Origin of the sequence: Nocardia colli (genome assembly GCF_008704205.1) — a bacterium.
Lineage (GTDB): Bacteria > Actinomycetota > Actinomycetes > Mycobacteriales > Mycobacteriaceae > Nocardia > Nocardia colli.
The window spans coordinates 458,796-571,904 of the sequence record NZ_VXLC01000014.1; the positions used below are offsets into that span (position 1 = coordinate 458,796).

Annotated in this window: 114 protein-coding genes, 1 tRNA gene and 2 pseudogenes (2 of these 117 running past the window's edge); 63 read left to right on the forward strand and 54 right to left on the reverse strand. The window is 64.5% G+C overall.

Annotated features, from left to right (window positions below):
* Positions 1 to 1,016: the 3' portion of an FAD-dependent oxidoreductase gene (locus F3087_RS26510; protein WP_150404725.1), read on the forward strand. Its footprint begins 355 nt before the window's first position; the window shows 1,016 of its 1,371 coding nt (coding positions 356-1,371); the start codon falls outside the window, past its left edge; the stop codon is at positions 1,014 to 1,016.
* A 3-nt stretch (positions 1,017 to 1,019) separates the two neighbouring features.
* On the opposite strand, the gene F3087_RS26515 is transcribed toward F3087_RS26510, so the two are convergent.
* Positions 1,020 to 1,457 (reverse strand): nitroreductase family deazaflavin-dependent oxidoreductase, encoded by a 438-nt coding sequence (locus F3087_RS26515; protein WP_223885351.1) that lies wholly within the window; start codon positions 1,455 to 1,457, stop codon positions 1,020 to 1,022.
* Positions 1,458 to 1,521: 64 nt separating this feature from the next.
* Positions 1,522 to 1,914 carry an ankyrin repeat domain-containing protein gene (locus tag F3087_RS26520; protein WP_150404726.1) on the reverse strand — a complete coding sequence of 131 codons (393 nt, stop codon included), beginning with the start codon at positions 1,912 to 1,914 and terminating at the stop codon, positions 1,522 to 1,524.
* A 114-nt stretch (positions 1,915 to 2,028) separates the two neighbouring features.
* Between F3087_RS26520 and F3087_RS26525 the strand changes: the two genes are divergently transcribed.
* The 4 genes from F3087_RS26525 to F3087_RS26540 all read left to right on the forward strand — a co-directional run bounded on the left by F3087_RS26525 (position 2,029) and on the right by F3087_RS26540 (position 6,266).
* Positions 2,029 to 3,303, forward strand: coding sequence for a glycosyltransferase 87 family protein (locus tag F3087_RS26525; protein WP_150404727.1), 1,275 nt, complete (start codon positions 2,029 to 2,031; stop codon positions 3,301 to 3,303).
* A gap of 95 nt (positions 3,304 to 3,398) precedes the next feature.
* Entirely contained in the window at positions 3,399 to 3,593 is a 195-nt protein-coding gene (locus F3087_RS26530) for a con-10 family general stress protein (RefSeq protein WP_040735295.1), read from the forward strand.
* A 66-nt stretch (positions 3,594 to 3,659) separates the two neighbouring features.
* Positions 3,660 to 4,670, forward strand: a complete 1,011-nt coding sequence (locus F3087_RS26535) for a DNA topoisomerase IB (RefSeq protein ID WP_150404728.1) — start codon at positions 3,660 to 3,662, stop codon at positions 4,668 to 4,670.
* A 69-nt stretch (positions 4,671 to 4,739) separates the two neighbouring features.
* On the forward strand, positions 4,740 to 6,266 hold the full coding sequence (locus tag F3087_RS26540) for an FAD-dependent monooxygenase (protein WP_150404729.1): 1,527 nt from the start codon (positions 4,740 to 4,742) through the stop codon (positions 6,264 to 6,266).
* 2 nt (positions 6,267 to 6,268) lie between these two features.
* On the opposite strand, the gene srmL is transcribed toward F3087_RS26540, so the two are convergent.
* Complete coding sequence (gene srmL, locus F3087_RS26545; RefSeq protein ID WP_150404730.1) at positions 6,269 to 7,384, reverse strand: PheS-related mystery ligase SrmL; 1,116 nt, start codon at positions 7,382 to 7,384, stop codon at positions 6,269 to 6,271.
* A gap of 229 nt (positions 7,385 to 7,613) precedes the next feature.
* Between srmL and F3087_RS26550 the strand changes: the two genes are divergently transcribed.
* Together F3087_RS26550 and F3087_RS26555 are read left to right on the forward strand one after the other, a co-directional pair.
* Positions 7,614 to 8,192, forward strand: a complete 579-nt coding sequence (locus F3087_RS26550; RefSeq protein ID WP_150404731.1) for a TetR/AcrR family transcriptional regulator — start codon at positions 7,614 to 7,616, stop codon at positions 8,190 to 8,192.
* A gap of 103 nt (positions 8,193 to 8,295) precedes the next feature.
* On the forward strand, positions 8,296 to 9,213 hold the full coding sequence (locus tag F3087_RS26555; protein ID WP_150404732.1) for an alpha/beta fold hydrolase: 918 nt from the start codon (positions 8,296 to 8,298) through the stop codon (positions 9,211 to 9,213).
* Here F3087_RS26555 and F3087_RS26560 read toward each other — a convergent pair.
* Positions 9,210 to 11,141 (reverse strand): ABC transporter ATP-binding protein, encoded by a 1,932-nt coding sequence (locus tag F3087_RS26560; protein WP_223885352.1) that lies wholly within the window; start codon positions 11,139 to 11,141, stop codon positions 9,210 to 9,212. The genes F3087_RS26555 and F3087_RS26560 overlap by 4 nt on opposite strands.
* A 233-nt stretch (positions 11,142 to 11,374) precedes the next feature.
* Here F3087_RS26560 and F3087_RS26565 point away from each other — a divergent pair, with 233 nt between their 5' ends.
* From F3087_RS26565 to F3087_RS26575, 3 genes are read left to right on the forward strand one after another with little or no spacing between them, the layout of a single operon-like run.
* On the forward strand, positions 11,375 to 11,554 hold the full coding sequence (locus tag F3087_RS26565; protein WP_150404733.1) for a hypothetical protein: 180 nt from the start codon (positions 11,375 to 11,377) through the stop codon (positions 11,552 to 11,554).
* A 36-nt stretch (positions 11,555 to 11,590) separates the two neighbouring features.
* On the forward strand, positions 11,591 to 12,895 hold the full coding sequence (locus F3087_RS26570) for a lanthionine synthetase C family protein (protein WP_191094144.1): 1,305 nt from the start codon (positions 11,591 to 11,593) through the stop codon (positions 12,893 to 12,895).
* 15 nt (positions 12,896 to 12,910) lie between these two features.
* Entirely contained in the window at positions 12,911 to 16,009 is a 3,099-nt protein-coding gene (locus F3087_RS26575) for a lantibiotic dehydratase (RefSeq protein ID WP_150404735.1), read from the forward strand.
* Between the two features lie 3 nt (positions 16,010 to 16,012).
* Here the strand turns inward: F3087_RS26575 and F3087_RS26580 are convergent, their stop codons facing one another.
* Positions 16,013 to 16,675 carry a TetR/AcrR family transcriptional regulator gene (locus tag F3087_RS26580; RefSeq protein WP_150404736.1) on the reverse strand — a complete coding sequence of 221 codons (663 nt, stop codon included), beginning with the start codon at positions 16,673 to 16,675 and terminating at the stop codon, positions 16,013 to 16,015.
* Positions 16,676 to 16,777: 102 nt separating this feature from the next.
* On the opposite strand from F3087_RS26580, the gene F3087_RS26585 reads away from it, so the two are divergent.
* From F3087_RS26585 to F3087_RS26605, 5 genes are all read left to right on the forward strand, one after another.
* On the forward strand, positions 16,778 to 18,247 hold the full coding sequence (locus F3087_RS26585; RefSeq protein ID WP_150404737.1) for a cytochrome P450: 1,470 nt from the start codon (positions 16,778 to 16,780) through the stop codon (positions 18,245 to 18,247).
* Complete coding sequence (locus F3087_RS26590) at positions 18,244 to 18,432, forward strand: ferredoxin (RefSeq protein ID WP_150404738.1); 189 nt, start codon at positions 18,244 to 18,246, stop codon at positions 18,430 to 18,432. The genes F3087_RS26585 and F3087_RS26590 overlap by 4 nt, the downstream gene beginning before the upstream one ends.
* Positions 18,433 to 18,657: 225 nt before the next feature.
* Positions 18,658 to 19,245, forward strand: a complete 588-nt coding sequence (locus F3087_RS26595; RefSeq protein ID WP_223885353.1) for a hypothetical protein — start codon at positions 18,658 to 18,660, stop codon at positions 19,243 to 19,245.
* Complete coding sequence (locus F3087_RS26600) at positions 19,242 to 19,988, forward strand: prolipoprotein diacylglyceryl transferase (RefSeq protein ID WP_150404739.1); 747 nt, start codon at positions 19,242 to 19,244, stop codon at positions 19,986 to 19,988. The genes F3087_RS26595 and F3087_RS26600 overlap by 4 nt, the downstream gene beginning before the upstream one ends.
* 25 nt (positions 19,989 to 20,013) lie before the next feature.
* Positions 20,014 to 20,889, forward strand: a complete 876-nt coding sequence (locus F3087_RS26605) for a lysophospholipid acyltransferase family protein (protein ID WP_150404740.1) — start codon at positions 20,014 to 20,016, stop codon at positions 20,887 to 20,889.
* A 22-nt stretch (positions 20,890 to 20,911) separates the two neighbouring features.
* Here the strand turns inward: F3087_RS26605 and F3087_RS26610 are convergent, their stop codons facing one another.
* The 3 genes from F3087_RS26610 to F3087_RS47170 all read right to left on the reverse strand — a co-directional run bounded on the left by F3087_RS26610 (position 20,912) and on the right by F3087_RS47170 (position 21,821).
* Positions 20,912 to 21,358 carry a nuclear transport factor 2 family protein gene (locus F3087_RS26610; protein ID WP_150404741.1) on the reverse strand — a complete coding sequence of 149 codons (447 nt, stop codon included), beginning with the start codon at positions 21,356 to 21,358 and terminating at the stop codon, positions 20,912 to 20,914.
* A gap of 82 nt (positions 21,359 to 21,440) precedes the next feature.
* Positions 21,441 to 21,638 carry a hypothetical protein gene (locus tag F3087_RS26615; protein WP_150404742.1) on the reverse strand — a complete coding sequence of 66 codons (198 nt, stop codon included), beginning with the start codon at positions 21,636 to 21,638 and terminating at the stop codon, positions 21,441 to 21,443.
* Between the two features lie 57 nt (positions 21,639 to 21,695).
* Positions 21,696 to 21,821 (reverse strand): hypothetical protein, encoded by a 126-nt coding sequence (locus F3087_RS47170; RefSeq protein ID WP_263407237.1) that lies wholly within the window; start codon positions 21,819 to 21,821, stop codon positions 21,696 to 21,698.
* Positions 21,822 to 22,100: 279 nt separating this feature from the next.
* Between F3087_RS47170 and F3087_RS26620 the strand changes: the two genes are divergently transcribed.
* A complete protein-coding gene (locus F3087_RS26620; protein ID WP_150404743.1) occupies positions 22,101 to 22,760 on the forward strand; it encodes a hypothetical protein in 660 nt (219 codons plus the stop codon).
* Positions 22,757 to 23,599 carry a hypothetical protein gene (locus tag F3087_RS26625; RefSeq protein WP_150404744.1) on the forward strand — a complete coding sequence of 281 codons (843 nt, stop codon included), beginning with the start codon at positions 22,757 to 22,759 and terminating at the stop codon, positions 23,597 to 23,599. Before F3087_RS26620 ends, F3087_RS26625 begins: the two co-directional genes overlap by 4 nt.
* On the opposite strand, the gene F3087_RS26630 is transcribed toward F3087_RS26625, so the two are convergent.
* From F3087_RS26630 to F3087_RS26645, 4 genes are all read right to left on the reverse strand, one after another.
* Entirely contained in the window at positions 23,593 to 24,375 is a 783-nt protein-coding gene (locus F3087_RS26630) for a class I SAM-dependent methyltransferase (RefSeq protein WP_150404745.1), read from the reverse strand. The two genes, F3087_RS26625 and F3087_RS26630, sit on opposite strands and share 7 nt — an antisense overlap.
* A 36-nt stretch (positions 24,376 to 24,411) precedes the next feature.
* Entirely contained in the window at positions 24,412 to 25,053 is a 642-nt protein-coding gene (locus F3087_RS26635) for a class I SAM-dependent methyltransferase (RefSeq protein WP_150404746.1), read from the reverse strand.
* A 94-nt stretch (positions 25,054 to 25,147) separates the two neighbouring features.
* The gene (locus tag F3087_RS26640; protein ID WP_150404747.1) at positions 25,148 to 26,494 is read right to left on the reverse strand and encodes a M14 family zinc carboxypeptidase; all 1,347 of its coding nucleotides are present in this window, start codon (positions 26,492 to 26,494) and stop codon (positions 25,148 to 25,150) included.
* A 129-nt stretch (positions 26,495 to 26,623) separates the two neighbouring features.
* The gene (locus F3087_RS26645) at positions 26,624 to 28,984 is read right to left on the reverse strand and encodes a GH92 family glycosyl hydrolase (RefSeq protein ID WP_317983935.1); all 2,361 of its coding nucleotides are present in this window, start codon (positions 28,982 to 28,984) and stop codon (positions 26,624 to 26,626) included.
* Positions 28,985 to 29,688: 704 nt separating this feature from the next.
* Between F3087_RS26645 and F3087_RS26655 the strand changes: the two genes are divergently transcribed.
* A complete protein-coding gene (locus F3087_RS26655; protein ID WP_150404749.1) occupies positions 29,689 to 30,495 on the forward strand; it encodes an alpha/beta fold hydrolase in 807 nt (268 codons plus the stop codon).
* Between the two features lie 145 nt (positions 30,496 to 30,640).
* A complete protein-coding gene (locus tag F3087_RS26660; protein ID WP_150404750.1) occupies positions 30,641 to 31,420 on the forward strand; it encodes a class I SAM-dependent methyltransferase in 780 nt (259 codons plus the stop codon).
* 88 nt (positions 31,421 to 31,508) lie between these two features.
* On the opposite strand, the gene F3087_RS26665 is transcribed toward F3087_RS26660, so the two are convergent.
* Positions 31,509 to 31,841 carry a hypothetical protein gene (locus F3087_RS26665; RefSeq protein WP_150404751.1) on the reverse strand — a complete coding sequence of 111 codons (333 nt, stop codon included), beginning with the start codon at positions 31,839 to 31,841 and terminating at the stop codon, positions 31,509 to 31,511.
* A complete protein-coding gene (locus F3087_RS26670) occupies positions 31,841 to 32,119 on the reverse strand; it encodes a hypothetical protein (protein ID WP_150404752.1) in 279 nt (92 codons plus the stop codon). The genes F3087_RS26665 and F3087_RS26670 overlap by 1 nt, the downstream gene beginning before the upstream one ends.
* 80 nt (positions 32,120 to 32,199) lie before the next feature.
* Here F3087_RS26670 and F3087_RS26675 point away from each other — a divergent pair, with 80 nt between their 5' ends.
* A complete protein-coding gene (locus F3087_RS26675; RefSeq protein WP_150404753.1) occupies positions 32,200 to 33,081 on the forward strand; it encodes a phosphotransferase enzyme family protein in 882 nt (293 codons plus the stop codon).
* A gap of 185 nt (positions 33,082 to 33,266) precedes the next feature.
* Complete coding sequence (locus tag F3087_RS26680) at positions 33,267 to 33,929, forward strand: DUF4360 domain-containing protein (protein ID WP_223885354.1); 663 nt, start codon at positions 33,267 to 33,269, stop codon at positions 33,927 to 33,929.
* A 137-nt stretch (positions 33,930 to 34,066) separates the two neighbouring features.
* Here the strand turns inward: F3087_RS26680 and F3087_RS26685 are convergent, their stop codons facing one another.
* From F3087_RS26685 to F3087_RS26700, 4 genes are read right to left on the reverse strand one after another with little or no spacing between them, the layout of a single operon-like run.
* Positions 34,067 to 35,488 (reverse strand): beta-N-acetylhexosaminidase, encoded by a 1,422-nt coding sequence (locus tag F3087_RS26685; protein WP_150404754.1) that lies wholly within the window; start codon positions 35,486 to 35,488, stop codon positions 34,067 to 34,069.
* 1 nt (position 35,489) lies between these two features.
* On the reverse strand, positions 35,490 to 36,359 hold the full coding sequence (locus tag F3087_RS26690) for a carbohydrate ABC transporter permease (RefSeq protein ID WP_150404755.1): 870 nt from the start codon (positions 36,357 to 36,359) through the stop codon (positions 35,490 to 35,492).
* A complete protein-coding gene (locus tag F3087_RS26695; RefSeq protein ID WP_150404756.1) occupies positions 36,350 to 37,309 on the reverse strand; it encodes a carbohydrate ABC transporter permease in 960 nt (319 codons plus the stop codon). Before F3087_RS26695 ends, F3087_RS26690 begins: the two co-directional genes overlap by 10 nt.
* A 6-nt stretch (positions 37,310 to 37,315) precedes the next feature.
* Positions 37,316 to 38,626, reverse strand: coding sequence for an extracellular solute-binding protein (locus F3087_RS26700; RefSeq protein ID WP_150404757.1), 1,311 nt, complete (start codon positions 38,624 to 38,626; stop codon positions 37,316 to 37,318).
* A 257-nt stretch (positions 38,627 to 38,883) separates the two neighbouring features.
* Here F3087_RS26700 and F3087_RS26705 point away from each other — a divergent pair, with 257 nt between their 5' ends.
* Together F3087_RS26705 and F3087_RS46080 are read left to right on the forward strand one after the other, a co-directional pair.
* A complete protein-coding gene (locus F3087_RS26705; protein WP_191094145.1) occupies positions 38,884 to 39,759 on the forward strand; it encodes an arginase family protein in 876 nt (291 codons plus the stop codon).
* An 81-nt stretch (positions 39,760 to 39,840) separates the two neighbouring features.
* Complete coding sequence (locus F3087_RS46080; protein WP_191094146.1) at positions 39,841 to 40,017, forward strand: hypothetical protein; 177 nt, start codon at positions 39,841 to 39,843, stop codon at positions 40,015 to 40,017.
* A gap of 3 nt (positions 40,018 to 40,020) precedes the next feature.
* On the opposite strand, the gene F3087_RS26710 is transcribed toward F3087_RS46080, so the two are convergent.
* Positions 40,021 to 40,380 carry a winged helix-turn-helix transcriptional regulator gene (locus tag F3087_RS26710; RefSeq protein WP_150404759.1) on the reverse strand — a complete coding sequence of 120 codons (360 nt, stop codon included), beginning with the start codon at positions 40,378 to 40,380 and terminating at the stop codon, positions 40,021 to 40,023.
* Positions 40,381 to 40,526: 146 nt separating this feature from the next.
* On the opposite strand from F3087_RS26710, the gene F3087_RS26715 reads away from it, so the two are divergent.
* The 4 genes and pseudogenes from F3087_RS26715 to F3087_RS26730 all read left to right on the forward strand — a co-directional run bounded on the left by F3087_RS26715 (position 40,527) and on the right by F3087_RS26730 (position 44,752).
* Complete coding sequence (locus F3087_RS26715) at positions 40,527 to 41,396, forward strand: NAD(P)-dependent oxidoreductase (RefSeq protein WP_150404760.1); 870 nt, start codon at positions 40,527 to 40,529, stop codon at positions 41,394 to 41,396.
* 58 nt (positions 41,397 to 41,454) lie between these two features.
* Positions 41,455 to 41,610: pseudogene (locus tag F3087_RS26720) on the forward strand (DUF2834 domain-containing protein); the annotation flags it as partial.
* Between the two features lie 262 nt (positions 41,611 to 41,872).
* Positions 41,873 to 43,051, forward strand: coding sequence for a 4-hydroxybenzoate 3-monooxygenase (locus F3087_RS26725; RefSeq protein ID WP_223885355.1), 1,179 nt, complete (start codon positions 41,873 to 41,875; stop codon positions 43,049 to 43,051).
* An 18-nt stretch (positions 43,052 to 43,069) separates the two neighbouring features.
* Complete coding sequence (locus tag F3087_RS26730; RefSeq protein WP_150404761.1) at positions 43,070 to 44,752, forward strand: methyltransferase; 1,683 nt, start codon at positions 43,070 to 43,072, stop codon at positions 44,750 to 44,752.
* Here F3087_RS26730 and F3087_RS26735 read toward each other — a convergent pair.
* Complete coding sequence (locus F3087_RS26735) at positions 44,742 to 45,647, reverse strand: glycosyltransferase family 2 protein (RefSeq protein ID WP_150404762.1); 906 nt, start codon at positions 45,645 to 45,647, stop codon at positions 44,742 to 44,744. The two genes, F3087_RS26730 and F3087_RS26735, sit on opposite strands and share 11 nt — an antisense overlap.
* A gap of 133 nt (positions 45,648 to 45,780) precedes the next feature.
* Here F3087_RS26735 and F3087_RS26740 point away from each other — a divergent pair.
* Positions 45,781 to 45,865: transfer RNA gene (locus tag F3087_RS26740), tRNA-Leu, on the forward strand.
* Here the strand turns inward: F3087_RS26740 and F3087_RS26745 are convergent.
* The 3 genes from F3087_RS26745 to F3087_RS26755 form a co-directional block, all read right to left on the reverse strand.
* Positions 45,847 to 47,586 carry a recombinase family protein gene (locus tag F3087_RS26745; protein WP_150404763.1) on the reverse strand — a complete coding sequence of 580 codons (1,740 nt, stop codon included), beginning with the start codon at positions 47,584 to 47,586 and terminating at the stop codon, positions 45,847 to 45,849. The genes F3087_RS26740 and F3087_RS26745 overlap by 19 nt on opposite strands.
* A gap of 2,070 nt (positions 47,587 to 49,656) precedes the next feature.
* The gene (locus F3087_RS26750; protein ID WP_150404764.1) at positions 49,657 to 50,262 is read right to left on the reverse strand and encodes a 2'-5' RNA ligase family protein; all 606 of its coding nucleotides are present in this window, start codon (positions 50,260 to 50,262) and stop codon (positions 49,657 to 49,659) included.
* On the reverse strand, positions 50,255 to 51,577 hold the full coding sequence (locus F3087_RS26755) for a hypothetical protein (protein ID WP_150404765.1): 1,323 nt from the start codon (positions 51,575 to 51,577) through the stop codon (positions 50,255 to 50,257). Before F3087_RS26755 ends, F3087_RS26750 begins: the two co-directional genes overlap by 8 nt.
* Before the next feature lie 243 nt (positions 51,578 to 51,820).
* On the opposite strand from F3087_RS26755, the gene F3087_RS26760 reads away from it, so the two are divergent.
* The 5 genes from F3087_RS26760 to F3087_RS26780 all read left to right on the forward strand — a co-directional run bounded on the left by F3087_RS26760 (position 51,821) and on the right by F3087_RS26780 (position 55,104).
* Positions 51,821 to 52,330: a DUF4254 domain-containing protein gene (locus tag F3087_RS26760; RefSeq protein ID WP_150404766.1), complete on the forward strand. Its 510-nt coding sequence runs from the start codon at positions 51,821 to 51,823 to the stop codon at positions 52,328 to 52,330.
* A 2-nt stretch (positions 52,331 to 52,332) separates the two neighbouring features.
* Positions 52,333 to 52,713 carry a hypothetical protein gene (locus F3087_RS26765; RefSeq protein WP_150404767.1) on the forward strand — a complete coding sequence of 127 codons (381 nt, stop codon included), beginning with the start codon at positions 52,333 to 52,335 and terminating at the stop codon, positions 52,711 to 52,713.
* Positions 52,714 to 52,889: 176 nt separating this feature from the next.
* Positions 52,890 to 53,873 carry a radical SAM protein gene (locus F3087_RS26770; RefSeq protein ID WP_223885356.1) on the forward strand — a complete coding sequence of 328 codons (984 nt, stop codon included), beginning with the start codon at positions 52,890 to 52,892 and terminating at the stop codon, positions 53,871 to 53,873.
* A complete protein-coding gene (locus F3087_RS26775; RefSeq protein WP_191094147.1) occupies positions 53,870 to 54,487 on the forward strand; it encodes a 3'-5' exonuclease in 618 nt (205 codons plus the stop codon). Before F3087_RS26770 ends, F3087_RS26775 begins: the two co-directional genes overlap by 4 nt.
* On the forward strand, positions 54,484 to 55,104 hold the full coding sequence (locus F3087_RS26780) for an AAA family ATPase (RefSeq protein WP_191094148.1): 621 nt from the start codon (positions 54,484 to 54,486) through the stop codon (positions 55,102 to 55,104). Before F3087_RS26775 ends, F3087_RS26780 begins: the two co-directional genes overlap by 4 nt.
* Positions 55,105 to 55,264: 160 nt before the next feature.
* Here the strand turns inward: F3087_RS26780 and F3087_RS26785 are convergent, their stop codons facing one another.
* Complete coding sequence (locus F3087_RS26785) at positions 55,265 to 55,585, reverse strand: hypothetical protein (RefSeq protein ID WP_150404770.1); 321 nt, start codon at positions 55,583 to 55,585, stop codon at positions 55,265 to 55,267.
* A gap of 605 nt (positions 55,586 to 56,190) precedes the next feature.
* Between F3087_RS26785 and F3087_RS47490 the strand changes: the two genes are divergently transcribed.
* From F3087_RS47490 to F3087_RS26805, 4 genes are all read left to right on the forward strand, one after another.
* Positions 56,191 to 56,442, forward strand: coding sequence for a polyprenyl synthetase family protein (locus F3087_RS47490; RefSeq protein ID WP_150404771.1), 252 nt, complete (start codon positions 56,191 to 56,193; stop codon positions 56,440 to 56,442).
* A complete protein-coding gene (locus F3087_RS26795; RefSeq protein ID WP_150404772.1) occupies positions 56,439 to 57,479 on the forward strand; it encodes a terpene synthase family protein in 1,041 nt (346 codons plus the stop codon). The genes F3087_RS47490 and F3087_RS26795 overlap by 4 nt, the downstream gene beginning before the upstream one ends.
* Positions 57,480 to 57,530: 51 nt before the next feature.
* The gene (locus F3087_RS26800; protein WP_223885367.1) at positions 57,531 to 58,865 is read left to right on the forward strand and encodes a cytochrome P450; all 1,335 of its coding nucleotides are present in this window, start codon (positions 57,531 to 57,533) and stop codon (positions 58,863 to 58,865) included.
* 875 nt (positions 58,866 to 59,740) lie between these two features.
* Positions 59,741 to 61,126, forward strand: coding sequence for a cytochrome P450 (locus F3087_RS26805; protein WP_150404774.1), 1,386 nt, complete (start codon positions 59,741 to 59,743; stop codon positions 61,124 to 61,126).
* Between the two features lie 45 nt (positions 61,127 to 61,171).
* On the opposite strand, the gene F3087_RS26810 is transcribed toward F3087_RS26805, so the two are convergent.
* The gene (locus tag F3087_RS26810) at positions 61,172 to 61,777 is read right to left on the reverse strand and encodes a TetR/AcrR family transcriptional regulator (protein ID WP_150404775.1); all 606 of its coding nucleotides are present in this window, start codon (positions 61,775 to 61,777) and stop codon (positions 61,172 to 61,174) included.
* 147 nt (positions 61,778 to 61,924) lie between these two features.
* Here F3087_RS26810 and F3087_RS26815 point away from each other — a divergent pair, with 147 nt between their 5' ends.
* Entirely contained in the window at positions 61,925 to 62,326 is a 402-nt protein-coding gene (locus F3087_RS26815) for a nuclear transport factor 2 family protein (RefSeq protein ID WP_150404776.1), read from the forward strand.
* Between the two features lie 718 nt (positions 62,327 to 63,044).
* Here F3087_RS26815 and F3087_RS26820 read toward each other — a convergent pair.
* Both F3087_RS26820 and F3087_RS46085 read right to left on the reverse strand, forming a co-directional pair.
* Complete coding sequence (locus F3087_RS26820; protein ID WP_150404777.1) at positions 63,045 to 63,629, reverse strand: hypothetical protein; 585 nt, start codon at positions 63,627 to 63,629, stop codon at positions 63,045 to 63,047.
* Between the two features lie 69 nt (positions 63,630 to 63,698).
* Positions 63,699 to 63,845 (reverse strand): hypothetical protein, encoded by a 147-nt coding sequence (locus tag F3087_RS46085; RefSeq protein WP_191094149.1) that lies wholly within the window; start codon positions 63,843 to 63,845, stop codon positions 63,699 to 63,701.
* A gap of 226 nt (positions 63,846 to 64,071) precedes the next feature.
* On the opposite strand from F3087_RS46085, the gene F3087_RS26825 reads away from it, so the two are divergent.
* The 4 genes from F3087_RS26825 (at position 64,072) to F3087_RS26840 (ending at position 67,676) form a co-directional block, all read left to right on the forward strand.
* Positions 64,072 to 65,274 carry a DUF418 domain-containing protein gene (locus F3087_RS26825; protein WP_223885357.1) on the forward strand — a complete coding sequence of 401 codons (1,203 nt, stop codon included), beginning with the start codon at positions 64,072 to 64,074 and terminating at the stop codon, positions 65,272 to 65,274.
* 192 nt (positions 65,275 to 65,466) lie between these two features.
* Positions 65,467 to 65,838, forward strand: a complete 372-nt coding sequence (locus tag F3087_RS26830; protein WP_150404778.1) for a hypothetical protein — start codon at positions 65,467 to 65,469, stop codon at positions 65,836 to 65,838.
* Positions 65,839 to 66,401: 563 nt separating this feature from the next.
* Positions 66,402 to 66,920 (forward strand): Rv1733c family protein, encoded by a 519-nt coding sequence (locus F3087_RS26835; RefSeq protein WP_449583795.1) that lies wholly within the window; start codon positions 66,402 to 66,404, stop codon positions 66,918 to 66,920.
* A gap of 309 nt (positions 66,921 to 67,229) precedes the next feature.
* The gene (locus tag F3087_RS26840; protein ID WP_150404780.1) at positions 67,230 to 67,676 is read left to right on the forward strand and encodes a hypothetical protein; all 447 of its coding nucleotides are present in this window, start codon (positions 67,230 to 67,232) and stop codon (positions 67,674 to 67,676) included.
* A gap of 49 nt (positions 67,677 to 67,725) precedes the next feature.
* Here F3087_RS26840 and F3087_RS26845 read toward each other — a convergent pair whose 3' ends face one another.
* On the reverse strand, positions 67,726 to 68,115 hold the full coding sequence (locus F3087_RS26845) for a MerR family transcriptional regulator (protein ID WP_150404781.1): 390 nt from the start codon (positions 68,113 to 68,115) through the stop codon (positions 67,726 to 67,728).
* Between the two features lie 63 nt (positions 68,116 to 68,178).
* Between F3087_RS26845 and F3087_RS26850 the strand changes: the two genes are divergently transcribed.
* Complete coding sequence (locus F3087_RS26850) at positions 68,179 to 69,090, forward strand: NAD(P)-dependent oxidoreductase (protein WP_150404782.1); 912 nt, start codon at positions 68,179 to 68,181, stop codon at positions 69,088 to 69,090.
* 56 nt (positions 69,091 to 69,146) lie between these two features.
* Here F3087_RS26850 and F3087_RS26855 read toward each other — a convergent pair whose 3' ends face one another.
* Entirely contained in the window at positions 69,147 to 70,118 is a 972-nt protein-coding gene (locus F3087_RS26855) for a phosphotransferase family protein (protein ID WP_150404783.1), read from the reverse strand.
* 115 nt (positions 70,119 to 70,233) lie between these two features.
* Complete coding sequence (locus F3087_RS26860; RefSeq protein ID WP_150404784.1) at positions 70,234 to 71,397, reverse strand: damage-control phosphatase ARMT1 family protein; 1,164 nt, start codon at positions 71,395 to 71,397, stop codon at positions 70,234 to 70,236.
* An 87-nt stretch (positions 71,398 to 71,484) separates the two neighbouring features.
* On the opposite strand from F3087_RS26860, the pseudogene F3087_RS26865 reads away from it, so the two are divergent.
* From F3087_RS26865 to F3087_RS26875, 3 genes and pseudogenes are all read left to right on the forward strand, one after another.
* Positions 71,485 to 71,701, forward strand: a pseudogene (locus tag F3087_RS26865) (2,3-dihydroxybiphenyl 1,2-dioxygenase); the annotation flags it as partial.
* A gap of 235 nt (positions 71,702 to 71,936) precedes the next feature.
* Positions 71,937 to 72,455 (forward strand): hypothetical protein, encoded by a 519-nt coding sequence (locus F3087_RS26870; RefSeq protein WP_150404785.1) that lies wholly within the window; start codon positions 71,937 to 71,939, stop codon positions 72,453 to 72,455.
* A 122-nt stretch (positions 72,456 to 72,577) separates the two neighbouring features.
* Positions 72,578 to 73,762 (forward strand): MFS transporter, encoded by a 1,185-nt coding sequence (locus F3087_RS26875; RefSeq protein ID WP_150404786.1) that lies wholly within the window; start codon positions 72,578 to 72,580, stop codon positions 73,760 to 73,762.
* On the opposite strand, the gene F3087_RS47495 is transcribed toward F3087_RS26875, so the two are convergent.
* From F3087_RS47495 to F3087_RS26905, 6 genes are all read right to left on the reverse strand, one after another.
* On the reverse strand, positions 73,748 to 75,007 hold the full coding sequence (locus tag F3087_RS47495; RefSeq protein WP_150404787.1) for a GNAT family N-acetyltransferase: 1,260 nt from the start codon (positions 75,005 to 75,007) through the stop codon (positions 73,748 to 73,750). The genes F3087_RS26875 and F3087_RS47495 overlap by 15 nt on opposite strands.
* Positions 75,008 to 75,655: 648 nt before the next feature.
* Complete coding sequence (locus F3087_RS26885; RefSeq protein WP_150404788.1) at positions 75,656 to 76,171, reverse strand: RidA family protein; 516 nt, start codon at positions 76,169 to 76,171, stop codon at positions 75,656 to 75,658.
* A gap of 147 nt (positions 76,172 to 76,318) precedes the next feature.
* Positions 76,319 to 76,654: an antibiotic biosynthesis monooxygenase family protein gene (locus F3087_RS26890; protein WP_150404789.1), complete on the reverse strand. Its 336-nt coding sequence runs from the start codon at positions 76,652 to 76,654 to the stop codon at positions 76,319 to 76,321.
* Between the two features lie 87 nt (positions 76,655 to 76,741).
* A complete protein-coding gene (locus tag F3087_RS26895; RefSeq protein ID WP_223885358.1) occupies positions 76,742 to 77,878 on the reverse strand; it encodes an acetylserotonin O-methyltransferase in 1,137 nt (378 codons plus the stop codon).
* A 397-nt stretch (positions 77,879 to 78,275) separates the two neighbouring features.
* Entirely contained in the window at positions 78,276 to 78,485 is a 210-nt protein-coding gene (locus F3087_RS47500; RefSeq protein WP_396897584.1) for a hypothetical protein, read from the reverse strand.
* Positions 78,410 to 78,868, reverse strand: a complete 459-nt coding sequence (locus F3087_RS26905; RefSeq protein WP_223885368.1) for an LD-carboxypeptidase — start codon at positions 78,866 to 78,868, stop codon at positions 78,410 to 78,412. The genes F3087_RS47500 and F3087_RS26905 overlap by 76 nt, the downstream gene beginning before the upstream one ends.
* 792 nt (positions 78,869 to 79,660) lie before the next feature.
* Between F3087_RS26905 and F3087_RS26910 the strand changes: the two genes are divergently transcribed.
* Positions 79,661 to 80,344 (forward strand): GNAT family N-acetyltransferase, encoded by a 684-nt coding sequence (locus F3087_RS26910; RefSeq protein WP_150404791.1) that lies wholly within the window; start codon positions 79,661 to 79,663, stop codon positions 80,342 to 80,344.
* Positions 80,345 to 80,659: 315 nt separating this feature from the next.
* Here the strand turns inward: F3087_RS26910 and F3087_RS26915 are convergent, their stop codons facing one another.
* Both F3087_RS26915 and F3087_RS26920 read right to left on the reverse strand, forming a co-directional pair.
* A complete protein-coding gene (locus tag F3087_RS26915; RefSeq protein ID WP_150404792.1) occupies positions 80,660 to 81,004 on the reverse strand; it encodes a VOC family protein in 345 nt (114 codons plus the stop codon).
* 39 nt (positions 81,005 to 81,043) lie between these two features.
* Positions 81,044 to 81,952: a helix-turn-helix domain-containing protein gene (locus F3087_RS26920; protein WP_150404793.1), complete on the reverse strand. Its 909-nt coding sequence runs from the start codon at positions 81,950 to 81,952 to the stop codon at positions 81,044 to 81,046.
* 95 nt (positions 81,953 to 82,047) lie between these two features.
* On the opposite strand from F3087_RS26920, the gene F3087_RS26925 reads away from it, so the two are divergent.
* On the forward strand, positions 82,048 to 83,094 hold the full coding sequence (locus F3087_RS26925) for an asparaginase (RefSeq protein WP_150404794.1): 1,047 nt from the start codon (positions 82,048 to 82,050) through the stop codon (positions 83,092 to 83,094).
* Here F3087_RS26925 and F3087_RS26930 read toward each other — a convergent pair.
* Entirely contained in the window at positions 83,078 to 83,626 is a 549-nt protein-coding gene (locus tag F3087_RS26930; protein ID WP_223885359.1) for a TetR/AcrR family transcriptional regulator, read from the reverse strand. The two genes, F3087_RS26925 and F3087_RS26930, sit on opposite strands and share 17 nt — an antisense overlap.
* A 112-nt stretch (positions 83,627 to 83,738) precedes the next feature.
* Between F3087_RS26930 and F3087_RS26935 the strand changes: the two genes are divergently transcribed.
* Entirely contained in the window at positions 83,739 to 84,047 is a 309-nt protein-coding gene (locus F3087_RS26935; protein ID WP_150404796.1) for a YdhR family protein, read from the forward strand.
* Here the strand turns inward: F3087_RS26935 and F3087_RS26940 are convergent.
* Together F3087_RS26940 and F3087_RS26945 are read right to left on the reverse strand one after the other, a co-directional pair.
* On the reverse strand, positions 84,035 to 84,244 hold the full coding sequence (locus F3087_RS26940; RefSeq protein ID WP_150404797.1) for a hypothetical protein: 210 nt from the start codon (positions 84,242 to 84,244) through the stop codon (positions 84,035 to 84,037). The two genes, F3087_RS26935 and F3087_RS26940, sit on opposite strands and share 13 nt — an antisense overlap.
* A gap of 197 nt (positions 84,245 to 84,441) precedes the next feature.
* Positions 84,442 to 84,993 carry a nitroreductase/quinone reductase family protein gene (locus F3087_RS26945; RefSeq protein WP_191094151.1) on the reverse strand — a complete coding sequence of 184 codons (552 nt, stop codon included), beginning with the start codon at positions 84,991 to 84,993 and terminating at the stop codon, positions 84,442 to 84,444.
* Between the two features lie 157 nt (positions 84,994 to 85,150).
* Between F3087_RS26945 and F3087_RS26950 the strand changes: the two genes are divergently transcribed.
* Positions 85,151 to 85,552, forward strand: coding sequence for a GNAT family N-acetyltransferase (locus F3087_RS26950; protein ID WP_150404883.1), 402 nt, complete (start codon positions 85,151 to 85,153; stop codon positions 85,550 to 85,552).
* Between the two features lie 19 nt (positions 85,553 to 85,571).
* Here F3087_RS26950 and F3087_RS26955 read toward each other — a convergent pair whose 3' ends face one another.
* The 4 genes from F3087_RS26955 to F3087_RS26970 all read right to left on the reverse strand — a co-directional run bounded on the left by F3087_RS26955 (position 85,572) and on the right by F3087_RS26970 (position 90,684).
* Entirely contained in the window at positions 85,572 to 86,357 is a 786-nt protein-coding gene (locus F3087_RS26955) for an alpha/beta hydrolase family protein (protein WP_150404799.1), read from the reverse strand.
* A 329-nt stretch (positions 86,358 to 86,686) separates the two neighbouring features.
* Positions 86,687 to 87,664, reverse strand: a complete 978-nt coding sequence (locus tag F3087_RS26960) for a hypothetical protein (RefSeq protein WP_150404800.1) — start codon at positions 87,662 to 87,664, stop codon at positions 86,687 to 86,689.
* A gap of 102 nt (positions 87,665 to 87,766) precedes the next feature.
* Complete coding sequence (locus F3087_RS26965) at positions 87,767 to 89,506, reverse strand: DUF4185 domain-containing protein (protein WP_150404801.1); 1,740 nt, start codon at positions 89,504 to 89,506, stop codon at positions 87,767 to 87,769.
* Between the two features lie 209 nt (positions 89,507 to 89,715).
* Positions 89,716 to 90,684 (reverse strand): hypothetical protein, encoded by a 969-nt coding sequence (locus F3087_RS26970; RefSeq protein ID WP_150404802.1) that lies wholly within the window; start codon positions 90,682 to 90,684, stop codon positions 89,716 to 89,718.
* A 436-nt stretch (positions 90,685 to 91,120) separates the two neighbouring features.
* Between F3087_RS26970 and F3087_RS26975 the strand changes: the two genes are divergently transcribed.
* From F3087_RS26975 to F3087_RS26985, 3 genes are all read left to right on the forward strand, one after another.
* A complete protein-coding gene (locus tag F3087_RS26975; RefSeq protein ID WP_263407238.1) occupies positions 91,121 to 92,089 on the forward strand; it encodes a winged helix DNA-binding domain-containing protein in 969 nt (322 codons plus the stop codon).
* A gap of 19 nt (positions 92,090 to 92,108) precedes the next feature.
* Positions 92,109 to 92,525 (forward strand): nuclear transport factor 2 family protein, encoded by a 417-nt coding sequence (locus F3087_RS26980; RefSeq protein WP_150404803.1) that lies wholly within the window; start codon positions 92,109 to 92,111, stop codon positions 92,523 to 92,525.
* Between the two features lie 261 nt (positions 92,526 to 92,786).
* On the forward strand, positions 92,787 to 93,629 hold the full coding sequence (locus F3087_RS26985; RefSeq protein WP_150404804.1) for a hypothetical protein: 843 nt from the start codon (positions 92,787 to 92,789) through the stop codon (positions 93,627 to 93,629).
* A gap of 219 nt (positions 93,630 to 93,848) precedes the next feature.
* On the opposite strand, the gene F3087_RS26990 is transcribed toward F3087_RS26985, so the two are convergent.
* Complete coding sequence (locus F3087_RS26990; protein WP_223885360.1) at positions 93,849 to 94,964, reverse strand: polyprenyl synthetase family protein; 1,116 nt, start codon at positions 94,962 to 94,964, stop codon at positions 93,849 to 93,851.
* A gap of 272 nt (positions 94,965 to 95,236) precedes the next feature.
* On the opposite strand from F3087_RS26990, the gene F3087_RS26995 reads away from it, so the two are divergent.
* On the forward strand, positions 95,237 to 95,914 hold the full coding sequence (locus tag F3087_RS26995; RefSeq protein ID WP_150404805.1) for a helix-turn-helix transcriptional regulator: 678 nt from the start codon (positions 95,237 to 95,239) through the stop codon (positions 95,912 to 95,914).
* Positions 95,907 to 96,632, forward strand: a complete 726-nt coding sequence (locus F3087_RS27000) for a class I SAM-dependent methyltransferase (RefSeq protein WP_150404806.1) — start codon at positions 95,907 to 95,909, stop codon at positions 96,630 to 96,632. Before F3087_RS26995 ends, F3087_RS27000 begins: the two co-directional genes overlap by 8 nt.
* Positions 96,633 to 96,799: 167 nt before the next feature.
* On the opposite strand, the gene F3087_RS27010 is transcribed toward F3087_RS27000, so the two are convergent.
* Complete coding sequence (locus F3087_RS27010; RefSeq protein WP_150404808.1) at positions 96,800 to 97,378, reverse strand: GNAT family N-acetyltransferase; 579 nt, start codon at positions 97,376 to 97,378, stop codon at positions 96,800 to 96,802.
* A gap of 53 nt (positions 97,379 to 97,431) precedes the next feature.
* Complete coding sequence (locus F3087_RS27015; protein WP_150404809.1) at positions 97,432 to 97,968, reverse strand: GNAT family N-acetyltransferase; 537 nt, start codon at positions 97,966 to 97,968, stop codon at positions 97,432 to 97,434.
* A gap of 13 nt (positions 97,969 to 97,981) precedes the next feature.
* On the opposite strand from F3087_RS27015, the gene F3087_RS27020 reads away from it, so the two are divergent.
* Entirely contained in the window at positions 97,982 to 98,581 is a 600-nt protein-coding gene (locus F3087_RS27020; RefSeq protein WP_150404810.1) for a helix-turn-helix domain-containing protein, read from the forward strand.
* A gap of 17 nt (positions 98,582 to 98,598) precedes the next feature.
* Here F3087_RS27020 and F3087_RS27025 read toward each other — a convergent pair whose 3' ends face one another.
* Positions 98,599 to 99,498: a DUF5995 family protein gene (locus F3087_RS27025; RefSeq protein WP_150404811.1), complete on the reverse strand. Its 900-nt coding sequence runs from the start codon at positions 99,496 to 99,498 to the stop codon at positions 98,599 to 98,601.
* 215 nt (positions 99,499 to 99,713) lie between these two features.
* On the opposite strand from F3087_RS27025, the gene F3087_RS27030 reads away from it, so the two are divergent.
* The 3 genes from F3087_RS27030 to F3087_RS27040 all read left to right on the forward strand — a co-directional run bounded on the left by F3087_RS27030 (position 99,714) and on the right by F3087_RS27040 (position 103,109).
* On the forward strand, positions 99,714 to 100,898 hold the full coding sequence (locus F3087_RS27030; RefSeq protein ID WP_150404812.1) for a serine hydrolase domain-containing protein: 1,185 nt from the start codon (positions 99,714 to 99,716) through the stop codon (positions 100,896 to 100,898).
* 149 nt (positions 100,899 to 101,047) lie between these two features.
* Positions 101,048 to 102,271 (forward strand): cytochrome P450, encoded by a 1,224-nt coding sequence (locus tag F3087_RS27035; protein ID WP_191094152.1) that lies wholly within the window; start codon positions 101,048 to 101,050, stop codon positions 102,269 to 102,271.
* Between the two features lie 28 nt (positions 102,272 to 102,299).
* The gene (locus F3087_RS27040; RefSeq protein WP_150404814.1) at positions 102,300 to 103,109 is read left to right on the forward strand and encodes a class I SAM-dependent methyltransferase; all 810 of its coding nucleotides are present in this window, start codon (positions 102,300 to 102,302) and stop codon (positions 103,107 to 103,109) included.
* Between the two features lie 14 nt (positions 103,110 to 103,123).
* Here the strand turns inward: F3087_RS27040 and F3087_RS27045 are convergent, their stop codons facing one another.
* Positions 103,124 to 104,077 carry an SDR family NAD(P)-dependent oxidoreductase gene (locus F3087_RS27045; protein ID WP_150404815.1) on the reverse strand — a complete coding sequence of 318 codons (954 nt, stop codon included), beginning with the start codon at positions 104,075 to 104,077 and terminating at the stop codon, positions 103,124 to 103,126.
* Positions 104,078 to 104,892: 815 nt separating this feature from the next.
* Entirely contained in the window at positions 104,893 to 105,999 is a 1,107-nt protein-coding gene (locus tag F3087_RS27050) for a TetR/AcrR family transcriptional regulator (protein WP_150404885.1), read from the reverse strand.
* A gap of 418 nt (positions 106,000 to 106,417) precedes the next feature.
* Here F3087_RS27050 and F3087_RS27055 point away from each other — a divergent pair, with 418 nt between their 5' ends.
* The 3 genes from F3087_RS27055 to F3087_RS27065 all read left to right on the forward strand — a co-directional run bounded on the left by F3087_RS27055 (position 106,418) and on the right by F3087_RS27065 (position 110,482).
* Complete coding sequence (locus F3087_RS27055) at positions 106,418 to 107,782, forward strand: cytochrome P450 (protein ID WP_150404816.1); 1,365 nt, start codon at positions 106,418 to 106,420, stop codon at positions 107,780 to 107,782.
* Positions 107,783 to 107,800: 18 nt separating this feature from the next.
* Positions 107,801 to 108,709: a UbiA family prenyltransferase gene (locus F3087_RS27060; protein WP_150404817.1), complete on the forward strand. Its 909-nt coding sequence runs from the start codon at positions 107,801 to 107,803 to the stop codon at positions 108,707 to 108,709.
* Between the two features lie 315 nt (positions 108,710 to 109,024).
* Positions 109,025 to 110,482 carry an aminotransferase class V-fold PLP-dependent enzyme gene (locus tag F3087_RS27065; protein ID WP_150404818.1) on the forward strand — a complete coding sequence of 486 codons (1,458 nt, stop codon included), beginning with the start codon at positions 109,025 to 109,027 and terminating at the stop codon, positions 110,480 to 110,482.
* 55 nt (positions 110,483 to 110,537) lie between these two features.
* Here F3087_RS27065 and F3087_RS27070 read toward each other — a convergent pair whose 3' ends face one another.
* Positions 110,538 to 111,197, reverse strand: a complete 660-nt coding sequence (locus F3087_RS27070) for an AAA family ATPase (RefSeq protein ID WP_191094153.1) — start codon at positions 111,195 to 111,197, stop codon at positions 110,538 to 110,540.
* Between the two features lie 144 nt (positions 111,198 to 111,341).
* Between F3087_RS27070 and F3087_RS27075 the strand changes: the two genes are divergently transcribed.
* Positions 111,342 to 111,986: an NAD(P)-dependent oxidoreductase gene (locus F3087_RS27075; protein ID WP_150404819.1), complete on the forward strand. Its 645-nt coding sequence runs from the start codon at positions 111,342 to 111,344 to the stop codon at positions 111,984 to 111,986.
* A gap of 23 nt (positions 111,987 to 112,009) precedes the next feature.
* Here the strand turns inward: F3087_RS27075 and F3087_RS27080 are convergent, their stop codons facing one another.
* A complete protein-coding gene (locus F3087_RS27080) occupies positions 112,010 to 112,768 on the reverse strand; it encodes a DsbA family protein (RefSeq protein ID WP_150404820.1) in 759 nt (252 codons plus the stop codon).
* An 86-nt stretch (positions 112,769 to 112,854) separates the two neighbouring features.
* Positions 112,855 to 113,109, reverse strand: partial view of an ammonium transporter gene (locus F3087_RS27085; protein ID WP_150404821.1) — the 3' portion only. The gene runs 1,098 nt beyond the window's last position; only the last 255 of its 1,353 coding nucleotides appear in the window; its start codon lies off the right edge, out of view; its stop codon occupies positions 112,855 to 112,857.

Below are 113,109 nucleotides of genomic sequence, written 5' to 3' on the forward strand. Positions count from 1 at the left end.
TCCGGCCGCCGCTGCCGGGCATCGACGCGCAAGGCGTGCACGGCGTGCAGACCCTCGACGACGGGCAGGCGCTGCTCGACACCCTCGAACGGACCGAGGGCAAGCGCGCGGTGGTGGTCGGCGCGGGGTACATCGGCGTCGAGATGGCGGAGGCGCTGATTCAGCGCGGCTACGACGTCACCATGGTGCACCGCGGTCCCGAGCCGATGTCGACGATGGACCCGGACATGGGCGCGCTGGTCCGAGATGCCATGTGCGGCATGGGCATCAAGGTGGTCGGCAATGCCGAGGTGACCGAGATCCGCACCGGCGAAACGGGTCTCGTGCGCGCGGTGGTCGCCGACGGCGCCGAATATGCCGCGGACGTGGTGGTGCTCGGCATCGGCGTGCGCCCGGACACCGAACTGGCGCGGGCGGCGGGTCTGCCGCTGGGGGAATACGGCGGACTGCTCACCGATCTGGCCATGCGGGTGCGCGGCCACGAAAACATCTGGGCGGGCGGCGATTGCGTCGAGGTGCTGGATCTGGTCGCCGAGCGGGAACGCCACATCGCCCTCGGTACGCACGCCAACAAGCACGGCCAGATCATCGGCGCCAATGTCGGCGGGGGATACGGGACGTTCCCCGGCGTGGTCGGCACCGCGGTCAGCAAGGTCTGCGACCTGGAGGTCGCGCGAACCGGCTTGCGGGAGCGGGACGCTCGCGCCGCCGGTCTGCAATACGTGACCGTCACCATCGAATCCACCAGCCGCGCGGGCTATTACCCCGATGCCGCGATGATGACGGTGAAGATGCTCGCCGAGCGGCGCACCGGACGCCTGCTCGGCGTGCAGATCGTCGGCCGCGAGGGCGCGGGCAAGCGCGTCGACATCGCTGCCGTCGCGCTCACGGCGCGCATGACGGTCGAGCAGATGACCGCCCTCGACCTCGGCTACGCGCCGCCGTTCTCCCCGGTGTGGGACCCGATCCTGGTGGCCGCCCGCAAGGCGGTCGCCGCGGTGCGCGAGCGCGGGTAGCGCTCAGGCCGCGTGCCGGCGCACCACGAACACCGGGATCACCCGCGAGGTCTTCTCCTGGTACTCGCCGAAGCCGGGCATGATCTCGACCATCCTGGCGTAGAGTGCGTCGCGTTCGGCGCCGGTGACGACCTCGGCCTTCGCCTCGTATCGCTCGCTGCCGACCTCCACGGTCAGGTCCGGGTTCGCGCGCAGATTGTGGTACCAGGACGGGTGCTTGTCGGCGCCGCCGTTGGACGCGATGAGCACGATCCGGTCGCCGTCGGGCAGGTAGACCAGCGGGTTGGTGATGCGGCGCCCGGACTTGGCGCCGGTGGTGGTGATCAGCACCATGGCCGCACCCTCGAACATGCCGCCGACCTTGCCCGCGTTGGCGCGGAACTCGTCGATCACCTGCTCGTTGAAGCTCTTCGGTTCGATGGTGGTGTTGGGGTCGGACACGTCATTCCTCCAGCGGTTGCGTTTCCTCCGGCAACCACCGGGCGAGCGGCGAAATTCCGGCCGCTCAGTAGTCGGCCATCAGCTCCAGCAGATCGGCCTTGCCGAACATGACGGCGGCGTCGCGCGCGGACGGAGTACCCGCGTCCGGATCCGCGCCGGACTCGATGAGCAGGCGCGCGATCTCGGCCTCACCCTTGAAAACGGCACCGGCCAAAGGGGTTTGCCCTTTGTCGTTGGCCCGGTTCGGGTCCGCGTCCCGATCGAGCAATGCCGCGACCGCGTCCCGATGACCGTGATACGTCGCCAGCATGAGCAGCGTGTCTCCCGAATCATTGGTCAGATCGGCGGACACCCCGGCATCCACATACGTGGCCAGCGAGGCGGCATCACCCTGCCGCGCGAAGCCGAACACCTTGGTGGCCAGCTCGACGATTTCCGGATCCAGCTCATCGCTCATTCGCCCATTCCTACCACTGCGCGGCGTCCGTTTTGCGGCGGATCGCCCGGCCGGCCCCGGAAGGGCCCTCCCACCTGGTGTGCCGGACACGATAGGTCGGTATAGTCGCCGCGGATGAGTAGTGTGACCACCCGCGTTGAGCCGGAAGCCAAGAACCGTCGACTCGGCGTCGCGGTGTGGCTGGCACCCGTCGCTTGTATCGCGTTCGCCGCGTTCTGTCTGCTGCTGCCGACCTGGCCGTTCCACAAGATCACCGGCGGGTTCATCGACCTACAGGTCTATCGCCTCGGAGTCGACGCGCTGCGGCACGGCAACGACATGTACGGCCAGCTGCCGCAGACCAGCATCGGGTTCGGGCTGCCGTTCATCTATCCGCCGTTCGCCGCGCTGGCGCTGAGCCCGTTCGCGCTGCTGCCCTGGCACGCGGCGGCGTTCACCTTCTTCGTGTCCTCGGTGCTCGCGCTCGCGCTGACGCTGTACCTGGTCGCCCGGCGGGTGTGGCCCGGCGAGGATCAGCGCAGGCTGGTGCTGGTCGCCACCGCGTGTGCGACCCCGCTGGCCCTGCTGCTGGAACCGGTGCATTCGACGCTGGACTTCGGGCAGGTCAATCTGCTGCTGATGGCGTTGGTCGTGGCCGACTGCCTCGCGTTCAAACCGCGCTGGCGGCGCGGCATGCTGATCGGCATCGCCGCCGCGATCAAGCTGACGCCCGCGGCGTTCGTGCTGTATTTCCTGGTCCGTCGCGACTACAAGTCGGCGGCGACGGCCGCGGCGACCGGTGCGGCGGCCACCCTGCTCGGCTTCGCGGTGCTGCCGCGCGACTCCGCGAAGTACTGGTTCGGGGGTATGGGCAATGTGTCCGGTTTGAGTGGATCGGCGTTCCACACGAACCAGTCGATCCAGGCGGTGCTGTCCCGGTTGCAGGTGCCCAAGCCGGCCTCCACCGTGCTGTGGCTGGTCCTCGGCGCCGCGCTGCTGGTCCTGGTGGTCGCGGCCATGCGCCGGGCCGCCGACTTCCCGCCGCTCGCGCTCGCTGTCAACGCCGTCTTCACCCTGCTGCTGTCCCCGATCTCCTGGTCGCATCACTGGGTCTGGATCGCCCCGGCGCTGGCCGCCGCGATCGGCTACACCACGCTGCTGCCGCGCAGGCAGGCCATCGGCTGGTCGATCACCATCGCGGTCATGACCGCGGTCTTCGTCTACGGCCCGCAGAACTGGCTGCCCGACGGCGAGCATCGCGAAACCCAGTGGACGCCATGGCAACACTTCATCGGCAACACCTACGTGTGGTTCAGCGTGCTGCTCGTCGCGCTGTACTTCGTCTCCGGCCGCCGCGCGGCCCGGGTACCGGAACCCACCCCCGCGCTGGTGCCGCAGCACTCGTCCTGACCTCCCGGGTGTTTGCTGCCGGGATCCCCGGGTAGGGCCGTCAGTGACGGCACCCAGCCGTCGCCGACAGCAGTACTCGAGGCAAGGAGGGATTCATGGCCGCCCGACGTGGCTTTGCCGCCATGGACGCGGAGCAGCAGCGCAAGATCGCCAGCCTGGGTGGCAAGGCGAGCAGCGGCAGCTTCGACAACGACCCCAAGCGGGCCAGCGAGGCTGGCAAGAAGGGCGCGGCGGCCCAGCCGACCGCGGCCAAACGCCTCGGCGGCGAACGCAGCCACCTGAACCGATAGTCGAACACAGTCGATGGGCGAGGCAACGGCCTCGCCCATCGACCCGTCCCGAGGGGATGGCAGCCGATGCGCTTGCGCCGCAGCACGGTGTACGGTCCCGGGCTGACCAGGGTCAGACGTGGCCGCGGGTTCTCCTACGCGAGTACCGACGGCGAACCGGTGACCGACGACGAAACCCTCGACCGCATCAAGGCTTTGGTGATCCCGCCCGCGTGGCGCAAGGTGTGGATCTCCCCGCACCCCAACGGCCACGTGCAGGCGGTCGGCGTCGATGCGGCCGGTCGCCGGCAGTATCTGTACCACGAGCAGTGGCGCAAGGAACGCGACGAAGAGAAGTTCGACCGGGTGCTCGAGCTGGCGGCCCGGCTGCCCGAGGTGCGGCGGCAGGTCAGGGCCGATCTGGCGGAGCCGGGCCTCGGCAGGCACCGGGCCGAGGCGGTGGCGATCGAACTGCTCGATCGTGGCGTATTCCGGGTCGGCGGTGAGGAATACGCGGAAGAGAACGGCACCCGCGGCGTCGCCACTCTGTTGCGCGAGCAGGTGCGGTTGTCCGGCGACGAGATGCTGTTCGACTATCCGGCCAAGGGTGGTATCCGGCGCCGGGTGAGTATTCGGGAACCGTTGGTGGCCAAAACCGTTCGCGCGCTGCGGCGCTGCAAGTCCGGCTCGGATCGGTTGCTCGTCTACCGCAACGGCACCGGCTATCGCGAATTGCGTTCCGACGACATCAATCTCCGGTTCAAGGAACTCGCCTGCTGCGAGTGCAGCGCCAAGGACTTGCGCACCTGGCAGGCAACGGTTTTGGCGGCGGCGGATTTCGCCTCGACCGAACGTCCGGCGTCGAAAACCGGGCGTAAAGCGGTGGTGAAGAAGGTGATGGAGGACGTCGCGACGGCACTCGGCAATACACCGACGGTGGCACGCAACTCCTACGTCGATCCACGCGTGGTGACGGCGTTCGAGAACGGATCGACCATCGCGTCCGCACTCCGCCGCGCGCGCCGGGCCGACTCCGACGACGCGCGCCGAGAGCTGGTCGATCAGGCGGTGATTCGGCTGCTTCGTAAGACCAAGTGAGCCGGACGCAAGGCGGCGCGCAAGGGCGGTGCAAGGGCGCCGCAATCGGGGGACGGCACAGTCGGATTCATGAACGAGACATTCGATGTAGTAGTGGCCGGGGCGGGGCCCGTCGGGCTGATGCTGGCCTGCGAATTGCGGCTCGCCGGGGTGGATGTGCTGGTGGTCGAGCGGCTCGACGAGATCGATACCACGATGAAGGCCGCGGGGATCAATGTGCCCACCGCGCAAGCGCTGTACCGGCGCGGGCTGTTGCCGGAGCTGATCGAGGATCAGAATCGGGCGCGCGCGAAGATGGGCTTGTTCGCGCGGGACAGCACCGTGTCGGATACCGAGCCGCTGAAGCTGCGGTTCGCCGGGCATTTCGCGGGCATCATGATCGATATCGGCGTCATCGACTTCGGCCTTCCCGAGTTCGCCGACCTCGGCCCGGCCGGCGAGGTGTTCTTCGTCCCGCAACAGGACATCGAGGCCACCCTCGGGCGGCGCGCCGCCGAGCTGGGCGTCGTCGTGCGCCGCGGCGTCGAGCTCACCGAATTCACCGCGGACGGCGACGGCGTCACGATCCGGCTCGGCGACAACACGATTCGGGCCGGCTGGCTGGTCGGCTGCGACGGCGGGCGCAGCATCGTGCGCAAGCTGTCCGGCTTCGACTTCCCCGGCCTCGACCCGGAGGTGACCGGCCACCAGGCTCTGGTCGAAATGACCGGAGCCGAAGGGCTCACCCCCGGTTGGACGACGACCGACACCGGCATGTACGTCTACAACCCGACACTGGGCCGCATCCTCACCGTGGAGCTGGACGGACCGCCCGCCGACCGCAACGCACCGATCACCGCCGCCGGTCTCCAGGCGAGTCTGCGTGCGGTGTCCGGTGTTCCGGTGGAGATCACCGCCGTGCACTCGGCCACCCGGTTCACCGACAACACCCGGCAGGTCACCGAGTATCGCCGGGGCCGGGTGCTGCTGGCCGGCGATGCGGCGCACGTCCATTCACCGTTCGGCGGGCAGGGACTGAACCTCGGCGTCGGCGACGCGGTGAATCTCGGCTGGAAACTCGCCGCGGTGGTGCAGGGCCGGGCGCAGACAGACCTGCTCGACACCTACACCACCGAGCGGCACCCGATCGGCGCCTGGGTGCTCGACTGGACCCGGGCCCAGGTCGCCCTGATGCGAACCGACAAGCGCAGCAGGGAACTTCGCGCGGTGATGTCCGAGCTCCTCACCACCCGCGAGGCCGCGACCATGGTGTTCCAGAAGATCTCCGGCGTGCTGCACCGCTACGACCTCGGCGGCGGCCACGAACGGGTCGGCGCCATGGTGCCCGACCTCGAATTGTCGGACGGGACCAGGATCGGCGAGCACTTCTTCGAGGGCGGGGCGGTGCTGTTCGACCTGGCGGATTCGGCGGAACTGCGCGCGGCGGCGGCGCCGTGGGCAGCTCGGGTTCGGGTGGTCACCGCCAAGACCGTCCGAACCGGCGATCTGACCGCGATGCTGGTTCGCCCCGACGGGTTCGTGGCGTGGGCCGCGGACTCCGGTAGCCGGGATGGACTGGAAGCGGCGTTGATTCGCTGGTTCGGCGCGGTGGCGTAGTTTCATGCCAGTTCCAGCCGCGGGCCGGTGTGGATCGCAAGATACACCTGATTGCGCAGCGCGTTGGCTTCCTCGTCGGTGAGCGTGCGGGTGAGCGGCCGGAGGATCAGTCGCACAACGGCATTCGTCTGGCCGGGGACGATTCCGAGCCGGTCCCTGGCCTTTTCGGACAGCTCGGACCACGGCGTCCGGGCCGTGACGAGCACCGACTCGATGTCGTCGACCCGATCGCGCAGCACCTTTCGCACGGTGTCGCCGAGGGTTTCGTCGTCGGTGTCCTCGGCGATCACCACCGACAGGTCGCGGCGGATCGGCGGCAGCGTGGAGACCGGCCGCCACGGCGATAGGTCGCCCAGCTGCTCGGCGATGCGCGGATTGGCCGACCGCAGGTAACGGATGTCGGGAATTCCCTTGCGCAACATGAGGGCTCGGTCCAGTCCCATGCCGAGCGCGGTGCCGGACCAGCGGGCGGGATCGAGTCCGGCACCGGCGAGGACGTGGTCGGCGATGAGCCCGCACTCGGCGAGTTCGAGCCAGTCGTCGCCGAGCCGCACGTCCACTTGCCGGCCGAGGGCGGTGTAGGGGTGCCGCGCCGGTGTCGTCCGCCATTCGGCGCCGGGCAGCACGGCCTCCACCAGGTGGGCGACCAGGTCCTGGACGTCGGCGTCGCCGGTGTCCGGGGTCGATCGCAGCCGCCACAGGTCGACCTGATGCGGCTCGCCGACGTGGATGCGATCGACCACGTCCCTGCGGTAGACCAGGCCCGGCACGACGATCAGGTCATCGATCGTCACCGTTGATCCGACATAACCTCGCAGTGTCTCAGGGATATCGGCCGACGTGTGACTGCGCAGCATCGTGGTGGGACTGACGTATCGGGTGTAGCGGGCATCCCGGGTGACGTCGGCGAGGTCGTATCCCAGCTTGTCGTAGTTGTCGACGACCGCGACGAGCGGCGAGTTGCGCACCACGCGCACGGTCGACCCCCACGCGCGGGCCAGTGCGTCGACGGTCCCGTTCAGCAGTGTCTGCATGGCGTGCGAGCCCTGCGCGGCATCGCTGAGATCGCGCACGGTCAGCGCGCGCGACAGATCCAGGGGAGTGAGATAGGTGGGCATGCGTATTCCTTTGGTAGTCGGCCGGATTCGGCGAAACCCCCGAACCGACGACTGCCACCGGAACTACGCGAGCGGACGCACGCGACAGACCCCGCGGCCGACGGACGGCCCGGGGCGCAGAAATCGCGTGCACCAGTTCATGACCCAAGCTTAAGGGATCATCGGCCCGCTCGGCCAGCCGTCTCCGATTTATTTGAATGATCGGTCCAGATAACGTAGCCTCGTCGAGGTGGGCAGAACGAAGGAATTCGATCCGGACGCCGCGCTGCGGACGGCGATGGAACTGTTCTGGCGACAGGGCTACGCGGCCACGTCCATGCAGGACCTGGTCGAGCGCCTGAAGCTGGGGCGCGGCAGCATCTACGGCGCGTTCGGCGGCAAGCGCGAGCTCTATCTCAAGGCGGTCGAACGCTACGTGGACGACACCAGGGCGGACCTGCTCGCGCAGCTGTCCGTGCCGGGTTCCGCGCTCGACGCGGTCCGCGCCATGGTCCGCTGGTATGCCGAGAGCTCGCTCGCCGACGAGCAGCGAAAAGGCTGCCTGATGACCAATACCGCGGTCGAACTCCCCGCCGACGAGGGTGCGCGCCGGCTGGTGACCTCCAGTTTGGAAACCATGGAGACGGTGCTCACGAGCGCGCTGCTGCGGGCGCGCGCCGAGGGGGAGCTGTCGGTGGACCGGGATCCGGTCGCGCTGGCCAGATTCCTCGTCACGCTGCTGCAGGGGGTTCGGGTGGTCGGCAAGACCCCGGTCCGGCAACGTTTCCTCGACGACACCGTCGAACAGGCGCTGACCCTGCTCGGCTGAACCTTCGTTCCGCACCACACCGCCCGTTCGGGCCGCATCCACCGCCTGTCCGGGCATTGCTGTGCCCATTTTCTGGACTGATCGTTAAAGAAAAGGTAACTCTGTGACACGCACCGTCCCCACCGATGCCGAGCTGGCCGCCTCCCTGGCCGGCGATTTCACCAGCGCCTACGCCGAGGTCAACGGCGTCCGGTTGCACCACGTCACCGGCGGCGCGGGGGAGCCGCTGATCCTGCTCGGCGGCTGGCCGCAGACCTGGTGGCAATTCCGGAAGATCTTGCCGCAGTTGGCCCTTCGCTACCGGGTGACCGCCGTCGACCTGCGCGGCATGGGCGGCTCGGCCAAACCCGAGTCCGGCTATGACAAGAAGACCATGGCGCGCGACATCCACGAACTGATCCGCCATCTCGGTCACCGGTCCGCGTTCGTGGCCGGGCACGATATCGGCGCTTCGCTGGGCTATCACCTCGCCGCCAACTTCCCCGAGTCGGTGCGGCGGCTGGTCACCATCGATCTGGGCGTCCCCGACGCGGCCTGGCAGGCGATCCCGATGCTGCCCAGCAGCGATGATCAGGTGACGGCGCTCGGGGACGGGCGCGGCGGCTATCCGTGGTGGTTCGCCTTGAACCAACTACACGGACTGCCTGAACAGCTGCTGGCCGACCGCTTTCGGCTGGTGATCGATTGGCTCTACGGGCACATGCTGCTCGATCAGTCGTCGGTCGAAGAGGAAGCGCGGCGGATCTACGCGCACGCCTACGATGCGCCGGAGGCGATTCGGGCGGGCAACGGCTGGTATCGGACGATGCGCCAGGACATCGCGGACCTCGCGACCTACGATCCGGTGACGCTGCCCATCCTGACCCTGGCCGGGGAGGAGTCGTATCCCGCTCTGCGCGAACAGATGTCGGCGGACAAGGGCACCGACATCCGGGTCGTCGAGGTCAAGGGCAGCGGGCACTACATTCCCGAGGAGCAGCCGGAGCAGGTGGTACGTGAGCTGACCGCCTTCTTCGGCTAGGTCACCGCACGCTCGGGTAGGTAGGCGGCGGCCTGGAGGCCGAACAGCTGGGCGTAGGTGCCCTCGGCGAGCATCAGTTCGGTGTGGGTGCCTGCCTCCACGACCCGGCCGCGGTCGAGCACGATGATCTTGTCGGCATGCCGGATGTTGGCCAGGCGGTGGGTGATCAGGATCGTGGTCCGGTGCTCCGCGGCTCGGCCGGTGCCGCGGCTCAGGCGTTGCAGGGACTGGAATACCTGATGCTCGGCGCGGGCGTCCATGGCCGCGGTGGGTTCGTCGGCGACCAGGATGGGGGCGTCCCGGTAGAGGCCGCGGGCCACGCTGATCCGCTGCCACTGGCCGCCGGACAGGTCCTGGCCGTTGGCGAATCGCCGGGACAGCACGGTCCGTTCGCCGTCGGGCAGTTCACCGATGACCGCGTCGGCTCCGGATTCTGCTGCCGCACAGGCGATCGCGCGGCCATCGGGATCGGTTCGTTCGATCCGGCCGATGCGGATGTTGTCGCGTGCGGTCATCGGCCAGCGCGCGGGATCCTGCATGACCATCGCGATGCGGCGGTAGATGGATTGTTCGTCGACCGTGGCCAGATCGACGCCGTCCCATTGCACTCGACCGCTGGTCGGCAGGTACAGGCCGGTGATCAGCTTGGCCAGCGTGCTCTTGCCCGAGCCGTTCTCGCCGACCAGGGCGACGATCTCGCCGCGGCCGATGGTCAGGCTCACCTCGCGCACCGCGGGCTCGTCCTGGCCGGGATAGGTGAACGACACCGAATCCAGGGTGATTTCGCGCGGATCGGCAGGCGCGCGCCCGGTCGCGGACGGCCGGGTGCGCCGCTCGGTCTGCTCCAGCAGGTTGGCGTAGAACTCGAGGTAGAGGATGTTCTCGTAGAGGCTGTTGATCCCGATCATGGTCTGCGACAACGCGGTCGTGGCCATCCGCATGGCCACGACCGCCGTGCCCGCCAGCGCCAGCGGCAGTGCGTCCAGGTAGAGCAGCAGGCCGAGCACGCCGTAGGCGAGGCCGGTGCCCACCCCCGCGACGGTGCGGCCGGCCAATCGCACTCGTGCCCTAGCCAATTCGACCCGGCTGGTCTCGTCGGTGAGCTGCTCGCTGATCCGCCGATACTCGGCGAGCAACGCCGGACCGGCTGTGCACGAGCGCAATTCCGCCGCGGTGTCCCGGCCGGACAGCAGCTCGCTGGCGATCGCGGTCCGCAGGTTGCGCGTCACCATCCGGATATAGGACTGATAAGACAACTTCGCCGCTCGAGCCGAAGCCCACAGCTCCGGCAGCACGGCCAGCAACACCAGCGGCGCGAGCAGCGGATGCAGCACCGCCGTCGTGATCACGGCGGCGATCACATGGATCAGCGCGCCCGAGATGCTGACGATCGCTTGCAAGCAACGATCGATACTGCCCATGCCGCGCTGTAGTCCCTGACGGACCAGGTCGGCGTAGTGGCTGTCCTCGAAGGCGACGAGTTCGACCCGCGCGATCGCGGTGTGCGCCTGGTCCCGGGCGATCCGCTCGGCTCTGGGCTTCAACAGGGCTTCCGCTGTGGCGGTGGCACTTTCGATCAGGGCGCGCACCGCTAGCGCGGCCGCGACCAGCCCGACCGACGGCAGCGCCGCCACCACTCGCTGCGGCGTCGGCCCCTGCGTGAGCAACCCGCCCAGCACGTCGGCGGTGGCCAGCAAGCCGAACGCGGTAGCGCAGCCGCCCGCCACGGCGAGCAGCACGGTGCCGATGGTCAGCCGCGCGGAAGCCTGCCAGGCCAGGCCGATCACCACGCGCGCGCCGGCCGGCAGCGCGAGCAGCGTCCGCCCCAGCCCGGCGGCGGCCACCTGCTGGTCCACCGTCATCCACGCGGGCGTAGTCATTTCGTCCACGCCGACGAGGGGCGCGGCATCGGATTCGGCCGTCGACACCCGATCAGGCTGGCCCGGCGGCCTTCCCGATCGGCAGAGATCCCGACCGGGCGGCGCCGGGAACCTTGCCCGGCCGGCCGGGCGAAATTCCCGGGCGTTCGGGACCGCCTCCTCTGCCGCGCAGGTGCGGCCACGAAGCACCGTGGGAGACGGCCGAATCGGGCGATCGACGCGGCCATCCGATGGGCACTACCAACCAACGCACACGGTGAACACGTGCGGAAAGGAATGACATGTCTGCACCAGTAGACGATTTCGACCTCGACATTCGAATCGGCGAGCCGATCCGGATCCTCGCCCCGGTCATGTCCACCAAGACCACCGGCGGCGATTGGTGCGACGAATCGCACTGTCCCACCTGCGGATCGGCCTGCAACACCGAACACCCGCCGCGCTGCACCAAGTACTGCTGATCCGAGTCGATGATGATTGGGGATCGTGCGTCGGCCATGGTCGATCGAATCCGTCCGGCCGATCGCGGATGGCGGCGGATACTGCCGGAAGAGCTTGCCGCTCAGGCAATTACCGTCGCGGTCGAGGTCGGGCGACGGCTGCGCGATCCCGAATCGATCGCGCGACAGCTGCCGGAGCCGCCACGCAGCACCGGGCGCGCCGTCTTGTACGGCCAGCTGGATCAGTGTCTGCCGGAACAAGGTTGGGCAGAGCTGTCGCATGACTGCCTGGCCGACGCCGTCCAGACCGTCAGGCAGGCCGAGCACGGATTTCTCGGCCTGTTCGGCGGACTGTGCGAGGTGGCGTTCGCGGCCGACGCGCTGTCCAGAGACGGCACCAGGTACCGTCGCCTGCTCGAAGGCCTGGACGGTCCGCTGTTCGCGGCCTCCACCTCGATGGGCGAGCAACTCGCCGCCCACCCGGCCGGGCTGCCGTTCCGATCGTTCGACGTCATCTCCGGCGGTGCGGGGGTCGGCGCATACCTGCTGCGGCGCACGGACGATCAGCACGCCGACGCGGCACTGCGGGCGGTACTGATCGGGCTGGTGGCGCTGTGCGACGTGCAGGACGGGCTGCCGAACTGGCATACCCCGGCCGCCGCCATGGTCCAGGACACCCCGTTGGCCCGGTCGTTTCCGGACGGTGTGTTCAATTGCGGGCTCGCCCATGGGATTCCCGGTCCGATGGTCTTGCTCGCGCTGGCCGAACTCGCGGGCATCACGGTGCCGGGGCAGCGGGACGCGATCGAACGGGTGGCGAATTGGTTGATCGCCCATCGAACCGACGACGAGTGGGGACCCAACTGGCCGACCGCGGTTCCGCTGCCGGAACCGTCCGGCGCGATGCCGCCGAGCTACGGGCCGACCCACAATGCCTGGTGCTACGGCAGCCCTGGGGTGGCCAGGGGACTATGGCTCGCTGGAACAGCGTTGCAGGACAGCGTGTTACGCACGCTCGCCGTGGACACGATGACCGCCGTCTACCGCCGACCCCCGGAGGCCCGGCGCAGTGACCACTCACCCGGTCTGTGCCACGGCGTGGCCGGGCTGCTGCAGCTCACCCTGCGGTTCGCCCATGACACCGGCGACCCGGTGTTCGCCGCGGCTGCCGCGGAGCTGACCACCCGGGTGCTGTCCATGTTCCGGCCGGAGAGCCCGTTCGGTTACGTCGCGCTCGCCGAGAACGGCGCGACCGCGGACGATCCCACCCTGCTCGACGGCGCCGCCGGAATTGCCCTCGCGCTGCTCGCCGCCGCCACCGACATCCCGCCCGCATGGGACCGAACATTGTTGCTGTCCTGAGGATTTGAGCCGACGATGACCGCCTCGAAGATCTACCGCCCGCTGGACTGGCTGATGGTCCGCGCGCCGTTGCTGCCGATCGAGCAGTATCTGGCGCTGGCCGATGCCGCGCCGATCGACACCGCGCCGGGAACGCTGGTGCCCGCCGACCCGCGGGTGCAGCGGGCGCTCGCGGTCGGCGGGGGTGATCTGCTGCGTGCCTTGGAACAACCGAAAGGGGACGCCCGGGCGCGCGGCAGGTTGTCCAGAAAGCTCCAGCGCTACCTGATCCGGATGTCGAGCAGGCCGACGCCGTTCGGGCTGTTCGCGGGTGTCGGACTAGCGAACTGGGGCGAGCACACCGATCTCGCGCTCGCAGACGCTCCGGCGATCGTGCGCACCAGGCCGGATATGGGCTGGTTGCTCGACTTCGTCCGGCAACTGGAGCAACGCGCCGAAGTGCGTTCGCAGCTGAGCGTATTCGCGAACCCTTCCACCTTCACCCAGGCCGATCGGGTGTTCCTCAGCGAACGGGCGGCGATCGGCGAGGATGCCAAAGCAGGCCAGTCGATTTCGCTGCGCGCCACGCCCGCGGTGCTGCGGGCGCTCGACTGCGCGCGGACTCCGCTGCCCTATGGACGGCTGGTCGAGGAGCTGAGCACGGAATTCGGTGTGGGCACGGCGAAGGCGGCGCGGCTGGTGGACCAGCTGTGCGAACAGACTCTGCTGCTCACCGACCTCCGGCCGCCGCTGACCGCCGCGGAGCCGGCCGGGTACGTCGCCCGACGCCTCGCCGAAATCCCTGCGGCCGCTGACGATTCGGCCGCTCTCGGCGACCTCCTCGAACAACTCGACGCCTGGGATCGGCTCGACCACGACCAGGCCGCGGCCGGGTATCCGAAGCTGGTTGCCCAGGCGCGGTCGGTGCACTCCGCGCCGACACCTAAGGGGCCGTTCCAGACGGATATGGCCACCCCGCTGGCCGGGAGCATGGTCAATCACGCTGTCGCCGACGAGGCCGCTCGCGCCGCCGAACTTCTACTGCGACTCAGTAATTGGCCGACCGGCCTGTCCCACCTGGACAAGTACCGTGCGTCGTTCATGGACCGTTACGGTGCCGAACGCGAGGTCGGCCTGCTGGAATTGATCGACCCGGAGATCGGACTCGGCGCACCGGGTCGCGCGGATCGCACCGAACCGGAGGACGCCGCACGGCAATTGCGGCTGCGCACCCTCACCGAACTGGCACTCGACGCGATCAGGGATCGACGGCAGGTGGTCGAGCTCGACCCGGCGACCATCGCCAAGCTGGAGCTGCAACCCATCGACTTGGCGAAAGTGCCGCCTTCCCTGGATATTTCGCTGTTCGTGGTGGCCGAGTCCGCGGCTGCGGTGGACGCGGGCGACTTCCAGGTCGTGGTCGGACCCAATATGGGCGCCGCGGCGGCGGGCCGGGTGCTCGGCCGCTTCGCCGATCTGATCGGACCGCGGGCCGAGGCCGCGCTGCGCACCGCGGCCGCGGCGGAGGCCCACAGCCGGCCCGGCCGACTGTGGGCCGAGGTCAGCTACTACCCGCTGCCCGGGCGCCTGGCGAACGTCGCGATCCGCCCGGCCGTGCGGGAGTGGGAGCTGGCGTCGGACACGACCCCCGGCGTCCCGGCCGACCGGGTGGTCCCGCTGTCCGAACTGGTTGTCGGGCTGCACGACGGCCGGTTCGTGGTGCGCTGGCCGCAGGTCGATCAGGAGGTCGTGGCCTGTGCCGGGCACATGCTCAACGCCGAGGTCGCGCCCGCCGCGCTGCGGTTTCTGGACGAGATCAGCCGGGCGGGCAAACCCGTTGCGGCACCGTTCCATTGGGGCCCGGTGGCCGGATTCCCGTTCCTGCCGAGGGTTCAGGTGGGCCGGATCGTGCTGGCTCCGGCCAGGTGGCGGCTTACCATCGAGGAGCGGACCGCGAAATCGGCGGCCGCGTTCACCGAGTTCTTCGACCGGTGGCGGGCGCGGTGGCAGCCGCCGCGATACGTCTACCTGGCTCTTTCCGATCATCGCCTGCTGCTGGACCTCGATTCACCGGCCCAGGTCGAACAGATCCGTACCGAAGGACGCGGCGTCCAGGAGATCTACCTGCACGAAGCGCTGCCCGCGCCGGATCAGGCGTGGCTGCCCGGCCCCGATGGGCATTACATCAGCGAAGTCGTGGTCCCGGTGGTGCTCGACGCGCACGAAACCCGGGACACCGCAGCCGCTCCGGTACGGGCCGCCCGCAAATCCGTGCCGCCGATTGCCGATCGAGTACATCCGCCCGGCAGCGACTGGCTGTTCGCCAAGCTCTATCACGTGCCCACGTTCGAGGAGGATCTGCTGGCCGAGCAGATCCGCGCGTTCTGCGCGCAGACCTTGGCCGACGGATCGGCCCAGAGCTGGTTCTTCATCCGCTATACCGATCCGGACCCGCACCTGCGGATCCGCTGGCACGGCGATCCCGACGGATTGGCCGACCGGCTGGCGCCCGCGCTACTCAGGTGGGGAGCTGCGTTGGTGGACAAAGGATTCTGTCGCCGAGTCGTTCTGGACACCTACGATCAGGAGGTCGAGCGCTACGGCGGCACGGCCGGTATCGCGGTGGCCGAGGAGCTGTTCGCCGCCGACAGCGTCGCCGTGGTGGAACTGCTCGAGCTGATCGATCAGCGGCGGGTGGAACTGGACCGCACCCTGCTCGGCGTGTACACGGTGCACGACCTGCTGACCACGCTCGGCCTCGACGAACGCGAGCGTGACGCGCTCTACCGGCACAGCGTGCTCGACCGGCGGGCCACCGCCAAGGAGTACCGGAGTCAACAGGACGTGCTCAGGGCGCTGCTCGGCGATCCGGCCTGGCTGGCCGGGCAACCGGGCGGTGACGCGATCGCGGAAGTGCTCGACCGCCGCCGAATTCGCTTGCAGGAAGCCGCATTCCAGCTCGATGCGCTCGACGCCCGCGGCGAGTTGCGCCGAACCCGGCTCGAGCTCGCCCGCAGCTTCGTACACATGCACTGCAACCGGCTGCTCGGCTGCGGCCATCCTCCCGAACAACAGGTGCTCGGCCTGCTGCTGCGCGCGGGCGAGAGCCTGCGGCATGCGCCGATCGGGAGATAGGACCTAGCTCGCGGCACCCGCGGATAGGCGCAGCGCGACGTCGGGGAGCCGCCCGACCATGGCGATGGTGAACTCGGCGAGCAGATCGATGAGGCCGTCGCGGTCGACGTCCAGTCCGCCGTCGAGCCAGACCAGGACGAGTTCCGCGGCGCCGCCGGTGATCAGCTGCGAGGTCGCGGCGACCGCGGTGTCGTGACCGGCGGGCAGGTCGAGGACCAGGCGGGTCTGCTCGGTGATGACATCGGCGACCCGGCGCATGCCGTCGAAGCGGCTGCGCATCAGCGGCTCGCTGCCGGAGGCCTGGGCGAAGACGACCTTGGCCCGGCGCGGGTCGTCGGTGAGCTCGGTGATGAGGGCAGCGACGCCGGCCCGGATCTTGTCCGACGGGGTGCCGTCGGTGCCCGCGACGGCCGCGCGCGCGGTGCCCAGGGCCGCCTCCTGGATTTCCAGGAGCAGTTCGGAGGCGAGCGCGTCCAGATCGGGGAACGCCTCGTAGAAGAAGCGGGGTCCGACCCGGGCCTGTTCGCAGAGGCCGCGCACGGTCAACGCGGACAGGCCCTGGGTGCCGACGATGTCCAGGGCGGTGTCCAGCAGCCGTCTGCGCCGATCTTCCCGGCGTTCGGCGGTCGAGGTGCCGCGGTAGGTGCCGCTGAATGCTCGGGTCACCCGGCCAGTCTGGCAGAGCCGAAGTTGGGAAACAACTGTTTACGGAAACGTATGTTTCCTCTATCGTCTGAAGGGCCGCAGCGTTGCGAAGGGACGGCCGTCATGAGTCTTCTGATTCCTCCGAAAGTCACCGATGTCCAGGGCGACGTCCGTCGCCTACGTGCCCGAGTCGCCAAACGAGCGCAAACGCTGGGCGCCCGCGTCGCCGGTCAGTACCCGTCGGCGGAGCGCCCGCTGGCGGATCCGCCGACGGGCAGCGGATTGCGGCCGGTCCCCGGCGACTTCGGTGCGCCGGGAATCGGTTACACCCTGCACGCGCTGAGCGATCCGATCGGCTTGGCGCGCGAGCGTGCCGAGCGCTACGGCCCGGTGAACTGGATGGGCATCCTCGGTCGCCCGATGGTCGGCGTCACCAGCCCCGCGGCCATCGAGGTCGTGCTCATGGATCGGGGCAAGGTCTTCTCGGCCGAACGCGGCTGGGAGTTCTTGATCGGCCCGTTCTTTCGCGGCGGTCTGCTGCTGCGCGACTTCGACGAGCATCTGTTCCATCGCCGGATCATGCAGCAGGCGTTCACCCGGCCGCGCCTCGTCGGCTACCTGGACCTGACCACCCCGCGGATCAGCCGCGGCATCGCGGGCTGGCGGCCCGGCCCGCACTTCCCGCTCTTCGACGCGATCAAGCAGATCATGCTCGCGCAGGCCACCGAGGTCTTCGCCGGGGCCGAGCTCGGCCCGGAAAGCGTGGTGGTGGAACGAGCTTTCGAGGATGCGGTGCACGGCGGCGCCGCACTCATCCGCACCAATGTGCCCGGCGGGGTGTGGTCGCGCGGTATGCGCGGCCGCCGCATCCTCAGCGACTACTTCCGGCGCGAGCTGCCGGCCAAGCGGGCAGGGGACGGGACCGACCTGTTCAGCGTGTTGTGTCACGCCGAAACCGATGAGGGACATACCTTTTCGAATCAAGAGGTGATCGAGCACATGATCTTCGTGATGATGGCCGCGCACGACACCAGCACCATCGCCGCGTCCATGCTCGCCTACGAACTCGCCCGTCATCCAGAATGGCAGGACCGGCTGCGCGCCGAATCCCGCGCGCTCGGCAAGCCGACCCTCGATTACGCCGACCTCGATCGGCTACCCGGCCTGGACTTGGCGTTCAAAGAGGCGCTGCGCATGTATTCGCCGGTGGCGCAGCAGATTCGCGAAACCATCCGGGACACCGACATTCTCGGCCACTACGTGCCGAAGGGCACGCTGGTCATGGTCGGCGCGTACCCGATGATGCGCACCGAGGAATTCTGGTCCGACCCGGATGTCTTCGACCCGGAGCGGTTCGCCGCCGACCGGCGCGAGGACAAGTCGCACCGGCTGGCCTGGTCGCCGTTCGGCGGCGGCGCGCACAAGTGCATCGGCCTCTACTTCGGCGGCATGACCGTCAAAGCCGTTCTGCACCAGATGTTGTTGCAGTACAGCTGGTCCGTGCGGCCGGGTTACGAGGTGCCGCTGGTCGCGGGCACCGGCCCGATGCCGGCCGACGGATTGCCCATCCACCTGGAGCGACTGCCGTCATGAAGATCAACGCCGACCGCACCCGCTGCGAAGGCCACGGCATGTGTGAGGCTCTGGCCCCCAACCTTTTCCGCGTCGCCGACGACGGCATCGTCGCGCCGATCGCCGACCCGATCGACGACAACGACCGCGATCTGATCCAGCTCGCCGTCGACAGTTGCCCGGTCGAGGCGCTGCGCCTGACCTAGCAGTGGGCGCCGCGCATGAGTTGTGCAGCCGCGTACGAAATGGCTAGCAAATCCTTGCGCTGCTTAACAATTGGTGCGCGTGCGACGGACCTCAGCGCCGAGCGGCGGAAAGTGCTGCATGCGGGGTGATCTCACGGGGTGATATTCGGATGAGATCAGGAGTTTGGAACCTCGGCGGCGAGGCATTACCTGTCCGAATACGACAGGCTCGGCAAGGAGGTTCAGGTGTCGTCTGGAGTGTTGATCATTGTGATCGTTCTGGTCGTTGTCGCGGCGGTGGTCGTCGCGTTAGCGGTGTGGCCGATGGTGCGCAGGCAGCGACTGCGCAGTAAGTTCGGCCCCGAGTACGACCGGACGGTCGAGGAACACGACGACCGCCGGGCGGCCGAACGTGAACTGGCCGAACGCGAAAAGCGCCATGCCGAGCTGGAACTGCGCGCGCTGACGCCGGAACAGAAGCAGCTCTACACCGCGCAGTGGGTCGAGGTGCAGGAGCGGTTCATCGACGATCCGGCCGAAGCGCTGCAAGCCGCCGACCGGCTGCTGACCACGGTGATGGGCCAACGCGGTTATCCCACCGAGAATTTCGACCAGCAGGTCGCCGACCTGTCCGTGGAGCACGCGGAGCCGCTCGGCCACTATCGCGCCGCGCACGAGATCGCGACCAGGGCGACCGGCGCCGAGGTGTCCACCGAGGACCGGCGCGCCGCCATCGTGCACTACCGGGAGCTGTTCCAGGACTTGCTGAATGGCGCCACCGACAAGCAGACCCACGACAAGAATTCCGAGCACGACAAGAAAGCACTGTCATGAGCACCGAATACGAGCGCACCGTGCATTCCGGCAAGTCGACCGACGAGGCCCCGCTGAGTGAACGGGAGGCGCAGTCGTCCTGGCACGAGGACGAAGCCGCGCGCACCACCGGCGAGGCGGAAACCGGACTCGCAGAAGAGCATTCGAGCACCACTTCGGCCGAGCAGGCAAGCAAGACCGATCTGGATGTCGAACCCGAGCACGTGAGCACGACGGAGTACGACGCGGAACCCGATCGCGCGACGTCGGCGAACGCCGGTGCGGGGGCGGCGACAACCGCGGATTACGAGGCGCAGCCCGCGGAGACGGCCGCCGCCGACTACGACTACGACGCGCGGCCGACCGCCGAGGAAGATCAGGCGACCACCACGGCCGTCGACACCGAAGCGGATCAGTACCCGACTGCGGACCCCGCGACTCCCGCAAGTAACGGCGCTGAGCAGCAACATGTTTCGCTCGACGACGTCGAGACCCCGCTGTTCGCCGAGGCCGACCTCGACCGGCTCCGCAGCCAGTGGCGTGAGGTGCAGGGCGCCTTCGTCGACAGCCCGCGCGACGCGGTCACCCAGGCCGACAAGATCGTCTCGGACATCATCTACCAGCTGACCACCGTCTACGCCGAACGCAAGCGGGTGCTCGAGGAGCGCAGCGCCGGCCTCCAGGAATCCGACACCGAGGACCTCCGCCAGGCGCTGCGCGGCTATCGGGGCTTCTTCCGCCGGCTGCTGTCGATCGAGTCGTAAGCGTCCCTAGCGGAAAGCGTTGCCCATGAACGTGTTTCGATTGCCGACCGAGCGGATCGACCGGGTCGCCGACTGGGTCGCCGAGCAGGTGAATTCGCGGGTCCCCGCCGCCGATCCGGCCGAGCGGGATCCCGAGTTCATCATCGACACGGTGGGTCCGGGCTGGATGTTCGCGCGGCTGTACTTCCGGGCCGAGGTCCGGGGGCTGGAGCGGATACCGGAGCAGGGCCCGGTCCTGTTGGTCGGCAATCATTCCGGGGGCAACGTCTCACCCGAGGTGCTGGTGGCCACGCTGGCCTTCGTACGCCGGTTCGGTCCGCACCGCCCCTTCTATCAGCTGGCGCACGACATGGTGATGGCCTATCCGGTCATCGGCACCCTGTTGCGCCGGTTCGGCACGGTCGGTGCGGACCCGGACAGCGCCCGGCAGGCGCTGCGCGACGGCGCGGTGGTGCTCGTCTATCCCGGCGGCGACTGGGAAGTGCACCGCCCCAGCTGGAAAGAGGACGAGATCGACTTCGCCGGCCGCACCGGCTTCCTCCGCTTGGCCTGGGAGGAGAACGTGCCGATCGTGCCGATGGTCAACATGGGCGCCCAGCAGACCGCGTTGATGCTGTCCCGCGGCGACCGGCTGGCCCGGTTGTTGCGGCTGGACAAGATGTTGCGGCTCAAGGTGTTTCCGATCTCGATCGCCCTGCCGTGGGGACTCAATGTCGGTGATCTCGCCGGGCACATTCCGTTGCCGAGCAAGGTCACCGTCGAGTTCCTCGACCCGATCGATCTGCGCGCCGAACTGGGACCTGAGCTTGATCTGGACGCCGCCTACGAGCACGTCACCGGCGTCATGCAGGAGGCGCTGAGCGGCCTCGCGGAGGAGCGCGGGTTGCCCATCGTCGGCTGATATCGGTGGGGCCGCAGTCGATTCAGCTGGTGCCGGGGAGTGCCTGCGCGACGAACATGTAGCTCTTCTCCTCGACCCGGCGCGCGATCCGCCACTGCCCGTCGACCCGGGCGAAGGTGTCCAAATACCAAAGCCCGCAGAGCATCAGGCTCGGCGGGCCGTCACCGCCGGACAGCAGCATCGGGTTGTGACACATGGTCCGGCCGGTGGCCGTGTCGCCGTCGAGCGTGATCGACGAGTTGCTGATCAAGTGCTGGAACGCGGGAAAGTTCGGCAACATGGCGGCGAGGAATTTCTTCGTTGCCGCCACGTCGCCGGCCGCGCCGCCCATCGCGGAGTAATCGATGTGCGCGTCCACGGTGAAGATGTCGTCCAGCAGTTCCCACTGTCGGGTGTCGACCGCGTGGGAGTACCGGACCATGAGGTCCTGGATCTCCAGGCGGTCCGAAATCTCTTGCAGGGACAGCATGCTTGCTATGCCACCAGGCTCGGGCCCGGGAAGCAAGAGCCGGGCGCTCGATGTTGCCGGTGGCGGCGGAGGCGGGAGGGGGTCAGGCCTTGTGCGGGAGGATGGTCAATACAAGCGCGAGTCCGGCGGCGAGGCTGGCGAGCGCGAGGACCGTGGTGGTAGCAGACTGCGTCAGAGCTGCGATGCCGATCGAAAAGGCAAGGCACGTAGCGAATGCCAGTACCGCGGTCCCCGGCTCCACGCCGGCGATCCGGGTGGGTCGGTGATCCGTCGATGTCATACATCTCTCAATACCCATTCGGGGCCGTTACGAAACCGTGACTGTTCAATCGCCAGGTCAGCGGCCTTGGCCAGCTTCCCGCCGCGAGCGACTCGGCTGGTCATATCGGCGTAGGCGGGTGGACAGCGCGGTGTCGACGTCGCGTAGCCACCGCTCGGGCTCGATGCCCTTGTAGGTCTGCATGCCATCGGTGCGTGGGGCGGTGGCGAGTGCACTCGTTGGGCCTTTCCGTGCTTGTCGATCGTGGTCGACGGCAGGCTACGACCGCGTTCTTGCCCGGCCGGGGTGCGCGCCTGAACGAGACGTGAATGCGCTGGTCCTGGGCTCGGCTACCTGCTGTCCCCAGTTGGTGGGGACGGGTAAGTGGAGTACAGAAGTACTCGCGACCCAGGTCACGCGGCGTCGAATCATAGGGGCGTGCGGAACACCGCGCAGTAATTACCAAGAGCATGGAGTTCGCTCATGGCCGAAAGATTCACCCTGCCGCCTCCGGGATTTCTGCGAACCGAGATCACCGATCTCGGCCACGACATCGATCCGAAATTCGCCGACGCGCGCGACTGGAGCGAACTGCTCTCGCCGGTGCGGACCACGCCGGTGCATTCGCCGGAACGGGACCTGCGCGCGGCCGACGAAGCCGCCGCGGCTGCGCCCGAGATCGCGCTCGGTCTGCCGGGCATCGCCGACCTGCTCGACGGCAAACGGTACGAGATCATCAGCGTCGGTACCCGATTCCTGGATCGTGACACCGAATATCCGGTGGTCGTCGTCTACAACTACGACGACGACATCGTCGTCGAGGTCATCGTCGACGTGGCCACGCGATCGCTCGTCGAGGTGCACACGACGCAGAACCAGCCCGCCGTGTCCGCGGCCGAGGAAGCTCGTGCCATCGACCTGGTCCGCCGCGACGGCCGGCTGGCCGAGCAGGGCATCGATGTCGGCACCGGCGCGGGGCTGATCGTCGAGGACGTGAATTTTCACAGCTCGCGGTACGGGCATCGGCTTGTCGATCTCCGCTTCGGCCCCGCGGATCGGCGGGTGCCCACGGCATTCGCCATCGTGGATCTGAGTGCCGAGGACGTCGCCGAGGTCGGCTTGATCCGGGAGGGACGGTCATGAGTAGCTCAGGAACAGTGAGTTGGCCGCCCGAGGCACCCGTCTGGAAGTTCTTCTGGGAGGTGCTGGACGGCAAGAGCGAAGCCATCGCCTTCCGTGATGTCTTCTACAAGGGCATCAAGGTGCTGCACCGGGCCAGCCTGCCGATGATCCGCGTGCAATACGACGGCGGGGCCGGCGGTCCGTACAAGGACGCGCTCAGCAGCGGCAACATGCAGCGGCCCGTCGCGGTCTACGAGGGGACCAACCCGGAGTACCGCTTCCTCGTGGTGGAGAGCTACCACGTGATCGGCCGCTACCGCCTGCTCAACCGGTGGATCTTCCGCAGCGACGGCATCATCCTCCCGCAGCTCTACAGCGCCGGCCTGCAACACCCGGCCAACCATCGTCACCACACGTACTGGCGATTCGACTGGGACATCGACGGTCCGGCGAACAACCTCGCGCTGCAACACGCACTGACGAGCCAGGACTGGGGTTACGGGCCCGGCTGGATCCCGCGGACCAGCGAACTGTCCTCGATCCACATCGGCGACAATCGCTGGGCGGTGCTCAAAAAGGGCACCGGGCGTGGGTTTCTCATCGACAAGGGGCCGTTCGACGGGGCCAGCGACTGGTTCTCCCGGCTCGACGTCGCCGTCACCGCCTACCACGGTCCCGAGGATCTCGGCGGCGCGCTCGGCAACGCGAACGACGACGAGCTCTGGCGGCATGTCAACGGCGAGAACACCGATGGGGCCGACATCGTGATGTGGTACGTCGCGCACCTCGCGCACGAGGCGCACGACGGCGGCGACGAATGGCACGTCTGCGGGCCGATTCTGCGCCAGTTCGGTTACTGATTCGCGTGCGCGCCCCGGCTCGGTCGGGGCGCGCATTCCAGGAGCAGGAACAGTGGGCGGGTGAAATTGTCGTTCCACCAAGGGTTTTGCCGGCGCTGCTCGTCGGTCGGGTGGGGCTCGCGTAAGTCGGTGATGACGAGACCGGCGGCGGTGATCATGCCGATGTAGGTTTCCAGCGAGAAGAACTGCTGGACCGAGGCGGCCGGTGAGGTTCGGCCCGCGACGTTGAACTTCTGTTCGACCGTGCGGATGCCGAAGTAGGAATCGATGGCGAAATCTTTTGTGCCGTCGGCTCGTTCGCTGCGTGCGGCATAGAAGCACGGATGCATGCCGAGCAGGATCACGCGGCCGGACGGCCGGAGTACCCGGGCGAATTCGTGAAAGCGATTGCCCGGGGCGTCGATTCCGTTCGGCAGGCGGTTGGCCACGACGAGATCGACCCTGGCGTCAGGGAGCGGGAGCGCCGCGACGTCGGCGTGGTGGAACGTCGACGTCGCGGGTGATGCATCCGGGTGATCACTTGCCGCCCTGATGAATTCGGCGGAGGTGTCCACGCCGTACACATGGCGCGCGCCGCGTCGGACGAGCTCGCGTGCCAGATATCCCTCGCCGCAACCGGCGTCGAGAATCTCCAGCCCCGCGCAGTCGCCGATCGCCGCCAGCAGCGCCGGATCGGTCAGCTGTGTTTGATACGGGTCGACCCGGTCTCGCACGATTCCGATCCAGAACTCGGCGTTCGCCGCGTATGCCGCCGACACCCGCTCGTCTCCGACCACGCCGCCTCCGTCCGCTACTGATGTGGACTCATGATTTCACGAGACTCGGTTCGCCTGGACGATCCAGATCGGCATCGCGATCCGTCCGTTGTCGTCGGGTGCGGCATTCGGGTGCTGCTCGACGAACTCACGGGAAGGTTCGGTGAGCGCGAGCAGTTCGCCTGAGGTCAGGTCGGTGATCGCCCAGCCGCCGGCGGTCAGTGTGTCTCGAATGTTGCTTTCCGGCACAGGAAGTGGGGAAGGAACGCCGTTGATCGTCTGGTCGGAGAAACACAGCATGTTCAGCCGTGCGCCAGGTTTCGTAGCGCGGTGTAGAGCCCGGACATACCGCGCGCGGTCCGCGTCGGTCAGGCAGTGGTAGAGCGCGCTGTCCAGCACGGTGTCGAACCGCTCGGCGAAGCCGGTGAGGTCGGTGGCGTCGGCGACGCAGAATTCGACGTTCACTCCCGCCGCTCGCCGCCGTGCCTGCTCGACGGCAGGCGCGGCGGCATCGATCGCGGTCACCCGATACCCCTTTCGTGCGAGGTAGACCGCGTTGTCGCCGAGACCACAGCCCACATCGAGCACCGCACCGGACAGCCGTCCCGCGCGTTCGAACGCGACAACGGCCGGCTGGGGCTCACCGAGATCCCAGGGCACGGTGGAGGTCGTATACAGGTCATCGAAGTCGAGAATCATTCTTCGAGCTTGGCCTCGGCAGATGCGTCGTCACGAGCCAGAGATTTGTTTCTCGCGGATTCCGTCATCAATATCGATCAGATACCGGAATCCGTCACAGCGGGAGGTTGTCCCGGAGCCGGGTCACGGCGGTGACGATGGCCGCGGATTGGATGGTGACCAGGTGGGGGACCGGGACGGGGCGGCCGGGGGCGTTGGTTTCGATATCGGTGCACCACTTTTCGAATATCGCGGCGACGTGGGTGCGTTCGGCGGTGACCTCGGGGGACGGGTGGTGCCGGGATTCCTCGTCCAGCAGGCGCAGGAGCATGCCGCCGGCGCGGAGCCGGGCTACGCCGACCCAGACGTATTCTTCGATGAAGATCTCGCCGACGGTCGCCGGGCGGGAGTCGGTGGCGGAACGTTTGGCGGTGGCGTTGCCGCGCAGGGCGCGCACAGTGTCTTTCAACGCTCGTTCGAAGGGACTGCGGCCGGTCAAACGGCCGGATAGTCGGTCGAGGGCGTTCTGCACGATGTCCGCGATCTCCTCGTAAGCGGTTGCGGTAGAGCACAACGCGCTTGCCATCGAGCGTCCGCTCGGGGCTTCGTCGGTGACCCGCGCGTCGACCCACAGCGGCAATTCGCAGACCAGCAGGGCGGTCGCGTGGGCCGCGGCGTAGTCGCGGATGCCGGCGCCGTACATCATCGCCAGCGGCTCGACGCCCTCGGCCGTGAGGGTCTCGGCGATCCGCTGGAACGACGGGAGCTCGAAAACTCCTGGGGCCCAGGTTCTTGCGCCGGGTACATCGGCCGCGCCTTCGTAGATCGGCACGCCGGTCGCGGTGAGCTGGTCGGTGAGCCCGGTCCAGTAGTCGCGGTCGCCGCCGGTGGTGTAGAAGAATCCGCCGCCGAAATCGGCGTTGTGCAGCGACACGATCAGCGCGGGACGGGTTCGATCGATCAGGCGCATCAGGGCGAGGGTTTCCGGCAGCGGGGTGCCGACCGCGTGACCGCGCCAGTTGGTCGGGAAGCACCACTCCGGCTGCTCGGCGGCGGGCGGGCGGTAGAAGCCGCGCGCGACACCGGTTCTGGTGCGTGCCTCGGCGAACCAGCCTTCGTTGAGCCGGGTTCCGTCGGGATCCAGGCACAGCACGAAATGCCAAGTGGCGCCCAGGGTTTGCGCGTCGTCCGCCGTCAGCCTGCCCAGCAGATGCCGGATCGTCGCCATGCCGATCGGTTCGTTCGGATGCGGGTTCCCGATGACGACCACCTGCCTCGCCCCGGACCCGACCCGCACCTCGCGAATCGGATCACCCCCGCGTGACCTGCCGATCTCGGTGACCGCCACCCGATCCGGCACCGTCGCGACCAATTCGTCGACGTAGTCGCTCAATTCGTCCACCGTCGGAAACGCGTCGATCAGTTCGACCGCACCGACGATCTCCCGCACATGATCCACCACCGAAACCTCATCCTCCGCGCCCTCATCAATAGTGGGCGCGATGGGCGGGCTACGGGCGGGTTTCTCGACCGCGGAACGGATTCCGCCCGATCGGTATACGTCCCACCATCCGATGGCCGAACCGAGGGCTCAGCGGGGGACGCCGAACGACGGTGGCGCGTCGGCTTTCGCGGTGCCGAAATCCGGGCCGGGTTCGGTGCCCATGGTGAAGTCGAGGGTGCCGCCGGACAGCGCGAAGGCCTCGGGCAGCCACGCTTTCGTGGTCGGCTGGCCGTTCACCTGCAAGGCGCGAATGTACGGCGCGGAATCGACGCCGGGGGCGGTGATGGTGAACTGCTCACCGGACGAGCGGACGATCTCGGCCTTGGTGAAGGCCGGACTGTGCACGAAAAGTTCTGCGCGGCTGGGGATTACGGGGTAGATGCCGAGCGAGGCCCAGACGTACCAGGCGGACATGGTGCCGAGATCGTCGTTGCCGACCAGGCCGTTCGGGGTCGGTGCGAAGAGGTCGTCGCGGGCTTTGCCGACCACGTCCTGGGTGCGTTTGGGCAGTCCTGCCCAGGCGTACAGCCACGGCGTTTGCAGGGTCGGCTCGTTGCCGAGGTAGGCGAAGGGTTCGTGCGGGCCGGCGTTGAGCTTGGTGAAGAACAGGTCCAGCCGCCGGACCGCCTCGGCATTGCCGCGGGCCTCCACGTTGTCGCCCATCAGGTTGAACAGGGCGCGCACGTCGTGGAAGGTCATCCAATGGTATTGCGCGCCATTGCCTTCCACATATCCGTCGGTGCCTGCCGGGTCGAACGGCCCGAAGAAGCCCTGAGCCGAACGGGGTTGCAGCCATTTGGTCATCGGGTTGAACAGGTGCTGCCAGCCGTGCGCGGCGCGCAGGAACTTCGCGTTGACCTCGCTGTTGCCGAGCCGTTGGGCCAGCTGCGAGATGCCGAAATCGGCGATGTTGTACTCGAGCGTGTCGGACACCTGGTTGGGCACCCAGCCGAGCCGCTGGTACTCGTCGTTGCTCGGGCGTTCGGTGTAGCCTGCCTTCTCGCCGACGCGTTCGGCGCCGGCGACCATGGAGGTGAGCGCGCCCTCGGCGTCGAAATCGCGGGCGCCGAACGCGTACGCGCTGGCCACGACCGAGTGGTACGGGTCGCCGTTCATCACCCCGGTGATGGTGTTCTGATGCGACCAGCGGTCCCACACGTCGCCGAGGACGTGCGCGTTGTCGTACATCGATTGAGCGATGTCGGAGGCCACGTCGGGCGCTAGCCACGCGAGCAGCTGGGCCTCGCTGCGGTAGATGTCCCAGCCGGAGAAGGTGGCGTAGTAGTGGTGACCGGGACGCACCTGATGGGTCTGGCCGTCGAATCCGGTGTAGTTGCCGTCGACGTCGTCGAAGATATAGGGCTGTAGGAAGACGTGGTAGAGCGCGGAATAGAAGGTTTGCAGCCGTTTCTGGTCGCCGCCGGTCACCTGGATCTGATCGAATCTGCGCTGCCACGCGTCGAGCGCGTTCCCCCGGACGGCGTCGAAATCCTTCGCGCCGATCTCGGCGGCGAGATTGCGGCGGGCGCCGTCGACGCTGACATAGGACAGTCCGGTGCGCATCTGCACGGGCTGGGCGGAAGCGAATTGCAGGAACAGGCCGGCGCCGAGGCCGTTGCTCGCGATATCGCCGGAATTCGTGCGGCGGGTGGGGGCCGCGCCGCCGGTGGTGGTCGCGCCCGGCCGGATGACGTTGTCCTTCCACGCGCCCGACGCGGTGATCGGGCGGTCGAAGGTGGCGTGGAAGTAGACCCGGTAGCGGGTGCGCGCGCCGCAGAATCCGCCGGTCAGGGCCCAGCCGGAGACGGAGTTGCCGTCGATGGTGAGCTCGGAGTCGTCCACGCCGTTCACCGAGCCGGTGACGTCGAGCAGCAGGGTGCCCGGCTGGTTCTTCGGGAAGGTGAAGCGGGCGACGCCGGCCCTGGTCGACGCGGTCAGCTCGGTCTGCACGCCGCTGTCGGTGGTGACGCTGTAGTAGCCGGGGTTGGCCTGCTCGTTCGCGTGATCGAAGGTCTGCAGGTAGCCCGCGCCGTCGACGGCCGGTGAGCGGCCGATGATCCCGGACACCGGCAGCACCGGAAAGTCTTGTGCGCCAGTGCAACCGGGACCGGAGATGTGCGTCATCGAGAATCCGTAGAGCCGGTTGTCCTCGTATTTGTACCCGCCGCCCGCGGTGCGCACCGTGTCCGGGCTCCACTGCATCATGCCGAACGGCGAGACCGCGCCGGGGAAAGTCATCCCCGCACCGCCGCCGTGTCCGAAATCGGGGCCGCCGTCCTGCGTGCCGACGAATGGATTCACATATCTACTGGAATCAGCCACAGTCTCAGCGTGCGCCGCAACGGGAATCAAGGGAAGCAACAAAGGAACAACAATGCCGACAAGACGGCGACGCGACATACCTCTCCTCGACGAGCGTCCGACAACGTTGCCCCGGTGCGTGCCCATCCTGGCAGGATGCCGCGGGTCGCGAGTACCCGACACGCCGCTGATCAGTGCTTTTGTGGTCGCGCCCGACGTTGTCGCGCATTGTCTCAGCGCGCTGCGCTCACGTCGCGCCGTTGCCCGACATCACGCGGGACCTAGCGGTCGCCCGCGCATGAGTTGTGCGGCCGCGCACGAAACAGCGGGCTAACTCGTGCGCTTCCTGCTATTCGGTGCGCAGGAGATCGTTTCTCAGTGCTGTGGGCGCGTGTGCGTTCAGTGGTTGAGGGTTTCGTGAATCCAGGTGGGGGTGGCAAGTTGGCGGTCGATAGTTGTTCGGACGGGCGCGGCGGAGGTCCATGCGCAGGTAGGTGCGGACCGGGACGCCGAATTCGCGGGTCAGGTGGTGCTGGTCGGCGAAATCGGTGCGGAGGGCAGGGGCCGGTCGGTAGCCGGATTCGCTCGGCGTCGCGAATCGTCGTGGCCTGGTGAAGTTTCGGACGGGGGTGCCGTCGGGGTCCGGAAAGTGTTGTCCGAGTAGGCTGTAGGTCCATGCGGTAGCGGCGGCGCCGTGCTGTTCGCCGGAGCCGAGACCGATCACGATGTCGAGCGGGCCGGGGTGGGCAGACAGGACGTCCGCACCGTACAGGCAGCAACGGTCCGTGCAGTGCCACTCTAGTGGGGCGTGCTGCGGTTTTCGGTGGCCGTGATGCGGGTAGCGCTGCTGTATGGACCTTTCGGAATGTTTCGAATGGCGCGGTCGGCGGATCGCGTGGGGGAGCGTCGGGCAGGGGCCTGCCGTCGTGCTTTGTCATGGGACGCCGTTCTCGTCGGTGCTGTGGCATCCGTTCGCCGAGGCGTTGAGTCGTGACTTCACTGTTTATGTCTGGGATATGCCCGGGTATGGGCAGTCGTCGAAGCGGCCCGAGGATGTGGTCGACTTCGGTAGTCAGGCTGCGGCGTTCGCGGCGTTGGTCGAACACTGGGGGCTGGAGCGTCCGCATGTCATCGCGCACGACTTCGGTGGTGCGGTGTCGTTGCGTGCGCATCTGGTGGAGGGGGTGCCGTATCGGTCGCTGATGCTCGTCGATGTCGTGGCGATTCCGCCGAGTGGGTCGCCGTTCTTCCGGTTCGTGCAGGAGCATCCGGATCTGCTGAGGCAGCTTCCCGCCTACATTCATGCGGCGCTCGTGCGGGCTTATATCCAGGGTGCGAGTCATCGTGGGCTGCGTGATGACGACCTCGACGCGTTGGTCGCGCCGTGGACCGGAGACGAGGGGCAGCCGGCCTTCTATCGCCAGATCGCCGACTACGACGAGCGTTTCCTGGTGGAGAACGAGCAGCGACTCGGCGGGATCGACATTCCGGTTCGAGTGCTGTGGGGCAGCGAGGACACGTGGATCCCCGCTGCCCAAGGCCAGAAACTCACCGGCCTCATTCCCGGCGCGACGTTCCGGTTGATCGGTGCATCGGGACATCTGATGCACTACGACGCCCCGATTCCGCTGACCGACGAGATCCGCAGCTGGCTCTGATCAGAGCCTTTGGATCCGCACTCCCGCTCGGGATCCGCACTCGGAATGGGGCACTAGAGCGAGGCGGATCCCGGGTTGGGGTGCGGATTTCGCGCGTGTTCGTGATTGTGGGGAAGGGTGCTCTGGGGGTACGTAGGGTGATTGGGTGCGCCAGGATGATCGGTTGGGGCTTGCCTCTTCGTTTGGAACTGCTGCGGCGGCGTATGCCGAGCATCGGCCGGACTATGCGCAGGCTGCGGTTCGGTGGGCGTTGGAAGGTGCGCCGGGGGCTCGGGTGCTCGATCTCGGGGCCGGGACTGGGAAACTGACTGCCATGTTGCATGGTCTGGGTGCCGAAGTTGTTGCGGTCGAGCCGGATTCGGCGATGTTGGCCGAGTTGCGTCACACAGTGCCTGGTGTTCGTGCCCTGGTAGGGAGCGCGGAGGCGATTCCATTGCCGGACAATTTTGTCGATGCCGTGTTGGCGGGCAATGCCATGCATTGGTTCGACATGGATGTCGCGGGACCCGAGATTGCCAGAGTCCTTGCGCCCGCAGGCGTTCTCGCTGGCCTGTGGAACGTCATGGACGACGGGGTCGATTGGGTTGCCGGGCTCGCGCAGATCAGCGGGAGTGCGGCGATCGGTCCGCGGGATACGCCGGCCAGCTGGCGTGCGGAGACGGCCGAGATGCACCTGCCGAAATCTGGTGCGGCTGCGCGGTTCGGCTCGGCGGAGCAGGCCGAGTTCGCGCACGGTCAGGTTCGCACCGCCGACTCACTCGTCGCGACACTGGCGACACGGGCGGGGATGCTGGTCATGCCTGAACAGGAGCAAGAAGCCGCGCTGAGCCGAATCCGCGCATTCCTTGCTGGTCGCGAGGAGACAGCCCGCGGCGAGTTCACACTTCCGATGCTGACTTGTGTGCTGCGCGTCCGCCGGCTGTGAACGCTGTCGCCGGGCACTCCCTGGCCGCGTGACGACGGTTTCGGCTCGCGGGAGACAGTCTCTTGCCCTCGATCGTGAGTCGGAGAGTTCAGCTGGCGCGATGGTGGATCGGGCGTACCCCGGCGAGGGCGCGCAGGGCGTCGGCGCGGGAGATGGGTTGGTCGTCGGCGAGGGCGGCGAGTTCTACGGCGAGCCAGTCGCGGATGAGTTCGCTCATGGTGATGCCGCGGGCCTGGGCCTCGGCCTTGATGGATTGGTCCATGTCGAGCGGGATGCGCAGGGATCTGACCACCATGATGTCTTCGCCGGGCGCCATCGGGGGCGGTACGTCGGCCTCGCCTACCGGTGCGTCGTCGAAGACGAGGCTGTCCATCAACTCGTCCACCCCCTGCGGGGTGGTGGGGAATGTGTTGTCGCCCATCACTGGTTCTCCTGTTCCCACTTTTCGAACTCGGTCAGCTGCTCCGGGCTCATCGGTCGGGCGGCGACGATCTGCCATTGCCAGGCCTCGGCCTGGCGCAGGCCGACGATCAGCGGGCGACCCGCGGCCGTGCGGCCCCAGATCGTCAGCATCTCCATGCCGGCCGTGCCGCGTCCGCGCCGCGGCCACCGTCGCTGCTTGGTCAGCACCTGCATCACCTCGTTCGGAGAGATCCCGATGAGCATGTCCAACGCCCAATCAGGCCACTCGAAACCCACACCTCGCATAATACGCGCGTATTACGCCTGGTGGCTATAGGCGGTGCCGACTCGCGGGGGTCGCTGGTAGAAGTGGATGCGTGATCTACGTCGACGTTCCGCTGACCGAGGATATTCAGGCCGCTGTCGCGGCCGAATGGGGATACAAGGGCGATGGGGTGCGCCTCTACGGCGGTGAGGAGTCCGCGGCTTATCGGGTCGGCGAGGTGGTGGTGCGGATCGGGGCGGTGGATCGCGATCCGGCGGAAGTGGAGTGGTGCAACGGAATCGCGGTTGCCGCGGCCCGCACGGTGCCCGAGGCGGTGGCGCCGCTGCCGCGCGCGGACGGGTCGACGGTCCAGGTGGTGGCGGGCCGCCCGATCACCGTGTGGCCGCTGATCGAGGGACAGTGGGCGAGTAGCGAGGATCCGGTGCAGGTCGCCGAGGCCGCCGGGCTGCTGGCGCGGGTGCATCGGGCGCTGGCCGGCCATCGGCCGGTGCCGCGGCCCAAACGGTCGTTTCTGGAGATCGGGCTCGACGGGTCGCCGTCGGCCGAATTGCCCGATCCCGATCTGGATCATTGGCTGGGCGAATTCAGCAAGTCCGCCCGCTCTCAACCGCTGCACGGCGACTATTACGAGGGCAATCTGCTTGCCCGCGACGGGCATGTCACCGCGGTGCTCGACTGGGACGAGGCGCTGATCGGCCCGCCGGAGGTCGAACTGGCCTCCGCCGCTTTGGAATTCGCCGACGTACTCGGGCGCGACCTGACCGGCGCGCGACGGTTCGCCGACGACTATCACGCCGCGGGCGGCACCGCCGGGCCGCTGGACGACGTCGCTCTCGCGCAGCTGATGCGGCACCGATTGCGCAGGGAGGCAGTGTATTTCGGCATCGCGGTCGGTCGCGGCGTGCAGCACGACGAGGACGATCTGGAGTATCACCGGCAGCGGATGGACACTTTTCGTCAACTGCGCCCGTGAACACGGCGCAGAGCAGGTAAAACTCCAACATTCAACGGTTATCGACATGTCCGGAGAACCGACCGCCAATTATGTAGGGGCGGTAAGAGTTTCCGGATTTTCCCCACTTCTATTGGGGAGCGGCGCGCGGGTATAGACGTCTTACAGTGAGATCTATCCGATCCCCGCCCTTTGTGAGGCATCTCATGTACAAGAAAACTGCTACGCTCGGCGCTGCACTATTCGCGCTTGCTATTCCGATGGCCGGCTCACCGGCGTCTGGAATGCCGACCACCGATCGCGACATGCCCACTCCGCCGGACAAGATTGTTATCGACGTCGCGACCGTAAATGGCACCGGCTGCCCGGCGGGAACCGCTGCGGTCGCGGTCTCACCGGACAATGAGGCCTTCACGGTCACCTACAGCCAGTACACCGCCAAGGTGGGTGTCGGAGCCGGTCCGACCGAATTCCGGTTGAACTGCCAGCTCAATCTGAAAGTGCATGTCCCACAGGGCTTCACCTACGGCATCGCGCAGGCCGATTACCGTGGCTTCGCCTCCCTGGCGAAGGGGGCGACCGCCCTGGAAAGGGCCCGCTACTACTTCCAGGGCAATTCACCGACCGACTACGTCGATCACAACCTCAAGGGCCCGTTCGGTGACGACTGGCAGTACACCGACTCCACCGAGGTCGGCGCGATCGTTTATCAGCCCTGCGGCGAGTTCCGCAATTTCAATATCAATACACAATTGCGCGTCGACGCCGGCACCTCCGACCCGAAAAAGACCACCAGCTTCATCACGATGGATTCTACGGACGGAAGCATCAAAACCACCTACCACTTCGCCTGGAAGAAGTGCCCCTAAAGAATTATGCCCGACTGCGTAATTCCTGAATCGGCACGGTGATCGGGTGGGCGATCGCCGATCCGGCGCGAATTCGACCGCTATCCGCAGAGCTGTCTCCGGATAGCGGTCGTCGCCGTCCATCCGAGTGGCGCGGATCAGGCCGATGGCACGGGGAGGTGGTTCGGGCGGTGGGCGGTCGGGGGGACGTCAGGGCGGGTTTGCCAGGGGTGCGGGCCGTCGAGGGGGCGGTATTCGACGCCGAGGGCGGCCAGACGGGGGAGGTGGTGGTCGCGCAGGCGGGCGAGGAACTCGGGATAGTCGCGGTCGGGTGGGCTCCAGGCGAGTTCGGCGATGGCACACAGACGGGGGAAGGCGGCGTAGTCGACTCGGCGTACGGAATCCAGGTGTTCGCTCCACAGCTGGGCTTGCAGGCCGATCACTCGGGGGTCGTCGAGGGTGGGCTCGTAGCGGTAGACGTCTTCCAGCGTGCGCAGGTAGCCGACCGGGATCGGTTCGTCGGGGTGATCGGACTGGCGGTGGTCCAGGTAGAAATGATCCTCCGGGCACAGTACGACGTCGTGGCCCGCGGTCGCCGCGCGGGCGGCGGCGGTCGCGTCGCGCCATGCGCCGACCACCATCGGCGGCAGCGGGCCGGCGTCGAGCACCTCGTCCCAGCCGAAGGCGCGGCGGCCCCGCGTGGCCAGGTACGTGGCGAGGTCGGCGACGAGCTGGCCGTGTTCCGGTGTCGCGCCGGGGACTTCGTCGCCGCCGATGCCGATGACCTCCGACGGGAAGATGGTCAGCACATGGTCGAAGACGCGGCGGAAGAAGTCGAGCGCGGCGGGCGTGGGGTTCAGCAGTGAGGTGCTGATGCCCCAGGAAGTCCATACCTCCCAAGGTGTTTCGGTTTCGGGGCCGAGTTCGGGGTAGGCGGTGATGACGGCGCGGGAGTGGCCGGGGACATCGATCTCCGGCACCACGGTGATGGACCGGTCGGCCGCGTAGGCGACGATCTCGCGTAGGTCGTCGGTGGTGTAGAAGCCGCCGTGCGGGCGGCCGTCACGTTCGGGACCGTCGTGCCGGCCGACCATCGATCCGGTTCGCCACGAGGCGATTTCGGTCAGCTTCGGGAATCCGGGGACCTCGATGCGCCAGCCCTGGTCGTCGGTGAGGTGCAGGTGCAGCACGTTGAGTTTGTGCGCCGACAGGAGATCGATGAACCGCAGCACCTCCGCCTTGGTGCGGAAGTTCCGCGCGACGTCGAGCAGGCAACCGCGCCAACGGTATCGGGGATGGTCCTCGACGACGCCGCACGGCACGACCACCGGGTCGGTGTCGATGGTCGCGGCGCGGAACGCATTCGGACCGGCGAGCTGGCGCAGCGTCTGTTGCGCGTGGGTCTGCCCGGCCGGATCCGCCGCGGTCAGCGTGATCCCGCTGGGCGTGATCTCCAGCCGATATCCCTCGGGCGGCAGATCCGGGTCGAGGTGCACGTCGAGTTCGGTGGGCCAGGCGCACACACCGGGCGCCGGAGTGACCGAAACCGGCCGGGGGAGCAGCGTATCGAAACCTGGCATGTCAGCCTTTCACCGCCCCGCCGAGGCCGGAGACGAGCTTGCGTTGCACGAGCACGAACAGCACGAGCGCCGGAATGGTCATCAAGGTCGAGGCCGCCATCACCGCGCCCCAGTCGGTGTCCTCCGGCTTGAAGAACACCAGGATCGCCTGCGGCAGTGTCTGATTCTCGGTCTTGGAGATGATGAACGTCTTGGCGAACAGGAAGTCGTTCCACGCGTGGATGAACGACAGCACACTGACCGACACCAGTCCGGGCGCGACCAGCGGGAGCAGGATCTGCCAGGCGAACCGAAGCCGGCTCGCCCCATCGAGTTTCGCCGCCTCCTCCAGCTCGAACGGCACCGCCGCGACGAACCCGCGCAGCAACCAGATCGCCAGCGGCAGGCTGAACACCAGATCCACCAGCATGATCGAGCCGAGTTCGTTGAGCCCCAGCGCCGGAACGGTGCCGCCGATCGAACGCATCAGGAAGAACAGCGGAATGGTCAGCGCCTCGACCGGAACCATCTGCGCCACCAGGATCATCACCAGCAGCACGGTCCGGCCGCGGAACCGGAAGCGGGTCAGCGCCACCGCGGACAGGAACGACAGCAGCAGCGAAAACAGCACCACCACAACGGCGATCAGCAAGCTGTTGAGGAAGAACCGCCCGAAGCCGTTCATGGACAGCACCCGGGTGAAACTGTCCAGGCTCGGTGCCAGCGTCCACGGTTTCGGATCGGCCGACTGGATCTCACCCGGCGGTTTGATCGCCGAGAGCACCATCCAGTAGAGCGGGAACGCGACGAACCCGGCGATCACCACGGTAATCACCTCGGCGACCAGGCGGCCGGGCTTGCGCGGTGCGCGAAGCAAGGGTTTCACTGCCATGGCGTGCTCCTGCGCTGGGACCGGACGTAGAGGCCGGTGATCGACAACAGCAACAGCGTCATCAGGACTCCGATCGCTGAGCCGAGCCCGTATTCCTGCCCGGCGAAAGCCTTTTGGTAGGCGTAGACGTTGAGCACCAGGTTGCGCCCGGCGACCCCGCCGCCATTGGTCATGACGTAGATCTGGGTGAATACCTTGAAGTCCCAGATGATCGACTGGATCGTCGCGATCAGCAGCAACGGCCGCAGCATCGGCAGGATCACCGAGCGGGCCGATCGCCAGGTCGACGCGCCGTCGAGTGCCGCGGCCTCCAGCACCTCTTCCGGGATCGCCTTGATACCCGCGTACATGGTCACCATGACGAACGGAAACGAACACCAGATCACCTCGGCGGCAACCAATCCGAACGCGCTCAGCGTGCCGAAGGTCCACGAGTGCCCGTCCATCGAACGGAACCCGAGACCGGACAGCGCCTCGTTGACGATGCCGAAGTCGGCGTCGAACAGGAACAGCCAGACGTAGGACCCGGCCATGGCCGGCGTCGCCCACGCGCCGAGCGCGGCGAGGAACAGTAGCATCCGCGGTACCGCGCGGACCCGCGTCGCGAGCACCGCCAGCGCGGTGCCGACCACGAGCCCGCCGATCACGCAGACCCCGCCGAACACGAAGGTGTTGGCCAGCACGATCCAGAATTGGCTGTCCGAGAGCAGTTCCCGGTAGTTGCCCAGGCCGATGAACTCCAGCGGCGCCGCGCCGGTGGCCTGCGCCTGGCCGTAGTCGAAGAACGAGATCAGCACGATCTGATAGATCGGATAGATCAGTACGGCCGCCAGCAGGATCCCCGCCGGGGCGAGATAGAGCCATGCGGTGACGGTGTCCCGGCGGAGGCGACGCGGTTTCGACGGCGTGCGCGGGCCCGGGGTGGGTACGGTCAGTTCCTGAATTGCCATGTGCGCCTACCTGAATGCCTTGTTCATCGCGGCGGCCGCCGCGTTCAACGCTGCCGACGGTTCCTTGGCGCCGGTGGCGATCTGCTGCACCGCGGTCGGCAGCAGGTTCTGGCTGTCGATCTTCGACCAGGCCGGGGTGCTCGGCACGAACTTCGTGCCGGCCCTGAGCGATTCGACGAACGGAGCCAGGAACGGGTCGTTCGCGGCGAGCTTGTGCTGCACCCCGGACAGCGTCGGCAGATTGCCCATCGCCGCGTACATCTTCTCCTGATACTTTGCGCCGCCGAGCAATTCGACGAAGTCGACGGCCAGGCCGCGCCGCATGCTGGCGCGGAAGACACCCAGCAGGTTGCCGCCTGCGAAAGCCGGGGCGACCGAGCCGGGCGCGGTGCCGGGCAGCGGGAGCACCGCGTACTTGTCCTTGGACGCGCCCTGATCCATCGCCTTGCGGCTGAAGTCGCCGCCGATCGTCATCGCCGCCTTGCCGCCGGCGAAGGCCTGCACGCTCTGCGTTCCGGTGAAGTCGGCGCATTGCGCGGGCGGGCAGATGTCGTCGTGGATCAGCTCCGCGTAGCGGGTGATCCCCTCCTTGGCCTTGTCCGAGTTGATCGTGGCGTTCCACATCGTGCCGTCGTTCTCGGCGAGCTCGCCGCCGTGCGCCCACAGGTACGGCAGCATCGCGTAGGTGTACTTGCCGCCGACCGAAATTCCGTACAGCTCAGGCTTTTTCGCGCGGATACGACGGGCGGTCTCGGTCACCTCGGCGAGCGTGGCCGGCGGGCGCAGGCCGAGTTCGGCGAAGATGTCGGTGCGGTAGTACAGCGCGCGGATGCCCGTGTACCAGGGCAGCCCGTAGACCTTGCCGCCGGATTTCGCGGTTTCCAGGACCGACGGGTCGAGGTCCTTGCCCTCCGGCCAGGCCGCGAGATCGGCGCCGAGGTCGGCGAAGGCGCCGGTGACGGCGTAACCGGCGAGGTCGGTGTTGCCGAACTCGGCGAGGTCGGGGGCACTGGCCGGATCGTTGAACGCGCCGGCGAACTTCTCCGCGCGTGCGGCGACCGGCACCCACTGCACGTCGACCTCGACGTTCGGCCTGGTCGCCTTGAACTCCGCGATCGCCTCGTTGATCACCGCTTCCTTGGGTGCGCGGTTCGCCTCGTCGAACAGCCAGACGCGGACGGTGCCGGTTTTCTCGTCGCCGCCCGAGCCGGCCGGACCGGACTGGACCGGCGCGCAGCCGGCGAGCAGGAACAGTGCGGCTCCGAGTGTGAGTGCGCGTCGTACGGCCCCGCCTGGCCGGAATTCACGGTGCAGCATCAAGATTTTCGATCCATTCAATCGCACGTTGCATATAGTGCAACGTGTATTGCGTTGCGTGCCACAATGTTTAGCACCAAGCGGGGGTCACATTCAATAGGCAGATGTGATGCGCGTCGCAGCGGGTGCGGTCCGGTCATGGCGGGTCGGCGAAAGGTCTCGTCTGGTATGCGCGCTTGGGGTTATCGTCGGAACGGGGGAGACGTCGGTTCGGCAGTCCGCGCCGCGCACGAGTAGGAGGCCGGACACTGCTGACCGTGATCGGTGCACCGTTCAACTCCGCCGGAATCGCCGGCGGAGTGGGGAACGCGCCTGCGCGGTTGCGAGAGGCGGGGCTGGTCAACGTATTACGCGGGCGGCGTGCTGATGTGCGCGATGTCGGGGATGTCGATGTCGGGTCGCCGGTGGCTTCGCGGGACCCGGCGAGTGGGCTGTTGGCGCAGCAGTCGCTCACTGCCACAACGGATTCCGTTTACATGGCGGTTGTCGCGAGTATCGCGGCGGGGGAGTTCCCGCTCGTGCTGGGCGGGGACTGTCCGGTCCTGCTCGGCGCGCTGCGCGGTGCGCAAGACGTGCTCGGTGATGTCGCGCTGGTGTTCGTGGACGGGCATGAGGACGGGTGGCCGCCGGACCGCAGCACCACCGGCGAAGCGGCGGACTGCGAACTCGGTCTGGCCTTGTCCGGTGGCGACGGACTGCCTGCCGAGTTGGCCGACCGGTTGCCCGTTCTCGATCCCACGCGGGTCGTTGCCCTGGGTCCGCGCGACGCTGCCGAATTGCGGGCCGCGGGTGTCGCGTCGCTCGGGTCGACCATCGCGTTGCTGACCGATCGCGAGTTGCGGGGGAAGGCCGCCGTTCCCACCGAGATCGCCGTCGGCCGGTTTCGCCGCCGCGGTTTCGCCTGGTGGTTGCACGTCGATCTGGATGTGCTGTCGACCGATGCGCTACCGGCCGTCGACTATCCGCAACCGGGTGGCCTGGACTGGGCGGACCTCGCGGCGATCACCGCCGCGACCATCCAACCCGGTTGTGTCGGAATGACTTTGACGATCTACAACCCCGATCTGGATGCCGACGCCCGGCACGCCCGGCGGATCGTCGACTACCTCGCCGACGCATTGGTCCCGGCCTGATTCGCCGAATTCGGTAACGGATCGGGCACGATGGCCGATCATTCGCATGTGCGCGTTTACTGCCGACCGATCCTTGGCGGGTTGGCAGCTCTGCTACTCGTGATCATGGCCCTGTTCCTGATGCCCGAGAACGAACCGCCGATGCCCGCGACCGATCAGCAAGTGCGGACGCTGCCGTTCATCTCCACGCCGCCGACCTCGGCCGAGAACGAAATGCCTTCCCGCACAATCGATAAGACCGCACCCGGCCGCGAATAGTAGCTACCCTATCGCCGGGTGGACACGGTCCGCGCCGATCCGGTCGATGCGCTCGCGCCCCCACATCCCGAGCGGTTCGAGCGCCTGGTTGAGCGCGACACCCGATGCGGTGAGCCGATATTCGACGCGCGGCGGTACCTCGCGATAGACCTCCCTAACCACGATCCCGTCCTCCTCCAGCTCCCGCAGCTGCTGGATCAGCATCTTCTCCGAGACGCCCGGCAGGCCGCGGCGCAGTTCACCGGTCCGGCGGACGCCGTGCGTTTCCAGCTCCCAGAGGATCAGCGCCTTCCACTTGCCGCCGACCACGTCCATCGCCGCGTCGATGCCGCAGAAGTATGGTCCGGATCTCTTTTCGCCCATCGTCCGACCTCGCTACCTGTTCACACACCCATTGGTAAGTACCCGACCAAATAGTAGGTACTTGTCGGCATCGCCGGCAAAGAGCAACCTTGGTTTCAGCGCGCTGACCACCCCGTTCACTGACTTACCAAGGAGTTGACCCCGCAATGGCGGAAACCACGAACACCCCCGTGACGGTCCTCGGGCTCGGCGCGATGGGCCAGGCGCTGGCCGCGACGCTGCTGAAGGGCGGGCGCCCGACGACGGTGTGGAATCGCACCTCCGGCAAGGACTTCGACCTCGTCACCGCAGGTGCGGTCGGTGCCACGTCGGTCGCCGATGCGGTCCAGGCCGGCGGCCCGATCATCGTCGTCCTGTTCGACCACGCCTCGGTGCACGAGACCCTCGACCCGGTGGCCGGCGACCTGTCCGGCAGGCAGGTCATCAACCTGACCAGCACCGCCCCCGGCGAGGCCCGCGAACTCGCGGCCTGGGCGGCCGGGCACGGCATCGACTACCTGGACGGCGGCATCATGGCCGTCCCGCCGATGATCGGGCAGCCCGGCGCGTCCATCCTCTACAGCGGCTCCCGCACGGTCTACGACGAGCATCGCGAGACTCTCGAATTGCTCGCCGCCGCAGAGTATTTCGGCGATGACGCCGGACTGGCCTCGACCTACGATTTCGCGTTGCTCGCCAACATGTATAGCATGTTCGCCGGCTTCATGCACGGTGCGGCCATGATGCGCTCGGTCGGCGTCTCGGCCAGCGCGTTCGCCGAACGTGCCACGGCGTGGGTGAGTGCGATGGCTCAGATGCTCCCCGCGTACGGCCAGATCATCGACGGGGGCGACTACACCCAGCCCATCCAATCCCTCGCGTTCCACAAGGCCGCCCTCGACGCGATCAACCGTGCTACCCGTGACGCAGGGGTCACCGTCGACTTCGTCGCACCGATCAAGAACTTGATCGATCGTCAGGTCGCCGATGGTCACGGTGCCCAGGAGTTCGCTCGAACCATCGAGGAACTGGTCTGAACTGCCACCGGCTCGCGCCGTTGCCGCACAACGGTTTCCGGCGCGAGCGGGGGTGGGGGCCTTCGCCGAAGCGCGGCGGCCGGGCATCGTGCGCTGGTGGGCCGCCTCGTTCGTGCTGACCTTCGCGGTGGGTATCGCCACCGCGATTCCGTTCTTTCTGCTGGTCCGCGACTTCACGGTCGACAAAGCGGCGGACGGTCGAAGCGCGGCTTAGCGGGCTCGGTTGGTGTGGTGGCCAGAAGTTTGCTACAGCGCGGGATTTGCTGGTATGAGGGGAAGTGGTTTCGGCTTGTCGACCGCTTTAGTAGACGCTGTCGCTGGCGAATACGGCGGGGGCGCAAGGGTGGTCCCGTCCGCGAGGTGAGGCGGGTGGGTTTCGCGTCGACCACGGGATTCCTCGGATAGCAACCGACACGCTAACTATTATTCGGGCCGATTGACTCGGTTATCGCGCCGCGGTGCTCTAGATTCTGCTCGTGCTTCCGAGTTCGAACGACCTGACTTCCACAGTGCTGATCCTGGGCGCCGGCCCGGCGGGCCTCGTGCTGGCCAATATCCTGCAGGCCGGAGGGATCGACTCGACGGTGCTGGAGCGCCGCAGCCGCGAGCAGGTGCAGCAGCGGGCCCGGGCCGGGTTCCTCGCGCCGGACAGCGTCGCGATTCTGCGTGCGCACGGTCTCGCCGCCGGGCTGGACGCTCGCGGCCATACCCACGGTCGGTGCGAATTCCGTAGTCCCGCAGGCTGTGTCGATCTGCGCTACAGCGAGCTCGGCAGCGGCCGGGTGCACACGGTGTACCCCCAGCAGGCGTTGGTCACCGATCTGATCGAGGAATACCTGCGCCGCGGTGGCACGCTGCGGTTCGGCACTACGGTCGAGCGGATCGACGACATCCACACCGACCGGCCCGCCGTCGCGGCCCGCGACGAGAACGGCCGCGAACTCCGGCTCACCGGCCGCTACCTGGCCGGATGCGACGGCGCGCGCGGGGTCGCGCGGACCGCGGTGCCGGCCCGAGTCGCGTCCCGCGAACACGGCATCACCTGGCTCGCACTGCTGGCGCAGGCGCCGCCGGCCGGTGCGTCGGTCATCTACGGCGTGCACGCGGACGGGTTCGCCGGGCACATGCCGCGCACCGCCGACGTGACCCGCTACTACCTGCAATGCGATCCGGCCACCGATCCCGAGCAATGGAGCGAGCAGCAGATCTGGACCGAGCTGACCCGTCGGCTCAACGCACCCCTGGTCGCCGGGCCGTTCATCGAACGCGGGCTGGTGCGGCTGCGTTCGCAGATCCTGGACACGCTCCAATCCGGCCGGTTGTTCCTGGTCGGGGACGCCGCCACCTCGATCAGCCCGTCCGCGGCCAAGGGCGCCAACCTGGCCATCGTCGGCGCGCAACTGCTCGCCGAGGCCTTCATCGACGCCGTGCGGAACGCTGATGAGACTGCGCTGCAACGGTATTCGGACCGGCACCGGCCGCGCATCCGGCGCGCCCAGGACTTCTCGCGCTGGATGATCGACCTGCTCCATCCACCCGTCGGCGACGAATCGGAACGCGCCCATCGGCGCGAACTACAACGGGCGCGGCTGCACAATCTCGCCAGTTCGCGGGCCCATCAAGATGTTTTCGCAGATAACTATGTCGGCATCTGAATCCCTTCAGGAGGGCGCGTGACCCGTGCAGTGATCGTCTCTACCACCCCGTCCGGGTTGATCACAGCAGATCTAGAGCAACTGGATGCGGTCTTATCGTTCCTACGCCGGCACGACACCGCGAGCATGCTGACGGCGATGCTGCCCGAGCTGTCGGCCGGCGAGCGCGCCGCGCTCGCCACCCGCTGCCGGTTATCGCATGCTGCATTGCTGCTGAGCCCGCGCGATCTCACCGAACTCGCGGAGGTCCTCGCCGAGCGCGGGCTCCTGGCCGGACCGGCCACGCCCAGTACGGTGGTCCGCGGCCGGCTGGCCGCCCGCTACGGCAGGCCCGCGGCCCGGCTGGACGTGCGGATCGTGCATGCCCCCGTGCTCGCCGCCGACGAATCACCCTGCACCGTAGAGATTTTCGCGTTGCTGCCGGTACCGGGCAGTCCGATCGACGAGATCGTCGCCGCCGAACGCGCCGCCGGTCACGAACAGCATGTCGCCCTGGCCGTCGACTCGACCGACGAGGTCGTCCTCACCGGGCTGCGCGCCATGCTCACCGGCAGCGGCGGACTGCACAGCGACGGTGGCGGATACAACGAGCACGAGAACGTGACCGTCCTCTACTTCCGCAGCAATTCACCCGGCCCGTACCAGCGGTTGGAACTGCGCTGTACCGGCGCGCACCCGCGACTATTGACCAATCACCTGACCGCTTCCCAGGACGCCCCGACCCGACTGTTGCGACTACTTACCGGGGCCTGGGCCACTCAGGCCCTGGCCGTCACCGCCACCCTCGGCGTGGCCGACCTGCTCGCCGCGCGCCCGGGATATCCGGTCGCTGAGCTCGCTCGCGACAGCCACACCGACCCCGACGCGTTGCATCGGCTGCTGCGGTACCTGCGCGAACTCGGCATCGTGGCGCCCGTGGGCACCGGATACGCACTCACCGAACTCGGGGCGCTGCTGCCGCGAACGGCGCCACAGTCGCTGCACCCCTTGGCTCAGCTCTATGGTGGCGACTTCTATCAGTCGTTCGGCCAGTTCGAGCGGTCCATGCGCAGCGGGCGACCGGCCTTCGACACCCACTTCGGGCAACATCACTTCGAGTACTTCGCCGCGGCGCCGGAACGTGCACAACTCTTCGACGCGGCCATGGCGGCCAGTGCGTCGATCTTCGGTCGAATCGACGAGCTGATCGACCTCACGGCGGCGCACATCATCATCGATGTGGCCGGCGGAAACGGCGCGTTGCTCGCGGGACTGCTGCGGGCCGCGCCGCACGCGCGCGGGGTGTTGTTCGAGCGGGCCTGCACCCTGGAGACGGCGCGACCCGCGCTGGATCGAGCCGGTTGCCTGGCTCGAACCACATTGGCGGCAGGCGATTTCACCCAGGAGGTGCCCGGCGGCGGTGATCTCTACTTCCTGTCCCGAGTGCTGCACGACTGGGACGACGCCGACTGCGGGGCTATTCTTCGGCGCTGTGCTGCGGCCATGCCGGAGCATGCGAGCTTATATGTGATCGAACGTCTACTGCCGGAGGATGATTCGCCGTCGCTGGCGCCGGCTTGGGATGTGCACATGTTGTGCAATGTGGGTGGGCGGGAACGCAGTTTGAGCGAGTTTCGTGCGTTGTTCGATGCGGCCGGGCTCCAGCTTTGCGAAACCCAGCCGTTGGCAATGGATTTCGCACTACTGCGGGCTATGCGTTGATGTCGTCTTCGGTTCTATGAGCCGCGGAGGTGGTGCGTCGGGTGATCGCGGTGCGTAGCACTGATATCGCACCGCGCACCACCAGCCCTGCGGCTACCACCGGCGCGAACATCAACCAGGGTGAGCGTCGGTGGTAGTCGCAGTAGAACCGCAGTGCGCTGCGGTGGTGGCTGCGAATCTTGCGGAACGGGGCAGAGCGCATGCTGCCGCCTTCGCGGTGGCGGATCTCGACGTTCGGGTCGAGGACTACGCGCCAGCCGGCACGGTGCATGTCGAGTGCGGCTTTGGTCTCCTCGAAGTAGAGGAAGTATCGGATGTCGAAGCCGCCGATCGAGTCGAATGCGTTGCGGCGGAACAACATGCAGCAGCCGGAGATCCAGTCGACGTCGCTTGTCGTGGTGACAGATTTGCCGAAATATCGGCGGGTTGCGGGGTTGGCCGGCCAGATCCCGCCGAGAAGGGCGTGCGCGATGCCGACGCCGAGCGAAGGGAACCGGCGACCGGTTGGGTAGGGGGTTCCGTCGAGACGGGCCACCTGCGGGCCGATCATGCCGATTCGGTCGTCGGTCATCGCTGTCTCGACCAGTGCGGCGATAGATCCCGGCGCGAGCCGGGTGTCGGGGTTGGCGACCAAGATCCATTCCGCGTCGGTAGCCACGGCTCCCTGGTTGATGGCGGCGGCAAGGCCCACGTTCTTGTTGTTGCGGATCACCCGTCCGCCGAATTCCTCGACAATCTCGACGCTCCGATCAGCGGAAACATTGTCGACACCGACCACATCGAGCGCGAACGGTGCCACCGCCGCCGGCAGCGATTCCAGGAAGGGCGGCAGATCCTCCGCACTCTGATACGTCACGAGAATGAGCCCTACGGTCGTGTCATCGCGGCGAGACATGCGCGCGAACCTATCAGGCGAGCCGCGCGACCCTTCCACACCATCCCCACCGGCCGAACCCTCCACAAAACACGTGGTCAACCCGCGATTTGGTCCACGCCGCCAGATCCTATAATCTTGCTGAGCACCACCGGTCCGGGTGGCGGAATGGCAGACGCGCTAGCTTGAGGTGCTAGTGCCCTTTAACGGGCGTGGGGGTTCAAGTCCCCCTCCGGACACACGTGTTAACCACCGGGATACCGGCACTGACGACAGCAAGCTGTTGGCGGTGCCGGTATTTTATTTCTACGTGCAGGGCTTCGTAGAGTGCGACTTGATCTTCAGGTGCGCCAGCTGACAGCACCGCTCTGATGTCGCCGAGCGAGTCGATGAGCTTGTCGAGTTCGCTGACGGTCATCTGTCTGATGGTGGGGATCGTGTCCAATTCGGCTTGGGCTATTGCTCTTTCGGCTTGCGCTTGGTTCATCGGTTCGATGAGTGCTTGGACGTCGACGCCGGCTTCGATGGCCGTTTGATAGCGCCGGAGTTTCGTCTCGGCGGCGGTGAGTCTTTGGCGAACGAGTTGGCGTTGGAGTTCGCCGTCGGTGTCGGCCTGGGCGGCGATCAAGGTTGCGATGGTCTCGGCGCGGTGGCGTCGATCGAAGACGGTGGCGATCCAGTTATTTACCGGCACGATGAGGCGCGACTCGGCGAGGTTCACCGTTTTAGGGTGGCTCTCGAGTGCAGGACTGCTGGGGGCGAGAGTGCTTGCCCTGCACCGGTACCAGACGGAGTTGTCCTTGATTCCGCCTTCCATCTTCCGATCGCAGTCCCCGCACCGGATTCGGCTGCGGAATCGATACAGTTGGCGGCCGGTAACCCTGGTGCGTTCGAGCTTGGCGCGTCGCTGGAGGCCACCGCCTCCGCGTGCCCGGCGTGCGAGTTGGACTTGGGTGTAGGTCTCGACGCTGATGATCGCGGGATGGGCGGGCTTGCGCGAACGGATCACGCGGTCGTTGCTCGACCTGCGGAACCGGACGACCTTGCCCGCCGCCACGTCGTCGCGGTCGAGCAGTTCTTCGTGCTTGGTCCAGCGGCCGAAGAAGGCATACCCCGTGTAGCGCGGGTTCTCCAGGATCGCGCGCACTGTGCTGGCCTGCCAGCCATCGTCCGATCGATGGCGGTTCTGGCGAGGAGTATGCGCTGACGGACACAGAACGCCGTCGCGGTTCAACCCGACGGCGATGGCACGATCGCCTCTGCCCGTCATGTACTCGGCGAAGATCCGTCGCACGATCCGAGCCGCGAACTCGTCGATGGCGAGAATTCGAAGCTTGAGCCCTTGGGCTGCTCGTCCTGGGTTGGGATGAGGCGGACCGTCGATCACGACATACCCGTACGGTGCCCTGCCGCCTTGGTGCCGTCCTTCGTTGGCGACCTGGGCGTCCATGGCAGCTCGTGTGCGCTTCTGAACGTGCTGGCGCTCGGACTCGCTCATCCCGCCGAGCATGCTCATCAGCATGTTGTGCGACGGATTCTGCGGGTCGTACCGCCCACCCAGCTCAGGGATCCAGAGATCGACACCGTAGGACTCGAGCCGTGGCGCGATCATGCTGAACTGCGCACCAAACCAGCACCGTGTGCCTTCGCCCACGACAATGCCGGACCAGCCGCGGTTCGGGTTGCGTAGCGCGGCGAGAAGCCGGGCAGCTTCGGTGCGGCGATCCCATGGGACAGAACGGGATTGGCCGATGTCGAAGTAGGACTCGACGATCGTCCCGACGGTGAATCGTTCGGCGTTGTTGTATTGCCAGGCGTAGCTGCTCTCGGGATCCTGGTTGTCCTCGGTGGAGCAGCGTCCGTAGAACGCGAGCTGCTGGCTTACATCGGACTCCGGGCTCGCAACTTCGATGCCGAGCAGTTCATCGAGTACTGCCCATTCGTCGGTGCCACTCGACATAGGTTCCTCCTTGGCAGGCTGCTGGTTTTGAGCGAGAGTGCTGCTAGTTGAGCCTTGAGTTCATGATCGGGGTCGGGGATCGCTACCGATCACCTACGACGACGGCGACGCACTGAAGAGGCATCGCGGGCCGACTCAGGGTCTAGCTGCGAGGGGGCCGCACAATCAGTCGAGGTTATCCGACGTCGATCGGCTGGTCGAGAACCGGCTTTCGATGACGGCTCGACGTTCTCAACCGCACGTGTTGGTGGTCGTGAGGGGCGTCGGGAATCTGTCGATCGTTGGCGGACAACGGGTTTGGAAGCGTCCTTGGAAGGACGATAGCGCGGCGTATCGGCGTCAGGGGGCATCTTCGGCGCGTCGGGTCCGACAGCTCCTGCCGGATCATGGTGTCTATCCGCATGATGCAGGATGAGTCGCAGGAGCGCCCTGGCTGCCGTCGAGTCCAGCGCAGGCGGGTCATCTGGACAGGCGACATCGACCTTATGAGGCGGCCGGCCTCGATTAGGACTGTCACGGTCGGGGCGATCGCGACGCGTCATACCGAGTCCCGGCAGAGGATGGACTGGTGTGCACAGAATCGGCGGTCGTAGACACTGCGATGTGCTTGAGTGTTCGCTGACTGGAGGCGGTGGGTTTCGCGCAAGGGCATAGTGGACAGCTCCTCGCCGCCCGCCTGATTCTCCCCTCACCATGAAACCTGATCTTCAGCATTCGCGCCACATCGGAACGTGGACACGGTGGCGTCGCCATGGGCCTTTGACGTAGCTCAGTGGTTCTCGCGATACTCGCGCAGGCATGGACCTCAGCTTTCGGTCCGCCAGCACACGGCCCCAAGGCGAGTCGGCCGAGAAGGCGAGCTCCAAGCCCTGAGTCAGCCCCTAGCTGCCTCCATCTCGACCGGCGCCGTTCCGGCGAGCGCTAGCAATCCCACATTTGGCAGGTCGTGAATGCCGTGCAGATCTGTGGCAGGTGCGCTGTGAGCTACCGGCACGGTATGTGCCTCATGCGAATACCCGGAAGAAAAACGTCATGCGAACCTCGCCATACGCGCCAGCGCTGCGAACGGAAGTAGGGAGGCCAGATTCTCATCCGGCCTCCCGAATGACCTGGGTGCGGAAGTTGAAACCTCCGCAGGGACACCTCGTACCGGCGTGGGGCCGGCCCCAGGAGTTGCTTGGTAAGCGTGCGGTCGATCGGCCCAGATGTCAAGGTAGGTATATGACGTCTGTAGTGGTCTGGGCTGGTGTGGATTCGCGCGGGCCCGCGTCGCTTTACGTCGCGACAGACAGTCGACTGAGCTGGATTCCCGGCACATCGAGATGGGACCAAGGCCGCAAGGCATTTGCGTGCATCAAAGAACCGTTCGTATTCGCTTACTGGGGGGACGTGCTGTTCCCGGCACTCGCGCTGCCCTTGATACAAGAACAGGTTGATCGTGGGATGGTCTCGACCTCCCCCGGACTCCGCGCGCATCAGACTATCGAGCACGCAATCCGTAGCCTGTGGTCTGACTATCCGAACAGTCAGCGTCGGGATCTGGGCATTGTGATCGGCAGTCGATCTGGTGAGGGGATGCTAGCGCGACTGCTGCTATCAGTACTGACTTATTCGAGGAGCGCTGACGACTGGCGGCTCGACGAGGTTCCAATGCCTCGTCGCTCCGCATCGCTTCGCATAGCAGGTAGCGGATCCGGAGAAATCCGCAAGGCGCAACAACTCTGGGCGATTAGCCACGCGCGAGGTACGAGCCGAGCCGTGTTCAGCGCTTTTTGTGAATCTCTTGCGGGTGGCGTCGATGACGGGTCGGGAGGTGCCCCGCAGCTTGTCGGGATCCACCGGGTAGACCCAGCGAAAACTTTCGGTGTGATGTACAAAGGTCGGCGGTATGTGGCAGGCCGATCGATAACCGAGCACGAGGTTACTTCCATGTCAGAGGTATGTTGGTTCAACGAATTGTTTGAGATTGCGGACCCCATCAGGAAGAAGCGTAAGGCTGGAAGCCAGGTCCACTTGCCGCGGTAGAGGCGTCGGCGGCCCGATCCTCCGGATTAGGCACTGCCAGAGATGTTAAACGCCCAGTGAGATCCGGGAGATCACGTCCCACTCATACGAATGTGGATGACGTTTGAGAGAAACCATAATCGCTTCCGTGATCGCCACATCTACTCCGTATGCAGTGGCACCCATCTTCTCAACCATTGCAGCAGCTGCAGCAGGCAGGTCCTCGAACGCTGGATAGGCGACTGTCACATGAGGATTCGATGCGGAGTCTTTGACTGGAGCATCAGGAAAGACGGATCGTGTTGCTGTCCGCAGCCCGTCGCGGAGGGTGTGCACCCTCTCCTGCGGCGAAGCGATAAACCCAATAGCCCCATGAAGATCGGTGAGGTGGTCCATCCTCAGCGTGAACGGCGACTGACGTCGGCAAGCGTGGCCGGCCGCCGAAGCGATCGAACCGAGTTGACTGCTTGATAACTCACCGTCGTACGCGATCCGATCCAATGTGAGATGCAGCCCCTCGGCAGCGGTCAAGTCGAAGTGTGCGGTGTTTATCGACTGTTGGCAGTCTTTAACTTGAGCGTGGAATTCCGATGCGTGCTCAAAAGTGAGAAACCAGTAGTAGCCCAGGGGGCCGATTCGGCCTTCGCGGCGGCGGAGTTGAGAGTTATCCATGTTCGAGGCCCGAGCTGTTCATGCTCACCATCATGTCCCGGATTGTCTGAAGTTGGGCGGTTGGACCCCATCGTGCAGCAGCATCACGCACAAACTCCGAGCCTCGACGTCGAACTTGCGTCATGAGCGTACCTCGGGCGGTGTCGAGGGCGTCGAGCATGATGTGCGCTGCCGAGTCCAAATCGCCCTCCGGCGAGACGACATGTGAACGTGCCAGGTCGATCAGGACCAGCGAGCGTCCCCATGGCGAGTTCGAGTCATTCATCTCTGGAAGTGCTTGCCGCACATACTCTTCGACGCGTTCTGGCATCCCTAAGGAGAGGTAGGCGGTGGCGGCATTGCCGGCTACCTGGGCTGCGCTGTAGCTGTCCAGCGAGATGCTGGAGGGCACTCCGGCCGGCGCGCTGTTTCGGGACAGCATCATGTTCGCTCCGTCGACCGCCCGATGGACGCCTTCGGTATCGCCCAACTGCCCTTTGGCCCGTGCGACACCGTTGATGGCTAGGCGCACGTTTTGCGGTCCGGCCCCTGCATAGGTCAGACCGTCCTCGGCGTAGAGGAGCGCCTGATCAAACTGCCCGGCATAGTATTCGCAGAAGCTCTGTATGCCGCGCGCCCATGCCATGAGGTTGCCGCACTGGGCGTGATTGCCGAGGTGGAATGACTCGAGGCAATAGGCTCGCGCGGTTGAGAAGTTGCCGGTTCCCACGGCAATGTAGCCCAGCAGTCCGGACGTTTCGCTCGCAGTCTCGAATAGCTGACGGCGCTGTTCTGGATGTCCGCACTCGTCCATGAGTTCGGAGAGCCAATCGCGCTGCTTCTTTAATGCTGGAACGAGTGCCGCTGGATCATTCGTCTCGTAGTGAGCGATGCTCAGGAGGGTGCTCGATTGCAGCTGCTGAACAACCTCCGGGTTGATCGATCGACTCAGCCTTTGGACGCGAGCCAGTACTGCGAGAACTTCTTCAGTGACCCCCACGTCAGAGGGCGGCGTATCCACGTGAACATCACTTGGTTGCGCAGCAGTTGTCCCTGATGGCAGCGGTGACCGGTGTCGTCCCCGCCAGACCGCTTCGCCTTCTGCCACGATTTGCTCGAAGCGGGCTCGGTCATCGGGTGTGGCTCGCTGCTGGTAGGTCGTGTCCAGGATTGCTTGGGTGGTTGAGCGTGGCGTGACTGAACTCAGTCCGGCACGCCAATTGTTGATCGTGGTGGTTTCGACACCCAACACAGCTGCGAACTCGCGTATCGAGTGGCGCATCGCTTCTTGCAAGGCGGCCGCCTCAAAGCCTGTCCACTGTTGCGCTCGTACCATCGCCTACACCTAATTTCTAGGGTCTGACCTGGGCAAATACCTACGCTACGCCCACACTACCCCAACGGTGTGCGGTTACGGCCGTAACCGCACGTAGGCGAAAGTCAAAGGCGGTACCCGGTACCGAGTCGACGTCGTAATCCTCTGCGGCGCACCGGACTTCAGTGAGCTGAGGCTGGTGGCGAGAGCCCGCGGTGCCGGGTACCGCCTGGAACTATCCGTTCGGCCGAAATGGAGCCCGCGGTGACGATCATTACTTCGCCTGATCTGGTCGTCGAGCAAGCTCGGCGCGACGTCATGGTCGCTGAAGCGGCCCCGAACCAACGGTCGTTGCCTGATTGGCATCGGCTTTCGGCGGCCTTTCGCGGCGAAATCGGTTGGTCGCCTGGCGACCACCTCATCACTCGGTGGGCAAGCGACTTCGCGAATCTGCATCGCGAGCGGCGCGTCAATCCGAAGCGTGCAGTCGAAATCGACTGCCGCCGAACGCAGATCATCCATCTAATCGACGACTGGACTGAGAAATATGTAGACACAGGAAGAGGCAAAGGCTCACCGCGACGGTCAGTCGGGGCGGCCGTTGACGCGATGGCAGCGGCATACATCGCCGCCGAGTGCTGCCTGATGGCCGCCGAGAACGCTTCTGATGACACGGTTCACGCGGCATGGGTGCGCGTCGCCGGACTGGCGTGCAGTTGGAACGACCTGGTTGCGCAGAACCCCGGACCATGGCGTCCCAGCCGTCAGGAGTAGCGATGGCGTTTGCAATGCTGGTTGGCCTAGCTGTCTTCATGGGCGGAATCCTGTTGGCAGGAAGCCTATTTGGGCTCGCCTGGGCCGTCCTGGACCTGCTGGATCGGGGGCGGCGAAAGGTCAGGGTCTCCGATATTCAAGATCGGCTCTCGCATGAGAAGCCGATCCGGCCATTGTCGGTCGAACAGGCGCTGGCCGAGGAGCCGCAGCACCAGGAATGCAACGCCGCTCGATGCCACAAGAAGCGCGCGATCAACCGAACCCTTGCCGCCCAGCGACGACAGAAAGTCGTTGGACGAGTGGATTCGGCTGTCTGCGAACCACATACCGATGTATCACCGATTGAAAGGTACCCAGAATGGCCGATCAGAAGTGGACAGTGACGCCACCGCGTGGCGGCCGAAGGCTGCCGATCCTCACAGCGGCACAGCAAGAACTCCTTCGGCCCGAGCTCCGAGACGTGATCGAGTACCGCAAATCCGGTCTGAGCGTGAACCACGTCGTTGGTTGCCCGCTCGACTGTGGCTACTGCATCCGGCATGTGTTCGACAATTTCGAGATGAAGGTGCCCCGTGCGTTGATGACGGACGCGGAGGCGGCCACGATGCTTTTCGAGCTTCGCTACTTCCAGCCACACGTCACGCCGATCCAGCTGTTCAACCGGGCGACTGATCCGATGCTGCATACGGTCAAGCCGCATACGTTCGAGATGCTGCGACTACTCGATGAGCGAGGGCTGACCAATCATGTCCTCGTCATCACCCGGTGGCGCGTCGACCCAAAGGATTGCGCAGTCCTCAACAGCTTCAACAACATTCGGCTCACCGTGCTCCTCACACACTCCGGTATCGATGACGATCGGATCGAGCCGGTGAACTCGAACATAGCTGCCGCCTCGTTACGCACGGCCTTCGCCCACGCCAAGCGCTACCGGGTCATCTTGTACTGGCGGCCGATCGTGCCGGTGCTCAACGACTCCGACGAACACCTCCGGCGAGCGTTCGAACTGAGCTACCACGCGCACGCAACGGTGTTCACGGGCCTGTTCTACAAGAACCAGATCCGCGACTACTACCAGGCGCAGGGGCTGCCCGAGCCATACCTGGAGGATGCACGGCGGAAGGTCTTCCCCGAAGATCTCGAAAAGCGAATCCTCACCGCGGCAACCGACCACGGGATCGGCTCACCGCTGTTCCGTAAGACCAGCTGTGCGGTCACCTACGCCCACGGTGTGGCCGACTACAACGGCCATTACGGTATTCGCGAACTGTGCGACATCTGTCCGGCCGCACAGATCAACCGCTGCGCCACTGCTTGGCAGCGCCCCGAAACCGAGCGGGCTGCCGAGCTCGCCGCAACGCTGGGCGGCAACCTGGTCGAGATCAACGACCGCGCGATCGTCGTCGCCGGCCTGACCGAGCAGCCGCGCTACCTGATGCAACACAGCCTGGGATACCAGGTGCACGACGTGACCAAACCGCACCACCGCAACCGTCATGGCCGCGCAGACCTGGGCTGGCCCACGATCAAGGAGACGTTGTGAACGCGATCCCGAACACGCTGCGCGGCAAGGACATCGCAGTGGTAGATGTCGAAGGAAATGGTCAGACGCCACCGGAGATCATCGAGATCGCCATCCTGACCGTCTCCGGCGAGACGGTCGACATCGGCGATATGCGGGCGTGGCTGATCAAGCCACAGCAACCGATTACCCAGATCGTCACTCGAAAAGTGCACGGCATCAAGAACTCTGACGTCGAGTCGTGTCCGGGATGGGTCGAGATCGCGCCCGACATCGATGCCGCGTTGGCCGGGCGAACCCTCGTCGCGCACAACGCTGGAGTCGAACAACGAGTACTCGCCTCGCACTTGCCCGACTGGAGTCCGCCGATGGTCTTGGACACCTTGCGCCTGGCGAAGGCGGTGTGGCGTGATCTGCCCAGCTACAGCTTGGACAAACTCCTCGAACACGCGGGACTGGACATGTCTGCGGTTGCCGAGCAGGGCTACCACCGTGGGGGATATGACGCGTGGGCTGCGTGGCGACTGCTGTGCAGGCTCGTCGAGGACAGTGGGTTGGATTGGACGGGGCTGGTGAGCGCAGCGGCGCCGAAGGAGTTCGTTCCCAAGGCCGAGCCGGAAGGCGGCCTGTGGTGAGCGAATCGCGTCCCGAGGTCGTACGTCCGGTCACGATCGCCCTGACCGGTACGCATTCGACTGGCAAGACGACGTGGATCAAGCGTCTGGCAAACGAGCTGCGCCGCAACAGGATCGAGGTCGCCAAGGTCGCAGACCTCGGCTTGCAGGCGCAACAGAATGGGCTGCCGATCCTGTCTGACCACACTTGGGCTTCGACGCTGTGGATCATCGCCCGTGGCATCAGCAATGAGATCGAAGCATGGCCCAAAGCTGATGTCGTCTTGATCGACCGCGGTGTGCCCGATGCGCTCGCCTATTACGAGGCCGCACTGGAATACCGCGGCCAGCCGGCCGACCCGCACCGCGTCGAACAGCTTGAAGACCTGGTTACTGGCCACAGTTTCAACTATGACTTGACCCTGCGAACCGTCCTCGACCCTTGCCTTCCGCTGGGTATCTGCAAGCCGCGGGATACCGATATCGAGTTCCGTGCACTCGCTGACCGGCATGTGGAGAAGGTGCTCAACCGGTTGGACATCGAGCACGACACGCTCCCGGCGGATGGGCACGAGCGCGTCCTCGTAGAAACGGTGGCATTCATCAAAGGACGGCTGACCAACGCGGATCAGGACTGAGAGCGGAGATCGCAGGACTATGACAGAACAGACCGACATAGTGCCGGACCTCCCGCTGACCGAGCGGTTTCCGTGGCCGTCCAGCGACGAATTGCTCGACGCGATGAAAGGGGTTGTGTCCGAGTCTCATCCCGCTGCGACGATCCTGCGAGCAGCGTGGCTATTGGCCGTCGGCGAGGGTCGGTGACGATGCGGGCGCGCGCGGCGAGTTGGGTGATGTCGTGTTCGGCGTCCAGGCCGTCAGGGATTCCGGCGGCCCAGGGGAGTGGTCCGTGTCCGGTGGAGTGGCGCCGGTGGGGTCCAGATGCCAGTCCAGGACGGCGGCAGCATCGTCGGCGGTGTCGAGTTCGCGTGCGTTTATCGCGGTGCGTAACTGGGTGATCGGGTCGTGTCCTGAGAGCGCGATAGCCGCCAGGTATTGGGCGTAGGACGGGGCAGGTTGGGCAGTCGGTGAGGTGCGCGAGCATCGCCTCGGTGTCAATCCGCACCTCGATACTATGGCGCGAATTCTCGAACGGATCAAATCCGTCCGTAGAGCCGCGAACCCCGACCCTGTTTCGCAAAATTCGCAATTATCGAAGGTGATCCGATCGTGCGTTGATGACTACCAATTGAGGGCACTAGCTATCGGATTGCAACGAGTTCTGACTACTAGCGAAAGCCGTCTAGCAGGATTTGGATGATCACATCATCCGAATGTTCAAAGCATCTGAAGGTAAGGTTTGTTCTGGGCCGAAGCGTGAGGTTGTCCGACCAAAAAGCACATCTTCCCACTGTTGGGGAACTACAGGTCCAGCCGCTATGGTGGCAAATTGCGAGCATTCTGCTCTGCAACTTGCCCAACCGAATAGTTAGGCCGACATCAATGAGCGTTCAACTGCCACTCTCTTCGCTTTTGAAAAACGTCATCGCGATAGAGAGCGCTTCGCAAAGATCAGCCGTATACAACGCCCTGTGAATAAATATGCACATGGCGCATGTAAGTTGTAACCCCGGCCCTGAGATGGCGTCGGCCCCCTGTCTGCGGCTGACGGTAATCCAGCGAGTGCAGCGGCCAGCTGTCTCGGGCAACCGAACCCGGCGATCATGATCGCGCCGCTGCCCGCTCCGGCTGCGGAGCCTTTGGATTTGCCCAGCATCCGGTGTGGCGTCGATGCCGTGCTGACCGATTTCCTGCAGCACAAAGTCCGCACCGAGACCGAGACTGCCCTGTCCGCCGGTGAAGCCTTCCAACAACGCGACGATCTCCTGGGGGCCTTTGGCACACCCGAACTGACCGGAATGCCGACCCTGGACGACCTGCGCGAGTGCAAACACACCACTGAGAAGATGAGATGACCTGCCGCCCGCAATCGGCTGGGCTGTACTGCCCCATCCCGGCAACGCCCCACTCGAGTTTCACCGATCTCGACCGCCAGGCATTTGCCTGGATTCGCGACTATGACCTGGTCAGCGGTAGTTGGTTGGATGAGATGGAACAGGCGGGTCCGCTGCGCCTGCTTGCCGCGGCCTGCCCCGACGGAATTCCCGAACGTATGCAGTTGGTAGCGGAGTTCTGGCTGTGGGCTTACGCATTGGATGACACTTTTTTCGACGGCGGGATCTTCACCGGCGACCCATCGGGTGCATGTCAGGCCCTGCGCCCTCTGTTGCGGGCGCTCGAGTTCCCGGGCGAATCGCTGGTCCAGGACGATGCGTGGACGGCGGCCCTGCGGTCACTACGGCGACAGCTGGAAACTATCGGCACTCCCATGCAGATCCACCGCTGGGCAGCAGCCGCCCGGGAGATGCTGTTCTCCTTGGTGTGCGAGACCGCCTACATCCATCGTGAAACGCTGCCCGGTCTGCGCGACTACCTCACCCTGCGAATGGAAACCTCCGGAGCCAAACACCATCTGCTCCTTATCGACTTCACCCACGGATACGAGCTGACCTACGAGCAATTGACTGCCCCACCGGTCAGGGCGGTCTCCGAAGCCTGCTGCGTTCTGCTCGGCATCGATAACGACCTGTTCTCCTACGCGCGAGAAAGCGCTACCGAAGGCACGCTACGGCTCAATGCCGTCGACGTTCTCACCCGCGATCGGGACCTCTCGATTCCGCAGGCGTTCGCGGAGGTCATCCGGATCAGGAACCAGATCATGTCCGGTTTCCTGCACCTGAGCGTCGACATCATCGCAGAAGCAGATGCCGGTATCGCCCACTACACCCACAACCTGGGGCAGTGGGTTCGAGCGAATCTCGACTGGAGCGCCCGCACACAGCGCTACGCGGCATTCACCGCGACCGGATCGTCCGCGCTCCCGCATCTTGAAATCTGCGACTCGCCGACCGTCACCACCGGCAGCCACCAGTGGTGGGAATGCCTCGACTGAAATCGCAAGGAGAACACCGTGACCCAGCGAACCGTACCTGCCACGAATACGGTGGCACCGGCGCCAGGACGACTGCCACTGGTCGGCCACGCGTTCGGACTCCGTAAAGGACTGCTCGGCTACCTCAAATCCTTGCCCTCCGACACCGACATGGTCAGACTGCAAATCGGCCCATGGCTTCAGCCCATCCTGGTCTGCAACCCCGATCTGATCCACCACATCCACGTCAACAGCCAAACCTTCGACCGCGGCGGCCCGTTGATCGACAAATTCGTCGACGTGGTCGGAAACGGTCTCGGCACGTGTCCCTGGGCCGAGCACCGACGCCAACGCCGCATCCTGCAACCGCTGTTCCGCAACGACCACCTCGCCGCCTACGCGCCGACAATGTCCCAGCAGGCCGGGGCCCTCATGGACCGCTGGCACGACGGTCAGGTCATCGATGTCCCCGCACACGCCAACGATTACACCAGCCGCCTGCTGGCAAAGACACTGTTCACCGCAGATCTCGCCACCCCCGCTGTCGATGCCATGGTCGAATCCGCCAGCCTCATCAGGCGCGGTATCTACACCCGTGCCTTCATCCCGGCACGAGTGATGGGCATCGTCCACAAGCTGCCCATTGCGGCAGGGCGTGACCTGGACCAGGCCCACCACCGCATCCGCGCCGTGATCGGTCGCACCATTCAGGAATATCGCCGCAGCAACACCGACCACGGGGACCTGCTGTCCATGCTGCTGGCCGCCCGCGACGAAGACGGCACACCGTTGGACGACCAAGAAATCCACTACCAGGTGATCAGCTTCATGATCGCCGGATTCGACACCACCGCCGCGGCGTTGTCCTGGGCGTTGGATCTGCTCGCACGCCATCCAGACATCCGCGACCGTCTCCACTCCGAGGTCGACACGGTCCTGGCCGGTGGCCTCGCTGGTTGGGACAACCTGCCCGAGCTCGACCTCACCCGCCGCATCGTCACCGAGACTCTGCGCGTATGCCCTCCTGCGTGGCTGCTCGACCGCCACGTCATCCGCGATACCGAACTCGGCGGTCACCTCCTACCTGCCGGCACCCCCGTGCTCTACAGCCCCTACTTCGTCCACCACAGCCACGCCTACTTCCCCGACCCTGAGCGCTTCGACCCCGACCGATGGCTGCCTGAACGCAAGCACGAAACACCACGCAACGCATTCATCCCATTCGGTGCCGGCCCGCGAAAATGTATCGCCGACACCTTCGCGACTACCGCCGTCACCATTGCCCTTGCCTCCATCGCGGCCAGATGGCGAGTGGATACCACCACCGCCGACCCTCCCCAAGCTGCGGCCAGCCTCGTATACAGCCCACGCACTCTGCACATGCGTCTGCACCACCGCACCCCATAGACGATGTCTCATGTGGTCGATATCGCGACTTCGGCCAGCGCCAACGCAATCGAGCACGATCAGCGGATATGGTCGAAGCGATGTCCCCACCGTCTGCGTGAACTCTAGCTGCGACGCGATGACGCAGGGAGTGGTTGCCTGCTGCGATGGTGAAGTCCCCATGTCGCGGAAATGTGGGCTGTACGGATACCGATACCGTCAGTTCTGGGAATGTCAGGGTCGCCGCCGTCGCGATCAGGTCGATATCGAGGGCAGGCCAGCTGAGTTGTTCCGACGTGTCATTCCAATAACTACTCAGATGGGGAAGTTGTCCGGCCCATGTGATGGCGAACTGGTCAACGGCCGTCGCCGAGTTGCGTGCCGCAGTCTGTGGGCGGCGGCCGCGATAACCGCCGTCCGATGAACTCGATGCGCCCAGCACCTCGCATCGAGTGACCTCCTGCTGCTCACCCCTGCTCAGGCCGTGCCGTCCGTTCCTTCGACATCTCGATGCCATTGCGATCGAACGCGCCGCCGTGCCGATCACCGGCGCTGGAAACGCTAGAGCGAGCATCACGGGCGGGTATCCGAGCAAATTTCAGGATGAGCTAACAGGGATGGAAACCAGATGTTCATATCATCCGGATGGTGGTAGCATCTGCCTCGGAGGGTGACGTGTCATATGCACGCCTCGTCGGTAGAAGTCGTCGGGCCGTTGACTTCCGACACTCTCAGTCACGTTTCGGAATGGAATGAATCATGTTGCATTTGAATCGGAGCAGTAATCGACGATCGGGAACGGGGGCGCGCCGCACGGCGGACCTACCCGACTCGGTGGGGTTTGCTCAACAATGGCCTACAGGCAAGCGGCTGGCAGAGCACGGAGGTGAGTCGTCGTGACCGATCCTGAATCTATTCCGGTCGCGCCGGGTCGCAGACTTGGGATCGGACACGCATCCGAATTCCTCAATGATCCGATCGGATTCATCTCCGCGCTGGCATCGCACGGCCCGCTGTGGAGAGTTCACTTGGGGCCGCAAACGGTCGTGGTTGTGTGCGAACAGTCGTTGATCGGAAAGGTGCTACTCGACGATCGCGCCTTCGACAAAGGCGGACCGTTCTATGAACGAACACGCGAAGTTGCGGGTAGCGGCTTGGGAAGTTGTCCGCACGAGCATCACCGGCGACTACGCCGACTGTGCGAACCAGCGTTCCAGATGGAACGAATTCGCGGCTATTCAAGAATTATGGCGAGTTCGATCGAGAACTCACTGGCAGGATGGCGTGACGGGAAGATCATCGACCTGACCGCGGAGATGACCGAGCTGGCGGTGAACATCGCGGTGCGAACGATGTTCTCTACCTCGCTGAACGGCCAGGCGATCCACGAGACATCCCGAGACTTGGACGTGATCACGCAAGGACTGTTTAGGCGAACGGTCCTTCCACCCGTGGTCAGTCGACTCCCGACATCTGGAACCCGTCGATTTCAGCAGGCTCGTAGACGGATCAGGCGGTTGGCCGTCGACATCATCGCCGAGCGCCGTGCCGAGGGAGGAGTGGATCATGGGGATTTGTTGTCCGCGTTCTTGGCCGCTCGCGATGTCGGGTCTACTCGGCCTGCGATGACCGAGGCGGAGTTGATAGATCAGGTGTTCACGTTCCTGTTGAGCGGCACCGAGACCACGGCAAGCGCCATCTGCTGGGCGTTGTATTCCGCAAGTATGGATCCGGCGTTGCTCAATGAGCTGCAAACCGAGGTCGATTCCGTGCTGGCGGGAGGGACGGCTCAGTTCGAGGACTTGGACCGAATGCCTGTAGTCGGCCGAGTTTTGACTGAAGCGCTCCGGATGTACCCGCCTGGATGGATGGTGACTCGAATCGCATCCAGAGATACCGAACTCGATGGCTATCGGATCCCTGCCGGAACAGTTGTCGCAATCAGCCCGCATGCGATCCATCGCTCTTTGAGAGTGTATGCGCACTCGAACAAGTTTTTACCGGACAGGTGGGCAGTTACTGGATTGCCTTCGGCATCTTACCTACCGTTTGGCGCGGGTGCTCGGCGTTGCATCGGCGACGTGTTCGCCCTCACGGAAGCCGGAATGGTGGCGGCGACGATCACGGCAAAATGGTGTCTTGCGCCGAGCGTCCGACTGCCGGGCACCGTCTCTTTCATGGACCTGCCTGCTCCGCGAAGTATGTTGATGGAGGTCTCAGCGAGAAGAGTCGAACGCCGTGTACTCCAAGCTCGCAACGCTTGGAGCGGACATATGTGCTGATGAACAATCATGGTGGGATAACCCTGCTGGCTCGTGGGGCCGGCCTTATCCGGTGATGTCAGGATCCGTGATCGTGGATTGCACTACTTCGTGAGGGATGGCAGCCGTCCCCGTTGCTCTTAGCCCGTTCATCAGGAGAGCGAGGAGCCTGTCGGCCTGCGCGGAGCCGTCCTGGGCGGCCCAGGCGATGCCGCCGACCATCCTCAATACGTCGGCCTCGTTCGCGGCGGCGGCGACCACGCCTGACTCCCTGGCCCGGGCCAGCAATGCGCCCCCGACCTCGATTAGCTCCGCATGCCAGGTCGATACCGCGACATTCTCCCCGCCGAGCGCCGAGTTCATTACTGCCGCAGATAGTCCCCGATAGGTCAGGGCGTGCATCAGCACGGCACGCAACCATGTGGACAATGCGTCGAATTCGTCCTCCGCCACCAACAGTTCGCGACCGCAGCGGACCAACTCGGATATCTGCTCTGTGAGTACCCTCTCGATGAGATCCAGCCTGGTGGGGAAATGTCGATACAGCGTCCCGCTTGCCACTCCTGCCCGCCGGGCGATCTCGTCCAGGGACGCGTCGACCCCGAACTCGGCGAAAGCAATGCGCGCCTGCTCGAGCAACTGCTGGTAGTTACGTCGGGCGTCGGCACGCATCGGACGCCTGACACGCGCATGCGGCTCACCGTCTGTCAGCGCAATCACCGCCCTTGCTAACCGGGGACACAGTCCGCTACTGTACTCGACTAAACGGACTATGCCTCACTTTACTGTGCGGCACCCGGAGCATGGAGGGCTACCTCGATGGTGCTTACGGAACAAGATCGAATCGACATCAACGACCTGATCAATCTGCACGGCCATCTCGTCGATGCGGGCGAGCTGGACCGAGCGGGTGAGCTGTTCACCTCGGATGTCACCTACGACTTGGAGGACTTCGGTCTCGGCTCCTTGCGCGGGACCGAAGCGTTGCGTGAGACCGCGCTCGCACTGGGCGATAAGAATCCGGTCGGCCATCACGTCACCAACATCGTGATCACCTTGGTCGACGATCGAACGGCGCGGGTCCGATCCAAAGGAATCAGTGTTCAGGCGAACGGAACGGTTGGCAGTGTGGTGTACGACGACATTGTTACGCGCCGGCCAGGCGGCTGGAAGATCAGCTACCGCAAAGTGACTGCCAGGCGCGCGGTACTCGGCAAGTAGCCAGCGGCTGCGGCCAGCACGGCGTGGGTACCTTGACCGGACGCGCGTTCGGCATCGATGCGCGCCGCATGGCCGTGTCGAGCCGGTCTCGTCCGTTCCTGACATCGTTGAGGCGTGGTCTGCGCCAAACTGGCGGCGCGCCCCGCGTCTCGGTGGGACCGGTCCCGGCGACTCCATATGAAACTCGACATGATCAAGCGGTTCGGTTTCGTCGGACTCGACAGGGCGATGAGGAAGTAATTGTTCGGATCGTCGACCAATCAGTTTTCAGGGATTTCCGCCTCGGGAGACCTGGCTACCGAAGGCCGCCGATTGCCTGCTGCGATTGGCTGGCTATCGTGCCGGGGGAGCGATGCGAAGCGAAGCTGGCCGGGCGCCGCGGCAGCCGCGTGGACGCCGAGGTGCGACGTGTCCGCGCCGAACGCGAAGTGGCCGCAAGCCTGACGATGGTTCACACTGCTCCGCTCGGCGGGCACAAACCGCAAGCAATGATCTTTTCGTTCTACTCGGCCGCCGCTTCGAGGTTCTCGACACGCTGGCGCTGCTGTCCTCTCGTAGAGGAGGGATGTTGATGATCGGCGGCTCGACGGGTGCGCTGAGACGGCTCTGCCGGCAGGTGGGACTGGATTGAAATCCGATGCGTCGCAGGGAAGATCGAATGCATTCGTCCGGCTCGTAGCTACCTCGGCCTACCGGATGCAGGCACGTTCCAGCATGCCTACCGGCGCACCTTCTGCGGCGCGACCGGAGATTGGGTCAGCACCTCGATGCCAGGGTCCGACACCCGACCAAGATCCAATCGAGGATGGACCGCGAATCCAGCAGCCAACGCCCTCCGGGTGAGCTGCGGCGTGTATACCCGGACCCGCGCCGACGCCGCCGGCAACGCCACCTCGCTATAGCCGCGGCTCGGCTCCCACAGAAAAGCCGCCCCGGACCACAGCAACAGGTCCGCCCCCTCATGCTGCACAAACGTCCCCGCGGGCAGACTGGCCACTTCGGCATACACAAGCTCGGTCCGCTCTCTGTGCAGGACCGCGTCGACCTCCTCGACGAACACCGTCCGATCGAATGCCGCCGCCTTGTATTCACCCAATCGCTGATACTGGCACTGACCGCACGGACGATGCCCGGCCGCCAGCGCCACCCCTTCATCGAAAAAGAACAATTCGGTGTACTTACGACCGGGATTGCGGAAAGTGAACTGCCGTCCGTTGAAAGCCAGCTTGCAGTAGATCCAGTGCACACTCGAATACTGCTTGCGGTCAGGGATATCCGAGATCGGGCCGCCGCGGTTTCCCATCCACTCCCCCCGATACGACATGGCGACTATCTCGCCGGTTGGGAGCACGCGATTACGGTGCGGCACGACCTATCCGCTCATCTGCGGCTTGCGATGTGACCGGATCACCAGGCGGGAGATTCGCCACAGCTCCATCGGTATAGCGGCCGGATCCGAGACGACGGCGCGCTGTGGCCCGGTCAGCCAAACCATGGTGAGTGGCGCACATGCGGTCACAGACCGCAGCATACCCATCACTATGCCGAGCGGCGCAGCCAGTCTCGTATACAGACCACGCACCCTCAGTCTGCACCTACACCACCGCGTCCCAAGCCCTTCGCCAGTTTCCGACAGCAGATCAATGCGGCCGCCGCTCACCACCAGGGTCGAGCGCCGCTTCCATCGGGTGATCCACGTCTTCCCACCCCTGGCCAGCTCAGTATTGACGTCTACTTTTCTTACGGTGCCCAGAACCCTTGTTTCCGTTGATACTTCGAGTGAGCGAATCGTCGAGGTCGATATCCTGCGTGGGTTTGCGCTGTTCGGGATCCTCGTTGTCAACGTCGACTTCGCAACCAGGCTGTGGTCATCCAGCGGGACGGTCGGCGACCTGCAACCGCGCTTCGACGGACCGTTCGACCATCTGGTGAACGCGGTGGTCGCCGCATTGTTCTCCGGTCGGTTCTATCTGCTGTTCGCGTTGTTGTTCGGGTATTCGTTCACCTTGCAGATCGCGGCGGCGCGGCGGGCGCGCGCCTCGGCCAACGCGCGCTTGCTACGACGCTGCCTGGCATTGCTGGCGATCGGGCTCGCGCATGTGTTCTTGCTGTGGATCGTTGACATCCTCACGCTGTACGCGGTCTTGTGCGCGACCTTGATCCCGCTGAGGAAATTGAAGCCGCGGGCCGCCGTGACTATCGGCGTGCTGCTTTATGTGCTGTGGTGTGGCCGGTCGTTCCTGCCCGGCGATGGAGTGTCCGTGCTGATCGGCCGGCTCGACCTGCAACGCATTCACGACGGGTATGCGGGGACCTTCGGCGACGCTTTCGCCACCCAGAGGTGGCTTGTACCTTTCGCTATCGCGGTGGTCTGGTTCACCCAGGGCGTGACCAGCTTCGGCATGTTCCTGATCGGCATGGCCGCAGGCGAACGGGAACTGTTCACCGACCGAGAAACGTTGCGGCGCTGGGCGCCTCGCGTACTGACTGGCGGTCTGGTGATCGGAGTGCCGATCTCGGCGATAACCTTCGCCGGATCGATGAACTGGTTCACTCCACCCGTCTTCTGGTTCGGGGTCCAAGAACTTGTCAATCCGTTGATGACCTTCGCCTACATGGCAGGCATCATCTGCCTCACCCAATCGCCGACCGCCGCACAGATCATCGGCAAACTCGCGCCGGCCGGGCGGATGGCGGCATCGAACTATATCGGTCAGTCGATCGTGCTCATGGTCGTCTACACCGGGTACGGATTCGCATTGGCCGACAAGCTTCCACCGGCGGTCGTCATTGCTATCGCCTTGTTCACCTACGCGACCCAGCTGGCCTTCAGCGCCTGGTGGTTACGTACCCACCGATACGGACCGGTGGAGTGGGTCCTGAGATCCGTTACCTACCTGTCGATTCCGGAATGGAAGCGTTCAGCCGGCCGCAATCGAACTCGATGATGAACTGGTGCGTCCGAGCGGCAGTTGCTGGGCAGTCTCGCAGACGAGGCCGGGGAACCGCGCCTACTGGAAGGCACTGCCACCCAGGTAGCAACGCTTGTAAGTGGTGATCAGATTTCGCCTGGCTCGCCGGTCCCGACGGAGTGGATGACGATGCGGCGGAGTTGGTCGAGGAAACCCTGGAGGTTCTCGGTGACCAGCCGGAAGTCGCTGTCGCGACTGGCTTCGACGGAGCGGTGGATCGTGCCGTCTGTCGCGATGGCGAAAAGGATCCCGCCCCCGTCTGAGGCGAATAAACGCGGCCGGGCCCGGCGCACCGAGCAGGATGGGGCCGTTTTCGCTCAGCTCGTGCAGGACTTGAGACGCGGGATGGATGAAGTAGGCATTGCCGATGTCTTCGAGCACGGCCTGGCCGACGTGCTGATAGAAATACAGAAGCGATGCGGCCAGACCCGGGCGTTCGGCGAGCTCGTACGCTGCGGCGAGGTCGTCGGTATCGGGGATATCGATCGAGTTTCGTCCAGGCGGATAGCCGAAGCGGTGTTCGAAGCCGGTTACCAGTGATTTCGCTGCGGTGTTGATGTCGCGTCGCCAGGAAGCAAGCCAACCGGAGTCTTGGTGCAACGCTGTCGGCATGCTCCGATTTTCCATCGAGTGCTTGTCGTGGCAGCGGCAGCGTTCCCAGCTTTGGTAACCGGGCCCAATGAATCCGTTCCACCAGATCGGCTGGGATACCGTTCCCGGCCTCGTCGACGGCAACGTGGCAAGGATCGCACCGTGCCTTGCGAACGAGTGCTCGGGCAACCGTCCACGTCTCGATGGGACCGGTCCCACCGACACCATATGAAACTCGACATGATCAAGCGGTTCGGTTTCGTCGGCGCCAGGGCGATGAGGTAGTAATTGTTCGGATCATCGACCAAACAGTTCTCAGGTATTTCCACTTGGGGAGACCTGACTACCGAACGCCGCCGATTGCCTATCACGATTGGCCGACCGTCGTGCCGGGGGAGCGATGCGAACCGAGGCCAGCTCTGTCCCCTCGCCGAGGAGGGACGTTCATGACCGGCGACTCGACGGGTGCGATGAGACGACTCCGGCGACGGATAGGATTGGATCGAAATCCGATGCGTCGCAGAGAAGATCGAGTGCAATCGATCACGGCCTGCGTACTGATACTGCTGTTCACGATCATCGTACCGGTGCTTGCGATTGTATTCGGCGGGCACGTGTATCGCACGGAAACGGATGCGGCGCAGGCTGAATCGGCACACATGCGTATGGTCAAAGTAACTGCAGTGGAGACTGCCACGACTCCGCTGAATGCGTTCACCACTCAGACGAAGGTGTCTTGGCGCGAGAACGACGGTACTGATCGGACCGCCGAATATTTTTCGAAAGACTACGTGAAACCCGGCACCAGTTGGAATATTTGGCTCGATGAAACGGGCCATATCGTCGCGCCTCCAGAGTATTCCTCCGCCGCAGGTAAAGCCGTGCTGTGGACCGTGGGTGCGATTGCGGGTGTGCTCGTCGTTTTCCTGAGCGGATTCCTGGTCCTGCGCGGTCGGCTGGATCGGCGGCGGTTGCAGCGCTGGGAAGCGGAATGGGTCGGCGTAGATCGGCTGTGGGGCAACCGCAGTTGACGGTGGTCATGGTCGTCGGCGATGTCTACATCACATGCCACGGCACTCCGATAACCGAATCTGGTCGATCCGTCCCCCGACGCGGGCCTGCGGTGCCCCGACCGCGGTGAACAGATCCGTCGGATCTGAGGCGAATCCCGACATCGCGGCTTGCAACACCGGCCGCTCAATTGCCCTACACAGACGACGCAACCATCTACGGCATCTATCAACTGCCAGTTATTTGGTGACCGGACTGGTATCGACCCCGAGGTCGCGTTGTTATGGCTGGGACCGGTCCCATCGAGCCCCGCGTAATGTCGCTTGACCATGCGATTCAGTGAGATATTGATTCCCCGTAGTGAATGGCTGCAGATGCGTATAGAATTTTTCCGACAGTTGCAAAGAGCTGTAGCTGTAGCGCTCGGCACAGTCGCGATCGTGACCGCAGTCCTTCCCGGCGCATCGGCTTCGGTAGCTGTTTGCAGTTACCGAACATGCACCAACACGCCGGACAATGGTGTCTACATCGGCCGGCTGTTTGCGACGGTAACAACCGGATGGACGCCGTACGACAACTCGGGATTTTATCATGTGCACCTAACCGGCCCAGGCCTGGATAAAAACTCAGACAATGAGTATGTTGCAGATGGAGATGTCTACGAGCACACTTTCGAACTCAATCGAGCCTTCAACCCCGATGATGTGATCTGTGTACAAGGCTGGATGAATGACCGAGAGAATCAGGGTCGTCCCTGTTTTACTATCGAGAGATAGTGCATAAAGCTGGATCGACCTGCCGGAGATCAACTCTGGAACTCTGCATTCAGAATGCGCGACAGGCGTCGCTCTCGGCGGTCGAAGATGGTGATGCTGCGGCCACGATGGTATCCAGCACCGAACGCGCGGCCAGCAGGTCGGCTACCGCCTCGTCGATTCGTTCCTGCTCGCGGTGCAGGTCAGGAAGCATCTCGGGGCATGCGGGCGCCAGGCCCTCGCCGTTGTCGACCATGCAGGGCAACAGTGCGGCGATCGTGTGAGTGTTGAGGCCGGCGGCCAGCAGTGTACGGATGTTCTGCACCGTACGAACATCGCTCTCGCGGTATTCGCGGTATCCGCTGGGACGCCGCACGGGCTGTAATAGGCTTTGCTCTTCGTAATAGCGCAGCAGACGTACGCTGACGCCGGTTCGGTGAGACAGGGCTCCGATGCGCATATGCCGATCACCACACAGATTCGAGTTGACTCTCACATTGATGTGAGACTTTAACCTACGTTGATGAATACACAGTACTCAGTCGACGAACAGGGCGAGCATGTCAGCCTCGTGGGGCTCGGGCCCATGGGCACAGCGCTGGCCGAAGCATTGTTGAAGAACGGCCATTCCCTCACCGTGTGGAATCGCACTCCAGAAAAGGCCGACGAGCTGGTCGCGGCCGGCGCGCGACGCGCGCAGACCGCGGCCGAGGCGGTCGCCGCGAGCCCGATGACGATCGTGTGCCTCAAAGACTACGAAACCATGTACCGGGTCTTCGATCGCGCCGAACAGGCGCTCGACAGTCGCGCTTTGGTCAATCTGAACTCCGGTACGCCGGCTGAAGCGCACGCAGCCCTCGCGTGGTCGGCCGAGCGCGGCATCGACTATCTCGACGGCGCCATCATGGTGCCGCCGCCACTGGTGGGCGAACCCCAAGCGGTATTTCTGTACAGCGGGGAACGGCGTGTGTTCGATCACCACCGTGCGAGGTTGTCCGACTTGGGCGATCCGCGTTATCTCGGTGCCGATATCGGACTGGCTGTGCTCTACAACACTGCGTTGCTCGACATGATGTACGCGACCTTGAACGGCTGGTTACACGCGACAGCCCTGCTGGATTCCGCGAATGTGCCGGCGCAGAAGTTCGCCGAACTGGCGCTCGGCTGGTTCATGCCGACCGTTGTCGGCTACGCATCCCTGGCGGAGCAAGCGCCCGATCTGGACGCCGCCAACTACCCCGGCGCCATGGGCACGCTGGAGATGAACCTGAATGCACTCGAACACATCACCCGTACCAGTGATGAGCAGGGAGTCTGGTCCGATCAGCCGCGGCTGATGAAGGAGATTGCCGAACGCGCCGTAACCGCGGGCTATGGCTTGCACGGCTACCGCGCCATCTACGAGCTGTTCAAGAAGGAGCGGTCACGTTCATGACCCTTCTGCAACGGCGCACCTCGGCCATAGACCCGGCGAATCGCTCAGGCCTGACCTCATCGTGGGCGGACTGTACTCGTTGCGAGGATGTCGCGGAGGCGGGCGATGTTCCAGCGGGGGAAGGGCTTGGTGAGCACGTTGTGTGTGCCGATGCGGGGGAGCCAGCGGTTGATCCGTTCGACGATGATCGATGCTGCGAGCTGAGTGAGTCGGCGTTCGTAGTCGCTGGGTAGCGGTGTCACATCGGCGTATCCTCGCTCGAGATACTGGTACGCACGTGCCCTTTCGGGATCATCGAGATGCAGCGCGAACTCGGCCAAATCGTAGAGTCCGTCGGCGCCACGGATCTCGCCGAAATCGATGAGTCCGGTGTATCGCCCGTCGCACTGAAAGACGTGCGGCAGATCGATGTCGCCGTGGACGAGCCGCCCCGTGCCACCCCGCGGTCCGGAGGTCACCTCGTCGGCGAGCAGTGCCTCGACGAGGTCGAGTTCGGCCGGCGTCAGTCCGACCTGTGTCAACCGCTCGACCGCGCCCTCCGGATGGACGAATTCCGCGTACGTGGCGTCCGTGCCCTGGATCGGCGTGTCGAGGTCTGCGTCGTCGCGCGCTATCCAGCCGAACCCTCGGACCTCGATACTGTTGACCAGCGCGAGGTCGCGGCCGGCAGCGGTGTACACGTTCGCGACGGTGGCCTCGGTTGCCAGCGCGTCGACCGGCCCACCCGGGATCTCGGTAATGAGCATCCAGGCTCGGCCGGCGCGCTCGTCGTGTGGCTCGAAATGCAGGACCTCGGGAACGCGGACGCCCTTCGCACGCAGCAGCGTATGCACCGCGACCTCGGCGGCGAGTCCGTGGGCGGGGTGCTCGGCAAATCGGAGGTACAGCACCGTGCCGGCATGGGTGAGACGGTAGACCGGGGTGGATGAACCACTGGTCATCGGTCGGATCTGAGCAGTCGACGCGCGCCCGAGCACGTCTGCGACGATCTCGTCGACCACGGCTGAGGCAATCTCTTCGTTGGACATCGTCACCTCATCGGCAGGTTCGCGTAGGAGTTACGGGTATCGAGCGGCACCCAGATGTGCTGGTAGGCGATCGTTGCGGCTGGGCGTCTGCCGAAAGTCGCTGGCGCGAGGGTGATCACGTACGTGTGCTGGCTTGGATCAGTGCATGTCGACCGTTGGTTCGCCATGGTTCGCCGTTGGCGTCGAGGCGTTCGACCTGTTCGGCCGTGATACCGACGATCACGTCGGATTTGAGGGTGCGCAACGCCACAGAGGAGGTGGGGAAGTAGGCGGTGAGGTCGTCGAATGAGGTGGTGGCCGGCCAATGCCGGTCGCCGACGAGGCGCCGGTAGTTCAGGTCGCCTTTGAGGATGGTCACCGCGGCTACCGCCAGCTCGGCTGCGAGGTCGTCGGGCATGTCGTGGAATGACAGTGGGGCGCAGAAGTATTCGTGGGTGCGCACGGTGAGACGATCGGTGGTGATCGACTGCCACAGCCGCTGCCCGATCCGTTGTGCGTGCAGGGCAGGTGCCCCTAGTAGCCGGTGGATTGTTGCCAGTACGTCGGTCATCGTCGCGTCGGAGACATAGTACGGGTGGGGTTTGGTGTAGAGCACGACGCGTTGAGCGAGGTGGGTGGTGAGCAGATGGTCGATGAAGACGAGATCGGGCAACAGTTCGCGGCCGGCGTTGTCGGCGATCACGCACACGGTTGGGTCTGCTGCCTCCTCCAGGGCTTTCCACAAGGCGCTGCTGTGGTCGACAAGTAGTGTGTCCGAACGTTTTTGGATTCTGGCGGTGAGCTGGAAGCTCAGGTCGGCTCGGTTGCCCCACAACGCCGACGTCAGCAAAGCGGTGCGGGTGCTGTCTTCATCTAGGCGAGTCAGTTCGGACAGCGCGGCGATTTCGTCGGTGACTGCCGCACCGGTCAGTTCGACGGATTTGGTGGGCGCGAACGGGTCGATGTGCCGCCAGGCGCCGTCATCGAAGTAGCCGACGGATTGGAGAAGTCGGCGATAGAAGTAGGACTCCGCCCACAGAAACGGCGCCTCACCCCACGGGAGCCCCCACAGCCCGTCGCCCCATTCGAGCCACTGCGGTCCGTCGGCGGGGTGCCCGGCGAGAGGTTCGATCACTCCTCGAGTGCTTTCGTACAGCAGATCGCGCAGGGCGGACTCCACATCCGCAGGGTAGGGATGTGCTCTGGTCACCTGGTCGATCAATGTGGGGTGGCGTTCGTGGAACACGCTGTGCGCGAAGGAGCCGGGCGCTCCGGCGAGGATCGGCGGCGCGAGGTTCATGGCTACGATCCTGTCGCATCGGCTCACATCGGCGTCGACCAGGATTGGGTTGGCTGTCGAGGATCGCCTTACCACCCTCGGCAAGTTGCCTGGCTGTGCTTCTTCGGTTGCCACCCGCGGCATCACTCGCCGGCGTTCCTGCCCATGTCTACGCCCAGCGGCATCGTGCACCTGATGCTCGAGGTGGGGGACGCCGACGACGTCGGGCTGTGCCTGGATCGCGCGCAGTAATTGGATTGCCCGCGAATCCACGGCCGTGCGCCTGTGGGGCCACGACTTTACGGTCGGGCAGTGCCGGCAGTGACGATGAGTCGGCCGCGGCGCGGATGTTCGAAGGCTGCCCCGGGTTGTGGCCGGCGGGCCATTGACTGCGTCAGTTCGATCAACCCGATGCAGGGTGGCCGCGTCCAGGTCGGTGTCGTCTTCGGAATGGAATTGACGTTCGTGCTCATTCCCAGTGCTGGGCAAGCCCTGTTTTCCGGCGAGTGGGTACTTGATAGGTTCCTGGCTCGTATGTCGGAAAATGTGGGTGGTGCAACGTGGAAGTAATCAGCGCACTCGTAGAAAATGATCTAGCTTGCCAGCTGAACCTTTTGTTCGAACAATGGCAGCGAGGGCACGGGCGATTGCTGACCAACCGTGAAGTAGCCGATCTGGCCACGGCCGAAGGGTATCCGATGTCGGCTTCGTATGTGTCCCAGCTGCGAACCGGAGCTCGCGGCAATCCGTCGCGGACGATTCTGTCGGGGCTCGCTCATGTATTTCACGCTTGCTCGGACCCATTGCGGGCGCCGAGCGGTGCGACAACCGCGGTGGGTGACGACCAGCTGATCGGCAAGGTGGCCGATCTCCGGTTGCGTCGACTGCTCTACTCGGCCGATGGCCTTTCAATGGCGGCCTATGACATCTTGATCGCGTTTACCGACAAGCTACGACGTGCGGAGTGCCTGCTGGTAGATACACCGGAGACGTTGGCCGCTCTACTTCAAATACTCGCACGGACGAAGTCCGGTGCCGGCCGTCCACCGTTGCGGGCCCGGCGGAGAGCAGCTCCGTAGGGCGGGGGCGGGTATCCGGAGTTCCAGCCCGAAGACCTACCGGGACAATAGGTTCACTGAATCGTCTTCGTTACTCCCATGTCTGGGGTGAACCTCCACGAGCACCTGTCGACAATCAGACGATGACAGTCGGCACTGGGCCTTTTGTACGCGACCGGATGACGGTCCTGGCCTACAGCGTGCTGGGCGCGTATACATTCTGGCTGTATGCCTTCGGTCCCGCGCTGTCGTTGCTGCGCGCCGAACTCGGCTTCTCCTACACGATGATCAGCATCTACTCCGCATTGTGGGCGGTGGGGTCGATCTTGGCCGGGCTGATTTTCCTGGCACTGGCTTCGCGCATCGGACGGCGCGTGCTGCTGTGGTCCTCGGCGCTGGTGACTTGCGGCGGTGCCGCGATGTTCACCCTCTGCCACGGCCTCGCGCCTACGCTCGTTGCGGCGTTGGTCATGGGATGGGCCGGGACCACGGTGCAGATCACGACTCAATCGGTGCTCGCCGACCGGCACGGCCCACGTCGGGACACCGCCTTCGTGGAGTCCAATATCGGCGCCGGCGCGGCTGCGGTGCTGGCGCCAGCGGCGCTGGGGATCCTGCAGTCCACCCCGGCTAGCTGGCGGGCGGGGATGGCAGTGCCCGCCCTGGCCTTGGCTGTGTTGTTTCTGCGCTACCACCGGGAATCCTTCCCGTCCGCCGTGTCGCACACGGTCGGCCGTGCGGGGCGTAGATCCGGGCTGCCCTGGCCGTGCCGACTGCTGTGTGTGCTGGTGGCCGTCGGTATCGGCGTCGAATTCTGCGTGGTCTACTTCGGTGCCGAATTGCTCGTTGCCACAACGAATCTGGGGACCTCGACAGCGGCCACGGCCATGACGGCTTTCTATGCCGGCGTTCTCCTCGGCCGCATCGCAGGTGCACGGCTCACCGGTAGGTTCGGCCGCACCGGTGTCCTCGTCGGCTGGTCACTGGCGATCACCCTGGCAGGACTGCTCACACTGCTATTCAGCGCGAACGCTGTCGTAGCGGTGATCGCATTGTTCGCCACCGGCCTGGGCATTGCCAACCAGTTCCCCCTGGTGCTCGCGTTGGCGTTGGCTGCCGCTCCGAACCGCACGGATGCCGCGAACGCTCACGCCCAACTGCTCGGAGGTGTTGTGGTGCTGGCTTTTCCGTTCTTGCTCGGCACCATCGCCGACCATACCGACCTGACTGCCGGTTTCACCGTTGCCCCCGCTTTGACCGCGGCCTCCGCGCTATGTCTGGTCGCCACCCTCCGCGCAACTGCCATCAAAGTCTCAGCCGCGACATAGCCAGTTCGGGGACACGATTATGCCTCCCTGACCAGCCTCCACGGACGGGGACCTGCAACGTGCTCGCAGATCCAACTGAGCCATCCATCGTACTCCTCGTGATAATTGCCTTGGTTCAGACATTCCTGCTGGGTCTCGCAGCCGTCGGTGGAACAATCGCTCAAGGTGCTTGATACCCTGGACTCGTTGGCGGGAGATATCTCTAGTTGAGAGGTGGCCATGCCGGCCAGAACCAGCACTGGAGTGAACATTATCAATACGTGCAAAAGTCTCTTCTTTTCCATGTCGTCTCCCCAATAGTTCGATCAGAAGCGGTATTCGATGGGATGGCCATTCTTTCACGAATCGCCGTGACCGGTCCGAGCGTTTGATCCACAGTCTTTCGGCAAATAGTAGGCGCAGATCCAGGGCGCGCTCGAATCTGCAGCAGCGCGGGCGGGGGTGGTTCACGTGGTTTCTGCCGACGCGCCAGCCGATGACGCATAGCAGCGGGCGAAGGCATTTACCCCCGACTAAGAGGAAGTCGTGCCGGAGTTGGGTGACCTCGCGCGGCAGGTCGGCGTCGGCGCCGGAATGACCATGGCGATGACCCCGGAGGAAGTTCGCGGCAGCGACAAGTGTACCCGCGAATGGAGATGCCCGGAACCTTTGCTTCGCAGTCGACCCGCGGTGGCCAATGTGCTGGCACCCCGGAATACGTTGCCGCCATCGGTTGTGGAGCTCGGCGATCAGCGGAAATGCCGCATCGAAACGCGTCAGCTCCACCTCGGCCGAATCCGCGACGGTAGAACGGAATTCAGCGAATCGCCGGTCGATGGCCACCCGGTTCTCGAGGATCGCGGGGCCGTAGCCGAACCGACCGTAGATCGTGGCACTGCTCGCATTCAAGATGGTCAGCGCCAGTCCGGCGTCCTCCGTACGCCGATGTTGCTCGGTATACATTGCACGCAGAATTCCGCGCCGTCGGTGAGTCGGAACAACAACGACCCCGTTGATGCCGCAGGCTTCGATAGTTCTCCCATCAGGAATCGTCAAAGTCATCGCGCGATCGGTCACATGGCCCACGATTCGTTCCCCGACGACTGCCAGCAGACCCCGCTCGATCGGGAAGGCCAAGCGACGCCGCGCGGTGACCTCCGGACTCTGCTGAAACAGTCCACCAAAGGCGTTGGCCATCAGGAGATGCACTGCGGGTTCGTCTTCGGGCGTCGCGGAACGCAAACAGACTCCGGACGGCAGGGGCATCCGTCGACCTACCCCTGCCACGGACAAAGTTCGATCGGCCGAACTCGAACGAACGTAGCACTATCCCGCTTACTCGTTATGTAACCATTCCTCCGGTCGATGTACGCGAAGTTGCTCATGTCCGCAACGATACCGAAATCTATTGCATGCCAACCTTCCCACACCATGGAAGTCGAAATCCAGCAATTCGGGCACATATTTGATATGGATATTTCAACCTTAGATCCTCTGAGCCTGAATGAATTGCCAGGCGCGATCGGTCTGCCGTTTGAACGTCCGCGGCCACCGTGCCTCGATGGCAGCGGCGCGTTCAGGAAACTGGGTGGCTGGGGCGAAGCGTCATCGCGAACATTCAGTCGAGCGTCAGGCTCGCCGCATGCCGACGAGATCTGCGCGACGCGCACCGTACAGCCGGGTGCTCGGGTCAGATGTGGCCGACCGCGATCGTGTGCCGGAGCCATCGGCGCCGGGCATGGATCGCGGGACCGGTCACAGGCGGCCGGTTTAGGGTGGAAGACACCATATCGAAGGAGTCCTTGACTTGTTTGCACACAGTCGACAGGGATGAATTCGGATGGTAGGCCCTGGCCTCGGATGGCCGTCCGAGGCCAGGGCCGCTCATCCGTGGCTTCTTCTCGATGCCGTTGATTACTGCGACTCGCTCGGCGCTGTTTGTCGAACCTCGGCAAGCAGTTCGATTTCCAAGGCGAGATCGGCCGGCAGCGAGGCGACGCCGACGGCGAGCCGCGCGTGGCGGCCGCAATCGCCGAAAACCTGCACGAAGACTTCCGACGCTCCATCGATTACCTGGGTGTGCTGGGCGAAGTCAGGTGTCGCGTTGACCACGCCTCGCACCGAGACGATCTGTCGTACTCGGTCCAGCGAACCCAATTCGTGCCGGAGGGTGGCCAGGGCACTCAGTGCCGCCAGTCGGGCCGCCGCGCGACCGGCCGCGACGTCGAGGTCCTCGCCCAATCGACCGACGATGAGCTGTCCATCGACGGTGATCGGGATATGACCGCCCAGCACGAGCAACGAGCCGGTGCGCACAGCGTTGACGTACTCGCCGGCCGCCGGGAACGGGTCGGGGAGGACAAGATTCAGCACTTGCACCTGGGCCTCGAAATCGGCTCTCGCACCGGCATCACTGTGTTGTGCGCTCACAAACGAAGCCTTGCACGTTGTCCGGTTCGAGGTCGATTACCTCCGGGGTAAGGAACCGGTTTGCTTGTCGCCGGAGCCGTGCTCACGGCAGAGTTCAGGTGTCGCTAGCACCTCGCCCGAATCGGACAGGGGCGCGGTGAGTGACTGTCAGGTTTGAGCCGATGCGACGTGTACGGCTTCGACGTCATATAGATGCGGATCGAACGCCGAGGCGATCGCGGCGCATCGGCTCAAATGCTCACTCGCGCGAGGATCTTGCATCATCGCCTGGAAATCTTCGGCGGTCTGCCACTGTGCATAGTTGACTACCCGCATGCCGTCGAGACTGAGATGAATATTAGCAGAGATGAATCCGGGCATATCCTGCATGACCTCGGTTGTTGCAGTATTCAGTAACTCGACCAATTGCCTGGCGTGCTCGGGCTTTACGGTAAAAATGTTGATCAACGTAGCGCAGTCCGCATGCTCTTCGATTACTGTCATGATTTACCACCTGATAGGAATTCGGGGGACCACGGATTTCTGGAATACGGACAGGCCGCTGCGAATCGGCCGCCGCATGCACAGTCGCTACTGCTTGACAGCGACGATCATCGACTCGGGGCCGACGAGTGGCTCCACATAGCTCTGACTGAACCCGGCCTGCTCGAGCCAGTCGCGGCACTCGGCCGCCGTGTAGTCGAAGCCGCCTTTGGTCTCGACCAGCATGTGCAGGCTGATCAGCATCCCGGCAACATTCTCCCGGCGCTCGTCATCGATCACGACGTCGTTGATGATCAGCGCGCCGCCGGGCGGCAGCGCTTCATACGCTTTCGAGATCAAGGCCTGTTTCTCGCTGATGCCCCAATCGTGGAGGACGTGGCCCAGGATCAGAACGTCGGCGGTGGGCAATGGATCGACGAAGAAATCGCCGGGATAGAACCGGACCCGATCGCCGAGACCGGCCGCGCGCACGTAGTCGTCGAACAGTGGCGCCACCGGCGGCATGTCGAACCCGCCGCCGGACAGGCCGGGATACCGGGCGGCGACTTTCACCGCCAAAGCCCCTTCGGCGCAGCCTATGTCGACAAAGCTGCTATACCGAGCCCACGGGAACTTCTCGGCGATCGCGTCGGCCGCCTCGTTGCTCCATGCCGACATCGCGCGCATGAACCCCCGTAGCAACGCCGGATCTCGGTAGATCATCGTGAAGAAATCCGCGGCCTCCGCTTGATCATCCGCTCGGCCGCCGCGGCGCAACATGTCGGTGAGTTCGCCCCACAGCGGGTAGACGCGGGAGTTGTAGTGTTCGAGCAGGCCACCGATGTATCCCGGTTTCGCCGGGTCGAGGAAGGCGTCGGTTTCCGGAGTATTGGCATAGATCCCGTGCTCGCGCGTCAACATTCCCAGACCGACCAGCGCATCGAGGAAGTCTCGGGAACCTCGCGGATGTATACCGATCCGGCCCTGCAACACATCCAATGGCAACGGCTGCTTCGCGAGCTCGGAGAACACTCCCAGCTCGACCGCGCTGAGCAGAACCTTCGACGCCCAAAAGCCCATCGCCAGGCTCTTGATCCCACCACTGGTGATGTCTGTCGAGTGCTGTCTCCCCGCATCCGTGCCCGTGCTGCTCTTGTCGGTCATCGTCAGCCTCTCGATATGTACGCAGTTGCGAAATCGGTTCGGACATGTACACATTCGCGCGGTTGCTGATGCGAGAACCAACGCAGACCTTCACTGGGGGATCGGAAGTCGAAGGTCTGCGTGGCTCGCGCAGAGCAACATCGGCAGCACTGAAGTTGTGTGAATGATGTTGCTCGCCGACGAGTATTGCCGACCGAACAGTTTGCGGCACAGACCTGTAGCCACCGATGGGAACAGTCGACGACGCCGACCCAGCCGACGGTCTCGCCGAGCCACTCCACGCGCCTCCAGGCAGTCGGGAAACCGAGTCCGGCGGTACGGAACTCCTGCTCGACGTGACCGGCGCCGTGGCAGACAGACTCCGAAACGCGTACGGCGTTCAGTCATGGCGTGGCCACAGCCCAAGAAGTCCTTCGGTGTCCGAGACGATTTGAACCCATTCTCAGTGTGGGGAAGGAAGGTGGCCGGCCGATGCCAGTCAGGATGCGGGTGAACTGAGTGTGAGAGTGCCCGTGTGGGTGTCGAGTTCGGCGGTGGTGCCCAAGGGGGCGGCGTGTGGGTCGGGTCCGTGGCCGAGTTCGAGGCCACCGAGGATCGGAATGTCGAGTGGGCTCAGCCGGTCGCGGAGGACGTCGGTGAGGTGCCAGCCGCGGTCGGTGTAGTCCTCGAAACCGGGGAAGCGGCCCAAGACGATTGCGCGCCGACCATCCCGGCAAGTGCGCCGAGCCAGCCGCCGATCAGGATCCCCTCGGCTCGGCCGACGACCTCGACCGCAGTCGAGGTCAGTTGTGGGTTGCGGTGCAGCAGTGGTTTGGGATCGGCGCGGATCGCATCGAAGTCGAGACCGTCCAGAATGCGATAAGCGCCTGCGCCACCGCGAGTGGTAATCACCGCCCGGACTGTTGGGTCGGTGTAGGCGGCGTTGAGGTCGGCGAGCCGATCGTTGTCGCGTCCGGCCATGTAGCCGTGCCGGTCCAGGACGTGATTACCCACTTCGACCTCGAAACCCCAGTCCCGCAATATTTTTGTGCAATCGTCGATCGCAGCGGGCGCGGGTAGCTGGCCTGGGATACCAGCCGGACGTGATCACCGGCTCGCAGCCGTGGCCATGGCATCGTCGCCAGGTCGTTTGATCGAGCACGGTCTTGGCATTCGGAACTCCGCAGGCCTCGTTCAATGCCCGCAGTTCGGCTCGCTCACCGGCGTGTGTCGCGCTGCCTGCCCAAGCCGATCGCCGACGCCACCTTGGAGCTCGTCGACAAGGGCGCTGCAAGGCCGGTACGACGTCGAAGCAGCACCAGGAGACATCGCTCGTCAAGAATACGTACGCGCCCAACGAGTTCCGCGCCAAGCAAGTGGTCCGCAACGGGAGTCTTCGGTGACGGTGAAGCGTGTACGGAGCTGTCATCCGCCGCGCGATCGCGGACGCCGAGCTTGCGGTCCCGTCGAGCGGCGGCATAGACGGCACTGCTGGATTCAGCAGGCACGGATCGCTTGCACCGCAATAGCAGTGATAGCGTCGGACCGGTCCCACGGTTGAAGGGCAGTCTTATCTGAATCACCCGACGCAATGCGCTCGGTTGCGGAGAAGAATGTACCGGTTGCAGAATGGGAACCCGCCATGCTCCATCGATCGAACGCGATTCTTTCGGCTGCGACTTTCCTGGCCGCTGCGATGATGATCGGCGACTCTCGCTGAGGGCGTTCGTGACCGTGTATGAGCACTTTGCCGTTGGTGGGATGTATACGATCTGGTGGGGGATAGGTGAACCTCCCGGCTCCGCGCTGCCCGAGGAGTAGTGACGGGGGTCGGCCTTCGGAGTCCGGAAACTCTAGGCCAGGAACCATCGAGACTCTTCCGCCGTGAGGCAGACGTTCTTGGAACTGCTCGACAGAATCACTCGAACTCTGGGTGAGCAGTTGGCTCGCGAGGCTCGTGGCCTCGCGATTACCTACGGTCATACCGCAGAAGAACTCACCGAGGCGGCGCGGCGGTATTCGAGGGCAGACGTGCAAGCGGCCGCGTCGATACGCGCTGCCGCGGGCCTGAAAAAAATCACCTCGCCCCCTATCGGTCCCGATTCGGGCGGAGGTCTCCGTCGCGCTGAGCCGGCTCCGCTGGGTGCGTTACTCGACGCCGGTGCGGCCGGTGCCAGCAACATCGAGCTGACCAGGGCTTTGAAGGGCCTCGAACGCGAATACGGGCCTTATCGCCTCCGGCGGCTGATTGCTTGGTATAAACCTGACTCGAGTGGAGTCTCTCCCGAGATTCATATGGCCGCAGCCATATGCGCCGACGACGGCACCTACGCCGGTAAGCTTTCTCGCTACTTCAAGCGGGATTCGGACAATAAGATCGTGGTGCACAATCACAATATCGTGCTTCTTCCGCAGTTTCGTGGGCACGGATTCGCAACAGAGTTCGCCAAAGCTGTCGAGAACTACTACCGCCGATCGGGAGTGGACCGTATCGAGCTCTACGCCGGGGGGGCGAGATGGCGGCTACGCCTGGGCCCGCGCAGGCTATGGCTGGGACCCTCAGCGTGAACGGCTAGCGGAGACGACCGAATCCTTGACAAAAAGAATTGAGCACATCATCCAATATGACCATGACGTATCGCCGGCCGACAAATCCTTGCTCGACGCAGTCCGTACCCGGTTCGCTGGTCCGGCGGTGAACTACCCGTCGCCGAGCGAACTGGTCGCGCTGTCCGGGGACAATCCGAAATTGGGTGAGCGACTGATGCGCGGATCAACGTGGTATGGAATGAAGAAATTGTAACCGAGCCTTTTCTGGAACCGAGTCGGCGCGTGGCGGATTCGGCGCGGGGGGCATGGGAACCGTGCGCGGCAGCAGGTCGGTCAGTCGGCTGCTCTCTGGTGCAGGCCGAACTGAACTCCCTGGTCGTCGGCGCAGGCGGTGAACCGTCCGAAGCCAGGTTCTTCGGGCCGCGGATCTTCTGCGGTGCCGCCGAGCTCTCTGACCGTGCGCACGGCTGCGTCGATATCGTCGACGGAGAAGTAGATCGCGATACGCGCTTCGGCATCCTGGTCGTGGAGCCCGCCCTTGATGGTCGGGGTCTTGATCCACACTTGGCCGTCGTCCTCGATGGGTGGGAATTCCCACCCGAACAAGCGGCTGTAGAAGATTTGCGCTCGGGCGGAGTCGGGGAGGCCGATCTCGAAGAAGGTCAATTCACCGCGCATGATGTCTCCCAAATGTCGGGTGGCTGATATGGCCCCACCTTAGAAACGGGCGCGGTCCGGTGTCTTGGACGTTTGTGCCGCGGCCGCGGCAGCAGCCATGTCGGTTCCCGGTAGGTCGGCCTGCATCTCGGCCAGGAATGCGGTGGGGGTGCGGCCGGCCAATTCCCGGAACTCGCGGTTGAAGTGTGGCTGATCGCAGTAGCCGCAGGTCGACGCGATAGCCGCCAGCGACCGGTGGCCCGGGCTGCGAAGCAAATCGACGGCGCGCTGGAACCGCATCAGCCGGGCCATCGTCTTGGGTGGCAGACCGACCTGGGCGCGGAACCGCTCAGCGAGTCGCCGCCGACTCCAGCCGGTTTGCTCCCGCAGCACACTCAGGTCGAGATCGCCGCCGCAGTCGAGCAGGTGCTGCCAGGCGGCTGTCAGGGCAGGATCCGGTCGCCGCCCGCGGGTGATCCGTGCTGTCAGAGTCGTATCGAGCAGACCGATCCGTTGCTGCCATGTCGTGGCTGCTGTGAGTCGTTCGACGAACTCGGTGGTACCGGTCCAGAGATCGGCCAGGTCGATCACATCGTCGGCCACTATCGATGCGGATACGCCGAACAACTCCAGCGCCGACAGCGGAGACAGCTGAACCTCGAGGACGGACTGATAGCCGTTGTGAACGGCGACGACCGGTTCGCGGCCAACTCCAACCAGAGCAGCCGCGGATCGACACGAGTCTCGTTTCGTGATCCCCCGAGCCAACGACAACGGCCCAGCGAGACTGATCAGGAGGATCATTTTCGGCGTCGGTAGCTCCTGGCGCACCATCGGCCGAGCCGAAACTTCCCGGAACCATCCGTAGCTCGACACCAGCCGGTCGAGCTGCACCGCGGGGGCGGCGAAGGCGGTGCTCCAGTGCGGTTTCGCACCGTCCGTACGCCTGACCTCACCCGGAACGTCCACCAGCTCAGTTTCCGCTCAATGCCCTGACATCGCCACCGTGGTTCTGGTCAGTTGATCGCGAATTCAGGTATCGGACCTATGGTTAGGCTGGGCGGATGACCACTGTGGAGACCGGTTCTCGGGTCATCGTTTACGCGCTCGGTGGCACCATCGCCATGTCCAGTACCCTCAGCGGTGGTGTCGCGCCGGCTTTGTCCGCGCACGACCTGCTAGCTGCCGTCCCTGGCCTCGCTGAGTCCGGTGTCACCGTCGAGGTACAGGATTTCCGGCGTGTCCCTGGCGCGTCGCTGACCCTCTCGGATATCTCCGCGCTCGCGACGGCGATCAGCGAACGGCTGACCGATGTCGATGGCGCCGTCATCACCCAGGGCACCGACACCATCGAAGAAGCCGCTTACCTCCTGGATCTGCTCCACGCCGGGCCGCAACCGATCATCGTGACCGGTGCCATGCGCGCCCCAACTCTGGCTGGAGCCGACGGTCCCGCGAACATACTGGCCGCGATTCTGACCGCCGCCAGCCCGCACGCCAGAAACCAAGGCGTTCTTGTGGTTTTCGGCGACGAAATCCACGCGGCTCGGCGCGTCCGCAAGACTCATACCACCAGTCCCGCGACCTTCCAGTCGCCGAACGGCGGTCCGCTGGGCTATCTCGTCGAAGGGCGACCCCGGCTGCTCAACCGCCTCACTCATCGCACGGTCGTACCTGCCGAACCCGCCGACAGTATCCGAGTCGCCGTTGTCCCGGTCGCCCTCGGCGACGACGGCACTACTGTGCGGTTGCTCGGCGATCACGTAGACGGACTGGTTCTGGCCGGATTCGGTGCTGGACATGTCCCATCCGATCTGGTCCCGGCACTGGAAACGCTCTGTGCCCGAGTGCCTGTCGTACTCTCGTCCCGCACCGGGGGCGGGTCTGTCCTTGCCGCTACCTATGGATTCCCGGGCTCCGAGCGCGATCTGCTGGCGCGTGGTCTCATCTCGGCCGGCTACCTCGACCCCTACAAGGCCCGCATCCTCCTGCTGACCCTTCTCGCGACAGGGTGCGACCACTCCACCATCGCTACCGCATTCGGCGCGGCCGGTGGCATCGCCGACCCCGGAACCTGGCCTTGGCCAACCGATTTCAGTCAGGGCAACTGACGTCGCGCACCATTCGGAGCAGTGCTTTCTCAGCGCGGTCGAAAGGGGTGAGGCTGTTCGCTGCCCGGCAGGTGATGTGCGCGCCCTCCAAGGTTGCAATGAGTAGTGCCGCAAGACTGTTCGCGTCATCCACACTCATGCCGGCCGCTGTCAGGCGGGACGCCAGCGCATCCTCCCAACTCGTGAACGCAGTCGCGGCAGTGTGGCGCAGGCGGTCGTCCTCCGGGTCCGGGTCGATCGCCACGGCCGCGATCGCGCAGCCGTGACCCGACACCGAAGCGCCGACCACTGGACGAACGGTTGCGAGGAACGTGGCAACCACTTCCTGCGGCGAATCGCCGGAAAGTGCCGCCAGATGGTCGCGCACCACGGTCCCGTGGCGTTCGGCGGCCTCGGCCACCAGCTGACGTTTTCCGCCGGGAAAATGGTGGTAGATGGCCCCACGCGCCGCCCCACTGGCGGCCAGCACCTCGGTGAACGACATCGCGGCGACACCTCGGCGCTGCAGCAACTCGGTCGCCGCGTAGACCATCCGATCCCTCGTATCCATGGCAGCCCCTCGCTTGACTAGTACGCCCATGCTAGTGCATCATCGACTCGCTAGTACGTACGTACTGGCGAGTCGATGACCTTCGGAGGCTCTTATGGGCAAGACATTCCTCTATACCGAAATGCAGACCGCAATACCGTTCGAAGGCTTTCCATGGGGTGCCGTCAACGCGGAACTCAAAGGTGTTCCCGGTCTGCTCCGGAAGACGTGGCTGTCGGGATTGGGCACGAACACCGTCGGCGGTTTCTACGAGTTCGACACCGCCGAGCATGCGCTGGACTTCGCGCACGGGCAGTTCGCGGAACAGGCGCGACGCGCCGGTGCGGCGTCGACAACCCGCCTGTTCGACGGGGAGATCGTCAGGGAGGCAAGCGTGGATCTGCGTTCCCCTTACTTCGAGTGAAATGTGGCGCCGAGTAGGTAATCGCGGTTGTCGAGGATGTACTGCATGTCCTCGCGATAGCCATCGGTATGGCGTTCGTCGCGGTGGCGGTCGAATCCGGGATTGCCGAGCCGGATCTGGCTTTCGATGTCCGCCGTGAGGGTGGCGAGCAGCAGATCGAGCAGGTCAGGGGAGTGATCCCGATCTGGTTGGTCCACCGCAGGTCTGCGTCGAGCGTCTGGTCGACCAGATCCGCGTGTCGTGTGCTGTGTCATATGGAGATTCTCCGGCGACCGCGACCAGGTGCTTGCCAGTGTCAAGCGCATGGGTGAGGAGGTGCTCCCCGGAGGTGCGTACGCGTCTGCTACCGAATAGGGTTGCCCATACACAGTTTCGGTGATGTTCGGGGTGCGGGTTACGGCCCTTTTTCGCTGACCGGTCGCAGCAACACGATTGGGATTTGCCGTTCGGTGAGCTGACGGTACTCGTCGAACCCAGGGTTCATGCGCGTGATTGTGTCCCATAGCTTGTCGGTTTCGTCCGGGGTAGCAGTACGGGCTTCCACGGTGTATCGGGATCGGTCGGCCAACACGTGACCGGCGGGCCGCGCTTGAAGGTTGAGCCACCAGGCCGGCATCCGGTCGCTTCCCGCGTTGGATGCGAGGACCGCGAAATCGTTGCCGACTCGCAGATAACACAGCGGTGTGGTGCGCGGTTTTCCGGTCTTACGCCCGATCGTGGTCAATACCAGGACCGGCATCCCGCCGGTGAAAAGGAACGAACGGCGGATGCGGCCCCCGCTCCAGCGAATAGCGACAGCGTGTCCGCGAGTGAGCCACCCCGATAACCGTCGCATCGCGGTGCCCCTGTGGCGAATTCTTGCGAACAGTCGATTGCGCCAAAATCGTTGCGCCATGGTCAATGTTTCCGCTGCGCCGCTGATGGACGCGGAATCGGAGTGGCTCATTCGGATCATCTCCTACTTGCCATAGCGCAACTCGGTCATGCGCTGAGTCACTGGTTCCCTATTGTCTTCTGGATGATGAGAGGATGACAATTACCTGCGAGGTAGTCGCCTGTGACATTCATCGGATGCCGATACCGATCAAGGAGACGCGTACGTGATGATCGAGCCGTATTGCGCCGAGCATCTCGAACAGGTTGTTGCACTGTGCGCGGCCGAGGGTTGGCCGAGCTATCCGTCGCAGCCCGAACGCGCCGACGCAGCACTACGCTCACCCGGCGCTGTCACCTTGGTCGCGACCAGCGGCGGGGCGGTGATCGGCTTCGCCCATGCGCTCAGCGATGGGTGGTGGGGATACCTGTCGCTGCTGCTGGTCGCCGACGGCCACCGCGGAAAGGGCATCGGCGGGCGACTGGTCGAGGAAATCTTTCGTTGCAGCGGCGTCACCCGTCTCGATCTGGTCAGCGACGAGGCGAGTGAGTTCTACCGATCACGGCCGCACTGTGCCTTCGACGGGTTTCGGCTCTACCCAACGCCTCGGCTCGATGGCTCCGGCACGTGAGAGTCTGTCTCGTGCACACTCAATTCGGATACGCGTGCTGCGGTATCGATGACACCTCGGGCCAGGTCAGCCATGGAGGAAACACCAGAGGGGCGGTCAGCCCGCGAACATAGGTATTCAGAAAAGCCCTCGTCCAGGTGATGTGGATATGCACGCCCCGAGCCGGATCTATTGTCCCGTTCAGCTCGGGACCCCGGGATGTCAACATGCCGATATCAGTGAAGGCGTAATGCCTTGCACCGGCAACCTGATAGCCGAGAAGCGGGCCCCTGGTGACTTCGGAGAATCTCTTGAATCCTACCGTTTCGGCACCTGTGATGATTCCGTCATCGAGATCGATCGTGCCGGACAGCAGCAGTACAGGCTGCTCGAGGCCGTTGTCTTGGGCAGTGTTGGAAGACCCCGGGTAACCTATCGGACCATCGAGCAGAACAACGGCCTTGACCCGATCTCCGACCGCGTACGCGCATTGCGCACTGGTGGTACCGCCGTAGGAATGCCCGACCAATCCTATGCGGGAGACGTCTGCGGCGGCGCCGATCCCGTATGGCAATTCTGGCAGCCGATCGAGCATATACATCATATCATCGACCCGGGCCGATAAATTCTTTGCCCACTGCTGGTCGCCATACCCTGCGTTCTGGGCGATCGGCCCGGTGGGCCACTCTGAAACGATTGATTCGTAGGTGTGCGACAATGTCAGGACCAGCCAGCCGTGACTGGCCAACAGGCTTCCGTCGTAGCCGTCCAGGCCGATCGTCAATGCCAACGCCATCTCGTTATCGAAGACATCGTTGTCGGACAAGTAGTTCGCCGGCCTCCCGGTGTCGAATACCAGGCTATCGCGGATATGTACCGCGAGTTTGCGCCGGAAAATGGGTCGCGTCGAGCCTCGTCTTCGAGGAAGAGTCGTCGATTTCCCACGGGAAACGGGCCGGTCGGGGTGGGTAACTGATTGCTCGATACCGGCTGTGGAAAGGATTCTGCGGAATTCGATCGACAGAAAGGAGCGAGGAGGCCGGTTGCTGCAGATATTGTCAAGAATGTTCTGCGCCGCATTGCGCTGATATCCTTGGCACAACCACTCCGATTCGTCTCTGGATTCAATGACACGCGGGTCCTGCGGTGCGACAATCAGACTGCGGACGAAGCTGATCGGACTAGCGAGGCGCCGACTTCGTCCACCGTCGCGGTGAGTTCTCCGATGCGCTCAGTGGCGGCGCGAGTCGCGCAATGCAACATGTCCAGTGCACGGCACAAGTGCCTAGCGGTCCAATCATCGTGGCTCGTCTCCGGCGGCGGCGGGAGCGCCGCATGCGTGTTGAGAAAGCGGACCACGTCGGCGATGTCGGTTTTTGCTTTTGTAGCGACGGCGCTGGATTGCTCAGCGGATATCGCAACCTGAGCATCACCGTTTCGAAGCGTTTTGAACGCGTCCAGCTCATCGCTTACCAATGATATGTAGTCGGTGATACCGGCTTCCTGCTGTCCCCGCAATCGATACGGATCAGAGCGTTGCTCGACAGGTTCTGCACCGCCGGAGCCCATCAAGTTCAGATGCCGGAGCACTATCGCCGGCATGTGCTGATAGCGATGCTCCAGGTCTGGTCCGAGGATCCCCGGCCCAGGCATCAGGAGCTGCTGTGGCATTTCTCGCGGCAGCATGCCGTTGGCGATGTCGACAGTTGGGACGGTCCCTACACTGCGCAGCAGAGCATCGCCTTTCTGCGGGTCCATCGATAATGTTCGCACCACGGTCGGGCCGACGCTCGTGAACGTGCCGATGGCGATCTGAGCTCGCCGGGTAGCTTCGGCGATCTCGTATCCTCGCCGCGCCGTATCCACCGCGGCGACTCCACGGCCGATCACCCCGCCGCCTAAACTCCACGCCGCGCCCGTACCGGCAGCCCGCAGAACGTCGCCGCCAGTGCGCAGGTCGCCCTGAATAGCGGCCTGCGCTACACCGCCAACTGCGCCACCAACCAGCAACACGGGCAGCACAAACTCCGGCGCGGCCCGCTCCGCCAATGCGAACGGAATCGCCGCGCCCGCCGCAAGGCCAGTGACAGTACGCGCCAACACGACTGACGGTGACGGATCACTTTCGACCATGGCGCACAACCTCCGCGTGGTACCCACTTCTAACATCCAGAATGGTGTCATATCTATGCCGCCTTCCCAGCCGTGGTATGGCGGCCGACCATCGTAGGCCGTTCACGAACCGCTGTAGTAGACCTCGAGCTCGGCAATCGAGGTGAAGTACGCAGCGCCTCCCGGGTTACCGATGATCCGCACACCATCACCTGCGACTGTGGCGAATGCCAGGGTGTAGGTGATGAATGGTCCCGCTGCAGCTGTGTACGGATAGCGAGGCGCGATGTTCATGTTCTGTACGTCTATCCATCGGAAATTCTGGCGAACTTGGACTCGCAGATTCGCGGCGAACCAGCCGCCATCGTGGAACATTTCTCCCGTCGTGTACACGACGCTGTTCATCAGGTACGATCTGGCCCAGGTAAATCCCCAGAAGTCCAGGTCTTTGTTTTCCTGATCGAAGCTGTCCTCGCTCTTTGTCAGGTCACCGTCGCAGTAATACTCGCTGTGACCGTAGTGTGCGCACTTCTCGACAGGGGTGACGGATTCACCGGTATAGGCAAGGTTCTCGCGTGAGTCCGGCTGGTTCTGCGGAGGGTGTGGAACGAAGGGCTGTACGGACAGTTGCCGCAGATTGAAGTTGTATGCGGCGGTACCGCTGGTGACGTCGGTCCACCAGTTCGACTGTACCCACATCGATTTCCCGTCGGCCGAGATGAACTTCGACGGGATAGTCGTGCCGTAGCCGCCGTTCTTCGGGCCTGGGAGCCGCGCGCCGCGGCCGAACCATGGATAGCCGCCGAAGTCTTTGGTGAGAAATAATCGCCACGGACCCCATGGTGTGGGTGCTTCGTAGAACTCGAATGTGTACTCGGTCCACGAGGTGTACAGATACCGCTTCAGCGGCTGTACATAGACGACGCCGCCCAGGGAGATCACCGATAGGCCGCGTGGATACTTGTCGGAATTGCGGACCGTCGCATACTGCCGCCTGGTGTCATGCAGGACCGGTTGTCTTTCCTCGAGTTTCTTGGTCCACCGTGGTGCATCGTCTTTGAGGCCGGCAAAGAACTCCCAGCGGCTCCGCTTCTCGACCGCGTCCTTAGGCACCCGCGCCAGATACAGGTCGACGGGATCGGCGACCGTGTCGGTAAGGGAGTCTCGCCAGTTGCCGTCCAAACCGTAGGCATAGACGTAGCGCGCTCCGTCCGCGCCCAGCGCATCCATGGCATTGCCGGAATCACGCCCGAAATCCAGGAAGAAGATAGTGGTGAAGACAGAATCGGTGAAGAGGGGTTCCTGGGTCTGATGCCAGGTGCATCCGTGGTCGTCCGACCACGAGATTGCGGCGTTGGGCGCGTCGTTGAATTCGATCGGGCCGGGTCCGACGCGGCCGTCCTGGATGGCCAGGTAGAGGCGTCCGTCGGCACAGACGATCCCGGTCGGCTTGCGGTTGTATTTCCTGGGATCGCCCCACACCGTGCCGATCTGGTCGGCGGCGGCCAACCGTTCCCCGGTGAGCCCTGACTTCGGGTCGCCGGTGATCCGGTTGACGACAATGTCTTGCGCCCGGTGGTCACCGAACCCGCGGCCGTCTCCGTTCGCTGTGTACAGGGCATCGTCGTCCGCCCAGCAGGTCGGCCAGAGATCACCGTCGCTGTCGGTGTCGACGGCGGCCGCGCTCTCCACGAAAGCCGTGGAGAAGAAGGTGCTCCACTCGGGTTCTCCGGTGCCTGCAGTGCTATCACCGATGTGTACCTGGGCGAGCGCGGTCGTCGGTAGCTGGACGCCGACCGCCAGCGCACCGGCAACACCCCCGACACCGGCAATGAAATGCCGACGGCCCATTCGCATCGTCAACCGCTTTCATCGTGTTCGAATAGATCAGAGTTTCGTTCCGGCACGTTACCCAGATCTACGCGGAATCCCGCACATGTGAACTTCCCACGTGTGGAGATAGTGGTCGCGATTCGGTCGTCGGAAGCGCATTGCGCCGCCGGGAATCACCCGTGCGGAATCGAACACGATAGCGTGATCGAGGCATGTCCGCGAATCGGAGCCAGGCCACTTCAAGCTGATTGGATTAGTCTGCCGATTCGGTCGCTGATATTCTGCGCGTTTCGCGCGGCGTCGGCAATGGTTGTCTGTATGGCTTCGGCGGCGTGTTGGAGATGATGGGAAGTCCACTCGTCCTGAGTCATGCCGCCGTCCGGCGAAAGCGGTGCGGTGCGGTTGAGGTAGTCGATGACGCGGGTGATGGCGCCACGCGTGACAGTTGAGTTCTGCTCGGTCTGCCGAACGAGAACCGTGGTTTGGGTGTCGGCGCCGTGCAGGCTCTTGATCGCCGCCTCGGTGTTCAGCGCGGTGAGTTCGTACTGAGGTATTCCGGTGCCTTTCGGTTTCCGCATTGTCGGCGGATGTGGTCGTGAGGTGGTCGCGATGTCTTTTCCGGTGCCGCACTGCCGCCAGCTGTCGACCAAGATGGGCACGGCCGCGCGGTATGCGGCCTCGATGGGCGCCGCCAGGACCGCTGGGCCGGGCATCAGGAGCTGGTCCGGCATCCCGGGCAGCAGTACTCCGGCGCCGATATCTTCGGTGGGCACGGATGGGCGGCCGGCCCATTTCGCGAGTGGGAGGGCATTGTGCGCGAGGAATGTGCCGACCAAACCGCCGAACTCATTGCCCTTTGCGTTCATGACGGCTCGCACGTGCTTTTTTTGACTGTCGCCCATTGAGTCGAATACTGATTGGCGACGGATATCAGCTATCTTACGTTCGGCCACGCCTCGGGCAATCTTCTTTCCAATGGCGCCGCCCATCATGAATCCACCCGCGCCGAAAATGGCTGATTCAACGACATCGTCCCAATTGTGGATGTCGCCGGCGATAGCGTCCGACGCCACCCCTCCTACGGCACCACCGACGATGTAACCGTACTTGGGAACAAATGCTTCGAAAACAACCGGTGTGACGACAGTTATGGATTGAGCCAGGCCTGCGACCAGCCATCCTTCTGGATCGGAATGTCCGCTGGACACGCTTGCCGCCCCTCTCCTCGTTGAACCGCTGACCTCTCGAAACTTCCGAACTCTGGGGGTATTGTCTCGCGCAGCTGACCCGCCACTCTTCCCACCGGATGGAACAAGAGCTCGGAGGGAACCGGTTTTGGTCGGGAATAGGCTGGAGGGATCGAACCCGATACGGAGAGGCGATCGGTGGCCGCTCGGAAAAACCTCGGCGCAGCTGTCGCAAAGGTGCATACCGGCGACGTCATCGCGTTCCGGCTGCACGCCCACCATCTCACGCAACGACAGCCCGCCGACGATCTGCTCGGGGTGGCGGGTGCGTGCGGAATTCAGAACAGTCCACTGGGCTCGGCGCTGCTCGCACTGCACGCCCGCGTCGACGCGGTGACACAGGGGCCGCCTCGACCGCCTCGTCGGCGAGGCGAAAAGCCTGTTGCAGACGTGGTGCATGCGCGGCTCGCCGTTCTATTTCCCGACGGTGGACGCACCGGTCTTCACCACCGGCGTGCTGCCTGCCACCGAAACGGCGCGACTGCATCTGATCCTCGGCGTCGAACACGCGCTGAACGAACTCGGGCTGAGTCTGGACGAGGCGGTTAACCGGACCGCTGACGAAATCGAGGCGGTGCTGTCTGGACGGCAGCTGGCGATCAACGAACTCGGCAAAGAACTCGCCGAGCGTATGGCACGAAAGCTGTCACTCACCCAACGCAAGATCTGGCAGGCCGTCGGATCATATGGCACGAACGTCCCGTTGGGGGAGGGGGTCGCACACTTCTGTATTCGAATGCTCACGTTGCGCGGCATCGTCTGCCTCGCACCGCGCAGCGCGAACAAGGCACCCTTCGTCCTGCTCGGGGATTGGCTGGGCCGACCACTGCCGCAGGTCGACCCCGACAGCGCTCGCGCCATGTTGCTGCGGCGCTATCTGCACTGTTACGGGCCGTCCACCCGCAAGGATTTCGCCGCCTGGCTCGGTGTTTTCGCCGGTGACGTGGATCCGTGGTGGACGACGTTGGCGGACGAGCTCACGCCTGTCGAATACGACGGCAACTCCGCGTGGCTCTGTACCGAGGATCTCGACGCGCTGCGGTCGGCACGCGAGACACATGGTGTCAGGCTGCTGCCGCCGCGCGATCCGTACACCCAAATGCGTGATCGGGAGATCATCGTCGACAAGAGGTTCCACCGCGAAGTGTGGAAGACGGTCGGCGAGCCGGGCACCGTGCTGGCCGACGGGCAGGTCGCCGGAATCTGGCGTCCGCGCACGAGTGGCCGCAAACTGGTGCTTACCGTGACCCCGTTCCGGCCGCTGAACGCCGGCCTTCGTAGACAGGTGCGCGAGGAGGCCGATCAGGTGGCCGAACTGCGCGGTGCGACTGCTGTGCGGGTCGATTTCGCCGACTCCGCAGGCTGACCTGATCGGCTCACGGTCAATGACCTCCGAGGTAATCGACTGGCCGCTTGTTCTCGCCGATGCTATGGATATGACTACTGATATCGACACCCAGGTAGATCGATTCATCGCCGCGTGGAACGACTCGGACATCGAACGCCGCAACGCGGTAGTCGAGGCCCTGTTCAGCCCCGATGCGTGCTACCGCAATGCGTCAGAAGAATTTATCGGCCGAGCGCGCTGCCGGGAGGCAGTCGCCGAGACCTACGACAAGTTCACCAGCAATGGATTCGAGTTCGCGCGGTTAGGTGCGGCCAGCGCTCATCACGACGCAATTGTGTTCCGGTGGCAGATGACCGCCGCCGGAGGTGGCGATCCCGCTGCGACCGGCCGCATGTTCGCCGTGCTCGACGACAACGACCGGGTGAAGTTGCTGTACCAGTTTCTTGACGCCTAGGCCGTATTGGTCCTCCTCGACTGGTGCGTGTGTGCTTTGAAAGCATGAGAACTCCACGCATTCGGTGTGCGATCGCACGCGAGAAGACGGCCTCCATGTTGTCCGCCGCGGGTTCTGGCAACCGAGTCGGCGCAGATCACCAAGAGTGGGAAGCCGCTAGCGTGGATGCAGTGTCGGCCGACAGTGATAGCAGGTCGGCCTGGGGGCCACATCGCACAGAACGGGTTTCCGGCGCTAATGGGTTTCTACGACTGCAATTGCATGATCACCGGCATCAGCCTGTCAGGCATCGACGCGACCCTCGTCTTGCTGCAATACACAACGGATGGCTATAGGCCCCTGACGCTGGGTATCGCCGGGACTTACAACCGGCTCGGTTGCGTCGATGGAGTACGTGGTGACCTCAACACCGAGCTTGTTCTCCGATATTTCGTCGACCAGCGCCGGGCGGGCAGGTATTTCGCCGAAGATCAGACCGGCATCGCAGACGAAGACCGACTGACTTCCGATAGTGATATCGAGGAATTGCTACAGCGCATAGAACGCACTCAGCGGAGTAACGATGACGGCAAATATTCCGGGTCGACCAGCTCGGACCGGGAAGCCATCGTCTTCGCCTTGATTGCGCAACCCATCTGGGATGCCATCACCAACGGCACCCCAGCCCCAGACGGGTTGTCGGAGCGCGAGCTTCAGCGGCTCTTCGGGCAAGTGTCAGCACCTGCCGAAATCTATGCGGGCCGGCTTCCGGAACTCGCTCCGTTGCTGCATCAGCTGGCTGCTGTCGACGACTTCATCGGTTCTCGCAGGCTGCGCTGGGCGCCGCCGTCCGAGCCGGCGCAACGATACCCGAGTGATTACGGTCAGCACGGCGACGAGATCCGAGAATTTCTTGATCGAGCGAAACGCGACTATCGCGATGATCCGATTGTGCTGGCCGGATTGGCCACTTACGAATCGCAGATCGACTGGGACGAAGACGACTACCCGGCGACGCCGCATATCCCAGCCGCGACCGCGGCAGAAATCCGCGCCTGGGCAATGAGCGAGCGGGTTGCCCGACGCGCGATCGGCATTCGCCGAGACGAGACCGAACAGTCGTAGGCAAGTCAGCGACGCGGCGACCGTTCCATCGGCAGACGGTGCGTGCCACGCGGGTGACGCCCGCGGCGATGGTGTCGGGCGGTTCGGCGGACGCCAGTCGGTCGGTCGTGCGGTATTCCGCCTCGGCTCGTCCCGGTGTTGCTGTGCCGCAGCGGATTTCATGCATGATGGCCATGATCTGGATGGTCGGTGTCGGGCGCTGATCCGGCGATTGACCGGTCAGGTAGTTCTTGCGGTGAGGGCGTTGAGGAGCTGTGCCAGTGTGGTGGCGGTGGCGGGTGGGAGTGCGGGATCGTTTAGTGCTCGTAGGGCGGTGGTGCGGCGGGTGGTGATCATGGTTTCGATCTGGTCGCGGGCTCCGATGGTGATCAGGAGTCGGCGGATGTGTTGTGCGCCGGTTTCGTCGAGGTCGGTGTTGCCGATCAGTGTGTGCAGGTCGTGGAGTTGGGTGGGGGTGGCGTGGCGTAGGGCCAGGGCGAGCAGTGCGGTGTGTTTGCCCTCGCGCAGGTCGTCCAGGGTGGGTTTTCCGGTCAGTTCGGGTGTGCCGAAGGTGCCCAGGAGGTCGTCGCGCAGTTGGAAGGCTTCACCGGCGGGCAGGGCGTAGGCGCTGAGCACAGTGTGTATGTGGGGGTCGGCGCCGGTGAGGGTGGCGCCGATTTGTAGTGGGCGTTCGACGGTGTATTTGGCGGATTTGTAGCGGGCGATGCGGAGGGCGAGGTCGAGGTCCGGGCTGGGTTTGCCTGCGGTGATGTCGAGGTATTGGCCGTACATGACCTCGGTGCGCATGGTGTCGATGAGGGGCAGGATCGCGGTGAGTTGGCGGGATTTGAGCCCGGCGGTGTGGAGTAGTTCACTCGACCAGGTTTGGGCGAGGTCGCCCAGCAGGATGGCTGCGCTGTTGCCGATGTGCTGGTTGTTGTGGTGTTCGGTCATGGCGCGGTGCACGGTGGGGCGGTTGCGGCGGGTGGCGGAGCGGTCCATGAGGTCGTCGTGGATGAGGGCGAAGGCGTGAAACATCTCCAGTGACGCCGCGGTCTGGATGAGGGCGGGCGGGGGTGGTTTCGCGTGGTTCGGGCCTACGTGCCAGCCGATGACGCATAGCAGCGGGCGTAGGCGTTTGCCCCCGGCGAAGAGGAAGTCGTGCAGGAGTTGGGTGACCTCGCCGGGCAGGGCGGTGTCGGTGTCGGCGTGGGCTTTGTGTCGCAGGAAATCGGTCAGCACGGCGTCGACCGCACGCCGGATTCCCGGCAAATCCAGCGGCTGGGTGGCCGGAGCGGGCGTGAGAACGAACGTCGTCGGGTTTTGTCGTCTCAGACCATCTGCTGCGGCGCTCACTGGATGTCCAGCTGCGCAAATAGAGCACTCACGCTCGTATTTTCCAATGTCACCAGCGGTGGGAAGGTCGGCTACGCGTTACCAACGGCATCACGTGTGGAACACTCGCGGTGGTGAGGAGTGCCGTTTCGCGTACGCCGACCGGGCGATTACGTCCGTTCGTGCAACGGTATCTGGGCGTCGAACTGTCCGGGTTCGAGCCGGGGGTGCATCGGGCTCTGCCGTCGCCGTATCTGACGTTCATCGTCAGTCTCGACGGGCCGATCGAGATCGTGAACTCCGCCGGGATCTGCCGCGAGTTTTCCGCGGTCATCGGTGGTTTGCAGACGTCGGCAATCCATGTGCGGCACGGTTCGACGCCGCGCATCATTCGAGTGTTGCTCTCGCCGCTCGGCGCCAGGGCGGTCCTCGGGGTACGTGCGGCCGAACTGGTGTCGGGCGTGTTCGGCCTGCCGGAGATCATCGGTCATCGAGGCGATGAGTTGGTCGAGCGGTGTGCCGGAGCGGATGGATGGCTGGAGCGCTTCGACGTCCTGGACGACATTCTCTCGTCCGGTCTGCACGATCGCCATGTTGTACCGATGCCGCTTCAGCATGCTTGGGCGCGCGGGATCACCGTGCCCGAGGGCGCGGCGCGCGTCGACGCGGTCGCCCGTGACGTCGGCTTCAGCCGGCGCCATTTGACCGAGCTGTTCGCCGCGGAATTCGGGCTGACACCCAAGCTCGCCATGCGGGTCGCTCGGCTGGACCGCGCGCGTTGCCGGCTGCAAACCCGCGGGGAATCGCTATCCGCGGCGGCTGCCGCATGCGGTTATGCCGACCAGGCGCATCTGACCCGGGAATGGCGGAAGTTGACCGCGGCCACCCCGGCAGCGTGGATCGCAGCCGAACATCTCCCAAACGTGCAAGACCTGTCATGGGGGGTGCACGCAGGATTACTGCATGGTTGATCCTGACACATCACATTCATCCACGGCCGGTGCCGGTGCGGCCGCACAGCGGAGAATCACGAGCTTCTGGCAAGTCGTCGCTGCTGAGTACAATTCGCCCGATAATCTCGCGCGACCCGGGACGCCCGGATACGACGACTGGGTCAGCGCGATCTGCGGCCTGCTCCCCGAGCCTCCCGCACGCGTCCTCGATGTCGGAACCGGGACCGGCTTCGTAGCCCGGATCGCCGCCGAACTCGGTCACCAGGTGACGGCGATCGACCTGTCCGAGGCGATGCTCGAGGCAACGATCGCGCCCGGTCTGGCGATCTCGTTCGCTGTCGGTGACGCCGTCGATCCACCGTTCGCGCCGGGCAGCTTCGATGTGGTCATCAACCGAAGCCTGTTGTGGACACTGCGCGAGCCCGAACGCGCGTTTGTGAACTGGCACGCGTTGCTCGCCTCGGGCGGGCGGGCGGTCTGCATCTACGGCGTCAACTCGGAGGCGGGCGGGCCGCCGGTGGACCAGCGGAAGGCGGAACTTTTCGCCGGCTATTACACCCGGGAGGTCCAATCGCTGCTGCCCGCGATGCGCTTGGCGGACCACGAGCCGGTCATACGGCTGGCCAACGGAGCCGGATTCGACGATGTGGAGATTGTGGAACTCGAATCGGTGCAGGGGTGGGAAGCGTCGCCGGGCGCGTTTCAGCCCTGCGCGATCATCGCCCACCGGGACTGACCTGCCACCGGGTGTGAGAGGCGTTGTGGTGGCACCCTTCGGCGGGGGTAAAACGCAGACTGCGTCCGAGCTGTGCCGGCGGCTTCCGGGCAGTGTTGTGTGTGGTTGGTTGACACTGGTGTCCAACACCGACGGTCGGATGCGCGGCAAGCTTCGCCGCATGGCCGTCACCGTCCGGCACACTCGCCGGTGAGCGCGGGTTCCAGCCCGACGTAACGGGACGGTGCCGGCGACGAGAGATCGCGGGTGAACATGAGCACGGCGTCGTCGTCCAACCTGATCGTCGCACCGGGCTCGACAGGCCTGTTGCGGTAGCAGACTCCGCGTCCATCGGGCAGGTAACCACGCCGGACGTAGAGGCGCTGGGCGGGTCCGTAGTCGGCGTACAGGCCGACCCCCAGTCCCACGACATGACATCGCTGCCGCGCCAGCTCTTCGACCGCGTCCAGCAGCATGGTGCCGATTCCGCGATTGCGATGCTGGGGCACGACATTGAGATCTTGAATCTCCGGTACTCCGGTGGTTTGGAAGGGCTCGTATGCGGCCGTCCACAGTAGCGTGCAATATCCGGCGAAAGTCCCGCCCCGGCAGGCGACCACACATGCGCGCTTACCTGCCGCCTGCTCGGTCAGGTAACCGATGTACTGCTCGACCGGCTTGGTGGTCCAGCCGAGCGCGGCGAAGGCTGCGGCGATCGGCTCGGGATCGGCGGCGGCCATCGGCCGGATGACGATTTCGTTGCCCATGCCGGAATCATCGGGTATCCGAGCCGGCACGACAATTTGATTTCACTGGCTGATTACTCGGCTCGCTCCACGACCAGGCTGCGTTGCATCAGTACCGTGTCGATCCAGCGATTGTGTTTGAACCCGACCCGTCGTAGCCGCCCCACCTCGGTGAAACCGTGCCCGGAATGCAATGTGATCGAAGCCGGACTGCCGGTGTCCGCGATGACGGCGATGATTTCCCGCAGCCCACGGTCGGTACCGGCGGCGAGCAACTCGTCGAGCAGCACGCCGCCGAGCCCCCGGCCGGTCGCCCACGGTGCCAGATAGATCGAATCCTCGGCGGTCGCGCGGTAGGCGGGACGCGACTTCCAGGGCGCGCAGTATGCGTAACCTGCTGGGCAGCCGTCGATTTCGGCGATCAAGAAGGGCAATCCGGCATCGACGATCGAAGCGAATCGGTTGGTCCATTCGCGCACATCCGGCGAGCGGAGTTCGAAGGTCGACACGGAGTTCTCGACGTAGTGCGCATAGATCTCGGCAACGGCCGAGAGGTCGGCGGCGGCTGCCGGCCGAACCTTCGCGGATTTCTCTATAGAGGAATTATTCATTACGATAGTGTATATGGACTTGTCGAAACTTGGCCAACGGATACAGCAACTGCGGCACGAGCGCGGATTGACGCTGCAACAATTCGCCGAGCTGTCCGCGGTGAGTGTGAGCATGCTGTCGGCGATCGAGCGGGGCGGCAAAGCCGCGACCGTTGTCGTACTCGACCGTGTCGCAACGGGATTGGGCATACGGCTGTCTACCCTTCTCGCCGAACCGGAGAGTGCCCGCATCATCGTGCGGCGCGCCGCCGAACAAGACGTCGTCCACGAACCCGGCGGCTGGCAACGCACCATCTTGACCCCCGTGGTGCCCGGCGTGAATTTCGAATGGATCCGCTCGACCCTTCCGCCCGGCTGCCGCCCCCGCGAGTACCCCTCCTACGCGGCGGGATCCCACGAATTCATCTATGTGGAATCCGGAACGGCCACCCTCACTGTCGACGACACTCACACCATCACCCTCGGAGCCGGGGATTCGGTCTATCTCGCTGCCGACAGCACTCTGCGCTACGCAAACCACTCCGATCGACCATGCACATACTTCGTCGCCGCGCTGGTGATGCGCCCTCGAACAGCGCGAAGCGAAAACACCCGCATAGCGACGGCGACGTAGAGGGAACGGTGGACGGATCAGCGCTCGCCATCGGCCTGGGGCCGGGGATCCGCGTCGATGGCGGGCCACAAGAGATCTATCTCGCCCTGTGCGGCCGCGGCGAGCAACGGATTCTGCAAGGCCAGGCCGGTGCCGAAAATCCACGCCTGAGCGCCGGCATTCAGCAGGCGCATCATGGCGCCGGAGGCGTGATCGGTGCTGGGCACCGCGTCGAGGCCGGCTCTGAGGAAGTAGAACCGCCATAGCGGTCCGATATCGCTGCCGTAGATCGTCTCGGTCTGTGTGGTGATCAACGATTCGTGCTGGGCGATCATGTCGAACAGGGTGAAGTAGTCCTCCGCGTTCCCCGGCGTTGTGTGTGCCGCCGCGAGGGCGTAGGGGAGGTCCACGATGGAGTGGGCGTTATAGCCGGCCATCGCGACCTGAGTTGCGGGTAGTTCGCACGAACGGGCGAGTTCGAAGTAGCGTGTCCAGGCGGGATCGGTTGGCGCACCGATCAATTCGGCGTGCAGATTATGCAGAAACCGGGACAGGAGCTCGAGGCTGAGCATATGTGCCCACTCGGGATCATCGAACGCGATCGGGTCGCGCTGCAATGGCAACACTACCGCTCGTTCGATCACGTCTACTCCGAGCGGCAACAGCCCACGCCGGTCCCGATGCGCCACCAGGATCTCGGTGACCCGATGGTGCCGTTGCGCCACCTGCTCGAGCCGCGCGGACGAAGAGCCGATCAATGCACTCGTCTCTGAGAGATCAACGATCGTGGTGAGGTCCTCGGCGGTGAGCGGGCTCCCACAGGCTGTTGAGCCGCCCGGCCAGGCGGTCGCGGTTCCGATGCCGCCCAACGCTATCCCCGTCGTGACTACGATCATCAGGGTCAACACGGAATGCAGAATTCGCCTGGTGATCGCCATCGACGTATTTCCATCCTTTGTTCACCCGCGCCGTATCCGGCAGGTTTTCCGGTCCGTCGATGGGCGACAGCATCCGCACACTGTAGCCACTTCCCATTCATGGTGACCGGCACCGGGCCGCCGGACCATATGCTGTCCCGGCGGTTTCGGCAGTGTGTCGAATCCGGCTCATCCGCTTTGCTTTTTGTCTCGGCGTAGTGCGAAGGAGAGGCCAGATGGCGCGGGGATCTGTACTGCGGGTAGCCGCTGTTGTTATCGCGACGGTCATGCTGGCCGGGTGGGCCGATGCCGACGTGGCGGTCGCGGAGGAGGGGCAGAACCGCACAGCACTACAGCAGGCGACCGCTGCGGTGATTGCCGCCGGTGCCCTAGGTGTGCAGTTGCGCGTTCACGATGAGCGTGGTGATTGGTCCGGCAGTGCCGGGGCGGCGGAACTGGGGAGCCAGGCCGGCGTCGCCACCGACGGACGGTTTCGCATCGGAAGTATCACCAAGACTTTCGTGGCGACGGTGCTCTTGCAGCTGGTCGGCGAAGGCCGGATTCGACTGGACGATCCGGTGTCGCACTACTTGCCCCAATACGGCTTGGACCCGCAGATCACCGTCCGAATGCTGTTGCAGCACACCAGCGGATTGTTCAACTACACCGGTGAGTCGAATCCGGACGGGACCACGGAGCCGGGCTTGTTTCCGATGTCGGGCAAGGCAGCCGACGACAGCCTGTTCCGTGATTATCAGCCGGACGAGTTCGTGCGATTCGCGTTGACCAAGCCTGCTCGGTTCGCCCCCGGAACGGCGTGGTCATACTCGAGCACCAACTACATCCTGGCGGCCCTGCTGATCGAGAAGGTCACCGGTACGCCCTACGGCGTTCAGGTTTATGGACGCATCGTGGTGCCGCTCGGCTTGTGGGGCACCGTCGTTCCAGGCCATTGGACCGGGATACCCAGTCCGTACGCCCGTGGTTACGATGCCTACAAGGAAGGCGACGTGCTGAACGCGATCGACGTCACCAACCAGAACCCGTCGTGGGCGTATTCCGCGGGTGAAATAATCTCTACCACACAGGATCTCGATACATTCATCACCGCGTTACTGGGTGGGAGACTGCTCGCTCCCGCATTACTCGCGGAAATGCGTAACGAGCGCCGAATCGGTCCGACCGCCGGTTACGGCTTCGCGCTGGTCCACATCGAGCGGACACCCCACTGCGACTTCGTCGGCCACGACGGCGGTCTTCCCGGCTACTACTCCGACATGTTCAGCACAATAGATGGGAGTCGCCGGGTCGAACTCTCGGTAACTCAGGGGCCGACGATCGACAGTCACGACGACAACGCCGTCAACAAGCTCATTGCCGCCATCGGCGAATTGGTGGGCACGGCCATCTGCGGCGGTTGACGTCATAGTGGGTGCACACCGGTGACTGCGTATTCGCTTCCCGGTGGTGAGAAATGCCGATGCCCGCTGACAGGCTGCCGGGGATAGGGTGCTGTCCATCCGATTGCGTTCGGATGTGTTCGGTTCTGCATGGTGGGAAGGTTCCGGCGATGGCCAACGGTGCTGGTGTTCCGGCGAGTCTCGAGCTACTGGATCCCGGATTTCGGGTGAACTCGGTGGCAGTACGTGCGGCAGCGGCTCAGCATTGGTATGCGAATACGCCGTTGGGGCCGGCGATTCTCACCTACGACGATTGTGTCGCGCTCCAGCAGCACAAGGGTTTGGGCCAGGCCGGCGCGGATCATCTGTCGGCGCAAGGGATCACCGCAGGACCTGTGGCCGAGACATGGGCCGCCTTTCTGCTCAACATCAACGGACCGCACCATGCCAGATTGCGGCGGATCGTTGCGCCTGCGTTCAATTCGACGGCGATCGGACGGCTGCGGCCTCGGATGCGCTCGATTGTCGACCAACTCGTGGACGAGTTTTCCGCCCGCGGCCGTTGTGAGTTCATGTCCGAGTTCGCCGATCGTTATCCGCCGCGGGTCATGTTCGATCTGCTCGGTATTCCGACCGTGGAGCACGAGCAATTCCTGGACTGGGGCAATGATCTCGCCTACCTGTTGTCCTACGACATGGCCGCGCAAGCGGATCGGGTGGCCGCTGCCATTGCCGGAATCGGCGACGTCACCGACCGTCTTTGTGCCGAGCGGCAGGCAGCGCCCGGCGCCGACCTGCTCTCGACCTTGGTGGCCGCTCGCGGCGACGAGCTCCTGACCCAGGCGGAAATCCGAACCATGGTCGTCACCCTGGTGATCGGCGGCCAAGACAGCACGCGCCACCAACTCGGGCTCGGTATGGCGACGTTCGCCGAGTACCCCGACCAGTGGGCACTGCTGGCGCAGCGGCCGGAGCTGAGCGCGGCCGCGACCGAGGAGATCCTTCGGTTCAACTCGACCGCACCCATCATGTGGCGACGCGCCGACATCGACGTCGACTATCGCGACCTGCATATACCCGCAGGGACCCGGCTGTGGCTCTTTCTGGGTCTGGCACATCGCGAGTCCGGTGCCGCCGGCGTGGACGACCCATTCGACATTGCTGCCGAGCACCGCCCGTTCCTGGGATTCGGTCACGGGCCGCATTTTTGCCTCGGCGCAGGCCTGGCCCGACTCGAGATGACCGAGGCGCTGTCCATTTTGGCCAGGCGTCTTCCGGGTCTCGCGCTGGACGGACCGGGTGAATATCGGCCGGAACTGGCCGGGTTCGTAGGTCCCGAGCGCCTGCCCATCCGATTCACGCCGACCAGTCCATCGGAGGTATCCGGAAGATGATTTGCCTGCGGCGAGTAAGTTCGCGGTTGTGGTAGATCCACGGGATCGTTACGCGAACGGATTGTTGGGGTTCGACGGTCCGACCGAGTTGTTGCGGCTGCGGACCAGAGAGCGGCTGATCGATCGGGACACGATGGCGATCCTGAGCGATATCGGTATCGGCGACGCGTGGCGTTGCCTGGAGCTCGGTGCAGGCACCGGATCGATTGCTGCCTGGCTGGCTGGGCAATGTCGCGACGGACAGGTCGTGGCCACCGATATCGACATTCGCTATCTGGAACAACACCAGCTCGGCAACCTCCAGGTACGGCAGCACGATGTCACCACCGACAGCTTTCCACCGGCCGCGTTCGATCTGGTGCACACTCGTTCCCTACTGGTCAATCTGCCCGAACGTGATGCCGTGCTGGACCGAATAGTCGGCTGGGCGGCACCGGGTGGCTGGTTGGTGATCGAGGAACCTGCGATTTTTCCGATCGATTCCTCGAGTTATCCCGCGTATCAGCGGCTGATGCGGGCGTTGGAGCAAGTTATGGCGATTTCCCACGGCGCGGATATGCGGTGGCCGCGTAGACTTCCCGCGTTGCTGACCGCCTCCGGTGTCACCGACATCGGGATGCGCGTGACGCCACAGTATGTCGGCGATGGTGGTTTCGGCGAGGATATTTGGCGGGTAGCACTGCTCCAGACTCGCTCCGCCATACTCGACGCCGGGCTACTCACCGCGGCCGAGTTCGCGGAGGGCTTGGCGCTTTTCGACGATGTGGCATTCCTGGACATGGCTGTCGCCATGATGAGCGTGTGGGGGCGCAAACCGTCGAGATTGCCGGTTGCCTGAAAACGCGGCGGCGTTTATGCGATCAGATCGAGCGAGATATCCCAGAGCCGTTCGGCATTGGCTTCGTTGAGCGCATAGATCGCGACGCCCTTGGCGGATCCGTAGTTTCGCTCTACCGCGGGCGCTTGCCGGCAATCGTCGAAGTAGCGTCCGCCGATTCCGTCGAGCTGTGCGGCGGTGGCGAGCAGGACCGAAGTGGCCGCGCCCTGCTCGGGAGTCTTCAGGGTGACGCCCGCCTCGCGGGCGGCGCGCCGCATGTACTCCGCACCGCCGACATGACGCTGCAGCGCCGTGACGATGCCGCCCGGGTGCAGTGCGTTGGCGTAGATGCCATCCCTGGCCCAACGTCGAGTCGCCTCGACCGCGAACAAGATATTGGCGGTCTTGGATTGCGCGTAGGCGCCCCGCGGATCGTAGGCGCGAAAGCGGTAGTTCAGATCGTCGAAGACCACCGGAGAACTCAGATGGGCACTCGAACTGACCGAGACGATCCGAGCGTTGCCAGCGGCCCGCAACGCGTCGTGCAGGCCGACCGCCAGCGCGAAGTGGCCGAGATGGTTGGTCGCGAGCTGTACCTCGTGGCCTCGGTCGGTCAGGGTCAACTTCGGCGGTGCCATCACGCCGGCATTGTTGACCAGAATGTCGAGCGGTCCCTGCCACTGGTCGACGAACGCACTGATACTGCCGAGATCCGTCAAATCCAAGACAGCGACCGCGGTCTCCTGGTTGCCCGTGCTTTTCGCGATGTCGTCCACGGCGACCTCGCCCAGGTCGACGTTGCGAACGGCCAGGGTGACCGCGGCGCCGGCTGCGGCCAATGCCCGGGCGGTCTCGAGGCCGATGCCCGACGCGCCGCCGGTGACGATCGCTTGTCGCCCAGTCAAGTCGATCTCCGCCACCACCTCGGCAGCAGTCGAGTCGAAATCGAACGGAGTTCTGATCCCGTTGTGACCGTCGCTCGTCGCCATCAACTCTCGTTTCGGATAACAGTGAATATTCGATTCGACCGGACTGGCAGAGAACCGGACGTGGGGTTCTCTGCCAGCCTTGATCGTCGGCTTGCGGATGTTGCGTGGGATAAGCCGACGCCGACAGGCGTAACACGATGCGGGTAACGACGCCTGCACAAAATACGGTAGGGCATTGTCGCTCGTGGGAAGGAGCAGATTCGGACGCGCTGAAGCCGGTCTATTCCCACTGTTGGTAAGAGGTCCGTGCTGCTGTGCGGTCGATGAGGGATGCTAGCTGGCGGGCAACATGTTCGTGCAACGTCACTGCTGCAGGTGCTGCTGCCCGGTGTGGGCCACGCAGACCTTGGCCTGTCGAGGAGCGAAGGTCTGCGTTGGTCGGGAGTCGTACGCTCCCGCGGAAGGGGCGCACCTGCGCATGAGTGCGCCCCGGCCTGCAGCGGTGTCCTCCGTGCCTGGACGCCGCTGCAGAGCCGCTACGCTGCATCGATCGACGGAACACGAAGAGAGGCGTCGGCCTGATACCCCGTTCTGCGCAGCAACCCGTGAACTGCTAGAACTTGTGTGGAACTCTGGGCCGGGACGCACGCCCGGCCCAGAGTTCTCAATTCTGCGAGTCGCCCGCGACGCAGGTCTCACCGGTTTGGCAGCCGGCGACGGGCCGACAGTGGTTCTGGACGCGCGAACCACTTGGGACCGGTCCCACCGGGCCGTACCAAACTTTGCGTGTTCAATCTGCATAGTCTTCATTCGGTGGTCAGGAGAGTCATTGTCGGAAGAGTCCAACCACCCCCGCACGCTCTGCGGAATCCGACCTAGGCGCGCACGGCAATCGCAGAAACTATCGAGGCGCAGGCACCGGGGCCGTCGGTGCGCATCACGATGAATCCGTCTCTGACCGCTACCGCTGATTCTGTGTCGTCATTGATTTCTTCGATCCCGCATGCTGCGGCGAGCACGCCGGCATCGTCGACCACCACCTGCAGCTGCGGTAGTGCCGGGGTGGGAAAGGCGAATCTCAGCGATCGGCCGATGTCGGCCAACGCCAGTCGCGCCAGCGGCATCAGTTCGCCCGCGTCGTCGTCGGCTACCAGGGCGATCGTAATTCGCTGCGGGATGGAGGTGGACAGAGCTTCTTCGATAGCAGATATTCGATGCATACCGAGAACCGCGATTGTGTGGTTACCGTCGAGGTGCGCGGTCGTGCCGTAGACCCGGTCGATCGAGGTAGGTGGCGACCAGGGGGTGTTGCTCGGGCACGGCTCGAGTGTCGTCGTTTCCTTTCTTGTGCTCTGTCGGCCGCTCTGGTCGAGATGCGCGATCTGTTCGCACAGTGTGACGATTCGACCCGGGTCGACGAAGCCGGACGCGGCGAACGCGAGTTGAGTCGCGCCGTAGAGGACGGTCAACACCGACTCCGCGTTGTGGATGTGCCGCTGAAGATTGGTCGCGGGAGAACTGCTGATGCCGCTGAGCGCCAGCCCGAGCAGAATGGCATCCAGTTTGATGAGCTGAGCGAAGCAGCGGCGGAGTCGCGCATCATTCTGTATCAGCGGGATCAGATCGATAGTGAGAGCGGGCGAGCTGAGTTGTTCCGACGCGTCATTCGGGTAACTGCTCAGATGGGGAAGTTGTCCGGCCCAGGTACTGGCGAACCGGCCGATGGCGGTTGCGGGAGTGTGCGCCGCGCCCTGGGGGAGCGGCGGTGGTGCGTTCTCGGCTTCACGCGCGAGAACTGCCAGGTACAAGGCCTGCTTTCCCGGGAAGTTCGAGTACACCGCCCCACGGGTCAACTCTGCGCGTTCCGCGATGCCATCGATCGTGGCCCCGCGAAAACCGCGTCGGATGAACTCGACCTTCGCCGCGTCCAGCACTTTTCGTCGAGTGACCTCTTGCTGCTCGGCCCTGCTCAGGCGTGCCATCCGTTCCTTCGCTGTCTCGATGCGATTGTTGTAAAACCGTTCCGCCGTACAGTTCACAGTTGTACACCTGCACGGTAACTCGGTGCAGCGCAAGGTCGCCGGTGACCGGCGTCGGCGAGCCGCCCGGCCGATCCCGGCACGGATCGATAGTATCCGCATTCAGATGTTCTTATCATCCGGATGGTGGTAACATCTGCCACCAGACGAAGCGCATTGATGCACGGGTCGTCTAGTGAACCTGGCGGAACGGCCGCAACTATGCGGCGTGATTCCGTTGGCTCAGGTGTCGTCGGGTAGTCGTTTGCCGACGCTTTCGATCGGTTTCTTTCGGAACGGAAATAATGATGTTGAGTTCGAGTCAGGGCAGAAGTCGGCAATCTGTAGGCAAGCAGTTGGCAGTGTGCGGGGGTGAGTGGTAATGTCCGGGTTTGAATCTATTCCGATTGCCGCCGGTCGTAGACTTGGAATTGGGCATGCGTCCGAATTCCTGAACGATCCGATCGGATTCATCTCGTCGCTGGCCTCTCATGGTCCGCTGTGGCGGGTTCAGTTGGGGCCCCAGACGGTCGTGGTTGTTTGCGAACAAGGGTTGATCAGAAAGGTGCTGATCGACGACCGCACCTTCGACAAGGGTGGACCGTTCTACGAGCGAACACGGGAAGTTGCGGGCAATGGGCTGGGCACCTGTCCGCACAATGAGCATCGTCGCCAGCGCCGGCTGTGCCAATCGGCGTTCCGGACGGATCGGATTCGCGGCTATTCGACGATAATGGCCAGCGTAATCGAGAATTCTTTGGCCGAGTGGCGTGACGGGAAAATCATCGACCTGAGCTCGGAGATGACCGAACTCGCGGTGAATATCGCGGTGCGGACGATGTTCTCCACCGCATTGGACGAAGCGGCCATCCAGGAGGTCTCCCACGATCTGGATGTGATCACTCAAGGCCTGTTCCGGCGAACCGTCCTTCCTCCGGTGATCAGCCGGCTTCCCACGCCGGGCAACCGTCGGTTCCTGCACGCGCGGAGGCGGGTTCGACGACTGGCGTCCGATATCGTCGCCGAGCGCCGGGCCGAGGGCGTCGATCATGGCGACCTGTTGTCCGCCTTCTTGGCTGCTCGCGATCTCGGACCTGCTCGGACCGCGATGACGGGCACGGAGTTGATCGATCAGGTGTTCACGTTCTTGCTTGCTGGTGCGGAGACCACGGCAAGCGCGATCTGCTGGGCGTTGTACTCCGTGAATATAGATCCGGAATTGCTCGACGAGCTGCAGGCCGAAGTCGATTCGGTGCTGGCGGGACGGGCAGCGCAGTTCGACGACTTGGACAAGCTGCCGACGGTCGGCCGGGTCCTGACGGAAACCCTTAGGATGTACCCGCCGGGGTGGATGGTCACTCGAATAGCTTCCCGGGACACCGAGCTCAACGGCTGCAAAATCCCGGCTGGAACTGTCATCGCAATCAGCCCGCACGCGATCCAGCGATCTTCTGGACCGTACGCGCAATCCGACAAATTCATACCGGACAGATGGCGGGTCGCCGGACTGCCGACGTCGGCATATCTGCCCTTCGGCGCGGGTGCTCGGCGTTGCATCGGGGACCTTTTCGCGCTCACCGAGGCCGGTATGGTGGTGGCGACAATCACGGCAAGCTGGCGGCTGGCGCCCATCGTTCGAGTGCCTGGCACAGTTTCACTCAGAGATCTGCCTGCCCCGCGACATATGTGGATGGAACTTTCGGCGCGGAGCGTCGAGCGCCGCGAAGTCCGCGCCGGTAACCCTTGAAGCAGACGGTAGCCGGTGATGAACAGCCATAGTGGAGCCGGTCTGGAATCGGTATTGTCGCGGGCAGTTGCAGCGTCGCAGCGAGAATTTTTTATTTGCTGGTCGTTCACGTGGGGAGATTTGACGGCTACGGTCGTTCCGGCGACCGTGTTTTCCGTTGCCGCGGGGGCGCATGCCGGGCACTCATCGACAGTGCTTATCGAAGCTCTCCCTCGTTCTATTCTGTACTTCTGGCTATATATTTATACATTCAACCTGTCCAATCAGATAACCGGGCTACCTGAGGACGAGATCAACAAGCCGCACCGGCCATTGATCGTCGGGGTCGTGAGCGTGCGAGGTGCTTCGCGACGGCTGGTCGGCGCGACCTGTCTGTTCGTGCTCAGTGGCGCCGTATTCGGTGTGCTCGGGTGGACCCTGCTATGGGTCGGGGCGTGGATGTTCCATAACCATTTCGGCGGCTCGCGGATCTGGTGGGGCAAAAATATATCCATGGTCGCCGGGACGATCGCGCAATTGGCTGCGGCGTGGCAGATGGTTACGCCCCTGACCTCGGCAGCGTGGCGATGGATCCTGGTGCTCGCGGTGCCGCTCGCGGTTCTCGTGTCGATCCAGGATCTCCGGGACGTCGATGGCGACGTCGCCGTGGGTAGGCGAACCGTTGTTACGTTACTCGGTGAGAAAAAGTCACGAATAGCACTCGGCGCCGCGTTCGCCGCATATCCAGTAGCGGTTTACGTCCTGCTGTACAGCCACGCTGCTGGTGCGGCGAAGATCCTCGGCGGACTGGGCATGCTCCTTCTGTTGATTATTTCTGTCCGTGTGCTGAAGGTTCGTTCCCGCCGGTCGGACAATCTCACCTACATGTACTACACGTATTGGTACTGCCTCACCCTGGCGAGCGCGATACCAGCTTTTAGGGCATAGCAAATGGATCGTAACCCTATTCACGAGCCGGCCGTGCGGCTACTCGGTGAGATCGCCGCCGCCGGCTTCACCTCACTCGATGACTTTTTTGCGCGTCTACGAGTGGATCCGACAGCTGACACCGTGGAGTTACCCGCGTTGACCGACCGCACGGACGGCATCGGCGACCAGGGCGAACCGGCTTGACCAGCGTCCACCGGTATCCGGGCGAGGTCGGTCGCCCGGATACCTTACTCTGGGTGGGAACATTCCCGTTTGCCATGGTCGATAGTCTGGCGACAGTTCAGCTAATCGCTTCGATCGACGTGGATCGGGATGACCGTGACAACACACCAGGACGTGGGCTTCGAGACATTCGCGAGGACCTACACCACATATCTGGAGACGCGGCATCTCGATGAGGTCCGTGCCGAGGATTTCGGTCGGCTCGATGAGCAGGGCCTGATTTATCTGGACTACACGGGTAGCGGCTTGCCCGGACGCGCACAGCTTCGTGCCTACCATGCCGCCATGAACAGCAGGATCTGGGGAAATCCGCACTCTGCCAATAGCCCGTCCCGTCGATCCACTGCCGCTGTGCAGCATGCTCGCCGAGCGACTCTGCGATTCGTGAACGCCGATCCCGACGAATACTCGGTGATCTTCACCTCGAATGCGACAGGTGCTCTTCGGCTCGTCGGCGAGGCGTTCCCCTTCCAGCCGGGAGGGCGGCTGGCGTTGCTGCGCGACAATCACAACTCCGTCCTCGGCATCCGTGAATACGCTCGCACCTGCGGAGCGACCGTCGAAACCATTGCCCTGCGCCCCGATCTCCGTGCAGATCCAGCCGCGGTGCTCGACGTGCTGGACCGCTCTGCATCGAAGCCCTCGTTGTTCGCGTATCCAGCGCAGAGCAACTTCTCCGGTGTGCAACATCCACTCGATTGGATCTCCGATGCCCAAGCCCGTGGCTGGCGGGTGGTACTCGATGCCGCAGCCTTCGTGGCGCTCTCGGATCTCGATCTGAGCAAGTACAAACCCGACTTCGTCCCGCTGTCCTACTACAAGATCTTCGGCTGGCCGACCGGGCTCGGCTGTCTGATCGCTAGGAACGACGCGCTCGCACAGCTGCGTCGTCCCTGGTTCTCCGGCGGTACCGTCATCGCTTCCAGTGCACTGGGCGGGTGGCACGCCAGCGCAGCGCCTCCGGATAATTTCGAAGACGGCACGCCGGATTTCCTTGGTGCACTGGGCGTTTCGGTCGGATTGGACTACCTGCGCCAGACTCTCGATCGCGATACCGTCAGAGCCAGGGTGCGATGCCTGACGCAATTCCTGCTCGATGAAATGGCACAGCTGTGCCACGGTGACGGAACACCCGTCTGCGCGTTGTACGGCCCCGGCGACACGCGAGGCAGAGGCGCGACGATCGCGTTCAATCTCCTGGATGTCGACGGCGGCATCATCGATGAGCGAGTGGCCGAGGACCGTGCGGTTCAGCACGGCATCGCGTTGCGCGCGGGCTGCTTCTGCAACCCCGGGGTCGGCGAGACGATTTTCGAGCTCGAACCCGCCGACCTGATCCGGGTCGGCGCGAATCGAGCGGGGCTGCGGACGATCGACGACTACCGGCGCGCCATCGGTTTACCCACCGGCGGTGCATTGCGCGTTTCACTCGGCCCGGTCAGCAACTTCGCCGACATCGTCGGGTTCCTTCGTTATCTCGGGTCGTGGCGTGACTACCGTGCGACTGCGGAAGGGTTGGCGGGGTTTCCGGATCGTGAACGATGCTGAGGCTCGGCCTGATGTTCGGCGCGGCGATGCGGGATTCCGAATGCGCATCGGCGGCTCACAATCGGAGCAGCGCGCCTACCTTGCCGGTCAGATCGCTCTCGGTCACCGTGAAGTCGACTTCGACGGCAGGCAGGTGCAGGTGTGCGGTCTCCGCGCGCAGGCGGTCGGTGAACAACCGGTCGCGTTCGAGGAGGTTTCGCGCGGCTCGCTCCGGATTTCCGGTCTTGTTCGGGATCTCCCATCCGCGCTGATCGAAGACTGTCCGGCGGAACCCGGGCGTGGGCAGCAGCCATACGCCGCGGCTCCGTGTGGTCAGCAGTGGCGCGACCAGATATGGCAGCAGCCGGAACCCCTCGGCGATGATCGCGGATTGAGCGGACAACCGCACCAGATCGTCGACGATGAAATCGAAGCCTTCGCCGCGGAACCAATGAAATGTTTCGAGCATCGTTGCCGGAGACCGTTCGACCCAGCGCTCTTCCATGCTCATCGCGAGAAACCTGGTGATCCACGGGGCCTCGGCCGGCGCGCTGAGTGCCGCGTGATCGCGCATTGCTTCGTCGGTCGAATACACCCGCAAGTTGTGCTGTTCTGCGAGGTTTCGCGCAACGGTCGATTTTCCGGCGCCGCTGCCACCGCCGATCCAATACACATTCCGCAGCCGTGCTCGCAGTGCCGCCATATCGCGGGGTTCGTCGTTTTGATCTGCGCCCATTCGAGCTGATATCTGCCTTCCCATCCGTGGCGAGTATCCGGTGAGTGCAGTCGCCGACAATGATCCGGTGCTAATTATTGATCTTTCTCCCGCTCGGGAGTTGTCATGCAGAGTAATTATAGTTCGGCCGGAGGGATCTCTGGGATGAGAGTCACAGTTTTCGGCGCGACCGGCGGGATCGGGCGGCTGGTGGTCGCCGATCTGTCGGCGGCCGGCCACATCGTCCGCGCCTATGTGCGTGATCCGGCGAAGGTACCCGAGACCTGGAGGCATGATGTCGAGGTTGTCGTCGGTGAGATCATCGACTTCACTGCCGTGCGCGCCGCCGTCGCCGGAGCCGATGTCGTGATCAGCACGCTCGGGCCGGACCCGGATCCGCGGGCGGCTAAAGGTCGGCCACTGACCCGTGGTACCGAACACATCGTCGAGGCAATGAAACATCATGGTGTGCGGCGCATCATCGGCAACGGCACACCGAGCGTTCTGGACATCCGGGATCGAAGGACCTGGCAGACCCGGGTGCCCGTGTGGATTGCCCGCACCTTTCTGCGGTCCGCCTACAACGAACTGCTGGGTATGTCGGCGGCGATCATGAACTCGGGCTTGAAATGGACCATCGTCCGTTTCGTGATACCGACCAACGGACCTGCCAGAGGGGTTGCCTATGAAGGCTTCTACGGCATCGATAAACTCAGATGGCGCGTCACCCGTGCCGATATCGCTGCCTTCACCGCCGCCCAGATCGGCGACGAGCACTACATCGAGGCCGCGCCGGCAATCAGTAACTGAAACCGAAGGGCGCACGACGACCTCTACTTGCCGTTGTTCGCGTCCATGATCACCTGCTCGAGTTGTTGAGGTGTCGACGGAGCATTCGGGTCGTCGGACAGGTTCTTGCCGTTGAGAAACACGGTCGGCGTACCGCGATACTGCTCGCCGATGAACGAGCTGTGTGACTGATCGACCACGGTGTCGTGCGAGCCGGTGTGCACACATTCGATGAAGGACTCCGTCACCAGACCATTCATCTGACCGGCCAGCTGGACGAGAAACTGCGGATCGGCGAATCTGTCGTCGGCCTCGTCGGGTTGATTGGCGTACAGGACGTCGTGATACTCGAGGAACTTACCGGCGTCCTGCGCGCACAGGGCGGCGTTGGCCGCGGCGAGCGATCCGATGCCGCCGACCTTGTCATCGATCGACGTCACGAGGTGGTATTCGCTTTTGAGCTGTCCGCTGTCTTGCAATCGGCGGATCGTGCTGTGGAACGTCTGCTCGAACCGGCGACAGGCGGAGCAGCGGAAGTCTTCCCAGATTGTGAGCTGCGATTTTGCCGCGGACGGTCCCACCGTCACTGACGGTTGATCACCTTCGCTTATTTCGGCCTCGGTCGCCGCGGCGGTCTTCGACAGTTGCGGATACACGGACGCGGTCGACGTGCATCCGGCGATCAATACGACGGCTCCGCTGAGCGCGACTGCCAGTCGCCGACCGATACGTACGGATCGTTGTGCACTATTGATCTTTTGCGCGCCTGGCTTCATGAAAAGCAACACCGAATTTCCGTTCATTCATGTTGTGCTCGAGGGAGATTCCATCTGTTCCGGCGAATCAGCTGGGAGTGTAGAATCTTCCCGGACATGGGAACATGCGGCGATTATGCGCTCGATCCGACCGAGGACTGGGCGGTATCGGGTGCGGCGGCCGGACCGTATGCTGATTCGGCGTGCTCTGATTCATCGTTGCCCTCGTACTCCTCTTCCTCGGTGTCCCGAATACCGATGGTGAACTTGAGGGCATAGGCGATCACCAATGACGCGGCAAAGGAGAACGCGAGGACCGCGCAGGCGCCGACGGCCTGCTTGCCCAGCTGGCTGAAACCGCCACCGTAGAACAGGCCCCTGGCGCCGTT

Coding starts and splice junctions, on each gene's coding strand:
- F3087_RS27075 (WP_150404819.1), top strand. CDS start 111,342: ATGAGAGTCACAGTTTTCGGCGCGACCGGCGGGATCGGGCGGCTGGTG.
- F3087_RS27030 (WP_150404812.1), top strand. CDS start 99,714: ATGGCGCGGGGATCTGTACTGCGGGTAGCCGCTGTTGTTATCGCGACG.
- F3087_RS26565 (WP_150404733.1), top strand. CDS start 11,375: ATGTCTGCACCAGTAGACGATTTCGACCTCGACATTCGAATCGGCGAG.
- F3087_RS26715 (WP_150404760.1), top strand. CDS start 40,527: ATGGCGGAAACCACGAACACCCCCGTGACGGTCCTCGGGCTCGGCGCG.
- F3087_RS26950 (WP_150404883.1), top strand. CDS start 85,151: ATGATCGAGCCGTATTGCGCCGAGCATCTCGAACAGGTTGTTGCACTG.
- F3087_RS27025 (WP_150404811.1), bottom strand. CDS start 99,498: ATGGCGATCACCAGGCGAATTCTGCATTCCGTGTTGACCCTGATGATC.
- F3087_RS26815 (WP_150404776.1), top strand. CDS start 61,925: ATGGTGCTTACGGAACAAGATCGAATCGACATCAACGACCTGATCAAT.
- F3087_RS26980 (WP_150404803.1), top strand. CDS start 92,109: ATGACCTCCGAGGTAATCGACTGGCCGCTTGTTCTCGCCGATGCTATG.
- F3087_RS26945 (WP_191094151.1), bottom strand. CDS start 84,993: ATGAGCCACTCCGATTCCGCGTCCATCAGCGGCGCAGCGGAAACATTG.
- F3087_RS26605 (WP_150404740.1), top strand. CDS start 20,014: ATGAACGTGTTTCGATTGCCGACCGAGCGGATCGACCGGGTCGCCGAC.
- F3087_RS26575 (WP_150404735.1), top strand. CDS start 12,911: ATGACCGCCTCGAAGATCTACCGCCCGCTGGACTGGCTGATGGTCCGC.
- F3087_RS27000 (WP_150404806.1), top strand. CDS start 95,907: ATGGTTGATCCTGACACATCACATTCATCCACGGCCGGTGCCGGTGCG.
- F3087_RS26665 (WP_150404751.1), bottom strand. CDS start 31,841: ATGGGCGACAACACATTCCCCACCACCCCGCAGGGGGTGGACGAGTTG.
- F3087_RS26735 (WP_150404762.1), bottom strand. CDS start 45,647: ATGTCTCGCCGCGATGACACGACCGTAGGGCTCATTCTCGTGACGTAT.
- F3087_RS26845 (WP_150404781.1), bottom strand. CDS start 68,115: ATGCGCATCGGAGCCCTGTCTCACCGAACCGGCGTCAGCGTACGTCTG.
- F3087_RS27065 (WP_150404818.1), top strand. CDS start 109,025: ATGACCGTGACAACACACCAGGACGTGGGCTTCGAGACATTCGCGAGG.
- F3087_RS26840 (WP_150404780.1), top strand. CDS start 67,230: ATGCGATTCAGTGAGATATTGATTCCCCGTAGTGAATGGCTGCAGATG.
- F3087_RS26540 (WP_150404729.1), top strand. CDS start 4,740: ATGAACGAGACATTCGATGTAGTAGTGGCCGGGGCGGGGCCCGTCGGG.
- F3087_RS26695 (WP_150404756.1), bottom strand. CDS start 37,309: ATGGCAATTCAGGAACTGACCGTACCCACCCCGGGCCCGCGCACGCCG.
- F3087_RS26620 (WP_150404743.1), top strand. CDS start 22,101: ATGGCCGAAAGATTCACCCTGCCGCCTCCGGGATTTCTGCGAACCGAG.
- srmL (WP_150404730.1), bottom strand. CDS start 7,384: ATGCCCACCTATCTCACTCCCCTGGATCTGTCGCGCGCGCTGACCGTG.
- F3087_RS26530 (WP_040735295.1), top strand. CDS start 3,399: ATGGCCGCCCGACGTGGCTTTGCCGCCATGGACGCGGAGCAGCAGCGC.
- F3087_RS26625 (WP_150404744.1), top strand. CDS start 22,757: ATGAGTAGCTCAGGAACAGTGAGTTGGCCGCCCGAGGCACCCGTCTGG.
- F3087_RS26890 (WP_150404789.1), bottom strand. CDS start 76,654: ATGACAGTAATCGAAGAGCATGCGGACTGCGCTACGTTGATCAACATT.
- F3087_RS27050 (WP_150404885.1), bottom strand. CDS start 105,999: ATGGCACGCCTGAGCAGGGCCGAGCAGCAAGAGGTCACTCGACGAAAA.
- F3087_RS26600 (WP_150404739.1), top strand. CDS start 19,242: ATGAGCACCGAATACGAGCGCACCGTGCATTCCGGCAAGTCGACCGAC.
- F3087_RS47170 (WP_263407237.1), bottom strand. CDS start 21,821: ATGCAGACCTACAAGGGCATCGAGCCCGAGCGGTGGCTACGCGACGTC.
- F3087_RS26585 (WP_150404737.1), top strand. CDS start 16,778: ATGAGTCTTCTGATTCCTCCGAAAGTCACCGATGTCCAGGGCGACGTC.
- F3087_RS26935 (WP_150404796.1), top strand. CDS start 83,739: ATGGGCAAGACATTCCTCTATACCGAAATGCAGACCGCAATACCGTTC.
- F3087_RS27070 (WP_191094153.1), bottom strand. CDS start 111,197: ATGGGCGCAGATCAAAACGACGAACCCCGCGATATGGCGGCACTGCGA.
- F3087_RS26690 (WP_150404755.1), bottom strand. CDS start 36,359: ATGGCAGTGAAACCCTTGCTTCGCGCACCGCGCAAGCCCGGCCGCCTG.
- F3087_RS26835 (WP_449583795.1), top strand. CDS start 66,402: ATGCGTCGCAGAGAAGATCGAGTGCAATCGATCACGGCCTGCGTACTG.
- F3087_RS26875 (WP_150404786.1), top strand. CDS start 72,578: ATGACAGTCGGCACTGGGCCTTTTGTACGCGACCGGATGACGGTCCTG.
- F3087_RS26925 (WP_150404794.1), top strand. CDS start 82,048: ATGACCACTGTGGAGACCGGTTCTCGGGTCATCGTTTACGCGCTCGGT.
- F3087_RS26810 (WP_150404775.1), bottom strand. CDS start 61,777: ATGCGTGCCGACGCCCGACGTAACTACCAGCAGTTGCTCGAGCAGGCG.
- F3087_RS26590 (WP_150404738.1), top strand. CDS start 18,244: ATGAAGATCAACGCCGACCGCACCCGCTGCGAAGGCCACGGCATGTGT.
- F3087_RS47495 (WP_150404787.1), bottom strand. CDS start 75,007: ATGCCCCTGCCGTCCGGAGTCTGTTTGCGTTCCGCGACGCCCGAAGAC.
- F3087_RS27020 (WP_150404810.1), top strand. CDS start 97,982: ATGGACTTGTCGAAACTTGGCCAACGGATACAGCAACTGCGGCACGAG.
- F3087_RS26645 (WP_317983935.1), bottom strand. CDS start 28,984: ATGGGCACGCACCGGGGCAACGTTGTCGGACGCTCGTCGAGGAGAGGT.
- F3087_RS27080 (WP_150404820.1), bottom strand. CDS start 112,768: ATGAACGGAAATTCGGTGTTGCTTTTCATGAAGCCAGGCGCGCAAAAG.
- F3087_RS27015 (WP_150404809.1), bottom strand. CDS start 97,968: ATGAATAATTCCTCTATAGAGAAATCCGCGAAGGTTCGGCCGGCAGCC.
- F3087_RS26820 (WP_150404777.1), bottom strand. CDS start 63,629: ATGGGAAACCGCGGCGGCCCGATCTCGGATATCCCTGACCGCAAGCAG.
- F3087_RS26700 (WP_150404757.1), bottom strand. CDS start 38,626: ATGCTGCACCGTGAATTCCGGCCAGGCGGGGCCGTACGACGCGCACTC.
- F3087_RS26755 (WP_150404765.1), bottom strand. CDS start 51,577: ATGGTACGAGCGCAACAGTGGACAGGCTTTGAGGCGGCCGCCTTGCAA.
- F3087_RS26615 (WP_150404742.1), bottom strand. CDS start 21,638: ATGACATCGACGGATCACCGACCCACCCGGATCGCCGGCGTGGAGCCG.
- F3087_RS26635 (WP_150404746.1), bottom strand. CDS start 25,053: ATGATTCTCGACTTCGATGACCTGTATACGACCTCCACCGTGCCCTGG.
- F3087_RS27060 (WP_150404817.1), top strand. CDS start 107,801: ATGAACAGCCATAGTGGAGCCGGTCTGGAATCGGTATTGTCGCGGGCA.
- F3087_RS26795 (WP_150404772.1), top strand. CDS start 56,439: ATGACCTGCCGCCCGCAATCGGCTGGGCTGTACTGCCCCATCCCGGCA.
- F3087_RS26710 (WP_150404759.1), bottom strand. CDS start 40,380: ATGGGCGAAAAGAGATCCGGACCATACTTCTGCGGCATCGACGCGGCG.
- F3087_RS26750 (WP_150404764.1), bottom strand. CDS start 50,262: ATGGATAACTCTCAACTCCGCCGCCGCGAAGGCCGAATCGGCCCCCTG.
- F3087_RS26525 (WP_150404727.1), top strand. CDS start 2,029: ATGAGTAGTGTGACCACCCGCGTTGAGCCGGAAGCCAAGAACCGTCGA.
- F3087_RS26770 (WP_223885356.1), top strand. CDS start 52,890: ATGAAGGTGCCCCGTGCGTTGATGACGGACGCGGAGGCGGCCACGATG.
- F3087_RS26520 (WP_150404726.1), bottom strand. CDS start 1,914: ATGAGCGATGAGCTGGATCCGGAAATCGTCGAGCTGGCCACCAAGGTG.
- F3087_RS26570 (WP_191094144.1), top strand. CDS start 11,591: ATGGTCGATCGAATCCGTCCGGCCGATCGCGGATGGCGGCGGATACTG.
- F3087_RS27010 (WP_150404808.1), bottom strand. CDS start 97,378: ATGGGCAACGAAATCGTCATCCGGCCGATGGCCGCCGCCGATCCCGAG.
- F3087_RS26855 (WP_150404783.1), bottom strand. CDS start 70,118: ATGTCCAACGAAGAGATTGCCTCAGCCGTGGTCGACGAGATCGTCGCA.
- F3087_RS26745 (WP_150404763.1), bottom strand. CDS start 47,586: ATGTCGAGTGGCACCGACGAATGGGCAGTACTCGATGAACTGCTCGGC.
- F3087_RS26985 (WP_150404804.1), top strand. CDS start 92,787: ATGATCACCGGCATCAGCCTGTCAGGCATCGACGCGACCCTCGTCTTG.
- F3087_RS26535 (WP_150404728.1), top strand. CDS start 3,660: ATGCGCTTGCGCCGCAGCACGGTGTACGGTCCCGGGCTGACCAGGGTC.
- F3087_RS26960 (WP_150404800.1), bottom strand. CDS start 87,664: ATGGTCGAAAGTGATCCGTCACCGTCAGTCGTGTTGGCGCGTACTGTC.
- F3087_RS27055 (WP_150404816.1), top strand. CDS start 106,418: ATGTCCGGGTTTGAATCTATTCCGATTGCCGCCGGTCGTAGACTTGGA.
- F3087_RS26915 (WP_150404792.1), bottom strand. CDS start 81,004: ATGCGCGGTGAATTGACCTTCTTCGAGATCGGCCTCCCCGACTCCGCC.
- F3087_RS27035 (WP_191094152.1), top strand. CDS start 101,048: ATGGCCAACGGTGCTGGTGTTCCGGCGAGTCTCGAGCTACTGGATCCC.
- F3087_RS26610 (WP_150404741.1), bottom strand. CDS start 21,358: ATGCTGTCCCTGCAAGAGATTTCGGACCGCCTGGAGATCCAGGACCTC.
- F3087_RS27045 (WP_150404815.1), bottom strand. CDS start 104,077: ATGGCGACGAGCGACGGTCACAACGGGATCAGAACTCCGTTCGATTTC.
- F3087_RS26850 (WP_150404782.1), top strand. CDS start 68,179: ATGAATACACAGTACTCAGTCGACGAACAGGGCGAGCATGTCAGCCTC.
- F3087_RS26765 (WP_150404767.1), top strand. CDS start 52,333: ATGGCGTTTGCAATGCTGGTTGGCCTAGCTGTCTTCATGGGCGGAATC.
- F3087_RS26685 (WP_150404754.1), bottom strand. CDS start 35,488: ATGCCAGGTTTCGATACGCTGCTCCCCCGGCCGGTTTCGGTCACTCCG.
- F3087_RS47490 (WP_150404771.1), top strand. CDS start 56,191: ATGATCGCGCCGCTGCCCGCTCCGGCTGCGGAGCCTTTGGATTTGCCC.
- F3087_RS26655 (WP_150404749.1), top strand. CDS start 29,689: ATGGACCTTTCGGAATGTTTCGAATGGCGCGGTCGGCGGATCGCGTGG.
- F3087_RS26930 (WP_223885359.1), bottom strand. CDS start 83,626: ATGGTCTACGCGGCGACCGAGTTGCTGCAGCGCCGAGGTGTCGCCGCG.
- F3087_RS26975 (WP_263407238.1), top strand. CDS start 91,121: ATGCGCGGCTCGCCGTTCTATTTCCCGACGGTGGACGCACCGGTCTTC.
- F3087_RS26680 (WP_223885354.1), top strand. CDS start 33,267: ATGTACAAGAAAACTGCTACGCTCGGCGCTGCACTATTCGCGCTTGCT.
- F3087_RS26860 (WP_150404784.1), bottom strand. CDS start 71,397: ATGAACCTCGCGCCGCCGATCCTCGCCGGAGCGCCCGGCTCCTTCGCG.